Source organism: Microbacterium sp. 22215, from assembly GCF_052045655.1.
GTDB classification, from domain to species: Bacteria; Actinomycetota; Actinomycetes; order Actinomycetales; family Microbacteriaceae; genus Microbacterium; species Microbacterium phyllosphaerae.
In genome coordinates this window covers 56359-171701 of sequence record NZ_JBQEPC010000007.1, presented here as the reverse complement: position 1 = coordinate 171701, position 115343 = coordinate 56359, and the positions used below count along the sequence as shown (strand labels likewise).

The 115343-nt window shown below is 67.7% G+C and carries 108 protein-coding genes and 2 tRNA genes (1 of these 110 running past the window's edge); 22 read left to right on the top strand and 88 right to left on the bottom strand.

The genetic code is table 11. The annotated features are described in order from the left end of the window. Positions 1-193: 193 nt before the first annotated feature. Entirely contained in the window at positions 194-811 is a 618-nt protein-coding gene (locus ACTJKH_RS13090) for a vitamin K epoxide reductase family protein (protein WP_259162802.1), read from the top strand. Positions 812-881: 70 nt separating this feature from the next. Here the strand turns inward: ACTJKH_RS13090 and ndk are convergent, their stop codons facing one another. The 8 genes from ndk to ACTJKH_RS13050 form a co-directional block, all read right to left on the bottom strand. Continuing rightward, positions 882-1298: a nucleoside-diphosphate kinase gene (gene ndk / locus ACTJKH_RS13085; RefSeq protein ID WP_045254652.1), complete on the bottom strand. Its 417-nt coding sequence runs from the start codon at positions 1296-1298 to the stop codon at positions 882-884. 1 nt (position 1299) lies between these two features. Then, complete coding sequence (locus tag ACTJKH_RS13080) at positions 1300-1731, bottom strand: DUF4233 domain-containing protein (protein WP_210098242.1); 432 nt, start codon at positions 1729-1731, stop codon at positions 1300-1302. Then, positions 1719-3071 carry a bifunctional folylpolyglutamate synthase/dihydrofolate synthase gene (locus ACTJKH_RS13075; protein WP_440737274.1) on the bottom strand — a complete coding sequence of 451 codons (1353 nt, stop codon included), beginning with the start codon at positions 3069-3071 and terminating at the stop codon, positions 1719-1721. The genes ACTJKH_RS13080 and ACTJKH_RS13075 overlap by 13 nt, the downstream gene beginning before the upstream one ends. Next, positions 3068-6433 carry an isoleucine--tRNA ligase gene (gene ileS / locus ACTJKH_RS13070; RefSeq protein ID WP_440737273.1) on the bottom strand — a complete coding sequence of 1122 codons (3366 nt, stop codon included), beginning with the start codon at positions 6431-6433 and terminating at the stop codon, positions 3068-3070. The genes ACTJKH_RS13075 and ileS overlap by 4 nt, the downstream gene beginning before the upstream one ends. Positions 6434-6694: 261 nt before the next feature. Continuing rightward, positions 6695-7564, bottom strand: a complete 870-nt coding sequence (locus ACTJKH_RS13065) for a hypothetical protein (RefSeq protein WP_440737272.1) — start codon at positions 7562-7564, stop codon at positions 6695-6697. 29 nt (positions 7565-7593) lie between these two features. Continuing rightward, the gene (locus tag ACTJKH_RS13060; RefSeq protein WP_440737271.1) at positions 7594-8748 is read right to left on the bottom strand and encodes a CapA family protein; all 1155 of its coding nucleotides are present in this window, start codon (positions 8746-8748) and stop codon (positions 7594-7596) included. After that, positions 8727-10499, bottom strand: a complete 1773-nt coding sequence (locus ACTJKH_RS13055; RefSeq protein ID WP_440737270.1) for an ABC transporter transmembrane domain-containing protein — start codon at positions 10497-10499, stop codon at positions 8727-8729. Before ACTJKH_RS13055 ends, ACTJKH_RS13060 begins: the two co-directional genes overlap by 22 nt. Continuing rightward, positions 10496-11731: a DUF1611 domain-containing protein gene (locus ACTJKH_RS13050; protein WP_440737269.1), complete on the bottom strand. Its 1236-nt coding sequence runs from the start codon at positions 11729-11731 to the stop codon at positions 10496-10498. The genes ACTJKH_RS13055 and ACTJKH_RS13050 overlap by 4 nt, the downstream gene beginning before the upstream one ends. Before the next feature lie 272 nt (positions 11732-12003). Here ACTJKH_RS13050 and ACTJKH_RS13045 point away from each other — a divergent pair, with 272 nt between their 5' ends. Further along, on the top strand, positions 12004-12654 hold the full coding sequence (locus tag ACTJKH_RS13045; RefSeq protein ID WP_440737268.1) for a pentapeptide repeat-containing protein: 651 nt from the start codon (positions 12004-12006) through the stop codon (positions 12652-12654). Here ACTJKH_RS13045 and ACTJKH_RS13040 read toward each other — a convergent pair. The 4 genes from ACTJKH_RS13040 to ACTJKH_RS13025 all read right to left on the bottom strand — a co-directional run bounded on the left by ACTJKH_RS13040 (position 12644) and on the right by ACTJKH_RS13025 (position 17619). Then, positions 12644-14152, bottom strand: a complete 1509-nt coding sequence (locus tag ACTJKH_RS13040) for an ATP-binding cassette domain-containing protein (protein ID WP_440737267.1) — start codon at positions 14150-14152, stop codon at positions 12644-12646. The two genes, ACTJKH_RS13045 and ACTJKH_RS13040, sit on opposite strands and share 11 nt — an antisense overlap. After that, positions 14149-14961 (bottom strand): ABC transporter permease, encoded by an 813-nt coding sequence (locus ACTJKH_RS13035; RefSeq protein WP_210098251.1) that lies wholly within the window; start codon positions 14959-14961, stop codon positions 14149-14151. The genes ACTJKH_RS13040 and ACTJKH_RS13035 overlap by 4 nt, the downstream gene beginning before the upstream one ends. Beyond that, the gene (locus ACTJKH_RS13030; RefSeq protein WP_440737266.1) at positions 14958-15899 is read right to left on the bottom strand and encodes an ABC transporter permease; all 942 of its coding nucleotides are present in this window, start codon (positions 15897-15899) and stop codon (positions 14958-14960) included. The genes ACTJKH_RS13035 and ACTJKH_RS13030 overlap by 4 nt, the downstream gene beginning before the upstream one ends. Positions 15900-16002: 103 nt before the next feature. Then, positions 16003-17619, bottom strand: coding sequence for an ABC transporter substrate-binding protein (locus ACTJKH_RS13025; RefSeq protein ID WP_440737265.1), 1617 nt, complete (start codon positions 17617-17619; stop codon positions 16003-16005). A gap of 206 nt (positions 17620-17825) precedes the next feature. Here ACTJKH_RS13025 and valS point away from each other — a divergent pair, with 206 nt between their 5' ends. Beyond that, a complete protein-coding gene (gene valS, locus ACTJKH_RS13020; protein WP_440737264.1) occupies positions 17826-20420 on the top strand; it encodes a valine--tRNA ligase in 2595 nt (864 codons plus the stop codon). Then, positions 20420-20635: a hypothetical protein gene (locus ACTJKH_RS13015; RefSeq protein WP_210098255.1), complete on the top strand. Its 216-nt coding sequence runs from the start codon at positions 20420-20422 to the stop codon at positions 20633-20635. Before valS ends, ACTJKH_RS13015 begins: the two co-directional genes overlap by 1 nt. A gap of 75 nt (positions 20636-20710) precedes the next feature. Here the strand turns inward: ACTJKH_RS13015 and ACTJKH_RS13010 are convergent, their stop codons facing one another. From ACTJKH_RS13010 to tdh, 4 genes are all read right to left on the bottom strand, one after another. Continuing rightward, complete coding sequence (locus ACTJKH_RS13010; protein WP_440737263.1) at positions 20711-20929, bottom strand: hypothetical protein; 219 nt, start codon at positions 20927-20929, stop codon at positions 20711-20713. Further along, the gene (locus tag ACTJKH_RS13005) at positions 20926-21549 is read right to left on the bottom strand and encodes an ArsR/SmtB family transcription factor (protein WP_210098257.1); all 624 of its coding nucleotides are present in this window, start codon (positions 21547-21549) and stop codon (positions 20926-20928) included. The genes ACTJKH_RS13010 and ACTJKH_RS13005 overlap by 4 nt, the downstream gene beginning before the upstream one ends. A gap of 73 nt (positions 21550-21622) precedes the next feature. After that, positions 21623-22801 (bottom strand): glycine C-acetyltransferase, encoded by a 1179-nt coding sequence (locus ACTJKH_RS13000; protein ID WP_440737262.1) that lies wholly within the window; start codon positions 22799-22801, stop codon positions 21623-21625. After that, the gene (tdh, locus tag ACTJKH_RS12995) at positions 22801-23844 is read right to left on the bottom strand and encodes an L-threonine 3-dehydrogenase (RefSeq protein WP_259162818.1); all 1044 of its coding nucleotides are present in this window, start codon (positions 23842-23844) and stop codon (positions 22801-22803) included. Before tdh ends, ACTJKH_RS13000 begins: the two co-directional genes overlap by 1 nt. Before the next feature lie 81 nt (positions 23845-23925). On the opposite strand from tdh, the gene ACTJKH_RS12990 reads away from it, so the two are divergent. After that, positions 23926-24834 carry a LysR family transcriptional regulator gene (locus ACTJKH_RS12990; RefSeq protein WP_440737261.1) on the top strand — a complete coding sequence of 303 codons (909 nt, stop codon included), beginning with the start codon at positions 23926-23928 and terminating at the stop codon, positions 24832-24834. After that, positions 24831-26882, top strand: a complete 2052-nt coding sequence (locus tag ACTJKH_RS12985) for a M3 family metallopeptidase (RefSeq protein WP_440737260.1) — start codon at positions 24831-24833, stop codon at positions 26880-26882. Before ACTJKH_RS12990 ends, ACTJKH_RS12985 begins: the two co-directional genes overlap by 4 nt. 27 nt (positions 26883-26909) lie before the next feature. Here the strand turns inward: ACTJKH_RS12985 and ACTJKH_RS12980 are convergent, their stop codons facing one another. From ACTJKH_RS12980 to ACTJKH_RS12930, 11 genes are all read right to left on the bottom strand, one after another. Next, positions 26910-27446 (bottom strand): NUDIX hydrolase, encoded by a 537-nt coding sequence (locus ACTJKH_RS12980; RefSeq protein WP_440737259.1) that lies wholly within the window; start codon positions 27444-27446, stop codon positions 26910-26912. After that, on the bottom strand, positions 27443-28711 hold the full coding sequence (gene clpX / locus ACTJKH_RS12975) for an ATP-dependent Clp protease ATP-binding subunit ClpX (protein ID WP_210098263.1): 1269 nt from the start codon (positions 28709-28711) through the stop codon (positions 27443-27445). The genes ACTJKH_RS12980 and clpX overlap by 4 nt, the downstream gene beginning before the upstream one ends. A gap of 163 nt (positions 28712-28874) precedes the next feature. Then, a complete protein-coding gene (locus ACTJKH_RS12970; protein WP_440737258.1) occupies positions 28875-29726 on the bottom strand; it encodes an aldehyde dehydrogenase family protein in 852 nt (283 codons plus the stop codon). Further along, a complete protein-coding gene (locus ACTJKH_RS12965) occupies positions 29723-31165 on the bottom strand; it encodes an aldehyde dehydrogenase family protein (protein WP_210098265.1) in 1443 nt (480 codons plus the stop codon). The genes ACTJKH_RS12970 and ACTJKH_RS12965 overlap by 4 nt, the downstream gene beginning before the upstream one ends. A gap of 11 nt (positions 31166-31176) precedes the next feature. Continuing rightward, a complete protein-coding gene (gene deoC, locus ACTJKH_RS12960) occupies positions 31177-32178 on the bottom strand; it encodes a deoxyribose-phosphate aldolase (RefSeq protein WP_210098266.1) in 1002 nt (333 codons plus the stop codon). Continuing rightward, entirely contained in the window at positions 32175-33110 is a 936-nt protein-coding gene (locus ACTJKH_RS12955) for a sugar-binding transcriptional regulator (RefSeq protein WP_259162825.1), read from the bottom strand. Before ACTJKH_RS12955 ends, deoC begins: the two co-directional genes overlap by 4 nt. Before the next feature lie 157 nt (positions 33111-33267). Next, positions 33268-33909 (bottom strand): ATP-dependent Clp protease proteolytic subunit, encoded by a 642-nt coding sequence (locus ACTJKH_RS12950; RefSeq protein WP_210098268.1) that lies wholly within the window; start codon positions 33907-33909, stop codon positions 33268-33270. A 20-nt stretch (positions 33910-33929) separates the two neighbouring features. Then, positions 33930-34526: an ATP-dependent Clp protease proteolytic subunit gene (locus ACTJKH_RS12945; RefSeq protein ID WP_194763381.1), complete on the bottom strand. Its 597-nt coding sequence runs from the start codon at positions 34524-34526 to the stop codon at positions 33930-33932. A gap of 81 nt (positions 34527-34607) precedes the next feature. Continuing rightward, positions 34608-35105, bottom strand: a complete 498-nt coding sequence (locus ACTJKH_RS12940; RefSeq protein WP_440737257.1) for a tetratricopeptide repeat protein — start codon at positions 35103-35105, stop codon at positions 34608-34610. 81 nt (positions 35106-35186) lie between these two features. Further along, entirely contained in the window at positions 35187-36722 is a 1536-nt protein-coding gene (gene tig / locus ACTJKH_RS12935; protein ID WP_440737256.1) for a trigger factor, read from the bottom strand. 62 nt (positions 36723-36784) lie between these two features. Next, positions 36785-36858, bottom strand: a tRNA-Pro gene (locus tag ACTJKH_RS12930). Positions 36859-36967: 109 nt separating this feature from the next. Here ACTJKH_RS12930 and ACTJKH_RS12925 point away from each other — a divergent pair. Both ACTJKH_RS12925 and ACTJKH_RS12920 read left to right on the top strand, forming a co-directional pair. Further along, positions 36968-37038 (top strand) — tRNA-Gly (locus tag ACTJKH_RS12925). 105 nt (positions 37039-37143) lie between these two features. Continuing rightward, positions 37144-38346 carry a hypothetical protein gene (locus ACTJKH_RS12920; protein ID WP_440737255.1) on the top strand — a complete coding sequence of 401 codons (1203 nt, stop codon included), beginning with the start codon at positions 37144-37146 and terminating at the stop codon, positions 38344-38346. A gap of 70 nt (positions 38347-38416) precedes the next feature. Here ACTJKH_RS12920 and ACTJKH_RS12915 read toward each other — a convergent pair whose 3' ends face one another. The 16 genes from ACTJKH_RS12915 to ACTJKH_RS12840 all read right to left on the bottom strand — a co-directional run bounded on the left by ACTJKH_RS12915 (position 38417) and on the right by ACTJKH_RS12840 (position 54331). After that, positions 38417-38770, bottom strand: coding sequence for an RNA polymerase-binding protein RbpA (locus ACTJKH_RS12915; RefSeq protein ID WP_056307093.1), 354 nt, complete (start codon positions 38768-38770; stop codon positions 38417-38419). Beyond that, positions 38770-39018, bottom strand: coding sequence for a preprotein translocase subunit SecG (gene secG / locus ACTJKH_RS12910; protein WP_210098272.1), 249 nt, complete (start codon positions 39016-39018; stop codon positions 38770-38772). Before secG ends, ACTJKH_RS12915 begins: the two co-directional genes overlap by 1 nt. Before the next feature lie 73 nt (positions 39019-39091). Further along, the gene (tpiA, locus tag ACTJKH_RS12905) at positions 39092-39883 is read right to left on the bottom strand and encodes a triose-phosphate isomerase (protein WP_259162832.1); all 792 of its coding nucleotides are present in this window, start codon (positions 39881-39883) and stop codon (positions 39092-39094) included. After that, positions 39874-41088, bottom strand: a complete 1215-nt coding sequence (locus ACTJKH_RS12900; protein WP_440737254.1) for a phosphoglycerate kinase — start codon at positions 41086-41088, stop codon at positions 39874-39876. The genes tpiA and ACTJKH_RS12900 overlap by 10 nt, the downstream gene beginning before the upstream one ends. Positions 41089-41098: 10 nt before the next feature. Further along, complete coding sequence (gene gap, locus ACTJKH_RS12895) at positions 41099-42109, bottom strand: type I glyceraldehyde-3-phosphate dehydrogenase (protein WP_053096657.1); 1011 nt, start codon at positions 42107-42109, stop codon at positions 41099-41101. A 115-nt stretch (positions 42110-42224) separates the two neighbouring features. After that, positions 42225-42851 (bottom strand): superoxide dismutase, encoded by a 627-nt coding sequence (locus ACTJKH_RS12890; protein WP_056307086.1) that lies wholly within the window; start codon positions 42849-42851, stop codon positions 42225-42227. A 186-nt stretch (positions 42852-43037) separates the two neighbouring features. Continuing rightward, positions 43038-44015 (bottom strand): DNA-binding protein WhiA, encoded by a 978-nt coding sequence (gene whiA, locus ACTJKH_RS12885; protein WP_210098275.1) that lies wholly within the window; start codon positions 44013-44015, stop codon positions 43038-43040. 68 nt (positions 44016-44083) lie between these two features. Then, a complete protein-coding gene (rapZ, locus tag ACTJKH_RS12880) occupies positions 44084-44956 on the bottom strand; it encodes an RNase adapter RapZ (RefSeq protein ID WP_440737253.1) in 873 nt (290 codons plus the stop codon). Between the two features lie 30 nt (positions 44957-44986). After that, entirely contained in the window at positions 44987-46903 is a 1917-nt protein-coding gene (uvrC, locus tag ACTJKH_RS12875) for an excinuclease ABC subunit UvrC (protein ID WP_440737252.1), read from the bottom strand. Further along, complete coding sequence (gene uvrA, locus ACTJKH_RS12870; protein WP_440737251.1) at positions 46903-49791, bottom strand: excinuclease ABC subunit UvrA; 2889 nt, start codon at positions 49789-49791, stop codon at positions 46903-46905. The genes uvrC and uvrA overlap by 1 nt, the downstream gene beginning before the upstream one ends. A gap of 64 nt (positions 49792-49855) precedes the next feature. Continuing rightward, complete coding sequence (locus tag ACTJKH_RS12865; RefSeq protein ID WP_440737250.1) at positions 49856-50383, bottom strand: hypothetical protein; 528 nt, start codon at positions 50381-50383, stop codon at positions 49856-49858. After that, positions 50380-51639 carry a DUF58 domain-containing protein gene (locus tag ACTJKH_RS12860; protein ID WP_440737249.1) on the bottom strand — a complete coding sequence of 420 codons (1260 nt, stop codon included), beginning with the start codon at positions 51637-51639 and terminating at the stop codon, positions 50380-50382. Before ACTJKH_RS12860 ends, ACTJKH_RS12865 begins: the two co-directional genes overlap by 4 nt. Then, a complete protein-coding gene (locus tag ACTJKH_RS12855) occupies positions 51636-52601 on the bottom strand; it encodes an AAA family ATPase (RefSeq protein WP_440737248.1) in 966 nt (321 codons plus the stop codon). The genes ACTJKH_RS12860 and ACTJKH_RS12855 overlap by 4 nt, the downstream gene beginning before the upstream one ends. Continuing rightward, positions 52576-53139, bottom strand: a complete 564-nt coding sequence (locus ACTJKH_RS12850) for a hypothetical protein (RefSeq protein WP_440737247.1) — start codon at positions 53137-53139, stop codon at positions 52576-52578. The genes ACTJKH_RS12855 and ACTJKH_RS12850 overlap by 26 nt, the downstream gene beginning before the upstream one ends. After that, the gene (locus tag ACTJKH_RS12845; RefSeq protein WP_440737246.1) at positions 53136-53810 is read right to left on the bottom strand and encodes a DUF4129 domain-containing protein; all 675 of its coding nucleotides are present in this window, start codon (positions 53808-53810) and stop codon (positions 53136-53138) included. Before ACTJKH_RS12845 ends, ACTJKH_RS12850 begins: the two co-directional genes overlap by 4 nt. A gap of 77 nt (positions 53811-53887) precedes the next feature. Beyond that, a complete protein-coding gene (locus tag ACTJKH_RS12840; protein WP_210098283.1) occupies positions 53888-54331 on the bottom strand; it encodes a MarR family winged helix-turn-helix transcriptional regulator in 444 nt (147 codons plus the stop codon). 44 nt (positions 54332-54375) lie between these two features. On the opposite strand from ACTJKH_RS12840, the gene ACTJKH_RS12835 reads away from it, so the two are divergent. Beyond that, positions 54376-54618: a hypothetical protein gene (locus tag ACTJKH_RS12835; protein WP_210098284.1), complete on the top strand. Its 243-nt coding sequence runs from the start codon at positions 54376-54378 to the stop codon at positions 54616-54618. A gap of 23 nt (positions 54619-54641) precedes the next feature. Here the strand turns inward: ACTJKH_RS12835 and ACTJKH_RS12830 are convergent, their stop codons facing one another. Further along, on the bottom strand, positions 54642-54974 hold the full coding sequence (locus ACTJKH_RS12830) for a TfoX/Sxy family protein (RefSeq protein ID WP_210098285.1): 333 nt from the start codon (positions 54972-54974) through the stop codon (positions 54642-54644). 18 nt (positions 54975-54992) lie between these two features. Next, positions 54993-57065, bottom strand: coding sequence for an excinuclease ABC subunit UvrB (uvrB, locus tag ACTJKH_RS12825; RefSeq protein ID WP_440737245.1), 2073 nt, complete (start codon positions 57063-57065; stop codon positions 54993-54995). A gap of 68 nt (positions 57066-57133) precedes the next feature. Here uvrB and ACTJKH_RS12820 point away from each other — a divergent pair, with 68 nt between their 5' ends. Then, a complete protein-coding gene (locus tag ACTJKH_RS12820) occupies positions 57134-57754 on the top strand; it encodes a DUF4126 domain-containing protein (protein WP_440737244.1) in 621 nt (206 codons plus the stop codon). Here ACTJKH_RS12820 and ACTJKH_RS12815 read toward each other — a convergent pair. The 10 genes from ACTJKH_RS12815 to rpsA form a co-directional block, all read right to left on the bottom strand. Further along, positions 57727-58518 (bottom strand): GNAT family N-acetyltransferase, encoded by a 792-nt coding sequence (locus tag ACTJKH_RS12815; protein WP_440737243.1) that lies wholly within the window; start codon positions 58516-58518, stop codon positions 57727-57729. The genes ACTJKH_RS12820 and ACTJKH_RS12815 overlap by 28 nt on opposite strands. A 46-nt stretch (positions 58519-58564) precedes the next feature. Further along, positions 58565-59779, bottom strand: a complete 1215-nt coding sequence (locus ACTJKH_RS12810; protein WP_440737242.1) for an MFS transporter — start codon at positions 59777-59779, stop codon at positions 58565-58567. Next, the gene (gene coaE / locus ACTJKH_RS12805; RefSeq protein WP_440737241.1) at positions 59776-60372 is read right to left on the bottom strand and encodes a dephospho-CoA kinase; all 597 of its coding nucleotides are present in this window, start codon (positions 60370-60372) and stop codon (positions 59776-59778) included. Before coaE ends, ACTJKH_RS12810 begins: the two co-directional genes overlap by 4 nt. Before the next feature lie 30 nt (positions 60373-60402). Then, positions 60403-60987 (bottom strand): CoA-binding protein, encoded by a 585-nt coding sequence (locus tag ACTJKH_RS12800; protein WP_440737240.1) that lies wholly within the window; start codon positions 60985-60987, stop codon positions 60403-60405. Beyond that, positions 60984-62288: an O-acetylhomoserine aminocarboxypropyltransferase/cysteine synthase family protein gene (locus ACTJKH_RS12795; RefSeq protein ID WP_440737297.1), complete on the bottom strand. Its 1305-nt coding sequence runs from the start codon at positions 62286-62288 to the stop codon at positions 60984-60986. The genes ACTJKH_RS12800 and ACTJKH_RS12795 overlap by 4 nt, the downstream gene beginning before the upstream one ends. Next, complete coding sequence (acs, locus tag ACTJKH_RS12790; protein ID WP_440737239.1) at positions 62288-64285, bottom strand: acetate--CoA ligase; 1998 nt, start codon at positions 64283-64285, stop codon at positions 62288-62290. Before acs ends, ACTJKH_RS12795 begins: the two co-directional genes overlap by 1 nt. Before the next feature lie 2 nt (positions 64286-64287). After that, a complete protein-coding gene (locus ACTJKH_RS12785) occupies positions 64288-65142 on the bottom strand; it encodes an ABC transporter permease (protein ID WP_440737238.1) in 855 nt (284 codons plus the stop codon). After that, positions 65139-66182 carry an aliphatic sulfonate ABC transporter substrate-binding protein gene (locus tag ACTJKH_RS12780; protein ID WP_440737237.1) on the bottom strand — a complete coding sequence of 348 codons (1044 nt, stop codon included), beginning with the start codon at positions 66180-66182 and terminating at the stop codon, positions 65139-65141. The genes ACTJKH_RS12785 and ACTJKH_RS12780 overlap by 4 nt, the downstream gene beginning before the upstream one ends. Next, positions 66179-67033 (bottom strand): ABC transporter ATP-binding protein, encoded by an 855-nt coding sequence (locus tag ACTJKH_RS12775; RefSeq protein WP_210098296.1) that lies wholly within the window; start codon positions 67031-67033, stop codon positions 66179-66181. The genes ACTJKH_RS12780 and ACTJKH_RS12775 overlap by 4 nt, the downstream gene beginning before the upstream one ends. 148 nt (positions 67034-67181) lie before the next feature. Continuing rightward, positions 67182-68636, bottom strand: a complete 1455-nt coding sequence (gene rpsA / locus ACTJKH_RS12770) for a 30S ribosomal protein S1 (RefSeq protein ID WP_053096692.1) — start codon at positions 68634-68636, stop codon at positions 67182-67184. Between the two features lie 204 nt (positions 68637-68840). On the opposite strand from rpsA, the gene ACTJKH_RS12765 reads away from it, so the two are divergent. Next, on the top strand, positions 68841-69776 hold the full coding sequence (locus ACTJKH_RS12765; RefSeq protein ID WP_440737236.1) for a 5'-3' exonuclease: 936 nt from the start codon (positions 68841-68843) through the stop codon (positions 69774-69776). A gap of 1 nt (position 69777) precedes the next feature. Here ACTJKH_RS12765 and ACTJKH_RS12760 read toward each other — a convergent pair whose 3' ends face one another. Both ACTJKH_RS12760 and trpD read right to left on the bottom strand, forming a co-directional pair. Beyond that, the gene (locus ACTJKH_RS12760; RefSeq protein ID WP_440737235.1) at positions 69778-70764 is read right to left on the bottom strand and encodes a PHP domain-containing protein; all 987 of its coding nucleotides are present in this window, start codon (positions 70762-70764) and stop codon (positions 69778-69780) included. Then, positions 70764-71837 (bottom strand): anthranilate phosphoribosyltransferase, encoded by a 1074-nt coding sequence (trpD, locus tag ACTJKH_RS12755; protein WP_440737234.1) that lies wholly within the window; start codon positions 71835-71837, stop codon positions 70764-70766. Before trpD ends, ACTJKH_RS12760 begins: the two co-directional genes overlap by 1 nt. A 192-nt stretch (positions 71838-72029) precedes the next feature. Here trpD and ctaE point away from each other — a divergent pair, with 192 nt between their 5' ends. From ctaE to ACTJKH_RS12720, 7 genes are all read left to right on the top strand, one after another. After that, entirely contained in the window at positions 72030-72683 is a 654-nt protein-coding gene (gene ctaE, locus ACTJKH_RS12750; RefSeq protein ID WP_210098300.1) for an aa3-type cytochrome oxidase subunit III, read from the top strand. A gap of 20 nt (positions 72684-72703) precedes the next feature. Further along, on the top strand, positions 72704-73507 hold the full coding sequence (gene qcrC / locus ACTJKH_RS12745; RefSeq protein WP_210098301.1) for a cytochrome bc1 complex diheme cytochrome c subunit: 804 nt from the start codon (positions 72704-72706) through the stop codon (positions 73505-73507). Between the two features lie 36 nt (positions 73508-73543). Further along, on the top strand, positions 73544-74620 hold the full coding sequence (gene qcrA, locus ACTJKH_RS12740) for a cytochrome bc1 complex Rieske iron-sulfur subunit (RefSeq protein WP_440737233.1): 1077 nt from the start codon (positions 73544-73546) through the stop codon (positions 74618-74620). Then, the gene (gene qcrB / locus ACTJKH_RS12735) at positions 74617-76431 is read left to right on the top strand and encodes a cytochrome bc1 complex cytochrome b subunit (RefSeq protein WP_440737232.1); all 1815 of its coding nucleotides are present in this window, start codon (positions 74617-74619) and stop codon (positions 76429-76431) included. Before qcrA ends, qcrB begins: the two co-directional genes overlap by 4 nt. 97 nt (positions 76432-76528) lie before the next feature. Beyond that, positions 76529-76942: a RidA family protein gene (locus tag ACTJKH_RS12730; RefSeq protein ID WP_440737231.1), complete on the top strand. Its 414-nt coding sequence runs from the start codon at positions 76529-76531 to the stop codon at positions 76940-76942. Further along, positions 76939-77445 carry a GNAT family N-acetyltransferase gene (locus ACTJKH_RS12725; protein WP_440737230.1) on the top strand — a complete coding sequence of 169 codons (507 nt, stop codon included), beginning with the start codon at positions 76939-76941 and terminating at the stop codon, positions 77443-77445. The genes ACTJKH_RS12730 and ACTJKH_RS12725 overlap by 4 nt, the downstream gene beginning before the upstream one ends. 81 nt (positions 77446-77526) lie before the next feature. Next, positions 77527-77946 (top strand): rhodanese-like domain-containing protein, encoded by a 420-nt coding sequence (locus ACTJKH_RS12720; protein WP_440737229.1) that lies wholly within the window; start codon positions 77527-77529, stop codon positions 77944-77946. A gap of 79 nt (positions 77947-78025) precedes the next feature. On the opposite strand, the gene ACTJKH_RS12715 is transcribed toward ACTJKH_RS12720, so the two are convergent. The 5 genes from ACTJKH_RS12715 to ACTJKH_RS12695 all read right to left on the bottom strand — a co-directional run bounded on the left by ACTJKH_RS12715 (position 78026) and on the right by ACTJKH_RS12695 (position 83058). After that, complete coding sequence (locus ACTJKH_RS12715) at positions 78026-78460, bottom strand: cytochrome c oxidase subunit 4 (protein WP_210098307.1); 435 nt, start codon at positions 78458-78460, stop codon at positions 78026-78028. Between the two features lie 3 nt (positions 78461-78463). Beyond that, positions 78464-80197, bottom strand: a complete 1734-nt coding sequence (gene ctaD / locus ACTJKH_RS12710; RefSeq protein ID WP_210098308.1) for an aa3-type cytochrome oxidase subunit I — start codon at positions 80195-80197, stop codon at positions 78464-78466. A 3-nt stretch (positions 80198-80200) separates the two neighbouring features. Further along, positions 80201-81103 (bottom strand): aa3-type cytochrome oxidase subunit II, encoded by a 903-nt coding sequence (ctaC, locus tag ACTJKH_RS12705; RefSeq protein WP_440737228.1) that lies wholly within the window; start codon positions 81101-81103, stop codon positions 80201-80203. A 96-nt stretch (positions 81104-81199) separates the two neighbouring features. After that, complete coding sequence (gene erpA / locus ACTJKH_RS12700) at positions 81200-81565, bottom strand: iron-sulfur cluster insertion protein ErpA (RefSeq protein ID WP_210098310.1); 366 nt, start codon at positions 81563-81565, stop codon at positions 81200-81202. Positions 81566-81636: 71 nt separating this feature from the next. Further along, on the bottom strand, positions 81637-83058 hold the full coding sequence (locus ACTJKH_RS12695) for a dipeptidase (protein WP_440737227.1): 1422 nt from the start codon (positions 83056-83058) through the stop codon (positions 81637-81639). Between the two features lie 47 nt (positions 83059-83105). On the opposite strand from ACTJKH_RS12695, the gene ACTJKH_RS12690 reads away from it, so the two are divergent. Then, the gene (locus ACTJKH_RS12690; protein ID WP_210098312.1) at positions 83106-83693 is read left to right on the top strand and encodes a DUF3043 domain-containing protein; all 588 of its coding nucleotides are present in this window, start codon (positions 83106-83108) and stop codon (positions 83691-83693) included. A 73-nt stretch (positions 83694-83766) separates the two neighbouring features. Here ACTJKH_RS12690 and ACTJKH_RS12685 read toward each other — a convergent pair whose 3' ends face one another. The 25 genes from ACTJKH_RS12685 to ACTJKH_RS12565 form a co-directional block, all read right to left on the bottom strand. Further along, positions 83767-84789 carry a quinone-dependent dihydroorotate dehydrogenase gene (locus ACTJKH_RS12685; protein WP_259162866.1) on the bottom strand — a complete coding sequence of 341 codons (1023 nt, stop codon included), beginning with the start codon at positions 84787-84789 and terminating at the stop codon, positions 83767-83769. A gap of 10 nt (positions 84790-84799) precedes the next feature. Next, positions 84800-85270, bottom strand: coding sequence for a transcriptional regulator NrdR (nrdR, locus tag ACTJKH_RS12680; RefSeq protein ID WP_053096729.1), 471 nt, complete (start codon positions 85268-85270; stop codon positions 84800-84802). Positions 85271-85280: 10 nt separating this feature from the next. After that, on the bottom strand, positions 85281-86588 hold the full coding sequence (hisD, locus tag ACTJKH_RS12675) for a histidinol dehydrogenase (protein WP_440737296.1): 1308 nt from the start codon (positions 86586-86588) through the stop codon (positions 85281-85283). Beyond that, complete coding sequence (locus ACTJKH_RS12670; protein WP_440737226.1) at positions 86588-87916, bottom strand: hypothetical protein; 1329 nt, start codon at positions 87914-87916, stop codon at positions 86588-86590. Before ACTJKH_RS12670 ends, hisD begins: the two co-directional genes overlap by 1 nt. A gap of 114 nt (positions 87917-88030) precedes the next feature. Continuing rightward, on the bottom strand, positions 88031-91549 hold the full coding sequence (dnaE, locus tag ACTJKH_RS12665) for a DNA polymerase III subunit alpha (protein WP_440737225.1): 3519 nt from the start codon (positions 91547-91549) through the stop codon (positions 88031-88033). A gap of 54 nt (positions 91550-91603) precedes the next feature. Further along, on the bottom strand, positions 91604-92176 hold the full coding sequence (locus tag ACTJKH_RS12660) for an N-acetyltransferase family protein (protein WP_440737224.1): 573 nt from the start codon (positions 92174-92176) through the stop codon (positions 91604-91606). Positions 92177-92219: 43 nt separating this feature from the next. Continuing rightward, on the bottom strand, positions 92220-93140 hold the full coding sequence (locus ACTJKH_RS12655) for an RluA family pseudouridine synthase (protein WP_210098316.1): 921 nt from the start codon (positions 93138-93140) through the stop codon (positions 92220-92222). 2 nt (positions 93141-93142) lie between these two features. Beyond that, a complete protein-coding gene (lspA, locus tag ACTJKH_RS12650; RefSeq protein ID WP_259162870.1) occupies positions 93143-93784 on the bottom strand; it encodes a signal peptidase II in 642 nt (213 codons plus the stop codon). 9 nt (positions 93785-93793) lie between these two features. Continuing rightward, positions 93794-94390: a DivIVA domain-containing protein gene (locus tag ACTJKH_RS12645; RefSeq protein ID WP_440737223.1), complete on the bottom strand. Its 597-nt coding sequence runs from the start codon at positions 94388-94390 to the stop codon at positions 93794-93796. 154 nt (positions 94391-94544) lie between these two features. Further along, complete coding sequence (locus ACTJKH_RS12640; RefSeq protein ID WP_440737222.1) at positions 94545-94844, bottom strand: YggT family protein; 300 nt, start codon at positions 94842-94844, stop codon at positions 94545-94547. Positions 94845-94847: 3 nt separating this feature from the next. Next, a complete protein-coding gene (locus ACTJKH_RS12635) occupies positions 94848-95327 on the bottom strand; it encodes a cell division protein SepF (protein ID WP_440737221.1) in 480 nt (159 codons plus the stop codon). A 43-nt stretch (positions 95328-95370) separates the two neighbouring features. Continuing rightward, complete coding sequence (locus tag ACTJKH_RS12630) at positions 95371-96075, bottom strand: YggS family pyridoxal phosphate-dependent enzyme (protein ID WP_440737220.1); 705 nt, start codon at positions 96073-96075, stop codon at positions 95371-95373. Further along, on the bottom strand, positions 96072-97226 hold the full coding sequence (ftsZ, locus tag ACTJKH_RS12625; protein ID WP_440737219.1) for a cell division protein FtsZ: 1155 nt from the start codon (positions 97224-97226) through the stop codon (positions 96072-96074). Before ftsZ ends, ACTJKH_RS12630 begins: the two co-directional genes overlap by 4 nt. A 176-nt stretch (positions 97227-97402) precedes the next feature. Beyond that, entirely contained in the window at positions 97403-98350 is a 948-nt protein-coding gene (locus ACTJKH_RS12620; RefSeq protein ID WP_440737218.1) for an FtsQ-type POTRA domain-containing protein, read from the bottom strand. Positions 98351-98353: 3 nt separating this feature from the next. Then, positions 98354-99751, bottom strand: coding sequence for a UDP-N-acetylmuramate--L-alanine ligase (gene murC, locus ACTJKH_RS12615; RefSeq protein ID WP_440737217.1), 1398 nt, complete (start codon positions 99749-99751; stop codon positions 98354-98356). Positions 99752-99815: 64 nt separating this feature from the next. Further along, a complete protein-coding gene (locus ACTJKH_RS12610; RefSeq protein ID WP_210098322.1) occupies positions 99816-100892 on the bottom strand; it encodes a UDP-N-acetylglucosamine--N-acetylmuramyl-(pentapeptide) pyrophosphoryl-undecaprenol N-acetylglucosamine transferase in 1077 nt (358 codons plus the stop codon). Then, complete coding sequence (gene ftsW / locus ACTJKH_RS12605) at positions 100889-102127, bottom strand: putative lipid II flippase FtsW (protein WP_440737216.1); 1239 nt, start codon at positions 102125-102127, stop codon at positions 100889-100891. The genes ACTJKH_RS12610 and ftsW overlap by 4 nt, the downstream gene beginning before the upstream one ends. Next, positions 102096-103634: a UDP-N-acetylmuramoyl-L-alanine--D-glutamate ligase gene (gene murD, locus ACTJKH_RS12600; RefSeq protein ID WP_440737215.1), complete on the bottom strand. Its 1539-nt coding sequence runs from the start codon at positions 103632-103634 to the stop codon at positions 102096-102098. Before murD ends, ftsW begins: the two co-directional genes overlap by 32 nt. Then, a complete protein-coding gene (gene mraY, locus ACTJKH_RS12595) occupies positions 103624-104736 on the bottom strand; it encodes a phospho-N-acetylmuramoyl-pentapeptide-transferase (protein WP_210098325.1) in 1113 nt (370 codons plus the stop codon). Before mraY ends, murD begins: the two co-directional genes overlap by 11 nt. Further along, positions 104733-106145, bottom strand: a complete 1413-nt coding sequence (locus tag ACTJKH_RS12590) for a UDP-N-acetylmuramoyl-tripeptide--D-alanyl-D-alanine ligase (RefSeq protein ID WP_259162884.1) — start codon at positions 106143-106145, stop codon at positions 104733-104735. Before ACTJKH_RS12590 ends, mraY begins: the two co-directional genes overlap by 4 nt. Positions 106146-106173: 28 nt before the next feature. Continuing rightward, on the bottom strand, positions 106174-107955 hold the full coding sequence (locus ACTJKH_RS12585; protein WP_440737214.1) for a peptidoglycan D,D-transpeptidase FtsI family protein: 1782 nt from the start codon (positions 107953-107955) through the stop codon (positions 106174-106176). Between the two features lie 40 nt (positions 107956-107995). Continuing rightward, the gene (locus ACTJKH_RS12580) at positions 107996-108571 is read right to left on the bottom strand and encodes a hypothetical protein (RefSeq protein WP_440737213.1); all 576 of its coding nucleotides are present in this window, start codon (positions 108569-108571) and stop codon (positions 107996-107998) included. After that, positions 108568-109506: a 16S rRNA (cytosine(1402)-N(4))-methyltransferase RsmH gene (gene rsmH / locus ACTJKH_RS12575; protein WP_440737212.1), complete on the bottom strand. Its 939-nt coding sequence runs from the start codon at positions 109504-109506 to the stop codon at positions 108568-108570. Before rsmH ends, ACTJKH_RS12580 begins: the two co-directional genes overlap by 4 nt. A 117-nt stretch (positions 109507-109623) precedes the next feature. Continuing rightward, entirely contained in the window at positions 109624-110055 is a 432-nt protein-coding gene (gene mraZ / locus ACTJKH_RS12570) for a division/cell wall cluster transcriptional repressor MraZ (protein ID WP_210098330.1), read from the bottom strand. A 299-nt stretch (positions 110056-110354) separates the two neighbouring features. Beyond that, positions 110355-110726, bottom strand: a complete 372-nt coding sequence (locus tag ACTJKH_RS12565; protein WP_440737211.1) for a DUF3040 domain-containing protein — start codon at positions 110724-110726, stop codon at positions 110355-110357. 85 nt (positions 110727-110811) lie between these two features. On the opposite strand from ACTJKH_RS12565, the gene ACTJKH_RS12560 reads away from it, so the two are divergent. Next, positions 110812-111912: a polyprenyl synthetase family protein gene (locus ACTJKH_RS12560; protein ID WP_440737210.1), complete on the top strand. Its 1101-nt coding sequence runs from the start codon at positions 110812-110814 to the stop codon at positions 111910-111912. Between the two features lie 68 nt (positions 111913-111980). Here ACTJKH_RS12560 and ACTJKH_RS12555 read toward each other — a convergent pair whose 3' ends face one another. Next, complete coding sequence (locus tag ACTJKH_RS12555; RefSeq protein ID WP_343849589.1) at positions 111981-112310, bottom strand: Rv2175c family DNA-binding protein; 330 nt, start codon at positions 112308-112310, stop codon at positions 111981-111983. A gap of 202 nt (positions 112311-112512) precedes the next feature. On the opposite strand from ACTJKH_RS12555, the gene ACTJKH_RS12550 reads away from it, so the two are divergent. Both ACTJKH_RS12550 and pknB read left to right on the top strand, forming a co-directional pair. Continuing rightward, positions 112513-113697, top strand: coding sequence for a LysM peptidoglycan-binding domain-containing protein (locus ACTJKH_RS12550; protein WP_440737209.1), 1185 nt, complete (start codon positions 112513-112515; stop codon positions 113695-113697). A 79-nt stretch (positions 113698-113776) separates the two neighbouring features. Then, positions 113777-115343: the 5' portion of a Stk1 family PASTA domain-containing Ser/Thr kinase gene (gene pknB, locus ACTJKH_RS12545; protein WP_440737208.1), read on the top strand. 380 nt of this gene lie beyond the right edge of the window; only the first 1567 of its 1947 coding nucleotides appear in the window; it begins with the start codon at positions 113777-113779; its stop codon lies off the right edge, out of view.

Below are 115343 nucleotides of genomic sequence, written 5' to 3'. Positions count from 1 at the left end.
GGCTCATGGCTCTGGTCACGAGGGGCATACGGCCCCGAAGTCTGCGTCGACGCCCACAACGACAAGGTCGAGCGATGCATCACAGGCCATTATCGCACCAAGTGGGCCGTTTCGCGGCATCGGCGCATGCTCGCGTCGTTTTCTCCGGCCCGCCTCACGCCCGATCCATAGTGATCACTGGGATAATCCACATATGAGCGAGCAGCGCACCCGCCCCGTCGTCTATGCCGTCTGGCTGATCATCGCGAGCGTCGTCGGCTGGTTCGCCGCCTTCCAGCTCACGGTCGAGAAGTTCGTGCTTCTCGAGAATCCGACCGATGCACTCGCCTGTGACGTCAGTCCGTTCATCCAGTGCAGCAAGAACCTCGGCTCCTGGCAGGGCGAGGTGTTCGGATTCCCGAACCCGCTGATGGGTCTCTCCGGATGGATCGCGCCCCTCGTGGTCGGTGTGGCCATCCTCGCCGGCGCCCGCTTCCCCCGCTGGTTCTGGGCTGCCTTCGGCGCCGGCATCACGTTCGCGTTCGGACTGGTCTGCTGGCTGATCGGCCAGAGCCTGTACGCCCAGAACCTCGGTGTGCTGTGCCCCTGGTGCATGGTCACCTGGGCGGTCACGATTCCGACATTCTTCGCGACCATGCTGCATCTGACCCGCAACGGCACCTTCACGAAGAGCGAGAAGGCTCAGGAGCGCGCGGACAAGCTCATGGTCTGGGTTCCGCTCGCCACGATCCTCGCGTACGCCGTCATCATCATGATGGCTCAACTGCAGGGCCTCGACTTCCTCGGCGAGATGGCGCGCATCATCTTCTGATCCGAGGCCGCCCGAACGACGAAGCCCGCCGCACGAGATCGTGCGGCGGGCTTCGTCGTCGAACGGACGCTCAGTCGAACCAGATGCCGAGCTCGCGTGCGGCCGACTCGGGGCTGTCCGAGCCGTGCACGAGGTTCTGCTGGACCTTGAGGCCCCAGTCGCGGCCGAAGTCGCCGCGGATCGTGCCGGGTGCCGCGGTCGTCGGGTCGGTGGTGCCCGCGAGCGAGCGGAATCCCTCGATCACACGGTTGCCCGCGAGGCGGATCGCCACGGACGGGCCCGAGAGCATGAATTCGAGGAGCGGCTCGTAGAACGGCTTTCCCTCGTGCTCGGCGTAGTGCTCTGCGAGGAGGTCGCGGTCTGGCTCGACCAGACGGATGTCGACGAGCGCGTAGCCCTTCGACTCGATGCGCGCCAGGATCGCTCCGGTGAGGCCGCGCGCGACACCGTCGGGCTTGACGAGGACGAGGGTTTCTTCGGTGGCCATGTCATTCACTCTCTGTCTGAGTCTCGGTCGTGGGCCCGGCCGGACGTCGTGCGTCCAATCGAGCCCCCATGATCGTCGCATACCCCCACATGCCGCCGAAAATCACGACCACGAGCAGGATGGCCGGAACCAGGACGGCGGCGACGGCGATGATCGCCTGGATCACCCATCCGGCCGTGATCGCCCAGGGCTTCGTGATCATGCCCGCCACGACGAGGCACGCGAGTCCGACCACACCACCGCCGACGATCCCCCACCACTGGGGGATGCCGGGCGGCAGCGTCTTCAGCCCGAAGACCGTGAGACCGGCGAGGAACACGACGATCGATTCGAATCCCAGCACGATCGGCGCGAGCTTCTGCACCAGGGTGCGCGGCGGCCTCGGGGCGCGGGGCGGTCTCGCCGATGCGGCATCGGCACTCACGCGTGCCACCCCGACTTCCAGTCCTCTTCCTCCGACAGCGCGATCGCCTCGCCGGCCAGGACGACCGACCCTGCGATGACCACGGCGCGGCGATCGGAGGATGCCGCCCACTCGCGTGCCGCGTCTGCCGCATCGGCGAGCGTCGCGTGCACGGTGGCACGATTGCCCGTGGCCTCGACGAGGTCGGCGATCGCATCGGCGTCGCTCGCGCGGTCGGAGTCCGGCGCGGTCGCGAACACATGCGCGGCGGCCGGGGCGAGCTTCGTCACGATGCCCGCCGCATCCTTGTCGGCGAGCACCCCGAGCACGACGCCCCACTCGTCGAAGTCGAAGCTGTCGTCCATCGCCTGAGCGAGCGCGGCGGCACCGTGCGGGTTGTGCGCGGCATCCACGATCACCGTGGGGGCGATGCCGAGCAGCTGCAGGCGACCGGGAGACGTCGCGCCCTGCAGCCCTTCCGAGACGATGTCGGCGGCGATCCGATGCTGTCCACCGCCGATGAGCGACTCGACCGCTGCGACGGCCAGGGCGGCGTTGTGGCCCTGGTGGGCGCCGTACTGCGGCAGGTACTCCTCGAGGTACTCCCCCGCGAGTCCGCGGATCGAGATGAGCTGCCCGCCGACCGCGAGCTTCTGGTCGGTGAGACCGAACTCGTCACCCTCGAAGGCGATCGTGGCGTTCTTCTCCGTGGCGACGCGCCGGAGCACCTCAGCCGCCTCGGTGGGCTGCTGCGCCGAGACGACGGCCGCACCCTCCTTGATGATCCCTGCCTTGACCGTGGCGATCTCGGCGATCGTACTCCCCAGGCGATCGGCGTGATCGATGTCGATCGGCGCGAAGACCGCGACATCGCCGTCGGCCGTGTTGGTCGAGTCCCACTCGCCGCCCATGCCCACCTCGAGCACGAGCACGTCGACCGGAGCATCGGCCACCGCGACGAAGGCCAGCACGGTGAGCAGCTCGAAGAACGTGAGCGGCTCCTCTCCCGCAGTTTCCAGCTCGGCATCCACGATCCCGACGAAGGGCTCGATCTCGTCCCACGCGTCGGCGACCGCAGCATCCTCGATCGGCTGTCCGTCGATCATGATGCGCTCGGTGAAGCGCTCGAGGTGCGGGCTCGTGAACAGTCCGGTGCGCAGACCGTGCGCACGGAGCAGGCTCTCGATCATCCGGGCCGTCGACGTCTTGCCGTTGGTTCCCGTGATGTGCACGACGCGGTAGGTGCGCTGCGGATCGTCGAGGAAGGCCAGGATCCGCGCGGTGCGCTCCTTGCGGGGCTGCACCCACCGCTCCCCCGCGCGACTCAGCAGGGTCTCGAAGACGGCATCCGCCCTGTCCCGCGCGCTCATGCGGACACTCCGATCCGGCGCACGGCGACCGTGAAGTCGCCGCTGTTCGCGTACGTGCCCTTCGGGATGACCGCCTCGAACTCGGCGGCCGCCGCGTGCTCTCCCGATTCCACGTGAGTCTCCGTGGCCGAGCGCACGGCGAACTCCCGTGCCAGGGTCTCGCCCGCGACGTCGGCCGTGTCGAACGCCGACGCGACGTACTGCGCATCCTGCGCGTCCTGGAAGGTCAGCACCAGCTGGATCCGGTCACTGACGTCGAAGCCCGCATTCTTGCGAGTGTCCTGCACGGCGCGGATGATGTCTCTCGCGAGCCCCTCGGCTTCGAGCTCCGGCGTGGTCTGCGTATCGAGCAGCACGACGCCGCCCGTCGGCACGAGAGCGAGAGCTTCGCCCTCCGGACGCCCGGTGGTCTCGAGTGCGAGCTCGTACTCCGACGGCTCGAGCGCGATGCCGCCCGCGACGACGACGCCGTCGGTCTCCGACCAGTCGCCCGCCTTCGCCGCCTTGATGACGGTCTGCACGTTCTTGCCGAGACGAGGCCCTGCAGCACGCGCGATCACGCTGAGCCGGTGGCTGATGCCGTAGTCCGCCGCGGTCGTCTCGGACTGCGCGACCAGCTCGACGGACTTGACGTTGAGCTCCTCGCGCAGGATGTCCTCGAACTGGCCGAGCGTGGCCGCCAGCGGCGACACGACGGTGAGCCGCGCGAGAGGCAGGCGCACGCGCAGCTTCTCCTTCTTGCGCAACGCGTTGCCGACACTCGACAGTTCGCGGACGGCATCCATCGCGTCGCGGATCTCGTCGGCCGCGGGGAACGCGGTGTCGTCCGGCCAGTCCTGCAGGTGCACGCTGCGACCGCCCGTGAGCCCCTGCCACACGCGCTCGCTGATGAGCGGCACGAGCGGCGCGGCGACGCGGGTCAGCGTCTCGAGCACCGTGTAGAGCGTGTCGAACGCGTCGGTGGACGAGCCTTCCCAGAACCGATCGCGCGAGCGGCGGATGTACCAGTTGGTGAGCACCTCGGCGAAGTCGCGCAGACGCGCGGACGCGGTGGTGGAGTCGAGCCCCTCGAGGTCGGCCCGCACCTCGCGCACGAGGTCGCCGAGACGCGCCAGGATGTAGCGGTCGAGAACGTCGGTCGAGTCCGTGCGCCAGGTCGCCTCGTACCCGCCGGGCTTCGCCGCGTTCGCGTAGGTCGCGAAGAAGTACCAGGAGTTCCACAGCGGGAGCAGGAATTCGCGGACACCCGAGCGGATGCCCTCCTCTGTCACCGCGAGGTTGCCACCGCGGAGCACCGAGCTCGACATGAGGAACCACCGCATCGCGTCGGAACCGTCACGGTCGAGCACCTCGGAGACGTCCGGATAGTTGCGCAGCGACTTCGACATCTTGTAGCCGTCGTTGCCCAGGACGATGCCGTGGCAGCTCACGCCGGTGAACGCCGGGCGGTCGAACAGCGCGGTCGACAGCACGTGCATGACGTAGAACCATCCACGGGTCTGACCGATGTACTCGACGATGAAGTCGGCGGGCGCATGCGTGTCGAACCACTCCTGGTTCTCGAACGGGTAGTGCACCTGCGCGTACGGCATCGACCCCGAGTCGAACCACACGTCGAAGACGTCCTCGATGCGGCGCATGGTGCTCTTGCCGGTCGGGTCGTCGGGGTTCGGACGCGTCAGATCATCGATGTACGGACGGTGCAGGTCGACCTCGCCCTCGGGGTTGCGCGGCAGCGTGCCGAAGTCGCGCTCCATCTCCTCCAGCGAGCCGTACGCGTCGACGCGCGGGTACTCGGGGTCGTCGCTCTTCCAGATCGGGATAGGCGATCCCCAGTAGCGGTTGCGGCTGATCGACCAGTCGCGTGCACCCTCGAGCCACTTGCCGAACTGGCCGTGCTTGACGTTCTCGGGCACCCAGGTGATCTGCTCGTTGTTCGCGAGCAGGTCGTCCTTGATGTCGGTGACACGGATGAACCAGCTCGACACCGCCTTGTAGATCAGGGGGTTCCGGCAGCGCCAGCAGTGCGGGTACGAGTGCACGTAGCTCTGTTCGCGCAGCAGGCGGCCCTCGGCGCGGAGCAGACGGATGAGCGGCGTATTCGCGTCCATCCAGAGCTGGCCGGCGACGTCGGTCACGTTCGGCAGGAACCTGCCGCCGTCGTCGAGCGACAGGATCGTGGGGATGCCGGCGGCACCGGCCACCCGCTGGTCGTCCTCACCGTAGGCGGGAGCCTGGTGGACGATGCCCGTGCCGTCGCTGACGGTGACGTAGTCGTCGACGAGGATGCGCCAGGCGTTATCGGTGCCGTAGGTCTCGGTGTCGGCGTAGTAGTCGAAGAGACGGTCGTAGGTGACATCCTGCAGGTCGGCGCCTCTGACGGTCGCATCGACTGCGGCGAGCGCGTCGTCGAGGTTCTCGTATCCGAGGTCCTTGACGTAGCCGCCCAGAAGCTCGCGGGCCAGGAGGTACCGGTGCGCGGAGGCCTCGATCGCGGCATCCGTGGTTCCGGCAGCCGCGTGCACGTCGGCGGCTCCGTTCGGACCTGCCGGAAGCACGACGTACTCGATGTCGGGTCCGACGGCGAGGGCGAGGTTGGTCGGCAGCGTCCACGGGGTCGTCGTCCAGGCGAGGGCGCGCACGGCGGTGAGTCCGAGCGCCTCGGCCTTGGCGCCGGTCAGCGGGAAGGTGACGGTGACGGATGGGTCCTGGCGGTTCTGGTAGACGTCGTCATCCATGCGCAGCTCGTGCGCCGACAGCGGGGTCTCGTCACGCCAGCAGTACGGCAGCACACGGTATCCCTCGTAGGCGAGGCCCTTGTCGAACAGGGTCTTGAACGCCCAGAGCACGCTCTCCATGTACCCGAGGTCGAGCGTCTTGTACCCGCGCTCGAAGTCGACCCAGCGGGCCTGACGCGTGACGTAGTCCTGCCACTCGTGCGTGTACTTGAGCACCGAGTCCTTCGCCTTCGCGTTGAAGACGTCGATGCCCATGGCCTCGATCTCGCTCTTCTCGGTGATGCCGAGCTGCTTCATGGCCTCGAGCTCGGCGGGCAGACCGTGGGTGTCCCAGCCGAAGACGCGGTCGACCTTCTTGCCGATCATGGTCTGGAAACGCGGGAACACATCCTTGGCATAGCCCGTGAGAAGGTGCCCGTAGTGCGGCAGACCGTTGGCGAACGGCGGGCCGTCGTAGAAGACCCACTCGTCATCGCCCTCGCGCTGCTCGATCGAGGCACGGAAGGTCTGGTCGGTCTCCCAGAAGTCGAGCACGTCGCGCTCGATCTCGGGGAACCGAGGGCTCGGGGCGACGGAGGCAGCCTGGTCGGCGGCGGGGCCGAAGGAGGAACGCGGGTAGGTCATGTCGTCTCGCAGGAGTCGTGGCGGATGCTGCTGCGAGGACGATCCGTCCGGACTGTCGTTCCGGGGAACCGCGGTACCACCTCGCGTGCCGCGCCTCACGGCGGAGCCACTCTCACTGCGGCTGTGACGGGCCTGCCCCGCTCGGTTCTAGTGAGTCGCCCCGTGCGAGGCGACCGTTCTTCCGAGAGCTCCCCGGTGATGTCGGATCACAGCTCGTGACTCCATTGTACGCGCCAACCGGAGCCTCCCGCCCGTCGCCGTTCAGCGCGCCCGCCCACGGTCGAGGAGGTAGTGCACCGCGGCGGCGGCCATCGCGACCTGGTCATGGTCGACCCCGGGGACCTCGTGCAGCTCCCACCGGAGGGCCACGCCGTCCTGGTCGGCCGCGCGCATCGATCGGTCGAAGAACTCCCGACCGCGCTCGAGCCGCGTGTCTCCCTGGGCGCTGGCATCGGGATCCCGCCTCAGGTTCTTCGTTCCGACGTCGTCGGTCCCGAGCAGCACGATCAGATGACGGCCGAACGCGGCGGTCGCGTCGAAGTCCGGTGCGTCGGGACCGTCGAGTCCGAACGGGAACCGTGCGGAGTCATCCGGCATCGTGTACCACCCCGCATTCGCCGCCACGGCCACGTCGACGGGAGCGTGGGGGACGAACTCCACGTAGCGGTGCACGAACTGGGCACCCGCGGAGTGGCCGAACATCGAGAAGCCGCTCTGCTCGCCTCCGATCCGGTCACGGGCATCCTCGAACAGCGGCTCGATGTATCCGTAGGCGCCGTCGAGGACGCGAGAGTCGTCGCCATTCGATCCCTCGGCATCGGCGAGACCGCCGAGGTTGTAGTTCTCCGCGTCGGGGAACTCGTCATCACTGAACTGCGGCGCCACCACCACCACGTCGCGGTCGCGCACGAGCTCGGTCCACGTGTTCCGGTAGTCCGCAGCATTGCGCTCGACCCCGTGCATGACGACGATGATCGTCGCCTGCTCGGTCGCACGTGCGCCCGTGACGTAGTAGACGGGGATCGGCTCACGACCCTCGACCCGGAGAACGTACTTGCCGCTGCCGAGGAGTCCGGAGACCGGCGGGATCGGCGAACAGGCGGCGAGCGCGGCGGAGAGGACGATGGACATGATGATCAGGATCCCCCAGCTGCGACGCATCAGAAGCGGAGCGTCGCGACGTCGCCGTGCCACGTCACCGCATCCCCGATGATGGCCCGGGCCGTGGAGAGTTCGGACTCGGGCACGGGCCTCGCCACGTAGTCGACGATCTTGTTGTCGGTCGCGATCACGCGAACGCTGACAGTGCCCGTGCCTCCGTGGTTCCAGCGCAGACCGACGACAGCCCCCAGGCCCGGCTTGCCGTAGGCGGCGAAGCGACCGGGTGCGCCGAACACGAAGTTGCCCATGCCGTACACGACGGGCATCCCGTCGAGAACGTCGACCTCCTGGAGGGTGTGGGATCCGCTGCCGATCACGGCGTCGTATCCCGCATCCGAGAACACGCCGGCCCAGTATCGCTGCTGCGCGTTGACGTCTTCGTAGTTGTTCCCCCAGTGCACGAACGCCACCACCTTGTCTGCACCGTTGTCGCGCGCCGACCGCATCGCCTGCTCGACGCGATCCAATCGGAGCGGCAGCATCCCCGGTGTCGTGTCGGTGCTGCGATGGAGTGCTCCGAAGTCCTCGCCGAACGACACCACGGCCACATCGAGCTGCGCGGAGCGCACCACGAGGGGCATGGATGCGTCGGCTCTGGTCGCCCCCGCGCCGAACGCGGCGAGTCCGTCGCTCTCCGCATAGCGAATCGTGTCGGCCAGCCCCTCGCCGCCGCGGTCCATCGCGTGATTGTTGCCGAGGTTCAGCGCATCGACGCCGATCTCACGCAGTGCGGCGAGATCGCTGGGATCGCTGGCATAGGTGTACTTCGCTCCGGGGTTCGCCGGGGTCTGGATCGTCGTGAACGGGACCTCCGCGTTGACGATGGTGTAGTCGAAGTCGTCGAGAATGGGCGCGACCCCGGCCAGCAGCGGCATCGGTCCCGACGCCGCGAGCTTCTCGGCCGAACCGTCACCGAACATCGTGTCTCCGGCGAATCCGAGATCGAGGACGCCGTCTGACAGCGCCGGTGCCGATGCCGCGACCACGGGCGGCGGTTCCGGCGTGGCGAAGGCGAGTTGGCTGCCGAGAAGGGCTGCAGACCCGACCGCCACGACGAGGCTCGCTCCGATCCAGCGTCGGTCGCGTCTCAGGTTTCTCCCCGCGCGTCGTCGGCGGGTCCTCTGCGGAGGTGTCATCGTGCGCTCGCCGTCCATCTCTTGCTCCTCGTGTTCCGGTTCCGCCAGACGTGGTCTCGGTACTCCTCCCCGGTGAGCGCCGTCACGGCGCCACCCGGGGACATCACCCAGACGGAGTCGGCCAGTGCGAGCGCGTCGGGATCCTGGGTGACCATCAGCACCGTGCCGCGATGACGGAGGATCGCCTCCCGCGCGCGGGACCGCGCATCGGCATCCATCCCGGCAAGCGGCTCGTCGAGGAGAAGGATCCGTGGAGTACCCACCATCGCCCTGGCCAGCGCGATGAGTTGGCGGTCGCCCGCCGTCAGATTCGCGCCGCCCTCCATGACCCAGCCCATGACGCCCGGATCGTCGTTCCGCGCCAGCGATTCATCGAGCCCCAGGGCCTTCACGATCCTCTGCACCTCACCGGGCCCCGCCTGGCGAGCCGCGTACGTCAGATTGCGCAGTACGGTGCCTCGCAGCAGCGGGAGGTCGGGACTCGCGACGCCCACCATCGCACCGATCGACGACGGAGACGTGTCAGACAGGAGCTGACCGTCGATGAGGATGCTCCCGCGGGTCGGCTCCGCCATCCTGGTGAGCACGTCGAGCACCGCGGACTTCCCGGTGCCCGATGCACCGGTGATCGCGACGAACTCGCCGCGGTCCGCGATCGCCGTGAATCCGCTCAGCGCACCGGGAACCTCGACGTCGACGAACTCGATGCGACCGCCCTTGACGACGAGCGGCGCCTGCGCCTCCTCCTCGACCCGGCGACTGGAGCTCCCGAGGAACTCCACGACCTTCTGCCGGGAGACGACACCGCGGTGCCAGTAGTCGTGCGCGAGACCGAGGGTGCGCACGGGGCGTGCGAGATAGCGGGCGAGAAGCGCTCCGACGACCACGACGCCGACGCTCGTCGCTCCGCGATGGACCTGGATGACGCCGACAGTGAGCACCGCGACCACACTCACCAGCGAGATCGCGGCGGCGATCCCGCGCAGTCTCCCCCGAAGCCCCGCGACTCGCGACAGTGAGACGGTCAGCGCGTCGTTCTGTCGCGACAGCCGACGGAATTCGCCCTGTACCCGCCCCGAGACCTGACTGACGCGAAGGGCGTTGATCTGCTCGTCGACGTTGCTCATCAACGCAGATCGTCGTCGACGCATCGAACGGGTGGCATCGCGCATCGCACGCCCGAGCCCGAGTGACAGTGCGGCACCGGATGCCAGCACGCAGACGACCGCGAGCGCGAGCCACACGTCCATCCACACGAGGACTCCGAGTGCCGCGCTCAGAACGATGCCGGCCGACAGCCCCTCGAGAAGGCCCCGGCTCAACCACATGCGCAGCATCGACAGATCGCCGGTGAGACGCAGCAGCAGTCCACCCCGGGCACGATGCCGCAGGTGCTCGGGACGCATCCGCTGCAGGTGCCCGTACATCTCCATCCGCAGCTTCCGGACCACTTCGTATCCCGCGCGCTCCGCCCACGTGAACTCCCAGGAACGGGCGGCTCCCATCACCACGGCCAGGACGGCGAGGAGCAGACAGAACCAGAGGGTCTGCCGGTACGTCGAGTCGGCGGCTTCGCCGACGCCGGACGGGACCAGCTGATCGATCACCAGACGTGCCAGCAGCATGAAATCGATGATCAGTGCTGCCTGGAGGATGCCGAGCAGGGCGACCACGACGAGATCGCGGCGCCGCACACGGAGGAGGCGTCGGAGGTCGCCGCGGGACGGGTCGCGCGGGTCGCCGTCGAGGTCGTCGACCTGCGGGGTCACGAGAGCACCATAGACGATGCCCGCACCTGTTCGATCAGCTCAGTCGAGTCACGGAATCCGCCGCGTCGACCTGCGAGTTCGACCGTGGACGTCGCGAGCCGGGTCTCGGCGAGGGGCTCCAGACCCGCCAGGTCGATCGGCCACGCGGGCTGGGGCGGCGGAACCGGCGCACGCAGCATGGTCGAGTCGATACCCAACACCGGTGCGATGAGCTCGGCGTTCTCCAGCTCCGGAAGACCCCAGATCGGCAGGTCCAGCTCTTCAGCGGCCTCCTGCATCGCCAACGGCGACTTCGTCATGGTCCCCGACAGTGCGACGACGTCGAATCCGTGATCGGTCAAGGATCGGAGTCCCTGAGCCGCGCCCATCGCATCGGATGCGGCGAGAACGACGCAGTCGATGAGATCGTGCACCACCGCCGACTCCAGCAGGCTTCGATTGTCGCGTTGGAACACCCCGTCGGCGATCTCCACGAAGTTCACTCCGCTTCCGCCGAGCGACAGGTTCGCGACCAGTTGCGACATGACCTCCTCGAGCACGGATGTGGGCTGGCGGAAAGACGATGCCAGGCCCGCGTCCGTGAAGTCGAGCATCATGTGCGCACCGGCATCGAGCATGACCCAGTAGTCGTTGCCCGATCCCGTTCCCGTCACCTTCGTGACACCCGGGCGCATACCGACCTTGGACAGCCCGTGTGCCATGTAATGGATCGTCGTCGTCTTGCCGGCGTTCATCGACGTACCGAGGACGCCGATCGTGCGCGGACGCTCGGCAGGCGGCGCCAGCGTCGGCAGCCGGAAGTCCGCCACGTTGAGCGGGCGGCCCGCCTCATCGCCGATCAGTCCGATCGGAACGATGTCCGTCGCGGGACGCACTGATCTGCTCCGGGAGATCGCCGCGGAGGCTATTCCCCCGCTGGCGACGAGGTTGACCGGGCCCAGATGCCGCGGAACATACGACTCGAACTGGTCTGTCGCATAGCGGTCGGCGTACGCGACGATGATCAGATCACCGACGTGCAGCAGGCTGCGACGACCGTGCGGCTGCTCGATGTGCCGGTGGTGGCCGAGTCTCTCGATCCGCGCGATGACGACGTCGCCGGAGCGCGGACGGACGGCTCCCCCGACCAGGGTCCGCATCGACTCGAGTGGCACACGTCGAGTCGAGAACGACTGCTTCGCGGCGATGCGCATCTCGTGCGGAAGCATCCGCACCCAGGTCTCGCGCTTCATTGTGTCCCCTCAGATTTTCGAGGAGATGGGTCGTTCACATTCGGGCGCGATGAACGCACCCGTCCCGCTGCCGTGTCGAGCCATCCCCCGAAAAGCGGGAGGATGCACACGATCGGCGTCGGAGTGGCATGCCCCAGCCGCCACTCCCCCATATCCCCAGATTGGCCAGTAACACTACCCGGACCACGACGGGTCGAGTCGACGAAAGCATCCGAAACCGCCAGGTGATACCGGAATTCTGCTTCAGGACCGAGAAACCCTACTCTCGAAGCATGGCCCGCTCCCCCGAATCCCCCGCGGCTCCCCGCGTCTCGCCCCCCGACCTTCCTCGCGAGTTCGAGTCCGCGACCGCAAGGCGCAGTGCCGACCTGCTCGCGGCACGGCTCGATCTCGAGGTCACGGCAGACCTCGCCCACGCCTCACTCGAGCAGTGCACGATCACGGCCGATGCCGACAGCGTCGACCTGACCGGAGCCACGCTCATCGACGTCGACATGGCGGGTGTCCGCATCGCGTCGCTCAAGATGAGGGATGCCGGAGTGCGCCGCGTCCGCGTCAGCGGCGGCCGCATCGGCACGCTCGATCTCAGCGGTGCGCGCATCGACGAGCTGGAGCTCCGCGATGTGCGGATCGACTACCTCAACCTCGGCGGGGTGCGGGCGACCGATATCGAGATCACCGGGTGCAGCATCCGGACGATCGACATGCCCCAGGCGGAACTCACCCGCGTCCGCTTCACCGACACCCGCACCGACGAGGTGGACTCACGCGGCATGCGCGCCGCGCATGTCGACCTCCGAGGGCTCGACGCGTCGGCATTCCTCGATGCGAACAGCCTCCGCGGCACGACGCTGAGCAGCTTCCAGGTGCAACAGCTCGCACCGGTGCTCGCCGCCGGAATCGGCATCCAGGTCAGGGACTGACGGACCCGCTCGCCTCCAGCAGCTCCTGCGTGAACGGATGCTGCGGCGATGCGAAGACGTCTGCGACCGCGCCCTGCTCGACGATGACGCCGTCCTGCATCACGAGGACCTCGTCCGCGACGGCGCCGACGACGTCGAGATCGTGCGAGACGAAGATCATGGTCAGCCGGTGCTCCCGCTGCAGTCGGAGCAGCAGGTGGAGCACTCGTTCGCGCACCGAGGGATCCAGAGCCGACACAGGTTCGTCCAGCACCAGCACCTCTGGCTCGGCCGCCAGCGCCCGTGCGATCGCGGCGCGCTGACGCTGCCCGCCCGACAGGGCGAGGGGCCGACGGGTCGCCAGCACCGGGTCGAGGTCGACCTCGGCGAGAAGCTCGACGACGCGCGCCGCTCGCCGCGCCCGGGGCACGCCGCCCGCGGCGAGCGCCTCCCTGAGCGATCGCCCGATGGTCCATCGAGGGTCGAAGGCGCCGAGGGGATTCTGGTGCACGAGCTGCACGCGGCGCTCCCCGATCCAGCGCAGCCCTCCGTCGTCGGGTCGCTCGACGCCGACGATCATGCGCGCAAGCGTCGTCTTGCCCGACCCCGACTCCCCGACGATGCCGAGAGTCCTCCCCTCGTTCACGGCGAAGGACGCCTCGCGCACCGCTGCGAATGCGCCGAACGTCTTGGTCGCGCCCGTGGCGACGAGCAGAGGCGACACAGCCTCTGCCGACGACACCCGTGGCTCGTGAACGGTCGCCGCGATCAGCTGCCGGGTGTACTCGTGCCGGGGCGCCTCCAGTACCTCCGCCACCGGCCCTGACTCGACCACCACGCCGTCGCGCATCACGAGCACGCGGTCGGCGATCCGACGGACGGCCGCGAAGTCATGGCTGATGAACACGATCGCGGTGCCCGCATCCGCGATGTCGCGGAGCAGCGAGAGAATCCGAGCCTGCACGGTGGCGTCGAGCGCCGTGGTCGGCTCGTCCGCGATGAGGACGGCCGGCTCGGCCGCGATCGCCGAGGCGATGAGGGCCCGCTGACGGAGGCCACCCGAGAGCTCGTGCGGATACTGCCGCGCCCGGCGCACCGCATCCGGCATCCAGACCCGGCGCAGCATCCCCTGCACCCGTTCGCGCAGCGCCGCGCGGCCGGACACGACGCCGTGGATGCGCAACGGCTCGGCGATCTCCGAGCCCACCCGCTGCAGGGGGTCGAGCGACACCAGAGCATCCTGTGAGACGAGGGCGATGCCTACGCCGCGCAGCGAACGCCAGCGCCGCTCACCGAATCCGGCGACATCCGTGCCGTCGACGACGAGCCGGTCGAACCGCACGCGAGCGTTCGCGGGAGTCAGCCCCAGCAGCGCGCGGGCCGTGAGCGACTTGCCCGCTCCCGATTCGCCCACGATCGCGACGCACTCTCCGCGTGCCACGGACATCGAGACTCCGTCGACGACGGGCGCTCCGCCGAAGTCGATGCGCAGACCCTGCAGCTCCAGTGCCGCCGTCATGACGTCCGCCCCTCTGCCCTGGCACGCAGGACACGTCCGACGATCGTGGCGGAGATCACGGTCAGGGTGATCGCGATGCCGGGGAAGACCGCGATCCACCAGGCCTGGCCCAGCACGTTGCGGCCGCCCGCCAGCATGAGTCCCCACTCGGGAGTCGGCTCCGACGGACCGAGACCGAGGAAGCTGAGTCCGGCCGCGGCGAGGATGCTCGATCCGATGCCGATCGTCGCGAGCACGCTCAGTGAGCCGAGCACCCCCGGCACCACGTGCCTGACGAACGCGGGCACGGGCGGCACCCCGAGGATGCGTGCCGCCTCGACATGCTCGGCGCTGCGGAGCGTGCGGGTCTGCACCCGGGCGAGACGGATGTAGACGGGCACGGCGGCGAGCGTCACCGCGATCGCGATGTTGACCGGCCCCGGCCCGAGCACCGCGACGACCACGAGCGCGACGAGGAACTCGGGGAACGCCATGAGCACGTCGTTCACGCGCATCAGCGCCGCATCGACCCCGCGTGGCGCGAGTCCCGCGAGGGCACCCACGAGCAGTCCCACCGCGACCGCGATGGCGGTCGCGAGCAGACCGATGCCGATCGAGCGGCCCGCTCCATGGACCACCCGCGAGTACACGTCGCGGCCGCTCTGGTCGGTCCCGAAGAGGTGCTCGGCGCTCGGCGGCAGCAGACCCGAGCGCACATCCGTCTGGAGCGGGTCGTGGGTGGCGAGGACTCCGGGGAAGGCTGCGGCGAAGGCCAGCACCACGAGCACGGCCACCGCGCACCAGAGCAGCACGGCCTGCGCGCGGTTCATCGGGGGCCTCCGCGTTCGGCGCGCAGACGCGGATCGATGAGCGGATGCAGCAACTCGATCACGAGGTTCACGGTCACGAAGACGATGGCGCTGAGCAGGATGATGCCGGTGATCACAGGGAGGTCGCGGTTGGTGATGGCGGCGAGGGTGACGCGTCCGAGACCTGCACGGGCGAACACGGTCTCGACGAGCACGGCTCCTCCGAGCACCGATCCGGTCAGGTAGGCCGCAAGGGTCACCGCGCTCGCGGCGCCGTGTCGCAGCCCGTGACGCAGGGTGAACCACGTCGGACCCGCGCCTCGGGCCCGGACGGTCTCGGCGAACGGCATCCGCTCGGCCTGCACGAGCCCGTCACGCAGCACCTGGCTGAGCAGCGCCGCGACGGGCAGAGCGAGGGTGATGGCCGGCAGCACGATCGTCGCCGGATTCCGGGCACCCGAGACGGGGAACCAGCCGAGCCCGAAGGCGAAGACGCTGAGCAGGATGAGGCCGATCCAGAACACGGGCGACGACAGGATGACGAGCTCGACGCCCGAGGCGACGGCTCGTCCAACCTGACCGCGCACGAGCACGGCGACGGCCAGAGCGAGCAGCACCGCGATCACCAGGGCCAGCGCCGACAGCTGCAGCGTCGCCCCGAGCTGACGTCCGATGACCTCGGTCACCGGCATCCGCAGCTGGTACGACTCCCCCAGGTCTCCCCGGGCGAGCTGACCGATGAACGTCAGATACTGCTCGAGCGGGGGGCGGTCGAGCCCGAGATCGGCACGGATGCCGTCCTTCACGGCTTCACTGACCTGCGCCTGCGGGCCGAGCATCACCGAGACCGGATCACCGGGGACGATGCGGAACGCCAGGAAGACGAGCGTCGCCGCACCCCAGAGCACGATCACGACCGATGCAAGAAGACCGGCGATGCGGAGGAACGCTGCCTTCACCGTGGGCGCCCTCTCGACGGTTCCTGAGCGCCCTCCGGCTCGCGGCGCTCGCTCACGAACGATACCGCAGCCAAATGCCGAAGGGCGCTCGACGGCTCAGGGGTCAGCCGACGCTCACGTCGTAGAAGAGCGGACGTCCATAGAGGTCGTAGTCGAGACCGCTGACGCGCTCGCCGACGGCCGTGATGGCCGACGGGCTGTAGAGCGGAACGATCGCGGTGTACTCGGCGTTCCATTCCTGCAGCTGCGTGTAGATGCCGTTGCGCTCGTCCTGGTCGCTGGAGGCGACGGCCTGGTCGAGCAGCGTGTCGATCTCGGGATCCGTGACCTGCGACGCGTTCTGGAATCCGTCGGTGTGCAGGTGCGCGCGGAGGAAGTCAGGGTCGACGCCGGAGAATCCCCAGTCGGTCAGGTCGAAGGTCTTCGGACCGTACTGCTCGTTGTACGCTCCGGGCTCCAGCACCTCGCGGACGACCTCGAAGCCGATCCCCTTGAGGTCGGACTGGATCGCGTTCGCCAGAGCCGCACGGTCGTCCGGCACAGGGGTCCAAGCGATCCACCGGGCCGACAGACGCTTCCCGTCCTTCATCCGGATGCCGTCGCTGTCGCGCTCGGTCCAGCCGGCCTCGTCGAGCAGCGCGTTCGCCGCATCCTGATCGAAAGTCCACGTGCCCTCGAGCGAGGCGTCGTAGCCGGGGGTCGTCGATCCGAGCACGCTCCACGCCCGCGGGAACTGTCCGAAGAAGATCTCCTCGACGGCCGCGTCGACGTCGATGCCTCGGGCGAAGGCCTGACGCACCTTCTCGTCGGCGAACACCCCGTACTTCTCGTTGAGGTACAGCGAGTACGGCAGACCCGGGTACTCGATCGAGTCGACCGTGATGCCGTCGCCGAGATCGCCGGCGAGGTTCGGCGGGATGTTGCTGGCCAGATCCGCCTCGCCGCTCTGCACGACGCCCGTACGCACGGAGGCCTCCGGCTGGATCTCGACACGCAGAGTCTCGACCTTCGGCGCCTTCTCGCCGTGCGGACCCCAGGCGTAGTCGTCGTTGCGCGTGTAGACGAGTTCCTGATCGGGCGTGTACTCGGTCAGTTCGTACGGGCCGGTGCCGACCGTGATGCCGGGCCCTCCGGCCTTCAGCTGGTCGGCGGATTCCTCGAGGACCGCCGGTGAGTAGAAGCCGAGCTGAGGCGTGCTGGCCGCCTGTAGGAACGGCGCGTACGGCTGGGTGAAGCTGACCTTCACCGTGTACTCGTCGACGACCTCGGTGCCCTCGTAGAAGTCGGCGCCCAGCATCGACGCCGCCTGCGCCGACTCCGTCTCGGGGTCGACGATGCGGTCGAAGTTCGCCTTGACCGCTTCCGCGTCGAACGGCTCGCCGTCGGTGAACGTGACGTCGTCACGCAGCATGAACGTGTACTCGGTGCTGTCGTCCGAGACCTTCCAGTCCTTCGCGAGCCAGGGCACGAACGATCCGTCGTCCTCCTGGAACACGAGGGAGTCGAGCACCGCGCGCTGCACCATGCCCGAGACGTCGAGCTGGCTCACCTGCGGATCCATGTGCCCCGCCGAGAGGTTCGCGCCCTCGATCGACCAGACGAGCTCGCCGCCCTCGGACTCGGAATCGGATGCGGGTGTCGCGCAGGAGCTGAGCAGCAGTGCGCTCACGACGACGGTGGCGCCGAGCGGGATCGCGCGGCGCAGGAAGGAGATGGGCATGCTGTTCCTCGGGAGGGAATGCGGGAGACGACGCGGATGCATCAGTTCTTGGACTCGATCCAAGTCTAGATCCACCACGGCGACTCGGGCGCGCGGCTCCGGGGGTGGCGAGACTCCGCACCCGTGCGGGGCGATTAGACTGTGGGGCACAACCCACACTCAGGCACGCTCACACAGTGCCGCACACATCGCTCGAGGAGACCTCCATGTCCGTGATTCCCGACAAGCCCGTACTCGAAGGCCTCGAAGCGAAGTGGGGTGAGTCGTGGTCCGAGCAGGGCACGTACCTCTTCGACCGTCTCCGCGCCGCACAGTCCGGCCGTGACGGCGTCTACTCGATCGACACTCCGCCGCCGACGGCATCCGGAAGCCTGCACATCGGACACGTGTTCTCGTACACGCACACCGACGTCAAGGCGCGCTTCGAGCGCATGCGCGGCAAGAACGTGTTCTACCCGATGGGCTGGGACGACAACGGTCTGCCCACCGAGCGCCGCGTGCAGAACTACTACGGTGTGCGCTGCGACCCGACGCTCCCGTATCAGACCGACTTCACGCCGCCTTTCGAGGGTGGCGACAACAAGTCCAGCCGCGCGGCCGACCAGGTGCCGATCAGCCGCCGCAACTTCATCGAGCTGTGCGAGCGCCTGACCATCGAGGACGAGAAGCAGTTCGAGGCCCTCTTCCGCCAGCTCGGACTCAGCGTCGACTGGACGCAGACGTACCGCACGATCTCCGACGACACGATCCGTCAGAGCCAGCTCGCGTTCCTGCGCAACCTCGAGCGCGGCGAGGCCTACCAGTCGCTCGCGCCGACGCTGTGGGACATCGACTTCCGCTCGGCCATCGCGCAGGCGGAGCTCGAGGACCGCGATCAGCAGGCCGCGTACCACACCATCGACTTCCCCTTCGCGGACGGTTCGGGCTCGATCACGATCGAGACGACCCGCCCGGAGCTGCTCCCCGCCTGCGTCGCGATCGTGACGCACCCCGAGGGGCCGCACAAGCACCTGATCGGCACCAAGGTGCGCACCCCGTTCTTCGGCGCCGAGATCGAGATCCACGGACACCACCTCGCACAGCCCGACAAGGGCACAGGTGCCGCCATGGTCTGCACCTTCGGCGACGTGACGGACATCATCTGGTGGCGCGAGCTGCGCACCGTCGACGGCGGCGACCTGCCCAACATGACGACGATCGGCCTGGACGGACGCTTCCTGCCCACCGCACCGTCGATCGTCGCCGGTGCCGACGCTATCGCCTGGTACGAGGCCGAGCTCGCCGGCAAGACCGTGTTCTCTGCTCGCAAGGCGATCGTCGAGAAGCTGCAGGAGACCGGCGACATGACAGCGGTCGGCAAGCCGTTCACCCACGCGGTGAAGTTCTTCGAGAAGGGCGACCGCCCGCTCGAGATCGTGTCGACGAGGCAGTGGTACATCCGCAACGGCGCCCGCGACGCGAAGCTCCGCGATGAGCTGCTCGAGCACGGCACCGAGCTCGCCTGGCACCCGGACTTCATGCGCGTGCGCTACGAGAACTGGGTCGGCGGCCTGACCGGCGACTGGCTCGTCTCGCGTCAGCGCTTCTTCGGCGTGCCGATCCCCCTCTGGTACGGGCTCGACGAGAACGGCGACCGCGACTATGACCGCGTGCTCGCCCCCGACCACGCGTCGCTGCCGATCGACCCGACGACCGACGTGCCCGCGGGCTACACCGAAGACCAGCGCGGCGCGGCAGGCGGCTTCGAGGCCGAAGCGGACATCCTCGACACCTGGGCGACCTCCTCCCTCACCCCGCAGCTCGCCGGCGGATGGCAGCGCGACGAGGAGCTGTGGAACCTCACGGCTCCGTTCGACCTGCGTCCGCAGGGTCAGGACATCATCCGCACCTGGCTCTTCTCGACGATGCTGCGCTCGACTCTCGAGGACGGTCGTTCGCCGTGGCGCAACGCCGCGATCTCGGGGTTCATCGTGGACCCCGACCGCAAGAAGATGTCGAAGTCCAAAGGCAACGTCGTCACGCCGGCGGACATCCTCGAGACCCACGGATCGGATGCGGTGCGCTACTGGGCCGCCTCGAGCCGCCTGGGCATGGATGCCGCCTTCGACCCGCAGAACCCGACGCAGGTCAAGATCGGCCGCCGCCTGGCGATCAAGGTGCTGAACGCCGCGAAGTTCGTGCTGTCGTTCCCCGTGCCCGAGGGTGCGCAGGTGACGCATGCGCTCGACGCCTCGATGCTGACCGGGCTCGACGCCGTGATCGCGGAGGCCACCAGAGCCTTCGAGAACTACGACCAGGCCAAGGCACTCGAGGTCACCGAGGCGTTCTTCTGGACCTTCTGCGACGACTACCTCGAGCTCGTCAAGGAGCGTGCCTACAACCAGAACGACGTGGGCCAGGCATCCGCCGCGCTCGCACTGCGTCTGGCACTGTCGACCCTGCTGCGCCTGCTGGCCCCGATCATCTCGTTCGCGACCGAAGAGGTGTGGTCGTGGTTCGAAGAGGGCTCGGTGCACACCGCGGCGTGGCCCGAGGCACTCGGCATCGAGGGCGACACCGCAGTGCTGTCGGCCGCGAGCGAGGCGCTGATCGGCATCCGCCGTGCCAAGACGGAGGCGAAGGCCTCCCAGAAGACGCCGGTGTCGCGGGCTGCGATCGCGGCACCCGCCGCCAAGCTCGAGGCACTCCGTGCCGCAGCCGACGACCTCAGGGCCGTGGGACGCATCGCCGAGCTCGAGTTCACCGAGGCCGACGAGTTCGCGGTCACCGCGATCGAGCTCGCGCCGGTCGAGGGCGCCTGATGCAGCTGGGCACGCGGTGGGCCACGGGCTCCGAGCCGCCGGCATCCGTTCCCGCCGCGCTCCGGCCGGCCATCGCCGAGGTCGAATCGCGCGGTCTCACGGGGCATTGGACGCTCACCTGGCTCGAGGGCCGCGCGATCGCCGAGCTCGATGCGGGCTGGGAAGTCGTGCAGACGGGCTCCGGCGACGTGATCGCCCGCCCGTTCGAGGACTGATCCGACTCAGACGACGAAGCCCCCTGTCCGCGCCTGCGGCAGGGGGCTTCGCTGCGATCGGAGCGCCTCAGCGCCTCAGCGCCGCGAGAGCCCGACCTGCGCGAGCATGTGATCGACCGCCCGCGGATCCTGGCGCCTGGTCTGCTGTTCACGCAGGAGGTCGAGCGCGAGCAGCCGCTTCTCTGCCCGACGTGCGATGCGACGTTCGACGAAGGCGGTGAGCAGATCGGCGAAGCCGAGGAGCTTCCGCTCCGCCTGAGTCGGGGCGACGAGATGGATGGTCGCGCTGGTCATGACTCCTCCTCGTTCGAGTCGGTGGCGTCGGAGAGCACAGGCCCCGTCGACGGAAGATCGAAGAGCTCGGTGCGCATCGATACGCGACGCACGTCCGGCCCGGTCTGGCCTCGATACCGCGCGACAGCACTGTCGATGACGGCCATGAGCTCGTCTTTGAGATCCTCCATCTGCGAAGGAGTCATCTCGAGGAGGGTCGTGGCGATCAGGCCCGCATCCTTCCACCCCTCCGGCACCTCGATGTCGGGGCGGTTCACGTACGACATCAGGGTCTCGTGCCGCAGCCGGAAGAACTCCGACGACACGATCTGCGCGGCTGCGCGGTTGGCCGGCGACATGCTCTGGCTCGGACCGGGGATGTCGATGCGCCCCTGGGGGAGCTCCCACCATCGCTCCCGCGCCGTGCCTCGTCCTTCGACCTCGTGGATCAGGTCGTGGGCCGACAGGGTGCGCAGGTGGTAGCTCGTGGAGCCGGAGGTCTCCCCCAGCATCGAGGCGAGTGAACTCGCAGTCTGCGGCCCGTGAGCGCTCAGCAGATCGAAGATCCGCACGCGCAGCGGGTGCGCCAGCGCCTTGAGCGCCCCTGAGTCGAGTCGTCGTAGCTGCTCTTCGTCTGCCATGCATGCAAAGATACGCTTGCAAAGAGGTCTTTGCAAGCTTTCTTTTGCAAAGACCTCTTTGCCAGCCTCGGGGTCAGCTCACGGTGGCTCTCGCGGTGACGAACGCCGCCACACAGCGTTCGATCTGCTCGGGTGTGTGCGCCGCCGACAGCTGCACCCGGATCCGCGCCAGCCCGCGGGGAACGACCGGGAAGCTGAACGCAGTGACGTAGATGCCCTGCACCTGCATCTCGGTCGCGATGCGTGCCGTGAGACCCGCGTCGCCGAACATGACCGGAACGATCGGATGCTCCCCCGGCAGCAGGTCGAAGCCCTCCGCCGTCATCCGCTCTCGGAACAGGGCGGCGTTGTCGCGCAGACGCGCACGGAGATCGGCCGACCCCTCGACCAGGTCGAGAGCCGTCAGGGTGCCCGCCACGATCGCCGGTGCGAGCGTGTTCGAGAACAGATACGGACGCGAGCGCTGACGCAGCAGGGCGACGATGTCGGCGTGCGAAGCGACGTAGCCGCCGGATGCTCCACCCAGCGCCTTCCCGAACGTGCCCGTGTAGATGTCGACACGATCGGCGACGCCGCAGAGCTCGGGAGTGCCCCGGCCGTTCTCACCCACGAACCCGACGGCGTGCGAGTCGTCGACGAAGACGAGGGCGTCGTACCGCTCCGCCAGGTCGCAGATCTCGGCGAGGGGTGCGATGTAGCCGTCCATCGAGAAGACCCCGTCCGTGACGACCACCCGGAAACGGGCATCGGATGCCGCCTGCAGCTGCTCTTCGAGGTCCGCCATGTCGCGGTTCCGGTACCGCAGCCGACGGGCCTTGGAGAGACGGATCCCGTCGATGATCGACGCGTGGTTGAGCTCGTCCGAGATGATCGCGTCCTCGGCGCCGAAGAGCGTCTCGAAGACGCCCCCGTTGGCGTCGAAGCACGACGAGTACAGGATCGCGTCATCCGTTCCGAGGAACCCCGCGAGCCGGCGCTCCAGCTCCAGGTGCTGCTCCTGGGTGCCGCAGATGAAGCGGACGCTCGCGAGTCCGTAGCCCCATTCCTGCAGCGCCGCGGTCGCGGACTCGAGGATTCGCGGGTCGTCCGCGAGCCCCAGGTAGTTGTTGGCGCAGAAGTTGAGCACCTCTGCGCCGTCTGCCGTGATCTCAGCGCTCTGCGGTCCGCGGATGCCGCGCTCGCGCTTCGTGAGCCCCGCGGCCTCGATGCCGTCGAGCTCGCCCGCCACATGCTTCCGGAATGTCCCGTACATCACAGCTCCGTCCAGTCGAGGATGATCTTTCCCGTGCCTGCGGACTCCGCCGCGGCGAAGCCCTGCTCCCAATCCCTGGCGGGGATCACGTCGGCGATCACCCGTCCGATCGAGTCGCGCAGCGTCGCGCTGGTCTGCAGCATCGCACCCATGGCGTTCCACGTCTCGAACATCTCACGTCCGTAGATGCCCTTGATCGTCAGCATGTGCGTGACGAGCTTGCCCCAGTCGATGTCGAACCCCGTGCTGGGCAGCCCGAGCATCGCGATCCGACCACCATGGTTCATGTTGTCGATCATGGCCGGCAGCGCCGACGGCGCCCCGCTCATCTCGAAACCGATGTCGAAGCCCTCGCGGAGTCCGAGGCAGTGCTGGGCGTCACGGATGTCGCGGACCGAGACATCGACGACCTCGTCCGCGCCCATCAGTCGGGCCATCTCGAGACGCGGCGCGCTCACGTCGGTGGCCGCGATGAAGCGGGCTCCGGCATGCCGGGCGACGGCGATCGCCATCAGACCGATCGGCCCGCATCCCGTCACGAGTACGTCCTCGCCGACGAGGGGGAAGGTGAGTGCCGTGTGCACGGCGTTGCCGAGCGGATCGAAGATCGCGCCGAGCTCGGGGGTGACATCGGCGTGATGCACCCAGACGTTGGTCGCAGGCAGGGCGAGGAACTCGGCGAACGCACCGTCGCGCTGGAGCCCGAGGCCGATCGTACGGATGCACATCTGCCGCCGCCCGGCTCGACAGTTGCGACACGTGCCGCACACGATGTGGCCTTCACCCGACACGCGGTCACCCACAGCGATGTCGTGCACGAGCGGACCCACCTCGACGACCTCGCCGTAGAACTCGTGTCCGGGGATGAGGGGCGCATCGATCGCGGATGCAGCCCAGTCATCCCAGCGACGGATGTGCAGGTCGGTGCCGCAGATCCCTGTGCGCAGCACGCGGATCACGACCTCATCGGCCGCCGCTGTGGGCTCAGGACGATCGACCAGCTCGAGCCCGGCTGCGCGTTCGGCTTTGAACAATGCCTTCATACGATGATCACACCGCATCCGACGATGTAGAACAATCGCAGATTGCTGCACCGATCATGTAGTCGGAGCTAACCTTTCCGAATGGAACTCCATCAGCTGCAGATCCTCAGAGAGCTCGGCGCCCTCGGCAGCGTCGCCGCCGTCGCCGAGAACCTCGGCGTCACCCCATCCGCGGTGTCGCAGCACCTGGCGGCTCTGCAGCGGAACTTCCGCACGCCGCTCACTCGCAAGGACGGCCGTCGCCTGATGTTGACCTCCGCGGGAGGGGTGCTGGCCACGGCCGGCGCCGAGGCGATCGATGCCATGGCGGCAGCGCGGAGCGCGCTCGACGACTTCGAAGGCGACAGCACGGGCATCGTCACGATCAGCGGGTTCCACAGCGTGGGGCAGGCGCTCTTCGGCTCTCTGATCCGTGAGCTCGACGCCGCAGACGCGGCTCCTCACGTGCGGCTCACCGACGAGGACGTGGCGCAGAGCGAATTCCCCGCACTCACCGCCCGATACGACCTGGTGCTCGCACATCGCATGGAGCACTCCCCACCGTGGCCGACGGACGGCGTGCGCAGTCTGGCGCTCGTGCGCGAGCCGCTCGACGTCGCCGTCGCGGCAGCCCACCCCCTCGCCTCGCGCGGACAGGTGACGTCCTTCGACGTCGTCGACAGCCCGTGGGTCACGAGTCGCGCGGGCTACTCCCCCGACGACGTGCTGCGCGCCGTCTCGGCCGTCGCCGGACGCCCCGTCGAGATCCGCCACCGTGTCAACGACTACGGGGCCGTCGCGGCGGTCGTCGCCGCAGGAGGGGTTCTGGGGATGCTGCCGCGCTACACCACCCGCACCGTCGACGACCGCGACATCGTCCGACTGCCGCTGCGTGGCGTCAGCACCCACCGGATGATCGATGTGCTCGCCCGGCCCGAGAACCTGAGGCGGCAGTCCGTGCGCCTCGTCGTCGAGGCCCTGCAGCGGGTCATGGCTAGGCTCAGAGGATGACCGACGCCTCGAACCCGCTGCTCCAGCCGTCCACGCTCCCCTACGGTCTTCCCGACTTCGCCGCCATCAGGTCCGAGCACTATCTGCCCGCCTTCGAGGCCGCGTTCGACGAGCACCTCCGGGAGGTCTCGCGGATCACGATGGTGCGCTCCATGCCGACCTTCGAGAACACGATCGAGGCGCTCGAGCGCGCGGGCGAACTTCTCGACCGTGTGGCGCATGCCTTCTACACCGTGACCTCGGCTGATGCGACCGCCGAGATCCAGAAGATCGACGAGCAGCTCGCCCCTCTGATGGCCGCGCACCAGGATGCGATCACGCTCGACGGCGCCCTCTACTGGCGCGTGCAGCAGGTGCACGCACAGCTCGCGGATCTCGACCTCGATGAGGAGCAGCGTTACCTCGTCGAACGACACCACCGCGAGATGACTCATGCAGGAGCCGCCCTCGACGACGACGCGAAAGCCCGCCTCACGCAGCTCAACCAGCAGCTCTCGACGCTGAACAACACCTTCGAGCGCAATCTGCTGAACGACACCAACGACCTCGCTGTCGTCTTCGACTCCGCCGACGAACTCGCGGGTCTCAGCTCGGGTGAGCTCTCTGCCGCCTCCCGCTCCGCCGAGGAACGCGGTCTCGACGGCAGGTTCGTGATCTCGCTCCCCCTGTTCACCGGGCACCCCTACCTAGCGCAGCTCCGTGACCGCGACGCGCGCCGGCGGATCATGGCCGCCTCTCGAGCCAGGGGATCACGAGACAACGCGAACGACAACCGCCCGGTGCTGCGCGAGATCGTACGACTGCGCGCAGAGCGTGCGGAACTGCTCGGCTACCCATCGCACGCCGCCTACGTCACGGCCGACGAGACGGCGGGGACCCCCGAGGCGGTCGAGCGGATGCTGCGTGACCTCGCCGCCCCGTCCGCACGCAATGCCCGCGCGGAACGCGAAGCCCTGCAGGCCATCGTCGACGAGACCGAGAGCGCTCCCTTCCCTGTCGAGGCGCACGACTGGGCGTTCTACACCGAGAAGGTGCGCACCGCGCGCTACGACATCGACACGAGCGCTCTCCGCCCCTGGTTCGAGGCCGAGCGAGTGCTGCAGGACGGCGTCTTCTTCGCCGCCACACAGCTCTACGGCGTCACCTTCAGCGAACGGCACGACCTGGTGGCCTATCACCCGGGCGCGCGCGTGTTCGAGGTGCACAACGCCGACGGCACCGAGCTCGGGCTGTACGTGCTCGACCTCTACACGCGCGATTCGAAGCGCGGGGGCGCATGGATGAACCCGATCGTGAGCCAGTCGCGCCTTCGCGGCAGCCTGCCGGTCGTGGTGAACAACCTCAACGTGCCGCTGCCCGGCGACGGCGAACCGACCCTGCTGACTCTCGACGAGGTCACCACGCTCTTCCACGAGTTCGGGCACGCCCTGCACGGCCTCTTCGCCGTGGTGACCTATCCGCACTTCGCCGGCACCAACGTCTTCCGCGACTTCGTCGAATTCCCCAGCCAGGTGAACGAGATGTGGATCCTGTGGCCCGAGGTCCTCGACAACTACGCCCGGCATCATGAGACCGGTGAGGCACTCGACCCCGCGATCGTCGAGCGCCTGCGCGCGACAGAGACCTTCAACCAGGGGCACGACACCAGCGAGTACCTCGCGGCCGCGTGGCTCGATCAGGCATGGCACCGAGTGGGTTCCGATGCCGAGGTCGCCGACGTCGCCGCGTTCGAGGCTGCGGCGCTCGCCGACATCGGCCTCGATGACCCGGTGGTGCCGACACGCTACTCGTCGACCTACTTCGCGCACGTGTTCTCGGGCGGGTACAGCGCCGGGTACTACTCGTACATCTGGAGTGAGGTGCTCGACGCCGACACCGTGGACTGGTTCCGCGAGAACGGCGGACTCACACGCGAGAACGGCGATCGGTTCCGCGCACGCCTCCTCGGCGTGGGCGGCTCGAAGGACCCGCTCGACGCCTACCGCGACTTCCGCGGACGCGACGCCGAGATCGCACCGCTGCTGACGCGGCGAGGACTGGATACCTGAGCCGGATCCTCCGGGCTCCCGCTCGTCTCAGCGGTCGAGCAGTTCCATCGCCTTGTACCAGGTGAGCTGGTGGTAGCTCTGCGCGAGGTGATCGCCGAGGCCGTCGAGCGACACGACGTGCACGGCGATCGCCTCGCTGTCGTCGAGCTCCTGCTCGGTGACGCGGACGCAGTCGCGGGCGAGGAAGTGATGCACGCGATTGGTGTGGTTGCCGAAGTTCGCCCAGGTGGATCCGAGTCCGACGATCTCGCCCGCTTCGTACCCCGTCTCCTCGCGAAGCTCCCGAGCCGCCGCGCCGATCGGAGATTCGCCGGATTCCACGCCGCCTCCGATCGTGCCCACAGCGACGATCCCCGCTCCGTGACGGTACTCCTCGACGACGATCGCGTGGCCGTCGGCATCCAGCGCGAGCACTGAGATCCAGTCTCCGTACTCGAGCACGTAATAGGGCGCGATCCGACGATCGTCCGCATCGCGGCAGTCGTCGGCACGCACGCGGATCCATCGGTCGGCGACGACGGTCTCGCTGTCGACGACCCGCCAGGGCGCCGGAGTCGGGCTCACGCGCTCTTGCGCTTGCGCTCCATCACGATCGTGGGAGGGGCGCCCTCGTCGACGGCGGCTCGGGTCACGATGACCTTCGCGACGTCTTCGGCGGAGGGGATCTCGAACATGATCGGGCCGAGCACGTCTTCGAGGATGGCGCGGAGTCCGCGGGCGCCGGTCTTGCGCTCGACCGCGAGGTCGGCGATGGACCGAAGCGCGTCCTCCTCGAACTCGAGCTGCACGCCGTCGAGCTCGAACATGCGCTGGTACTGCTTGACGAGGGCGTTGCGGGGGCCGGTCAGGATGTCGATGAGCGCATCCTGGTCGAGCGGCGAGACCGAGGTGACCACGGGCAGTCGACCGATGAACTCGGGGATCAGACCGAACTTGTGCAGGTCCTCGGGGAGCACCTCGCTGAACAGATCGAGGTCCTTGCCCTTGTCATGCAGCGGTGCACCGAAGCCGATGCCGTGCTTGCCGACGCGCGCCGACACGATGTCCTCGAGGCCGGCGAATGCGCCGGCGACGATGAACAGCACGTTCGACGTGTCGATCTGCAGGAACTCCTGGTGCGGGTGCTTGCGTCCGCCCTGAGGCGGCACCGATGCGACCGTGCCCTCGATGATCTTGAGCAGCGCCTGCTGCACGCCCTCGCCCGAGACGTCGCGCGTGATCGACGGGTTCTCCGCCTTGCGGGCGATCTTGTCGACCTCATCGATGTAGATGATGCCCTGCTCGGCACGCTTGACGTCGTAGTCCGCCGCCTGGATCAGCTTGAGCAGGATGTTCTCGACGTCCTCACCGACGTAGCCCGCCTCGGTCAGCGCCGTGGCGTCGGCGACGGCGAACGGCACGTTGAGGCGCTTCGCGAGCGTCTGGGCCAGATAGGTCTTGCCGCAGCCGGTCGGACCGATGAGCAGGATATTGCTCTTGGCGATCTCGATGCTTTCGGCCTTCTGCTCGGCCGTCTGCAGCGTGCCGTGCGCCCGGATGCGCTTGTAGTGGTTGTACACCGCGACGGCCAGAGCCTTCTTCGCGGGTTCCTGACCGACGACGTACTCCTCGAGGAAGGAGAAGATCTCGCGGGGCTTGGGCAGTTCGAAGTCTGCGCCACCCTCGGCGGACGACTCTGCCATCCGCTCCTCGATGATCTCGTTGCACAGCTCGACGCACTCGTCGCAGATGTACACACCGGGGCCAGCGATGAGCTGCTGCACCTGCTTCTGGCTCTTTCCGCAGAACGAGCACTTGAACAGGTCAGCGCTTTCACCGATACGGGCCATGCGCGTCCTCCTAGGGGGATCCAGAGATCGTCTACTGAGCCTAACCGCTGCACCCGACACCGGGACGCATTGGCGCGTCGGAGGACATCTCGAGTCCGTATCGACCGGTACACAGAAGGCCCGCCCCGAGCGTTGCGCGGGACGGGCCTCCGGGGTGTTCGGATCAGACCATGCTCTTCGTGTGCCAGACCGTCTTGACCTCGGTGAAGGCACCGATGCGCTCGGGCGACGCGATGACCTCGCCGGGTGCGAGGACGCGCTTGAGCGTCTCGGCGGCGGCGATCTGCAGGTCGATCCACTCGAGATCGCCCGCACCCGCCAGGTCCAGGGCGTTGACGTCCTGGTGGGACGCGAGCCACGGTGCCATCTCGGCCGGCGACCCGGTGAGGACGTTCACCACTCCCCCCGGCACGTCGCTCGTCGCGAGCACCTCGGCGAGGCTGATGGCCGAGAGCGGATGCCGCTCGCTCGCGATCACGACGACCGCGTTACCCGCCACGAGGGCGGGCGCGACGACCGACACCAGACCGAGGAGCGCGGAGTCCTGCGGTGCCACGATCGCGACGACTCCCGTCGGCTCGGGGACCGAGATGTTGAAGTACGGACCCGATACCGGGTTGGCGTTGCCGGCGACCTGCGCGTACTTGTCGCACCAACCCGCGTACCAGACCCAGAGATCGATCGCCTCGTCGACCTGCGCTGCCGCGGCGGAGGCCGAGACACCCTCCTGCGCGGAGATCTCGTCGATGAACTGCGCGCGACGCCCCTCGAGCACCTCGGCGACCCGGTAGAGCACCTGTCCGCGGTTGTAGGCGGTCGCGCCCGACCAGCCCTTCACGGCCGAGCGAGCGGCCACGACGGCATCGCGGGCATCCTTGCGGGATCCCTGAGCGGCGTTCGCGAGGAACGCGCCCTTCGCCGAGAGCACCTCGTAGGTGCGCCCAGACTCGCTGCGGGGGAACGCGCCTCCGATGGCGAGCTTGTACGTCTTCGGAACGGTCAATCGCTTGCTCATGCGGATGCCCCCTTCAGGTATGCGGTGAGACCCTGACGCCCGCCCTCGCGGCCGTATCCGGACTCCTTGTATCCGCCGAACGGGCTCGACGGGTCGAATCGGTTGAACGTGTTCGCCCAGATGACGCCCGCGCGAAGACGGTCTGCGACGGCGAGGATGCGCGATCCCTTGTCGGACCAGATCCCGGCGGAGAGACCGTACGGGGTGTTGTTCGCCTTCGCGATCGCCTCGGCCGGCGTACGGAACGTCAGGACCGACAGGACGGGCCCGAAGACCTCGTCGCGGGCGATGCGATGCGATGCCTCGACACCGGTGAAGATCGTCGGAGCGAACCAGAATCCCTTGTCGGGAATCGCGCAGTCCGCGGTCCAGCGCTCGGCACCCTCGGCCTCGCCGATGTCGCTGAGCTCCCGGATGCGAGCCAGTTGCGCCGCCGAGTTGATCGCACCGATGTCGGTGTTCTTGTCGAGCGGGTCGCCGAGACGGAGCGTCGACAGGCGGCTCTTCAGCCGGTCGATGACCTCGTCGTGGATCGACTCCTGCACGAGTAGACGGCTGCCGGCGCAGCACACATGCCCCTGGTTGAAGAAGATCCCGTTCACGATGCCCTCGACGGCCTGCTCCATCGGAGCGTCGTCGAAGACGATGTTCGCGGCCTTTCCGCCGAGCTCGAGCGTTAGCTTCTTGCCGGTGCCGGCGACTGCGCGGGCGATGTCACGGCCGACTCCGGTCGAACCGGTGAAGGCCACCTTGTCGACGTCGGGGTGGCGCACGAGAGCGGCTCCCGTGGCGCCGGCGCCCGTGACGATGTTGACGACACCTGCGGGGAGATCGGCCTGCTGCAGGATCTCCGCGAAGATCAGCGCCGTGAGGGGCGTGGTCTCGGCGGGCTTGAGCACGACGGTGTTGCCGGCGGCAAGAGCAGGGGCGACCTTCCACGCGAGCATGAGCAGCGGGAAGTTCCAGGGGATGACCTGGCCCGCGACGCCGAGCGAACGCGGGTTCGCGCCGAGGCCGGCGTGATCGAGCTTGTCTGCCCAGCCCGCGTAGTAGAAGAACCAGGAGGCGACGAGGGGAACGTCGACGTCGCGGCTCTCCTTGATCGGCTTGCCGTTGTCGAGGCTCTCGGCGACCGCGAGCTCACGAGCACGCTCCTGCACGAGGCGCGCGATACGGAACAGGTACTTGCCCCGATCGCGACCGCTCATCTTCGACCACGTCTTGTCGTACGCGCGACGGGCGGCGGCGACGGCGCGATCGACGTCCTCATCGGACGCCGACGCGATCTCGGCGATACGGGTCTCGTCGGCGGGAGAGATGGTGGTGAAGCTCGAGCCCGAACCGTCGACGAACTCGCCGTCGATGAACAGCCCGTAGCTGTCCTTGAGGTTCAGGACGGCCTTCGACTCCGGTGCCGGAGCGTATTCCAGGAATGACATATTCGGGGCTCCTAGTCGATCGTGACGTAGTCGGGGCCGGAGTAGTGGCCGGTGGTGAGCTTCTGGCGCTGCAGCAGCACGTCGTTCAGGAGGCTCGAGGCGCCGAAGCGGAAGAGGTGCGGCTGAAGCCACTCCTCACCCACGGTCTCAGCCACGGTGACGAGGTACTTGACCGCGTCCTTCGATGCGCGGATGCCACCGGCCGGCTTCACGCCGATCCGCTGACCGGTGCCGCGGTGCCAGTCGCGTACGGTCTCGAGCATGAGCAGCGTCGTCGGCAGGGTGGCCGCGGGCTGCACCTTGCCGGTGGACGTCTTGATGAAGTCGCCGCCGGCGAGGATGCCGAGCCACGATGCGCGCTTGATGTTGTCGTACGTGTTCAGCTCGCCGGTCTCGAGGATGACCTTGAGCGACGCGTACGAGCCGTCCGCACGGCGGCACGCCTCCTTCACCTGGGCGATCTGGTCGTACACGAGTCCGTACCGGCCGGAGAGGAACGCTCCGCGGTCGATGACCATGTCGATCTCATCGGCACCTGCGGCGACGGCCTCGGCCGTGTCGGCGAGCTTGATCGCGAGAGAGGAGCGCCCGCTCGGGAAGGCCGTGGCGACGGCCGCGACCGAGATCAGTCCGTCATCGGGGTCGCCGTGCAGGGCGCCGAGCGCCTCGACCGCGTCACCGACCATGTCGCCGTACACGCAGACGGCGGCGACCTTGGGGGTCGACGGGTCTGCCGCATCCGGGTTCTTGGCCTTCGCGACGAGCGAGCGCACCTTGCCCGGTGTGTCCGAGCCCTCGAGGGTGGTGAGGTCGATCAGCTTGATGATCGTGTCGAGGGCCCAGGCCTTCGACGTCGTCTTGATCGATCGCGTGCCGAGCCCGGCAGCGCGCTGCTCGAGCCCGACGGCGTCGACGCCGGGGAGTCCGTGCAGGAACCGGCGGAGCGTGGCGTCATCCGGCTCACCGCCGAGGACGTCCACCGCCGCCCTGCGGCTGAGTTCTTGGGTCGTCATTGTTCCTCCAACAATGCTCGTGCTGTGGTCTCATCTGTCACCAGGACGCTGCACAGGCCGCTGGTCACGACCGTGCGCGCGATGTCATGCTTGGCGTCACCGGCGGTGACGAAGATCGAGCGCTTCGCGGCGCGCAGTCTGCCGAGGTCGACTCCGACCGTCCGGGCATCCAGCTGCGGGTCGACGATGTTGCCGTCGGCGTCGATGTAACGCCCGAGCACGTCGCCCACGGCGCCGCGGCGGGCGAGCTCCTCGACGTCCGATGCCGAGAGGTAGCCGTTCTCGACGTGGGCAGAGGTGGCGTCGCACGGCCCTGCCGTGAACAGGAACGCCTGCGCTTCGGCTGCCTCTTCGAGGACGGCCGCGACGGTGCGGTCGGCCTCGATCGCCTGTTTCGTCTCGACCCGTTCGAGGATCGCGGGGCTCGGCAGAAGGGAGACATGGCCGGATGCGCGCTGGGCGATCGTGACGGCGAGGCCGGCAGCCCCGCCCGATCGGCGGTTGAGGCTCACTCCCCCGTTGAGCTGCACGACCGTGACGCCGGTCGCCCACCCGTCGGGCAGCGATTCCGCGACGGCGCGGAGCGTGCGCCCCCAGCTGACGCCGAGGGTGCGCGGCACCGGGCGCATGGCGGTGAGGAAGTCGGCGGCCGCCTGCGCGACACGTTCGAGGGTTCCGTCGTCACCGTCGGGAGCCGGAACGACGACCGCGGCCTTGAGCCCGTGGCGCTCGACGAGCTGACGCTCGAGCCCGAGACGCCGCGCGCGCGGATGCACGATCTCGATCCGGACGATGCCGCGCTCACGCGCCTGAGTCAGCAGGCGCCCCACCTTCCAGCGGGAGAGCTTGAGGAGGGCACCGATCTCGTCCTGAGTCTTGTCTTCGTCGTAGTACAGCTCGGCGACGCGGACCATGGTGAGTTCTTCTTCCACGGAATCCTCCTCTCGATTCCAGTGTACGACTCGATCACCGTTCGCGCATCTACGTGCTCATATGCGCACTTCGCCGCTGACCGGGTGCACATCCGCCGCGTATACGAGAAAGGACGCCGACCCCGAGGGGCCGACGTCCTTTCTGAACCGCGGTATGTCACATACGCTTGCGCGACGTGAGCACCTGGTCGACGATGCCGTAGTCCAGCGCCTCAGCGGCGGACAGGATCTTGTCGCGGTCGATGTCACGGTTGACCTGCTCGACCGGCTTGCCGGTGTGGCGGGCCATGGCCTCCTCGAGCCAGGTGCGCATCCGGAGGATCTCCGCCGCCTGGATCTCGATGTCGGATGCCTGACCGTGTCCGGCCTCGCCCATCGCCGGCTGGTGCATGAGCACGCGGGCGTTGGGCAGAGCGAGACGCTTGCCGGGGTGACCGGCCGCGAGCAGCACGGATGCGGCGGACGCCGCCTGGCCGAGCACGACGGTCTGGATCTGCGGCGCGACGTACTGCATCGTGTCGTAGATCGCCGTCATCGCGGTGAACGAGCCACCGGGCGAGTTGATGTACATCGTGATGTCGCGCTCGGAGTCCTGGCTCTCGAGCACCAGGAGCTGGGCCATCACGTCGTCGGCCGACGCGTCGTCGACCTGGACGCCGAGGAAGATCACTCGATCTTCGAACAGCTTGTTGTACGGGTCCTGGCGCTTGAAGCCGTACGCGGTGCGCTCCTCGAACTGAGGAAGCACGTAGCGGCTGGAGGGCAGATCGCCGGCAGAGCGGAAGGTGGGTGTGTACATGAGAGTCCTTTCGCTTTCCGTTACTTGGTGTCCTGGTCGGTTCCGCCGCCGCCGACGACGTCGGTGGCCGAGTCGCGGATGTGGTCGACGAAGCCGTACTCGAGCGCCTCGTCGGCGGTGAACCAGCGGTCGCGGTCACCGTCGGCGTTGATCTGCTCGACCGACTTTCCGGTCTGCGAGGCGGTGATCTCGGCGAGGCGGTTCTTCATCGAGGTGATGAGCTGCGCCTGCGTCTGGATGTCGCTCGAGGTTCCGCCGAAGCCACCGTGCGGCTGGTGCAGCAGCACGCGGGCGTTGGGCGTGATGTAACGCTTGCCCTTGGTGCCCGCGGTCAGCAGCAGCTGGCCCATCGATGCGGCCATACCGATGCCGACGGTGACGATGTCGTTCGGCACGAACTGCATCGTGTCGTAGATCGCCATACCGGCGGTGATCGATCCACCGGGCGAGTTGATGTAGAGGTAGATGTCCTTCTCGGAGTCCTCTGCGGCGAGAAGGAGGATCTTCGCGCAGATCTCATTGGCGTTCTCGTCGCGCACCTCCGATCCCAGCCAGATGATGCGGTCCTTCAACAGCCTGTCGAAGACGCTCGTAGCGAGGAGGGGTTCTGCAGCCATGTCAGCTCCTGATTCCGTGTTTCAGTGATTCGAATCTACCGGCGACAACGCAGCGCCCAGGCCGTGTTCGCCGTCGGCATATCAGGCGTCGAGTTCCGCGATCTCGTGGGCGTACGCGGTCATCGAGCGGTGGTAGCGCGGAAGGTGCGGGACGAGAGCCAGCAGCGCCACCGACAGACCGTGAGCCGGTCGCCCCGAGCTCGCCAGGATCAGCGCGTGGACGGTGGCCACGGCATCCCGATACGGGCCGTCCGACGACAGCGCCTCCTCGGCGCGGATCACCGACAGGGCCTTGTCGTAGTCGCCCAGATTGCGCAGCGAGCTGGCCAACTGGATCACGCACTGCGGGCGGTGCTCGTCGTCGAGGCCCAGAGCGAGTGCGCGCCGGTACAGCTCGACCGCTTCCGCCGGGCGACCGGCGGAGTCTCTGGCACCGGCCCGCTCGAACTCCGCACGCGCATCGTCCGGGCCGCGCTCTGCGGCGAGGGCGTCGATCCGCGCGATGGTGTCGTCGCCGACCTCCTCCCCCGACGCGTCGGCCCACACCTCGTCGATGCGCTCATCCCAGGTCTTCGTCATGTGCTCACTCCTCATTCCGGCCATTCACGAGAAAGGGGCGGATGCCGCAGCATCCGCCCCTTTCACACAGATCGTGTTCGATCACTCAGCCTTGTCGGCTGCCTTCTTGGCCGGAGCCTTCTTGGCAGCGGGCTTCTTCGCGGCCGGCTTCTCGGCAGCCTCGGCGTCGTCGGCCTTCTTCGCAGGAGCCTTCTTGGCAGCGGGCTTCTTCGCGGCCGGCTTCTCAGCGGACTCGGCGTCGTCGGCCTTCTCAGGGGCGGCCTTCTTCGCGGGAGCCTTCTTGGCGGGAGCCTTCTTGGCCGGCTTCTCCTCGGCGGCTGCCTCGGTCTCGGCCTCGTCGTCGGTCACGATGAAGTCCGACAGATCGACGGTCTTGCCGTTCGTGTCGACGACCTTGACCTTGCCGAGCGCGATCGCGAGAGCCTTGTTACGGGCGACCTCGCCGACGAGCGCGGGAAGCTGGTTCGACGACTGCAGCGCCTCGACGAACTCCTGGGGAGCCATGCCGTACTGCGATGCGGACTGGATGAGGTACTGCGAGAGCTCCTCCTGCGAGACCTGCACGTCGGCCTGCTCGGCGATCGTGTCGAGCAGCACCTGCGTGCGGAACTGCTTCTCGCTGGCCTCGGTCACCTCGGCGCGGTGCACGTCGTCCTCGAGGCGGTTCTCGCCCTCGAGGTGGTTGTGCACCTCGTCCTCGATGAGCTTCGGCGGAACCGGGATGTCGATCTGCTCGAGCAGCGTCTCGACGAGCTTGTCGCGCGCGGCGGAGCCCTGCGTGAAGACACCCTGCTGCGAGACACGCTCGGCGAGGCTCGCGCGGAGCTCGGCGATCGTGTCGAACTCGCTGGCGATCTGCGCGAAGTCGTCGTCGGCCTCGGGAAGCTCGCGCTCCTTGACGGCCTTGACGGTCACGGAGACCTCGGCCTCGGAGCCGGCGTGGTCGCCGCCCACGAGCGCCGAGCGGAACGTGGTGTCCTCGCCGGCGGTGAGCGACTCGATCGCGTCGTCGATGCCCTCGAGGAGCTCGCCGGAGCCGACCTCGTACGAGACACCCTCGGCGCGGTCGATCTCGGCGCCGTCGATGGTGGCGACGAGGTCGAGCTCGACGAAGTCACCCTTCGCCGCGGGGCGGTCGACGGGGACGAGCGTGCCGAAGCGCGCGCGCAGGTTCTCGAGCTCGGCGTCGAGCGCGGCATCGTCAGCCTCGACGGCATCGACCGTCAGGGTGATTCCGTCGTACGCGGGGATCTCGATGTCGGGGCGGACGTCCACCTCGATGTCGACGAGCAGGTCGCCCGAGAAGTCCTTCTCGTTCGGCCACTGCGTGATGTCGGCAGCCGGGCGACCGACGACGCGGAGCTTGTGCTCGACGGTCGCGTCGCGGAAGAACTTGTCGAGGCCCTCGTTGACCGCGTGCTCGATGACCGCGCCACGACCGATGCGCTGGTCGATGATCGGAGCGGGGACCTTGCCCTTGCGGAAGCCGGGGATCTGAACGTCCTGAGCGATGTGCTCGTAGGCGTGCGCGATGCTGGGCTTGAGGTCGTCGGGGGTGACCGTGATGCTGAGCTTGACCCGGGTCGGGGTCAGCTTCTCGACGGTGCTGTTCGCCATTCTGGTGTGCTCTCCTTGTGATTTCCGCGCTGAATCGCGGCTGTCAGGCCGTTGAAGCCGTGTCGGGGCGACAGGAGTTGAACCTGCGACCTCCCGCTCCCAAAGCGGGCGCTCTACCAAACTGAGCTACGCCCCGGGGAATCCGCATGCAGATTCAGCCCCACCGAGTCTAACGGACGTGAGCACCTCCGTCAGTCCGCTATGATCGAAGAGTCGGTTCACACCGAGAGGTTCCCGTCGACAACGGGGCTGTAGCTTAGTGGTAAAGCCTCTGTCTTCCAAACAGATGATGCGAGTTCGATTCTCGTCAGCCCCTCACTCCGAAGGCCCCCGCAGATGCGGGGGCCTTCGACTTTTCCCGGTATGGGGATGCATCTGGCAGAGTCGAGATACGCAGGTTCCCACCGGAGGTTCCCACCGCATGTCCGACCCCACCGGCGTCGCCGTCCCCACGCCCGGCGGGCACGCGCTCCCGGCGCGCTTCACCAGTGCGACCGCGACGGTCGAACCGCGAAGAAGGAGAACCGGACTCGTCCTCTGGGTCACGGGTGCCCTTGTCGCCGTCGCCACCGTGGGTGCGCTGCAGATCACGGCGAGCCTCGGCTACGACGACACGCGCGACGAGTTCGACAGCACGCTCGATGCGACGCAGGCCACCGTGACAGAGGTCTCGCGTGCCGCCGACGCTCTCGTCGCGACCTCCGACACCGCCGTACTCCTGCTCGACAGCGATTCCGGTGTGCTCGCCGACAGCGCGGCCAAGGACGAGCTGACGGCATCCGTCGACGGGGCGGGCGATGCCACGGCATCCGCCGAGAAGGTCGTCGGTGCCGCGCTGCCCGAGGCCGACTCCAAGCCCGCCTTCTTCTGGGAGCTGTTCGGCGCATCGGAGGGCCTCCGCCAGGACATCGAACGCCTCGACGACCTCGACACCGAGTTGTCGAAGGAGTCCCCCGCGCTCACGAGCGCCGAGACGCAGCTGACGGATGCCGGCCTGGCGTTCCTCGGATCCGCCGCCACTGCTGCGGCGTCCTTCGAGCAGGCGCACATCTCGGCCGGGAACGACGCCGTGATCGCGCTGCGTGACGCGGCGACGATCGCCGCGGGTGCCTCGGCCCTCGACGACACCGCCGTGACCTCCTTCGTCGCACTCCAGGATGCCGCGAGCCAGGTGATCGCCTCCGAGAAGGCCGAGCTGTCCGAGAAGGCCGGTCCGCTGAAGAGCGTGCGGCTCGAGATCGAAGCGTTCGCCCGCTCCCTCGCCCCCGGCGTGCTGATGGAATTCGACTGGAACCCGATCGTCAACGGCGCCGGTTCCAACGGCAGCATGGGCGGCCTGACCACCTGGTGGTGGGACGAACCCGACCGCGCGGTGATCGAACTCTCGAACTCCGTCGCCGAGCAGTGGCCCTCCGACCGCAGCAAGGCCCTCGTCGCGCACGAGGTCGGTCACGCGATCAGCGTCAAGTGCGAGGACATGTACGACTCGTCGACGCAGGACAGCATCGAGAAGTGGGCCACCGCGTGGGCCATCAGCATGGGCTTCTCCGACGACGCGAACGGCGTGTGGGCCTACGGCTATCCGCCGCAGTCGTATATCGATGCCGCGAGCGGATGCCGCTGAGAGTCGCGCGAGAACAGAGAAGCCGCCGCGATCGGATCGCGACGGCTTCTCTCGTGAAGTCAGACCGAGGTCACTGACCCCGGCGCTCACGCAGCTGGGTCAGCGCATCCTCGAGGAGCTGGACGGCTTCCTCGTCGGTGCGACGCTCCTTCACGTATGCGAGGTGCGTCTTGTAGGGCTCCGCCTTCGCGAGAGCGGGCGGATTCGCCTTGTCACGCCCGGCGGGGAGACCCGACTGCGGGTGGTCGATCGTCTCGGGGATCTCCTCTTCAGGAAGACCCGCCGCGAAGTAGCGGACCGTCTCGTTGCCGAGGCCGTCCCAGTAGGACACCGCGATGCGGTCGGCGTGGTAGCCGTGGTCCTGCTCGCCCATGGGGCCGGAACCCACGCGGGTTCCGCGGATCGCGTTTCCACCGGTAGCCATCAGATGACCTCGAATTTCGTGATGAGACCGAGCGCCACGATCGACACGAACCACGCGAGAGCGAGGACGACGGTGAAACGGTTGAGGTTGCGCTCTGCGAGGCCGGACGAGCCGACGGCCGACGACATTCCGCCACCGAACATGTCGGACAGGCCGCCACCGCGACCCTTGTGGAGCAGGATGAGGAGAGTCAGCAGGACGCTGGTTATGCCCAGCACCACCTGCAGGACGAACTCGAGAATTTCCACGAGGAAGAGCCTTTCGCTGGGGCACGACTGCCCCGGTAACGGTCAAGTATACGGTGTGGCGNCCCCGCCACACTCAGACGCCGACGTGCTTCTCGAAGCGGATGATCGCGGCGAATTCGTCGACCACGAGGCTCGCGCCTCCGACGAGTGCGCCGTCGACATCGGGCTCACGCATGAAGCTGGCGATGTTCGCCGCCTTGACCGATCCGCCGTAGAGGATCCGGGTGCGCGCCGCGGCGTCGTCACCCAGCACCTTGGCGATGACGGTGCGCAGCGCGGCGCAGACGTCCTGCGCCTGCTGCGGCGTCGCCGCCTGGCCGGAGCCGATGGCCCAGACCGGCTCGTACGCCACGACGATGTCCGCGTCCTTCGACAGGCCCTGCAGGGCTGCCTCGAGCTGCCCGGCGGGCACGGCGCTGGCGCCGAACTTCTCCAGGTCCTCCGCGGTCTCACCCACGCAGATCACCGGCGAGAGACCGTTCTTGAGCGCGGCCTTCGTCTTCGCCGCCACGACCTCGTCGGACTCCGCGTGGTATTCGCGGCGCTCCGAGTGGCCGATGATGACGTACTTCGCGTCGAGCTTCGCGAGGAACGCGCCCGACACCTCACCGGTGTACGCACCGGAGTCGTGTGCCGAGATGTCCTGCGCGCCCAGGGCGAACGGGATCTTGTCCGCGTCGATCAGCGTCTGCACACTGCGGATGTCGGTGAAGGGCGGGAAGACCGCGACCTCGACTGAGCCGTCCTCGTGCTTGGCATCCTTCAGGGTCCAGTGCAGCTTCTGCACGAACGCGACCGCCTGCAGGTGGTCGAGATTCATCTTCCAGTTTCCCGCGATCAGCGGGGTACGGGTGTTCAAGCCCATCCGAGCACCTCCAGGCCGGGTAGTTTCTTGCCCTCGAGGAACTCGAGGCTGGCGCCGCCGCCGGTCGAGATGTGACCGAACTGGTCGTCGGTGAAGCCGAGCTGACGCACCGCCGCGGCGGAATCGCCGCCGCCGACGACGCTGAGTCCGTCGACCTCGGTGAGCGCCTGCGCGACGGCCTTGGTTCCGCCCGCGAATGCCGGGAACTCGAACACGCCCATCGGCCCGTTCCAGAACACGGTCTTGGAGCCGCGGATGACCTCGGCGAATCGAGCAGCGGTCTCTGGGCCGATGTCGAGGCCGATGCCTGCAGCGCCGAATGCCGTGTTCTCGATCGCGCCGGCCGCCGTGACCTCGTGTTCGGCATCGGCCGAGAACGAGGATGCGACCACGACATCGGTCGGGAGCACGAGCTCCACGCCGCGCTTCTCAGCCTCGGCGATGTAGCCGCGGACGGTCTCGAGCTGGTCCTCTTCGAGCAGGCTGGATGCCACGGCGTGGCCCTGTGCCTTCAGGAAGGTGAACAGCATGCCGCCGCCGACGAGGATGCGGTCGACGCGCGGGAGCAGGTGCGAGATCACTCCGAGCTTGTCGCTCACCTTCGAGCCGCCGAGCACGACCGCGTACGGGCGCTCGGGGTTCTCGGTGAGACGGTCGAGGACGTCGAGCTCCGCTGCGATGAGCAGACCGGCAGCGGACGGCAGCAGCTCGGCGAGGTCGTAGACGCTCGCCTGCTTGCGGTGCACGACACCGAATCCGTCGGAGACCAGCACGTTGCCGAGCTCTGCGAGCTGAGCCGCGAAGGCGCCGCGCTCGGCGTCGTCCTTCGAGGTCTCCCCCGGGTTGAACCGCAGGTTCTCGATGACGACGATGCCGCCGTCCTCGAGCGAGGCCACGGCCTCCTGCGCCGACTCGCCGACGGTGTCGCGCGCGAACGCGACCGGCTTGCCGAGCAGCTCGGACAGTCGCTGGGCGACCGGCGCGAGGCTGTACTGCGGGTCGGGCGCACCGTCGGGGCGACCGAGGTGCGAGCACACGACGACGCGGGCGCCCGCGTTGATCAGTGCGTTGAGGGTAGGCAACGAGGCGCGGACACGGCCATCGTCCGTGATGATCCCATCCCGCAGGGGGACGTTGAGATCACAACGGACGATGACACGCTTGCCCTCGAGCGAACCCAGTGAATCCAGGGTGCGCAGAGTCATGGGAGGAGTCTCAGAGACGCTCTGCCACGTACTCGGTCAGGTCGACGAGACGGTTGGAGTAGCCCCACTCGTTGTCGTACCAGCTGGAGACCTTGACCAGGTTGCCGCTGACGTTGGTCAGCGTGGCGTCGAAGATCGACGAGTGCGGGTTGTGCACGATGTCGCTCGAGACGATCTGGTCTTCGTTGTACTGCAGGAAGCCGGCGAGGCGACCGTCGGCAGCGGCCTTCTTGTACGCCTCGTTGACCTCTTCGACCGTGAGGTTCTCGCGGTCGGTGATCAGCGTGAGGTCGACGATCGAGCCGGTGGGAACCGGAACGCGGTACGACGAGCCCGAGAGCTTGCCCTGGAGCTCGGGCAGGACCTCGCCGATCGCCTTGGCGGCACCGGTCGACGCCGGGGTGATGTTGATCGCGGCGGCACGTGCACGGCGCAGGTCGCTGTGCGGGCCGTCCTGCAGGTTCTGGTCTGCGGTGTAGGCGTGAGCCGTCATCATGAATCCGCGGTCGATGCCGAACGCGTCGTTGAAGACCTGTGCCAGCGGTGCGAGGCAGTTGGTCGTGCAGGAGGCGTTGGAGATGATGTGATCGGTCTCCGGGTTGTACGTGTCCTCGTTCACGCCCATGACGAACGTGCCGTCGACGCCGGTTCCCGGTGCCGAGATGAGCACCTTCTTGGCGCCTGCCTCGATGTGCTTCTTGGCGAGCTCGGCCTTGGTGAAGAAGCCGGTCGACTCGATGACGATGTCGACGCCCAGCTCGCCCCACGGGAGGCCGGCGGGGTCGCGCTCTGCGAACGCCTTGATCGCCTTGCCGTTGACCGTGATGCTCTCGTCGTCGTAGCTGATGTCAGCATCGAGGACGCCGCCCACGGAGTCGTACTTCAGAAGGTGGGCAAGGGTCTTGTTGTCGGTGAGGTCGTTGACAGCGACGATCTCGATGTCCGCTCCCTGCGCGAGAGCCGCGCGGAAGTAGTTGCGTCCGATACGGCCGAAGCCGTTGATACCGATCTTGACAGACACTCAGGTCTCCCTGTTTCTCGTGCGCGGTGCGCAGCAATCGTGCGTGCGCGATGCGCGGGGGTTTTTGGCTGAGATGGCGTCCCGACGAGACTTGGCCCGTCGGGACGCGACCCGATTACGACAGTACCAGCAGGCCGTTCGTCTTCTCGCGGGCTGCCTCGAAGCGCTGGGCGACGTTCTCCCAGTTGGCGATGTTCCACGCGGCCTTCACGTAGTCGGCCTTCACGTTGAGGTAGTCGAGGTAGAAGGCGTGCTCCCACATGTCGAGCTGGAACAGCGGAACGGTGCCTGCGGCCGTGTTCGACTGCTGGTCGAAGAGCTGCTGGATGATCAGGCGCTGACCGATCGAGTCCCAGCTCAGCACCGACCAGCCGGAACCCTGGATGCCGAGGGCGTTGGCGGTGAAGTGCGCCTGGAACTTCTCGAACGAGCCGAAGAACTCGTCGATCGCGGCCTTGAGCTCGCCCTCGGGCTGTCCGCCGCCGGTCGGCGAGAGGTTGGTCCAGAAGATCGAGTGGTTGACGTGGCCGCCGAGGTTGAACGCGAGGTCCTTCTCGAGCTTGTTCACGTTGGCGAGGTTGCCGCTGTCACGGGCCTCGGCGAGCTGCTCGAGGGCGGTGTTCGCGCCGGCGACGTACGTCGCGTGGTGCTTGTCATGGTGCAGCTCCATGATCTTGCCGCTGATGTGCGGCTCGAGGGCTGCGAAGTCGTAGGGAAGGTCGGGGAGCGTGTAAATCGCCATGTCGCTTTCATCCAATCCGCGCCGCGCCGCGGCGCTTGCCGATCCTCTGCGCCGCCGAGGTGCGGCGTAGAGCGGACTTAACTCATCCTAGTGACGACAACGCGTCGCCGACCCTGATCCTTCCCCTATGTGACGAAGCGAGGCGACCCCTTGACAGGGATCGCCTCGCTGGTGTCGGTGGACGTCTCAGACGTCGAGTCCGGCGGGAACGGCGGCCTCGGTCCCGGGGATGCCCTCCTGCTGCGCGCGCTTGTCGGCCATGGCGAGAAGACGACGGATGCGTCCGGCGACGGCATCCTTCGTCATGGGCGGGTCGGCGTGATGGCCGAGCTCGTCGAGGCTCGCGTCGCGGTGCGCGAGCCGGAGCTCACCCGCGACCTTCAGGTGATCGGGAACATCGTCGGCGAGGATCTCGAGCGCTCGCTCGACGCGGGCGCACGCGGCGACGGCTGCCTGCGCGGAGCGACGCAGGTTGGCGTCGTCGAAGTTCACGAGTCGGTTGACGCCCGCACGCACCTCGCGACGCTGACGCATCTCCTCCCAGGTGACGGCGGTCTTCTGCGCGCCCATCTCGCTGAGGATGGTGCGGATGGCCTCGCCCTCACGAACCACGACGCGCGGCATACCGCGAACCTCGCGTGCCTTCGCGGCCACGCCGAGTCGGTGCGCGGCGCCCACGAGGGCCATGGCGGCTTCGGACGACGGGCAGGCGACCTCGAGCATGGCCGATCGGCCCGGCTCGCTGAGGGTTCCCGCGGCGAGGAACGCGCCACGCCAGAGCCCTGCGATCTCGGCGCGAGATCCGGTCGTGAGACGGTTGGGAAGCCCGCGAACGGGGCGACGCCGCTGGTCGAGCAGACCGGTCTGACGGGCGAGCGTCTCGCCCGACGCGATGACCCTGACAGCCCAGCGGGCACCGTCGTTCGCGGTGCTGGACTGCACCTGAGCGATCTCGGGCCGAACACCGTAGATCTCCGCGAGGTCGCGCGCGACACGCTGCGCGAGGATCTCGGCATCCACCTCCGCCTCGACGGCGACCCGCCCGGCGATGGAGTGCAGTCCGCCGGCGAACCGGAGGATCGAGGTGACCTCCGCGACACGCACCGTCGGGGGTGCATTGCGGATGCTGACCAGCTCAGCCTTGACGTCGGTGGTTAGTGCCACGACACTCCTCTACGCTCACGCGCCGGATCGCGACGCAAACCTCCAGCCTACTCTGACGGAGGCTCCTGCTATTCCCTGCCGAGGTCCCGATGACGCACGTTGACCGCGACGCCGGGGACGGCGGCCAGTCGACGCGCCAGCTCCTCGACCATGGCGACGGAGCGGTGCTTGCCGCCCGTGCAGCCGATCGCGACCGTCGAGTGGCTCTTGTTCTCACGCTGGTACCCCTCGAGCACCGGGGTGAGCGCCGCCGTGTACGCGTCGAGGAACTCTGCTGCCCCCTCGCGCGACAGCACGTAGTCCCTGACGGGTTCATCCTTGCCTGTGAGGCCGCGCAGCTCCTCGTTCCAGAACGGGTTCGGCAGGAAGCGCATGTCGGCGACCAGGTCGACGTCGGTCGGCAGGCCGTACTTGAAGCCGAAGCTCATCAGCGTCACGCGGTGCCGAGCAGCCCCCTCCTCCGAGAAGAGCTCGGAGACCTGCGTGGCCAACTGGTGGATGTTGAGGGCCGAGGTGTCGATCACGAGGTCGGCGGACTCGCGGATCGGCGCGAGCCTCTGACGCTCGATGCGGATGCCGTCGAGGAGTGTGCCGTCGCCCTGCAGCGGATGCGGTCGACGCACCGACTCGAACCGCCGCACGAGGACGTCGTCGGACGCGTCGAGGAAAAGCACTCGGACGGACCCACGCGATCGCAGCGCACGCGCGACTCCGGGGAAGTCGTCGAACAGGTTGCGTCCGCGCACGTCGACCACGGCGGCGACCTTGGGCAGCGCGTTGCCGCCCATGTCGGTGAGGTCGAGCAGCGGACGGAGGATCTGCGGTGGCAGGTTGTCGACGACATACCAGCCGAGGTCCTCGAGTGCGTTGGCGACAGTCGTGCGCCCTGCGCCCGACATGCCCGTGACGATGAGGAACTCGCCCTTGTCCCCGTCAGCCATGGTTACTCCTTCTCCCCCGCACGCACCAGCCTAGCGAGTGGAGAGATGCGTATGGATGTTCTGCGCGAGCACGGGGCCGATCCCCTGCACCTCCTCGATCTCTCCCGGCGCCGCTGCCCGGAGCGCGGTGACCGAGCCGAAGTGCTTGAGAAGGACCTTGATGCGGGATGCGCCGAGCCCCGGCACCTCCGACAGAACCGAGGAGATGTCGTTCCTGCGCCGCTTGCGCTGATGCGTGATCGCGAAGCGGTGAGCCTCGTCGCGCAGCCGCTGGAGCAGGTAGAGCGACTCGCTGGTGCGCGGGAGGATCACCGGGAAGTCCTCGCCCGGCAGCCAGATCTCCTCGAGTCTCTTCGCGATGCCGCACACCGCGATCTCGGTGTGCCCGGCATCGCGGAGGGCCCGCGCTGCCGCCTCGACCTGCGGCTGACCACCGTCGACGAGCAGCAGCTGGGGCGGATACGCGAACCGAGGCTTGCGCTTGACCTCGACGACGACGTCTTCGAGGCCGGCGCCCGTCTCCCCCGCGAGGGCCGCCTCCGCTGCAGGCTCTTCGGCCTCTTCCGGGCGGTCGAGGTAGGCCAGGCGTCGACGCAGCACCTGGTACATCGAATCGGTGTCATCGGTCGTCTCGGGGATGTTGAACGATCGATACTGGTCTTTCCGGGGAAGACCGTCCTCGAAGACGACCATCGAGGCGACCACGTTGGTGCCGCCGAGGTGCGAGATGTCGAAGCACTCGATGCGCAGGGGCGCCTCGGTCATCCCCAGCGCATCCTGCAGATCGGTCAATGCCTGGGTGCGCGCGACGTAATCACTGGTGCGCCTCGTCTTGTACCGGATCAGGGCCTGTTGGGCGTTCAGTGTCGCCGTGCGCATGAGGTCGGCGCGCTGACCGCGCTGGGCGACCGCGATCTCGACCTTCTTCCCTCGCCGCTCCCTCAGCCACACTTCGAGCTCGGCCGCGTCATCGGGAAGCGACGGCACGAGGATGCGCCGAGGCACGTCCTGCGCATCGCCGTAGGCGCGCTGCAGCACCTGATCGACGAGATCGGCGCTGGAGATGTCGATCTCCTTCTCGATGGTCATGGCACGGACACCGCGCACGCGCCCGCCGCGGATCACGAAGTGCTGCACGGCGGCGGCGAGCTCGTCTTCCGCGATGCCGAACAGATCCGCGTCCTCGTCGGTCGCCAGCACCAGCGCGCTCTTGCCGAGCACGGCCTCGATCGCCGAGAGCTTGTCGCGGTACTTGGCCGCGGCCTCGTAGTCCATCGCCGCGGATGCCGCCAGCATCCGCGTGGTCAGCTCTCGGGTGAATCGCTCGTCGCCGCCCGCCATGAAGGCGACGAAATCGTCGACCATCGCCCGGTGCTCTTCGATCGTGACGGTCATCGAGCACGGCCCGCCGCATTTGCCGATCTGCCCGGGGAAGCACGGCCTCCCCGTCTGCATCGCCCGCTTGTAGCTCGAGTCGCTGCAGGTGCGGATGGGGAACGCCTTGACCATCAGGTCGATCGTCTCGTGCACCGCCCAGACCTTGGGGTACGGACCGAAGTACCGCGCACCGGGGATCTTGCGGTTCCGGGTCACGATCACTCGAGGAGCCTCGTCACCGAGCGTGACCGCCATGAAGGGGTAGGACTTGTCGTCCTTGTACCGCACGTTGAAAGGCGGATCGAACTCCTTGATCCACATGTACTCCAGCTGCAGCGAGTCGACGTCCGTCGACACGACCGTCCACTCCACCGACGATGCCGTCGTCACCATCCGCCGGGTGCGCTCGTGCAGGGTACGCAGCGGCGCGAAGTAGTTCGACAGGCGCTGACGCAGGTTCTTGGCCTTGCCCACGTACAGCACACGACCGTCGGCGTCGCGGAACCGGTACACGCCGGGGTTGGTCGGAATCTCGCCGGCTCTCGGCTTGTACGGCAGCACGTCGGCCATCAGCTGGCCTTCTTCGCGGCGCGCCCCTCACCCAGGATCTCGGCGAGGAACTGGCCGGTGTGGCTGTCCTCGACCCGCGCGATGTGCTCGGGGGTTCCGGTCGCCAGGATCTCGCCGCCGCCGGATCCGCCCTCGGGTCCGAGGTCGATGACCCAGTCCGCCGACTTGATCACGTCGAGATTGTGCTCGATCACGATCACCGTGTTGCCCTTGTCGACGAGGCCGTTGAGCACCTCGAGCAGCTTGCGCACGTCTTCGAAGTGCAGACCGGTGGTCGGCTCATCGAGGACGTAGATGCTGCGCCCGTTGCTGCGACGCTGGAGCTCGGTGGCGAGCTTGACGCGCTGCGCCTCGCCGCCCGAGAGCGTCGTCGCGGACTGGCCGAGGCGCACGTACCCGAGGCCGACATCGACGAGCGTCTTCATGTAGCGGTGGATGGCCTGGATGGGCTCGAAGAACTCCGCGGCCTCCGCGATCGGCATCTCGAGCACCTCGGCGATGTTCTTGCCCTTGTAGTGCACCGAGAGTGTGTCGCGGTTGTAGCGCTTGCCGTGGCACACCTCGCAGTCGACGTACACGTCGGGGAGGAAGTTCATCTCGATCTTGATCGTGCCGTCACCCGAGCACGCGTCGCAGCGCCCGCCCTTGACGTTGAAGCTGAACCGACCCGGCTGGTAGCCGCGCACCTTCGCCTCGGGGGTCTCGCTGAACAGGGACCGGATCCTGTCGAAGACGCCCGTGTAGGTCGCCGGGTTGGACCGCGGTGTGCGACCGATCGGCGCCTGATCGACGTGCACGACCTTGTCGAGGTTGTCGAGTCCGGAGACGCGGGTGTGCTTGCCGGGAACCGTGCGTGCTCCGTTGAGCCGCGAGGCCAGCACCTGATACAGGATGTCGTTGACCAGAGAGGACTTGCCTGATCCGGAGACGCCGGTGACCGCCGTCAGGACACCGAGCGGGAAGTCGACGCTCACGTTCTTGAGGTTGTTCTCACGAGCCCCGACGACGCTGATCTTGCGCTTCTTGTCGAGCTTGCGTCGCTTCGTCGGCGTCGGGATCTCGCGAGCCCCCGAGAGGTACTCCCCCGTCATCGAGTCGGGTTCGTTCAGGAGAGCCGAGTACGGCCCTGAGTGCACGACCTCGCCGCCGTTCACGCCGGCACCAGGTCCGATGTCGACGACCCAGTCGGCCGCTTCGATGGTCTCCTCATCGTGCTCGACGACGATGAGCGTGTTGCCCAGATCGCGGAGCTTGAGCAGAGTGTCGATCAGACGCCGGTTGTCGCGCTGGTGCAGACCGATCGAGGGCTCGTCGAGCACATAGAGGACACCGGTGAGTCCGGATCCGATCTGCGTGGCCAGACGGATGCGCTGTGCCTCACCGCCCGAGAGCGAGCCGGCGGAACGGCTGAGGTTGAGGTAGGAGAGACCGACCTGGAGCAGGAAGTCGAGTCGAAGACGGATCTCGCGCAGAACCTGCGCCGCGATCTTCGCCTCGCGATCGGTGAGGGTCAGTGTCTCCATGAAGGAGCGGGCGTCGGCGAGGCTGAGGTGCGACACCTCGGCGATCGAGTGGCCGTGCACCTGCACCGCGAGCACCTCGGGCTTGAGCCTGTTGCCGTCGCAGACGGGACACGGCACCTCGCGGAGGTACTCGCCCCAGCGCGAGCGCTGCGTGTCGGATTCGGCCTGCGCGTACTGACGCTCGATGTAGGGGACGACGCCCTCGAAGCCCGACGCGTAGCGCATCTCGCGCCCGTAGCGGTTCTTGAACTTGACGGTGACCTTGTAGTTGTCGCCGCGGAGGATCGCGTCTTGCACATCGACCCTGAGGTCCTGCCACGGAGTGTCGAGCGAGAAGTTGAGGTCGTCGGCCAGTCCCTCGAGCAGTCGCTCGTAGTACTGGAAGAGGCCCTTGCCCTGGGTGGTCCAGGGCACGATCGCGCCCTCGCGGATGGAGAGCTCCTCGTCACCGAGCATCAGATCGATGTCGACCGACATGCGCGTGCCGAGTCCTGAACAGGCGGGGCAGGCACCGAACGGCGCGTTGAACGAGAAGGTGCGCGGTTCGATCTCGGTGAGGGAGAGCGCGTGACCGTTCGGGCATGCGAGCTTCTCGGAGAACGACTGCCAGGCGTCGTCGCCTTCTTCATCGACGAAGTTCACCTGCACGACGCCACCGGCCAGGCCGAGTGCGGTCTCGACCGAGTCGGTGACACGACCGAGGATGTCGTCGGCCGCGACGAGACGGTCGACGACGACGGCGATGTCGTGCTTGTAGCTCTTCTTGAGCGTGGGCGGCTCGGCGAGCTGGATCAGGTCGCCGTCGACGATCGCACGCGAGTACCCCTTGGCTCCGAGCTCACGGAAGAGGTCGACGAACTCGCCCTTCTTCTGCGAGACGATGGGCGCGACGATCTGGTACCGGGTGCGCTCCGGCAGCTCCATGAGCTGGTCGGCGATCTGCTGCACGGTCTGGCGCTGGATGCGCTCACCGCACTCGGGGCAGTGCGGGATGCCGATGCGGGCCCAGAGCAGGCGCATGTAGTCGTAGATCTCGGTGATCGTTCCGACCGTCGACCGCGGGTTGCGGTTGGTCGACTTCTGGTCGATCGACACCGCGGGGCTCAGCCCCTCGATGAAGTCGACGTCCGGTCGGTCGACCTGGCCGAGGAACTGGCGCGCGTAGGCGCTCAGCGACTCGACGTAGCGACGCTGCCCTTCGGCGAAGATCGTGTCGAACGCGAGGCTGGACTTCCCTGATCCGGACAGGCCGGTGAACACGACGAGCGAGTCGCGTGGGATGTCGATGTCGACGTTCTTGAGATTGTGGACGCGGGCACCGCGGACACTGAGTTTTCCTGGGGTTGCAACCGGGACGATAGGCACTGATCAAGTCTACGAGGGGCTACGGACATTGGCTCCGTGAGGGCTCACAGGAAGGTGCTCACCCTCATCGCCGCTCCGGCGAGGCGCTCCGATTCGCGTTCACCAGCAGCAGCACCGCGGCCGCGACCACAGCGACGGCACCGGCGACGACCGCCCACGGAACGCTCCCCCCAGCTCCGTCGGCGCCGAGCATGACGACGACCGTCAGTGACTGGGCGATCGCCTGCAACACGACGAAGCGGACCGCCGTCGCGCGCAGTGCGGCCAGCACGACCCGTGAACCGCGCGGGATCACCAGCGTCAGCGAGGTCAGGACGTGGATCGCGTGCACGACGAGCACCGCGAGCATCGCCCGGCCGAGGTCCGGCTCGGACACGAGCATCCCGATCACGATGCACGCCACCCCGCCCCACGCGGCGAAGGTCTGCGGGAAGACCGCGGCGACGACCGCCAGGATGACGGCGACCCACTGCCACCCGACGAGCGGGTTGAGCACGAACGCCCCGACCGAGACCACGGCGATCAACACGATCCGCACCGCGATCCACGAGACAGCCGGCGCGGTCTGCAGCACGTCGTTCGGCGCTCTCATCGTCTGGCCCTCGCGAGCTCGCGCAGTGCGGAGGATGGGTCGTCTGCCCATGCCACCACGTCGACGCCCGCACCGTGCAGGTCGGCGAACACGTTCTCCCTCTCCGCCAGCACCGTCCGCAGACCGATGAGCTGAGGGCGACTGAGGCGAGCACGGTCGAGCCGGGGCAGGACGTCGATCGCGACGACCCGGTGACCGCTCGCCCGCCACATCAGCGCGGTCTGCGCGGCGGCTCCCTGGAAGAACGTGGACAGGACGAGGACGACCGAGCCGTGCGGGACATGCGGGGTCCTGCGGAAGGCCGCATCGTCGCGAGCCTGCCCCGTCGCCGCTATCGCCGCCTCGAGTCGTGCGAGATGACGGGAGCCCCCACCGCTGCGCAGGGAACGCCCGCCATGCACCAGGACGTGCAGGGCGACACGGTCGCCCGCATCGATGGCGGCTCCGGCGAGCCCGCGAGCGGCCTCGCGGGCATTGTCGAGCGAGGTCACACCGCTGCGCTCGAAGTCTCCGCTCCCCCACGATGCGACGACCTCGCCGAGGTCCTCCGACGTGTCCATCGCGATCACGACGGACGCATCGCTGAGCGTGTGGGTGCGCCGCACGAGCAGATCGCCCGGTCTCCGCGCCATCCGCGCCGTCGCGCGCCAGTCGACGCGACGCAGTTCATCTCCCGGCGCGAAGGCATGGATGTCCCGGAAGTCGCCGCCCTGCCCCGGCCGCCGTCCCTCGTGCGAGCCGTGAAGACCGGTCAACCGCTTCGGCAGCGGCAGCATCCCGACCCTCCTGGGCGTCGGAGCGACCTGGCGCGCGCTTCGGACGATCGCGGACGGCACCGAGAGGACCGCCCCGTCGAGGGCGAGGCCGCGCGTAGAGACCTGCACCGGGAGTGCGGGGCCCGAATGGAGGACGCGGCTGCGTGCGAGGACCGTGGCATCGGAGCCGGGAACGATCGCACGTCGGCTCCTGCGCTCGGATTGCACGACCAAGAGCTCGACCATCTCGGCGTCGCTCTCGACCGAGATCTCGGTGTGAAGTTCGCCGTCGGTGCCGGAGCGCGCGGCGACGCTCGGCTCGGTGCGGAGACCCGAGGTTCCTCGCCCGAGGGCGAGAGCACTCCACAGCGCGACGGGAAGCCCCATGGCGACGACGTCAGGACGCGAGAAGAGGAGCCCGATCACGGCGAGCACGATCGCGCCGGCGATCGCGACGGTCAGCGCGGGGCTCCAACGACCGTGCGTCGATGGTCTCGTCATACGCGCTCCTTCACGGTCGGAGGCACAGGCACCTGGCCGACGACCGCGCGCACGACGTCGGCGGCCGATGCGCCCTGCGCCCAGGCCTGCGGCGTCAGCGTGAGGCGATGGGCGAGCACGGGTACGGCGATCCGCTTGATGTCGTCCGGGCGCACGAAGTCTCGGCCGTCCAGCGCGGCCAGGGCGCGACCGAGTAGCAACAGGCCGAGCGAGCCGCGCGGCGAGGCACCGACCTCCACGTTCGACGCCGTGCGCGTCGCACGTGCGATCTCGACGCAGTAGCGCGCTATGTCCTCATCGACATGGATGGCCTCGACGACGGCCTGGAGCTCGACCAGACGCTCCGCATCGATGACGGCGGCGACGTGCGTGGCCTCCTGGCGCCGGCTGACGCGGTTCTGCAGGATCTGAGCCTCCCCGGACACATCCGGATACCCGACGGAGAGCCTGACCATGAACCTGTCGAGCTGTGCCTCGGGGAGGGCATATGTGCCCTCGTACTCGATGGGGTTCGAGGTCGCGATCACATGGAACGGCGCGGGCAGGGGGAAGCTGTTGCCCTCGACGGTGACCTGTCGCTCGGCCATCGCCTCGAGCATCGCCGACTGCGTCTTCGGCGTCGTGCGGTTGATCTCGTCGGCCAGGAGAAGACCGGTGAAGATCGGCCCCGGCCGGAAGACGAAGTCCGAGGAGTCGGGCGTGTACACGTAGGACCCGGTGACGTCGCCCGGCAGCATGTCCGGGGTGCACTGCAGCCGACGGAAGGAGAGCCCCAGCGCCGAGGCGAGGCTGCGTGCCGCGAGCGTCTTGCCGAGGCCGGGCACGTCCTCGAAGAGCACATGTCCCCCGGCCAGGATCGAGGCGAGCGCGATCTCGAGCGGATCGTCCATCCCGACGACGACAGTGCGCACGGCGGCGAGGATTCGATCGCCGGCCTCAGCGATCTCGGTGGATGTCGTCATGTGATCTCCTGTGTCTCGGGAACAGCGGCGCGCGGCCGGTGGGTGAGGTCGGTGCATCCGGTGTCGTCGTGATCTCTGCGGACGGCCCCGGGCTGAGAGCGTCGATCGCCTCGAGCGCGCGCTCGATGTCGACGATGGTGGTCCCCGGGCCTTGCAATCGATCCCACAGGTCGGGGCCGATCAGGTCGATGACCTGCGATCGTGTCGCCGGGTCCGCCGGGTCTGCTCCTCGGTGCCGGAGGCGGTGCCGAAGAGCTTCCCGGACGCGACGTGTGATCTGCGGGCCGGCGAGCCCGGTGTGGGTGTTCAGCGCCCAGGCCAGCCGGGATATCTCCGTCGGCCTGCGGTCGGGCTCCACCGGGATGTGCGGGGCGTCGGCGCTGGGCTCGAGAGGAACCGCGAGCTGCGCGAGGAGCGAAAGCGCGCCCACGAGAAGACTCCACCCGATCACGAACGGCCAGGTGAAGCCGAACCCGGTGAGCACCAGCGCAGCGACCACCGCGGCCACGACGGCGGCGACGGTGCGCCCCCGAGTCATCGCCACACCTCTTCGATCCGGCGGAGAGCAGCACGTGCGGCGTGCCTCTCCGACTCGGTGGCAACGTGGGAGCCGAAGCGCACCCGCTCAAACAGCGTCAGCAACTCGGAGGCCTCGTCCTCGATCCCGGAGCGCCGCGTGATGATCCGGAGCGCGAACTCCGCAGGAGTCTCGCTCGGCGCACGGCTCGCCCCCGCATCCGCCGCGCTCTCTTCGAGGCCGACCCAGGCGGCGATGACGGCGTCTGTCGGCAGCGCGCGGTCGTCGATCGCCTGCAGCGCCCCGGCGATACCACGTCGGACGGCGTCGACGGCCACCTCCGGCTCGGGAACCGCGGTCACTTCGGCGACCTCGGCAGCGACCTCGGCTCCATCACGCAGCCCTGTGGGCCGGTTCCGCCAGGCCCGCAGCAGCGCCCGAGCGATGATCACGAGGAGCACGATGACGCCGGCGACCACGAGGAGCATCAGGATCGCTGCGAACGCCTGCACCACCGCCCCACTCGTGGGATCGATCTCGATCTCCTCCGGGAGCCCCGTCTCTCCGGGGATCGTCGTCGGAACCGGCTCCGACGACGCAAGCGGCGCGGGCTCGGCCGGACGGAATGTCGGGGGTCCCTGAATCGCGGCGGCGATCATCACGATGAGGAAAAGTACGGCGACGGCGCTCACGATCCCGAGCCGATGAACACCTCGACGCGCATCACGTGTCGGGCGGTCACTCGGCATGCCCACACCCTACGACTCGGTCACTCCGAGGTCGGGCGGCGACCCGCGAAAGCCGACAACCCGTCGCGCAGCGTCGCGATCTGCGCGAGATCCATGCCCACGGCCGCCATGACCTGGCGAGGAACATCCAGGGCACGCTCACGGAGCGCGCGACCGGCATCCGTGAGGGTGATGTCGAGGCGACGCTCGTCCTCCGAGCTGCGCTGCCGCGCGACCAGTCCGTCGGCCTCGAGACGCTTCACGAGCGGCGATGCGGTGGCCGGCTCGAGAGCGAGGTCGGCCGCGAGATCGTTGAGCGGGCGCGGAGCGCGCTCCCAGAGCGCGAGCATCACGAGATACTGCGGATGCGTGAGCCCGAGCGGCTCGAGGATCGGCCGATAGATGGCGACGACGTTGCGCGCCGCGGTCACCAGGGCGAAGCAGAGCTGGTTGTCCAGCTTGAGCAGGTCATCCGTAGCGGTCACGGCTCGACTATACAACGCCACTAATAGTTAGTACACTAAGCAACATGACACGCTCCGGTGATCGTCCTCCCCTTCGCTCGCGGATCCGCGAGGCAGGTGGCCTCTATTCCTGGATCAACTCGAACCTGATCCGCCTGGCCGGTCCTGCATCGGTCGGGCCCTACGAGAAGACGCCGCCGCCGACCGCCTCGGAGCGAGCGGAACGTGCCTGCCCTCTGTGCGGATCACCCATGAGCGACCACGAGATCGACCGGTCGGGTCCGAAGACGCTCGTCCACTGCCCCTGAGATCCGCGTCCGTCGCCGGCGCCTCAGCCGTCGCGTCTCGCATCCTCGCGTGCGACGTCGAGCCAGAATGCGAGATCGTCGTCAGCGGCCAACACAGCCGGCGACACATCGAGCCATCCCGTCCCCATCGTCCGCGGGCCCATCACCGCCGTCTGGACGCCCGGCCTGGTGACGAGGGCGGCGCCGTGCTCTTCGTCGACCCGCACGAGGAGCACGCCTCCGTTGCGGGCTCCGACCAGGATGTGTCCGTCGAGGAGGAACGCGCGGGTGCCGAACATCCGCTTCTCCTCCACGTCACCATCGAGGGTCAGCAGTGCGCGTACACGATCGGCGAGCTCGTCTCCTGACGCGTCCATCCTCGTCTCCTCCTGAGATCAGGCGTGCCCGGCCTTCTCCATGGCACGCAGCTCCTTCTTCATGTCCTGCACCTCATCGCGCAACCGTCCGGCGAGTTCGAACTTGAGCTCGGCGGCGGCCGCGAGCATCTGATCGGAGAGGTCCTGGATGACCGCTTCGAGCTGCTGGGCGCCCTCCGCAGCGATTCCCGTACGTCGCAGATTGGGTGTCGGCGACTTGCCCTTGCCTGTCGCACGCCCACGTCCGGACATCATCTCGGCCGTATCGGCGCCCTCTCGAGCGAGCACCTCGGTGATGTCGGCGATCCGCTTGCGCAACGGTTGCGGGTCGATGCCGTGCTCGAGGTTGTAGGCCACCTGCTTCTCTCGACGACGGTCGGTCTCCTCGATGGCCTTGGCCATCGAGTCGGTGATCTTGTCGGCGTACATGTGCACTTCACCCGACACGTTTCGCGCCGCTCGACCGATCGTCTGGATCAGCGACGTGCCGGAGCGCAGGAAGCCCTCTTTGTCGGCGTCGAGGATCGCGACCAGCGAGACCTCCGGAAGATCCAGCCCCTCGCGGAGCAGGTTGATGCCGACGAGCACGTCGTAGACACCGGCACGCAGCTCGCTGAGCAGCTCGACGCGGCGGAGCGTGTCGACATCGGAGTGGAGATAGCGCACCCGCACGCCGTGCTCTCCGAGGAAGTCGGTGAGCTCTTCGGACATCTTCTTCGTGAGCGTCGTGACGAGCACGCGCTCGTCACGCCCCACACGGACCCGGATCTCCTCGAGGAGATCGTCGATCTGCCCCTTGGAGGGCTTCACGATGATGTGCGGATCCACGAGTCCCGTCGGGCGGATGATCTGCTCGACCACACCGTCGGCGATGCCCATCTCGTACTTGCCTGGCGTCGCCGACAGATACACGGTCTGACCGATGCGGTTCTTGAACTCGTCCCAGCGGAGTGGTCGGTTGTCCATCGCGCTCGGCAGACGGAATCCATGTTCCACGAGCGTGCGCTTGCGCGACGCGTCGCCCTCGTACATCGCACCGATCTGCGGCACCGTGACGTGGGACTCGTCGATCACGAGCATGAAGTCGTCGGGGAAGAAGTCGAGCAGCGTGTGCGGCGGCTCGCCGGGCTGACGCCCGTCCATGTGCCGGGAGTAGTTCTCGATTCCCGAGCAGAAGCCCAGTTGCTGAAGCATCTCGAGGTCGAACGTGGTGCGCATCCGCAGACGCTGAGCCTCGAGAAGCTTTCCCTGACGCTCGAACTCCTTGAGACGCTCTTCGAGCTCGTGCTCGATCGTTCCGATCGAACGCTGGATGACGTCGGTGCCCGCGACGTAGTGCGAGGCGGGGAAGATCGGAACGGCATCGAGCTTCTCGATGACCTCACCGGTGAGCGGATGCAGGGTGTAGAGCGCCTCGATCTCGTCACCGAACAGCTCGATGCGGATCGCATGCTCCTCGTATACCGGGATGATCTCGATCGTGTCGCCGCGGACGCGGAAGTTGCCGCGCGAGAAGTCGACGTCGTTGCGGTTGTACTGCATCGCGATGAACTGCCGGATGAGGGCGTCTCTGTCGTACCGCTCCCCCACCTGGAGGGCGACCATGGCGCGAAGATACTCCTCCGGCGCACCGAGACCGTAGATGCACGAGACGGTGGAGACGACGATCACGTCGCGGCGACTGAGCAACGAGTTCGTCGTCGAGTGACGAAGACGCTCGACCTCGGAGTTGATCGACGAATCCTTCTCGATGAAGGTGTCCGTCTGCGGGACGTACGCCTCGGGCTGGTAGTAGTCGTAGTAGGAGACGAAGTACTCGACCGCGTTGTTGGGCATCAGCTCACGGAACTCGTTGGCGAGCTGGGCCGCGAGAGTCTTGTTGTGGGCGAGCACGAGGGTCGGACGCTGCACCTGCTCGACCAGCCAGGCGGTGGTCGCCGACTTTCCGGTACCGGTGGCGCCGAGCAGCACGATGTCAGTCTCGCCGGCGTTGATGCGCGATGCGAGTTCGGCGATCGCCTTCGGCTGGTCGCCGGCCGGCGCGTATTCGCTGATGACCTCGAAGGGACGGACACTGCGCGTGGGTTGCATACCTCCAGCGTATGCCGGGCCACCGACACCGGGGGTCGCGCGTCCGACGCTGCACCTAGAGTGGGGGCGTGATCGAGATCATCATCGGCACCAGCCTCGCGGCCTCCGCAGGTCTGAACGCCTGGATGCCGCTGTTCCTCCTCGGGCTCGCCGACCGGCTGCTGCCGGCCATGACGCTTCCCTCGGCGTGGTCCTGGCTGTCGAGCGACATCGCCCTGTGGGTCGTGGGCGTCCTGCTGCTCCTCGAGATCGTCGCCGACAAGATCCCCGCAGTCGACTCGGTGAACGACGTGATCCAGAGCATCCTGCGCCCCGCCGCCGGAGGCATCGCGTTCGGGGCGGGGTCCGGCGCCCAGACCATCGCCGTCGACGACCCCGCGACGTTCTTCACCGACAACACCTGGGTTCCCGTCGTCACAGGCATCGCGATCGCCCTGGTCGTGCACGTGGTCAAGGCCACGGCTCGCGTGGCTGCGAACACGACCACCGGCGGTCTGGCCGCACCGGTGCTCAGCAGCGTCGAAGACGGAGCGTCCTTCGCCCTCGCCGCCGCAGCGATCATCGTGCCGGTGCTGGCGGCGATGATGCTCGTCGGACTCGTCGTCGCGGTGATCGTGCTCCTGCGGCGACGCGCTCGGCGCCGTCGCGCACGGCGGGCGGATCAGTCGGTCACGGGGGTCCAGACGTAGGGAGTGGTGGTCGACACCTTCATCAGCCCTGCACGTTCGAGGATGGGTCGGGAGAACTCCGTCGAGTCGGACTGGAGATAGCGCTTGCCGCGAGCGAGCGCCGACCGCGCACGCTGCGCGGTGAGTGCGCGGTAGATCCCGCGCCCTCGCCACGACGGCAACGTCGCACCACCCCACAATCCCGCGAAGTCGGTCCCCACCACCGGCTCGAGGCGTCCCGCGCTGATCACGGCGCCGTCCGACACCGCGATCCACAACTCCACCGAATCGTCCGAACGGACGCGTTGCAGAGTCATCTCGGCCCGCGCACGCCAGTGCGGGTCCTCGAAGACCGCGCCCTGCATCTCCTCCATGGCCAGCACCTCCGCCTCGGTGCGTGCACGGCGCAGCTCCACTCCGTCAGGAACCGCGACCTCCTCGGCGAGCAATGCCGCCTCTCCGATCATGATCGACTCGGTGTCCTCGGGCACGAACCCTCGTGCGATGAGCGCATCGTGCAGCCCGGGGGCAGGGTCATGGCCACGGGTCTTCCACTCCACACTCGCGATGCCCGGAATGCCGAGGAAGTGCGCGATCGCCGCATCGACGAGCTCGGCCACCCGCACGGCATCCGCTCCGTCCAGGTTCGCGTACGACACGAACCCGCGTCCGCCGGGGAAGACCGCGAGACGGATGGGCCCCATCGATGAGACAGACAGTGCGTGAGCGGTCTCCGCATCGGTCCGAAGCTGTGCGTCGTAGGCGGCGAGGAGATTCAGGCGCATGCGCCCATCCTCGCAGTGACACCGGTCACGAGCGGTCGATCGTCGCTCAGGAGACACCGTCATCGGGTGATCCGCGCAGCTTCGCGACGGCCGAGGCCGCCGCGAGGGCGCACATCGCGAGGATCACAACGATGAACCACACCCAGTCCACCTGGCCGAACACGATGCCGAGCGCCCAGCCGAACAGGCTGGATCCCGCGTAGTAGCCGAAGTAATAGAGCGAGGATGCCTGTGCTCTGCTGTCGGGTCCTGCTGCCACCGGCGCCCACCCCGATGCCACTGCGTGCGCTCCGAAGAAGCCCCCGGTGAAGAGAAGCAGCCCGAGCAGCACGATCGGAGTGGCGTGCGCCCACATCGCGGCCGCACCCGCTGCCATCACCGCGATCGCGCCCAGCAGCACCGGGTATCGCCCGAAACGCGAGGCCAGAGAACCGGCCCAGGGCGACGAGACGGTGCCGGCGAGGTAGGCGAGGAACAGCAGTGTCACCACCCAGGCCGGAAGCGCGAAGGGCGGCTCGGCGAGGTGGAATCCGAGGTAGTTGTAGACGGCCACGAACGCGCCCATGAGCAGGAAGCCCTGGGCATACAGCGCGAGCTGACGCCCCGACCGCAGCGGCGTCAGCAGGCGCGTGAGGACGCCCGGTCCGGCGTGGTCGCGGAATCGTCCGGGCACGAAACCCTGCGCTTTCGGCGTCAGCCAGAGGAACAGCACGGCCGCCAGCGCGCACACCCCCGCGACCGTCCACATGCCCTCCCGCCATCCCGTCTGCTCGCCGACGATGCCGGACACGATCCGTCCGAGCAGCCCGCCCACCGTCGTCCCGGCGATGTAGCTCCCTGCCGCCGCGGCGGCATTCCGCGGGCTGACCTCCTCGCTCAGGTACGCCAACGCGACCGCAGGCACCGCCCCGAGCGCGACTCCCTCGAGGAGGCGGAAGCTCAACAGCATCTCCAAGCCGGAGCTGAGCGGCGCGAAGAGCCCCAGCGCGGTCGCGGTGAGCACGCCGATCGCCATCGCCTGCACGCGCCCGATACGGTCGGCCACCATCGACCACGGGATGACGGCGGCGGCGAGGCCGAGCGTCGCCGCGGACACGCTCAGAGCGGCGCTCGCCGGCGAGATGCCCATGTCGATCGACAGCCGCGGCAGCACGGCCTGGGGCGAATAGAGCTGCGCGAATGTCGCGATGCCGGCGAAGAACAGCCCGACGATGAGCCGTCGATACGCGGCTGACCCGGGTGCGTGACCGGCGAAGGTCACGACGTGCTGATCCGCTCCCAGAGAGCATCCGCCTGTGCGAGCGTCTGCTCGAGCGATCCGGACGTGTCGATGACCACGTCCGCGATGGCCAGGCGTCGCTCATCGGAGACCTGCGCGTCGATCCGCTCCTGCGCGGCCCTCTCGGGCATACCGCGCAGCTCCACCAGCCGACGTCTACGTTCCTCTAGGGGCGCGTGTGCGACGACGATCAGGTCCCAGGGGTCGTCGACCCGCGCCTCGACGAGCAGGGGCACGTCGTAGACGACCACCGCGCCGGAGTCGGCCGCCGCCTCGTCGAACCGACGCTGTGATTCGATGCGGACCGCAGGATGCACGATCGCGTTCAGCCGGGCGAGCTGCTCCGGGTGCCCGAAGACCTTCGCTCCCAGCGCTGCACGATCGAGTGACCCGTCGGCGGCGATGACCTCGGCACCGAACGTCTCGGCGATCGCGTCGAGCACCGGGGTCCCGGGAGCCTGCACGTCGCGCACGATCTGATCGGCGTCGACGATGACGGCTCCCCTCTCCGCCAGCCGTCGTGCGATGGTCGACTTCCCGGAGGCGATGCCGCCGGTGAGCGCGATGAGAGCCATGCGGCCAGTCTAGGCTTCGGCCTGGCCGGCTCAGCGCCCGAGCAGCTGCCGACGGGAGCTGATGACACCCGTGTCGAACCCTGCCAGGTGCAGTCCGCCGTGGAACCGAGCGTGCTCGATCTTCACGCAACGATCCATCACCACGGAGAGTCCCGCATCCTCGGCGAGAGCAGCCGCCTCCTCGTTCCAGGAGCCGAGCTGCAGCCACAGCGTCTGCGCGCCGACGTCGATCGCCTCCTGCGCGACACCCGGCAGATCCTCGTGCCGACGGAACACGTCGACGATGTCGGGGACCACGGGGAGGTCGGCGAGCGATGCGTAGACGGGTTGGCCGAGGATCGACGATTCACGCGGATTGACGAGGTACACGTCGTAGGCGGTGCTCGATAGCAGGTAGGTCGCGACGAAGTACGACGCGCGGGCCGGGTTGTTCGACGCGCCGACGATCGCGACGGACTTCGCGCGTCGCAGGATGCCGAAGCGCTGCTGCTGGTTCGGGCCCTGCCATGTGCGCTCAGGGTGCAGCGAGGCGGCTGTGGGCAGCGCGCACGCCACGGCATCCTGAGGCGTGGGCACGGCGCAGGCGTCGCCCGCCGCGATGTCGGTGCCGCTCATCGGTTCGCTCCCGTCGCCGTGCTGAGTGCCTGGTCGAGGTCCCAGATGATGTCGTCCGTGTCCTCGAGGCCCACCGAGATGCGGATGAGGTCCGGACGGACGCCGGCAGCCGCGAGCTGAGACTCCGTCAGCTGCCGATGCGTGGTGGATGCCGGGTGGATGACGAGTGTGCGCGCGTCACCGATGTTGGCCAGGTGCGATGCCAGCTGGAGGTTCTCGATCAGGGTCTCCCCCGCCGCGCGACCGTCGTCGGCCTTGACCCCGAAGGCGAACACCGATCCCGGTCCGAGCGGCAGGTACTTGGCGGCCCGCTCATGGTGCGGATGCCCCTCGAGCCCCGCCCAGGTCACGTACTCCACGCGAGGGTCGGACGCCAGCCAGTCCGCGACGATGCGCGCGTTGGCGAGATGTGCGTCGATGCGCTGCGGGAGCGTCTCGACACCCTGCAGGAGGTTGAAGGCGGACTGCGGGCTCAACGCGGGCCCGATGTCACGCAGCTGCTCGGTGCGGAGCTTGGTGAGGAACCCGTACGCGCCGAAGTTGTCCCACCACTTGATCCCGCCGTACGACTCGACAGGCTCGGTCATCTGCGGAAACCGCCCGTTGCCCCAGTCGAACGTGCCCTTCTCGATCACGACTCCCCCGAGGGTCGTCCCGTGACCGCCGAGGAACTTGGTCACCGAGTGGATGACGATGTCCGCGCCGTGCTCGAGCGGACGCGCGAGGTACGGGGTGGCCAGTGTCGCGTCGACGACGAGCGGCACGCCCGCAGCGTGGGCGACCTCTGCGAGACCCTCGATATCGGCGATCTCGCCGGACGGATTGCCGATCATCTCCACGTAGACGACCTTGGTCTCGGGGCGGATCGCCGCCGCGTAGTCTGCGGGGTCGGTGGAGGGGACGAACGTGGTCTCGACGCCGAAACGGCGAAGCGTCACGTCGAGCTGGGTCACCGTGCCGCCGTAGAGCTGTGCGGAGGCCACCACATGGTCACCGGCTCCGACGAGCGCGGCGAAGGTGATGAATTCCGCGCTCATGCCGGAGGCGGTGGCGACGGCGCCGATCCCGCCCTCGAGCGAGGCCAGACGCTCCTCGAGTGCGGCGACGGTGGGGTTGCCGATGCGGGAGTAGATGTTGCCGTACTTCTGCAGAGCGAAGAGGTTGCCGGCATCCGTCGCATCCTCGAAGACGAAGGACGTCGTCTGATAGATCGGCACGGCGCGCGCGCCGGTGGCTGCGTCAGGAGTGCCGCCGGCATGAAGCGCCCTCGTGCGAAATCCGAAGCGGTGTTCTTCCGTCATCATGTCCTCAGTTCAGCGTTCTCGAGCACGGCGGCGATGTCGTCGACGGCCCACGGGTTCTGCAGAGATGTCGTGTCCCCGAGGGGTGCGGGTGCGCGTCCTGCTCGTCGGTCCTGCTCGGCTTCCCAGAGCTGCGCGAGCAGTCGCCGCATGATCTTGCCGGAGCGGGTCTTGGGCAGGTCGGGCACCACGACGATGTGTTTCGGTTTGGCGACAGGTCCGATCGCCGTGGCGACCTGGCCCCGCAGCTCCGAGGTCGAGACCTCCGAGCGTCCGGATGCGGTGACGAAGGCGACGACCGCCTGGCCGGTGACCGCGTCGGCGACGCCTGCGGTTCCGGCCTCTCCGACCGTGTCGTGCGCGACGAGGGCCGATTCGATCTCGATGGTCGAGAGCCTGTGACCGGACACGTTCACGACGTCGTCGAGTCGGCCGAGGATCCAGATGTACCCGTCAGCGTCTCGGGTGGCCCCGTCACCGGCGACGTAGTATCCGCCGTACTCGCCGTGTCCGGCGTACGTCGCCCAGTACGCGTCGCGGTAGCGCTGCGGGTTGCCCCACACGGTGCGGGCCATCCCCGGCCACGGACGTCGCACGACGAGCGTGCCGGATCTTCCGGGCGCGACCTCATCGCCGTTCACATCGACCACGGTCGCGTCGATACCGGGCAGCGGCACGGATGCGGATCCGGGCTTGAGCGTCGTGACGCCGGGGAGCGGTGCGATCATCGCCGCCCCGGTCTCGGACTGCCACCAGGTGTCGACCACCGGGAGCTCGTCGCGCCCGAAGTTGCGGCGGAACCAGATCCACGCCTCGGGGTTGATCGCCTCCCCGACCGTTCCGAGCAGGCGCAACGATGACAGGTCGTGCCCCTGCGGCAGCTCGGTGCCGAACCAGGTCATGAAGGTGCGGATGAGCGTGGGCGCGGTGTAGTAGACGGTCACGTCGTAGCGCTCGATGATCTCGAGATGCCGCTCTCGGTTCGGAGAGTCCGGCGTCCCCTCGTAGATGACCTGCGTCAGTCCGTTCGAGAGCGGACCGTAGATCTCGTACGTGTGGGCCGTCACCCAGGCGAGGTCCGCCGTGCACCAGTGGACGTCGTCGGGCTTCGCGTCGAAATGGGCCCAGTGCGCCCAGCTCGCGTGCGTGAGGTAGCCGCCGGAGGTGTGGACGAGTCCCTTCGGCTTCCCGGTGGTGCCCGACGTGTAGATGATGAAGAGCGGATGCTCGGACTCGAACGCTTCTGCCACGTGCTCGGACGAGGCGGTGTCGACGATGTCGTGCCACCACACATCGCGTCCCTCGGTCCAGGGGACCTCCTGGCCGGTGCGCCGGAGCACGAGCACGTGCTCGAGGTCGGGGAGATCGGCAGCCGCGATGTCGGCCGTCGACTTGACCTCGGTGGCGGTGCCCCGACGGAACTGGCCGTCGCTCGTCACGAGCAGCTTTGCGCCGGTGTCCGCGAGCCGGAACCGCACCGCCTCGGCGGAGAACCCGCCGAACACCAGTGAGTGCACGGCTCCGACGCGCGCGCAGGCGAGGGTGATCACGACCGTCTCGATCAGCACCGGGAGGTAGATGACGACGCGGTCGCCCGGTCGGATGCCGAGTGCGATGAGCGCGTTGGCCGCACGCGAGACCCTGTCCTGGAGGTCGGAGTATGTCACGGCGATGCGGTCGCCCGGCTCGCCCTCGAAGTGCAGCGCGACCTTGTCGCCGCGCCCGGCCTCGACGTGGCGGTCGACGCAGTTGTACGCGACGTTGAGGCGTCCGCCGACGAACCAGCGCGCAGCGGGAACGGCATCTCCCGCGGGCGGTTCCCATTCGTGAGCCGTATGCCACGGCTCGGCCCAGTCGAGCCGCTCGGCCGCCTGCTCCCAGAAGAGGGTCGGGTCCGAGGCCGCCCGCGCATAGGCCTCTTCGGTCACGTTCGCCGTCGCGGCGAACCCTGCGGGCGTCGGATAGGTACGTGTCTCGTGCAGCCGGGCTTCCGTCATGATCACACCCACCGTCGGAGCAGGTACTTCTCGACCAGCACGAGAAGAGCGTTCGTGATCGTGCCGAGAAGCGCGAGCAGGACGATCGACAGGATGATCCTGTCGACGCGTCCGCTGTTCTGCGAGTCCGTGAGCAGGAACCCGAGCCCCATCGACGAGGCGATGAGCTCTGCGGCGACGAGGAACAGCCAGGCCTGCGCGAGAGCGAGTCGGAGACCTGCGACGACCGACGGCACGACAGCGGGCAGCTGCACGGTGCGGAACAGCGACCAGCCGCGCAGGCTGAACGAGCGCCCGGCCTCGACCAGGAGTGGATCGACATGGCGGAGCGCCGACGCGACCGTGGTGTAGACGGGGAAGAAGGCGCCGATCGCGATCAGAGTCACCTTCGACTCCTCACCGATCTGCATCCAGAGGATGAGCAGCGGCACCCAGGCCAGGGACGGGACCGCACGGACTGCCGAGAGCGTCGGGCTGAGCAGCACGTCGCCTATCCTCGAGAGCCCGACGATCCCCGCGATCGCGAGTCCGATCACGGATCCGATCGCGAAGCCGAGCAGCACGCGCTGCACCGAGATCGCGATGTGCGTCCAGAGCATCCCCCGCTCGGCCAGCTCGACACCGGCAGCGAAGACGGATTCCGGAGACGGCAGCAGGTAGGGCGCGACGACTCCGGTGGTCGTCACGACCTGCCACGCGATGAGGATGAGGACAGGCAGCAGGAACCCGCCGGCGATCCGCACTGCCGGACGGTCCCACGCATGCCGCGCGCCCACCTCGGGCCGCCGACGGACACCGCGAGCGGCGTCGAGCGCCTCACGCGCGTCGGCGGGGACCACCACCGTCTGGTCGGTCACTCGCCTCCGACCGCCTTCTCGGCGAAGGTGGCGTTCACGATCGAGTCGAGCGCCTTGTCGACCGAATCCTTGCCGCCCTGCACGTCACCGGAGTCGGCGAGCACGGGCGCGATCTTCTCGAGCACGGCGACCTGATCGTCACCGGGGATCCCGCTTACGTCGAGGTTCGAGCGCTCGGTGATCACGGTCTTGGCGACCTCGACGTCGATGCCGGCCACCTCGGCGAGCAGCGCCGCGGTCTCGTCCGGGTTCTCGAGAGCCCACTCGCGCGCCTGCTCGTAAGCGTCGACCACCGCCTGGGCGAGATCGGCGTGGTTCTCGATGAAGTCCTCGGTCGCGTTCAGGAACCCGTAGGTGTTGAAGTCGACGTTGCGGTAGATGAGCTGGTCACCCGACTCCACCTCGGCCGCGGCCATGATCGGGTCGAGTCCGGCCCAGGCGTCGACCGAGCCGCCGTCGAGCGCGGCGCGCCCGTCCGCGTGCTGGAGGTTCTGCACCTCGACGTCGTCGACCGAGAGACCGGCCTCCTCGAGTGACTGCAGCAGGAAGAAGTACGGGTCAGTGCCCTTCGTCGCGGCGACCGACTTGCCCTCGAGGTCCTCGACCGAGGTGATGTCGCTGTCGGGACCCACGACGATCGCCGACCATTCGGGCTGAGAGAAGATGTCGATGACCTGGATCGGAGAGCCGTTCGCGCGAGCGAGGAGCGCGGCAGAACCGGCGGTCGAGCCCACGTCGATCGAGCCGGAGCGCAGCAGCTCGTTCGCCTTGTTGGATCCGGCGGACTGCACCCAATCGACCTCGACGTCGTCGCCCAGGATGTCCTCGAGGATGCCCTGGTCGCGGATCACGAGGCTGAGAGGGTTGTACGTGGCGAAGTCGATCGACAGCGTGTCGGACGACCAGTCCCCGGTCGACGCGGCGTCGTCCTTCGAGTCCGAGGCCGTGGCGTTCTCACCGGCGACGCAGCCGGTCGCGACGAGCATCATCGTCCCGGCGACGGCGATCGCGGGGATGATTCGGCGGGTGATGGTGCTCATCGGGTCTCCTCGGTGGCGGTGCTGTGGTGGGTGTCGACGCCGAGTCCTTCAAGCAGCTCGGCGCGGAGGTCCGCGAGACCGCGATCGGCGCGGTCACGGGGTCGGATGCCGGGAACGGTGATCGTGCGCACGATGGAGGGCGCATCCGTCTCGGCGTCGCCGACGAGCGTGCGCAGCAGCAGCACGCGATCGGCCAGGTAGAGGGCCTCTTCGACGTCATGGGTGACGAGGAGGACGGTCGTGGGCTCGGCGGCGTGGATCTTCAGGAGGAGATCGTGCATCCGCAGACGGGTCAGGGCGTCGAGCGCTCCGAAGGGCTCGTCGAGCAGGAGCACACCGGGGTTGCGGGCGAGCGCCCGTGCCAGAGAGGCGCGCTGCGCCATTCCGCCAGACACTTCCCGCGGACGCTGATCTGCGGCCTGGCCGAGACCGACCAGCTCGAGCAGCTCCCGCACACGCTCACGCCCCTCGCGTCGGGCGGTGCCGCGCGGAAGCCCGAGCTCGACGTTCTGCGCGATCGTGCGCCACGGCAGGAGCCGCGGCTCCTGGAACGCGATCGCGGTGCGCTCGTCGACATCGGCGACAGCAGAGTCATCGAGCAGGATGCGGCCGCTCGTCGGCGCATCCAGTCCGCCCACCAGACGCAGGAGCGTCGACTTCCCGCATCCGGACGGCCCGACGATCGCGACGATCTCGCCGGCGGCGACGTCGACGTCGACTCCGCGGAGGACGTCTCGGCGGCCACGGGTGACGGGGAAGCTCCGCTCCACCCCGTGCAGGCGCACGGGCTGGGCGGTGCCGGCGATCGCCGGGCCGCGTGCCGTGGACGGCGCGGAGAGCAGGGAGGTCATACCCCCATGCTGTCCAACCCGCAGAAATGTGACGAATGCGGACGTAATGTTCGGTCATGCAGCCGTCGACACCTCATCGACACGGTGCGGATACGCGGAACGGGCCGCCATCCCGAAGGATGACGGCCCGTTCCAGAAAGCGTGACGCTTACGCGTTGCCGCCCGAGAGCTTCTCGCGGAGTGCCGCGAGTGCCTCGTCGTCAGCGAGCGTGCCCGCGCCTGCGGCCTCGCTCGAGAAGACCTGCCCACCGAAGTCGTCGCCAGCGGCCGCCTCGGCCTCGGCTGCCTTGGCAACCTGAGCCTTGTGGGCCTCCCAGCGAGCCTGGGCTGCAGCGTACTCCTGCTCCCATGCCTCGCGCTGGGTGTCGAAGCCTTCCTTCCACGCACCGGTCTCGGGGTCGAAGCCCTCCGGGTACTTGTACTCGCCGGCCTCGTCGTACTCGGCGAGCATGCCGTAGAGCGCCGGGTCGAACTCGGTGCCGTTGACGTCGACGGCCTCGTTCGCCTGCTTCAGCGAGAGCGAGATGCGGCGACGCTCGAGGTCGATGTCGATGACCTTGACGAAGACCTCTTCGCCGACCGACACGACCTGCTCGGCCAGCTCGACGTGCTTGCTGGAGAGCTCGGAGATGTGGACGAGGCCCTCGATGCCGTCTGCGACGCGAACGAACGCACCGAACGGAACGAGCTTGGTGACCTTACCCGGCGTGACCTGACCGATCGCGTGGGTACGGGCGAAGACCTGCCACGGGTCCTCCTGCGTCGCCTTCAGCGACAGGGAGACGCGCTCGCGGTCGAGGTCGACCTCGAGGATCTCGACGGTGACCTCCTGGCCCACCTCGACGACCTCGGAGGCATGCTCGATGTGCTTCCAGGACAGCTCGGAGACGTGCACGAGGCCGTCCACGCCGCCCAGGTCGACGAACGCACCGAAGTTGACGATCGACGACACGACACCCTTGCGGACCTGCCCCTTGTGCAGGTTGTTCAGGAACGTGGTGCGCGACTCCGACTGCGTCTGCTCGAGCAGCGCACGGCGGCTGAGCACGACGTTGTTGCGGTTCTTGTCGAGCTCGAGGATCTTGGCCTCGATCTCCTGGCCGAGGTACGGCGTGAGGTCGCGGACGCGGCGCAGCTCGATGAGCGAAGCCGGCAGGAAGCCACGGAGGCCGATGTCGACGATGAGTCCACCCTTGACGACCTCGATGACCGTACCGGTGACGACGCCGTCGTTCTCCTTGATCTTCTCGACGTCTCCCCAGGCACGCTCGTACTGAGCACGCTTCTTGGAGAGGATCAGACGGCCTTCCTTGTCCTCCTTCTGGAGAACCAGGGCCTCGACCTCGTCGCCGACCTTGACGACCTCGTTGGGGTCGACGTCGTGCTTGATCGAGAGCTCGCGCGAGGGGATGACACCCTCGGTCTTGTATCCGACATCGAGCAGGACCTCATCGCGGTCGATCTTGACGATCGTTCCTTCGATGATGTCGCCGTCGTTGAAGAACTTCAGGGTCTTCTCGACCGCGGCCAGGAAGTCCTCAGCAGATCCGATGTCGTTGATGGCGACCTGCTTGGTGGCCGGGGCGGTCGTTGCGGTAGTCATGTAGTGGGTTGTCCTTGTGAATGGAGACTCGGGCTGAAGGCTCCGGCCGCGCACGGCCGATCACGAGCTCTGCAGCGATTGATTTGGTTTCTGCCACGCAGGCATGCATAGGCACGCCACGAGTGACAGTCAAGGTTATCAGATCTCGGGGCCGCTCGAAGGATGCAATATCGCGCGATGCCCCCACGCTGACAGACTGTGGGCATGCCACGCGCCGACAAGCTCCTTCTGCTCGACACCGCCAGCCTCTACTTCCGGGCCTTCTACGGCGTTCCCGACAAGGTGACGGCTCCGGACGGCTCCCCCATCAACGCGGCGCGCGGCCTGCTCGACATCATCGCGAAGCTCATCACCCTCTACGAACCGACGCACGTGATCGCCTGCTGGGACGACGACTGGCGCCCGCAGTGGCGCGTCGACCTGATCCCGAGCTACAAGGCGCATCGTGTGGTCGAGGTCGTGGCGGCCGGGCCCGACGTCGAAGAGGTGCCCGACCCCCTCGAGGCGCAGATCCCGCTGATCCGCCAGACGCTCGGCCTCCTCGGCATCCCGATCATCGGCGTGGCCGAGCACGAGGCCGACGACGTCATCGGCACCCTCGCGACGCACGCGACCATGCCCGTCGACATCGTCACGGGCGATCGCGACCTCTTCCAGCTCGTCGACGACGAGAGGGACGTGCGCGTCGTCTACACCGCGAGGGGCATGAGCAACCTCGAGATCGTGACGGATGCCGTGGTCGTCGCCAAGTACGGCGTGCTGCCCGGCCAGTACGCCGACTTCGCCACGATGCGCGGTGATGCGTCCGACGGACTGCCCGGCGTCGCCGGGGTCGGCGAGAAGACCGCGGCGACCCTTCTGCAGACGCACGGCGATCTCGTCGGCATCCGGGCGGCCGCAGAGGCGGGTGAGGGGATGAGCGCAGGCGTACGGGCGAAGGTCCTCGCCGCAGCGGACTATCTCGACGTCGCTCCCACCGTGGTCGCCGTGGCCACGGACCTCGACATCAGCGCGCCGGCCGAACCGCTCCGCCCGCTCGATCCGGCCGAGGTCGACGCGGCGACAGCGCTCGCGGAGAAATGGAACCTCGGATCGTCGATGGCCCGTGCGGTCGCCGCCGTCGCGACGGTCGAGGACTGAGTCAGCTCGCCCAGGCGAGGAGCCGTTCGAGCCCCCACGTGGTGATGATCCGGGAGGCGGGCACGCCCGCACGCTCGGCGCGCTCGGCGCCGTGGTCGAGAAGTGACAGCTGACCCGGCGCGTGGGCGTCCGAGTCGATGGAGAAGAGGCAGCCCGCCTCCAGCGCGATCGCGATCAGCTCGTCGGGCGGATCCTGGCGCTCCGGGCGCGAGTTGATCTCGACCGCGACGCCGTTCTCGGCGCACGCCGCGAACACCGCGGCGGCGTCGAACTGCGACTCGGGACGCGTACCCCGCTCCCCCTGCACGAGCCGTCCGGTGCAATGGCCGAGCACGTTCACCCGCGGATGGGAGACGGCCGCGATCATCCGAGCCGTCATCGGCCTCGCATCCATGCGCAGTTTCGAATGGACGGATGCCACGACGATGTCGAGCTCACCGAGCAGCGAGTCCTCCTGATCGAGCGCTCCGTCTTCGAGGATGTCGACCTCGATGCCCACGAGCAGCGTGAATCCCTCGCCCGACTCCGCCCGCACCTGAGGGATCTGATCGCGCAGCCTCTCGGCGGAGAGCCCTCGGGCCACCCGGAGTCGCGGCGAGTGGTCGGTGATGGCCTGATACTCGTGACCGAGCGCACGCGCCGCCGCTGCCATGACCGCGATCGACGTCGTCCCGTCCGACCAGTCCGTGTGCGCGTGCAGATCGCCGCGCAGCGCCGAACGCAGTTCCGACACCCGCTCCGGCTCGACGTCGCCGCGGAGCTCGACGAGGTAGTCCGGAACCTCACCCGCCTGCGCCTGACGGATGACACCGAAGGTCGATTCTCCGATCCCCTTCGCGGCGCGCAGGCGCGTGGGATCGGTGCGCACATCCTCAGGCAGCTGTTCGAGTGCTGCAGCCGCCTGGCGGAACGCCTTCGCGCGATATCGCGACGCCCGCTCGCGCTCGAGCAGAGAGGCGATCTCGAGAAGAGCGGCGACGGGATCCATCACTTCGCCTGGGCTGTGGCCAGTTCTCGGCTGACGCCGATCCACTCGTCGAGCTTCGCAGCCGCACGACCGTCGTCCACCGCTGCGGCGGCGCGCTCGTATCCCTCGCGCAGCCTCTCGAGGATCGGCCGCTGCACCTGCGTCGCGTCCTGCGACAGCTCGAAGGCGACGATGCCGGCCGCTGCGTTGAGGAGCACGATGTCTCGCACCGCCCCCTTCTCGCCGGCGAGCGTCCTGCGGAGCACGTCCGCATTGTGATCGGGCGTGCCGCCGATCAGATCGGCGAGGTCGGCGATCGGGATTCCGAGGTCACGGGGATCGAGGTCGTGCTCGTGGATGTCACCGCGGGTGACCTCCCAGATGCGACTGTGGCCGGTCGTCGTGAGCTCGTCCAGACCGTCATCGCCGCGGAAGACGAGCGCGGTCGCCCCGCGCGTGCGGAAGACGCCAGTGATGAGGGGCACGCGTTCCAGCTGCGCCACCCCCACCGCGTTGGCCTCGGCGCGAGCGGGGTTGCAGAGCGGCCCGAGCATGTTGAAGACGGTGGGGACGCCGAGCTCCGCGCGAACGGCACCCGCGTGCTTGAAGCCGGGGTGGAAGGCGCCGGCCCACGCGAAGGTGATCCCGGTGCGGTCGAGGATCGACGACACCGCCGCGGGATCGAGCGTGAGCTCGAGGCCGAGCGCGCTCAGGACGTCGGACGATCCGGAGGCCGAACTCGCCGCCCTGTTGCCGTGCTTGACGACGGGGACGCCGGTGGCGCCGATGATCACGGCCGCCGTGGTCGACACGTTCACGGTTCCGATGCGGTCGCCTCCCGTGCCGACGATGTCGAGCACGTTCGGGGATACCGGCAGCGGTACGGCGGCCTCGAGGATGGCGTCGCGGAATCCGACGATCTCGTCGATCGTCTCTCCCTTGGCCCGCAGCGCGACGAGGAAGCCCGCGAGCTGCGCCTCCGTCACATCGCCCCGCATGATCTGACGCATCGCCCAGGTGGACTCCCAGACGCTGAGGTCGCGGCGCTCCAGGAGAGTGGTGAGCACGTCGGACCAGGTCAGGGAATCAGCCATGTGTGCGATCCTATCGGCGTCGGGAAAACGTGCAGAGTCTTCGTCGAGATCGCCACCGCCCGCGGCATCCCCCGTTTCCCGCGGATTCACCGAGGATTCGCAGTGTTTTCTTAGGGTCGCCTAAGTCGCATGACAGCGAATTGGAGCCCTCCGGTGCGAGAATCACGCCCGAGGATCGGCCATAATGGAAGGGTGACGACCTCAGCGACGTATGCCCCGGCGGCAAGAACGATCAAGCGCCCCAACCCGGTAGCTGTCGGCACCATTGTGTGGCTCGGCAGCGAGGTGATGTTCTTCGCGGGACTCTTCGCGATCTACTTCACGCTCCGCAGCACCTCCCCCGAGCTCTGGGCCGACCGCACCGAACTGCTGAACGTCCCGTTCGCGTTCGTCAACACGGCGATCCTGGTGCTCTCCTCCTTCACGTGCCAGATGGGCGTGTTCGCGGCCGAGGACCTGCAGCCGTACCGCCTCGCCAAGGGACAGAAGAACGGCGCAGGTCGTCGTCGTCTGTTCGGCTGGGGCATGGTCGAGTGGTTCTTCCTCACCTTCGCACTCGGAGCGATCTTCGTATCGGGTCAGGTCTGGGAGTACGCACAGCTCGTCGCCGAAGGCATGCCGATCAGCGCTGACTCCTACGCCTCCGCGTTCTACATCACCACCGGCTTCCACGCCCTGCACGTGACCGGCGGCCTCATCGCGTTCCTGCTCGTCATCGGACGCGCATACGCCGTCAAGAATTTCCGGCACAAGGAGGCGACCTCCTCGATCGTGGTGTCCTACTACTGGCACTTCGTCGACGTCGTCTGGATCGTGCTGTTCGTCGTTATCTACTTCCTGAAATAAGAGCGGAGCTGATCCCCGAGATGGCACGAGAGAAGAAGCGCCGTTCCAACGGTCGTCGCAGTCCCCTGGCTGCTGCGGCCCTCATCGGAGCAGGCCTCATGATCACCGGCGCGGTGTATGCCGGAACGTCGGCGGCCTTCGCTGCGACGGACACCCAGACCACTGCGGCGAGCACGCTCACCGTCGAGGACGGCGAGAAGCTGTTCACGGCGAACTGCGCCACCTGCCATGGTCTCGATCTGCAGGGAACCGCGAACGGCCCGAGCCTCTACGGCGTGGGTGAGCTCGCGACCGAGTTCCAACTGTCGACCGGTCGTATGCCGCTGCAGATGCAGGGCCCGCAGGCACCGCAGAAGACGCCGCAGTTCACCGAGGACCAGATCCTGGCGATCTCGTCGTACGTGCAGTCCGAGGCCCCCGGCCCGACCTTCCCCGAGGACCGCATCCTCGACGGCGAGGGTGACGTCGCCCACGGAGCCGAGCTGTTCCGCGTCAACTGCGCGATGTGCCACAACGTGGCTGCGGCAGGTGGAGCACTCACCGAGGGCAAGTACGCCCCGGCACTGACCGAGACCAGCGCACTGCACATGTACGCGGCCATGGTCACCGGTCCCCAGAACATGCCCGTCTTCGGCGACATGAACCTGTCGGACGAGGACAAGCGCGACATCATCTCGGCTCTGCTCTTCCAGCAGCAGTCCGTGCAGATCGGCGGATTCTCGCTCGGTTCGCTCGGCCCTGTCTCCGAGGGACTGTTCGTCTGGATCTTCGGAATCGGCGCACTCGTCGCCATCACCGTGTGGATCACGGCGAAGTCCAACTGACGCTTAATCATCGAAGAGGAACGTACGAGGAGCACCATGGCACACGACGACGACTCGCAGGCTCTTGACAGGGCCTACCAGCCCTCTCCGGGGCTGGGTGTCGCAGTCAGCGATCCCGTGCAGAACCCCGGTTTGCCGCCGCATCGCGAGCGGATGACCGACAAGGACCCGCGCGCCGAGAAGGCTGCGGAGCGCACGGTCTACACCCTGTTCTACCTCTCGCTGGCAGGAAGCATCTGGGCGGTCGCCGCCTATATGCTGTTCCCCATCGAGAGCGGTGCGCTCATCGACATCCGCCAGAACAACCTCTTCATCGGTCTGGGCATCGCCCTGGCACTGCTGTCGATCGGCATCGGCGCGATCCACTGGTCCAAGGCGCTGATGAGCGACAAGGAGCACATCGAGCACCGCCACCCCACCCGTGGCAAGGACTCGACCCGGGAAGCCGTCGTCGAGGCGTTCGCGACCGCGAACGAGGAGTCCGGCTTCGGTCGCCGCACGATGATCCGCAACTCGCTGTTCGCAGCGATCGTGGCATCGATCATCCCCGGCGTGACGCTCTTCCGCGGGCTGGCCCCGCACAGCACGCCCGACGACCCCACTGCGGGCGACCCGGTGGCGCTGCTGAAGCACACCATGTGGGAGAAGGGTCAGCGACTTGTCCGCGACCCCGACGGAACGCCCATCCGCGCGGCGGACGTGACCCTCGGCTCCGCGTTCCACGTGATCCCGGAAGACCTCGCCGACCTCAGCCACCACGACGGCTACCTCGAGGAGAAGGCCAAGGCCATCGTCCTGATGATGCGCCTTCGCCCCGAGCAGCTGATCGAGGCCGAGGACCGCAAGGACTGGTCGTACGACGGCATCGTCGCGTACTCGAAGGTCTGCACCCACGTCGGCTGCCCTGTGGCGCTGTACGAGCAGCAGACCCACCACCTCCTCTGCCCCTGCCACCAGTCGCAGTTCGACGTCACGGATCACGCCAAGGTCATCTTCGGGCCCGCCGCACGTCCGCTGCCGCAGCTGCCCATCACCGTCGACGACGAGGGCTACCTCGTCGCACGCAGTGACTTCACCGAGCCCGTCGGCCCGAGCTTCTGGGAGCGCCATTGAGCACCGCAACGCTGTCCAAAGAGGACAAGGACAACAAGGCGCCTCTCGGCGGCCGATTCGTCGGCGCCGCGTCGAACTACATCGATGAGCGCACCAGCATCTCCGGTTTCGTCAAGGAACTCGGACGCAAGATCTTCCCCGACCACTGGTCGTTCATGCTGGGCGAGATCGCGCTGTGGAGCTTCGTGGTCGTGTTCCTCTCGGGAACCTTCCTGACGTTCTTCTTCCAGGCATCCATGGTCGAGACGCACTACACCGGTGCGTACGCCCCGATGCGCGGTATCGAGATGTCGGCCGCCCTCGAGTCGTCGCTGCACATCTCGTTCGACCTCCGCGGTGGTCTCCTGGTCCGCCAGATCCACCACTGGGCCGCGCTCGTCTTCGTCGCCGGCATCGGCGTGCACATGCTGCGCGTCTTCTTCACGGGCGCGTTCCGCAAGCCCCGCGAGCTCAACTGGGTGATCGGCTTCGTGCTCTTCATCCTCGCCATGGCCGAGGGCTTCACCGGCTACTCGCTGCCTGACGACCTGCTCTCGGGCAACGGCCTGCGCATCATCGACGGCATGATCAAGGGCTTCCCGCTCGTCGGCACCTGGATCTCGTTCCTCCTCTTCGGCGGCGAGTTCCCCGGCACCGACATCGTCGGCCGCCTCTACACGCTGCACATCCTGCTGCTGCCGCTGCTGGTCATCGGCCTGATCGTGGTGCACCTGATGCTCATGATCGTCAACAAGCACACGCAGTTCGCCGGCCCCGGCCGCACGAACGACAACGTCGTGGGCTACCCGATGATGCCGGTCTACATGTCGAAGATGGGCGGCTACCTGTTCATCGTCTTCGGCACGATCGTGCTGATCGCGACGTTCTTCCAGATCAACCCGATCTGGAACTACGGCCCGTACGACCCGTCCCCCGTCTCCGCCGGTACTCAGCCCGACTGGTACATCGGATTCGCCGACGGCGCTCTGCGACTGGCTCCGTCGAACCTCGACGTCGTGTTCCTCGACCGCACCTGGTCCTTCGGAATCCTGCTGCCGGTGATCGTGCTCGGGCTCTTCATCGTGCTCGTCGCGATCTACCCCTTCATCGAGGCGTGGATCACGGGCGACAAGCGCGAGCACCACATCGCTCAGCGTCCGCGCAACGCGGCGACCCGCACCGCCATCGGCGTGGCCGGCGTCATCTTCTACGCGGTGCTGTGGGCTGCCGCATCCTCCGACCTCATCGCGACGCACTTCATGCTCACGATGGAGGGTGTCATCCACACGCTCCAGGCCCTGCTGTTCGTCGGCCCGGTGCTCGGATACTTCGTGGCGAAGCGCATCGCCATCGCCCTGCAGAAGAAGGACCGCGAGATCGTCCTGCACGGTTTCGAGTCGGGCCGCATCGTCCGCCTCCCCGGCGGCGAGTTCATCGAGGTGCACCAGCCGGTCGACACGTACGACCGCTGGAAGCTGATCGACGTCGACGGGTACGAGCCGCTGGTGGTCCGCCCGAACGCGAAGGGTCGCATCTCCTGGACCGAGAACCTGCGTTCGTCGATCTCGCGCTGGTTCTTCGAGGATCGTCTCGCCCCGCTCACGCAGGCCGATGTCGAAGCTGCAGATGCTCACCAGCACCACGTCGAGGCTCACAACGATGAGACCGAGGCCGCCGAGATCCAGGGCGCCCACGAGCGTGCCGGCTTCCCTGACGCGCCTCTCACCGTGAGCGAGACGCACGTCGACGAGACGCCGAACACCCCCAGCACGGTCATCGCGACCGAGCCGGTGAAGAAGCCTCGCAAGAAGAAGTCTGAGGACGGAGAGTAAGTTCACCGCTCCCCCACGACGAAGGCCCTGTCCGTTTCGGACAGGGCCTTCGTCGTGCATCCGGGAGCCTCTCATGTCGTCATGGAAGGATCGTGGCATGAGCTCCGCAGTCCACCTCATCCGTTCCGCCGACCTCGCCGCTGCACCCTACGCGTACGCGGCCACAGCTCCAGTCGGATCCCGACTCATCTTCCTCGCCGGTGCGTGTCCCCTCGAAGACGATGGCAGCACCACCGCTCCCGGTGACTATGCCGCGCAGGCAGCCCGCTGCGTCGAGACGTTGCAGACGGCGCTGCACGCCAGCGGCGCGACGCTCACCGATGTCATCAGCACACGCGTGCTGGTGGCTTCGTCGGCGCAGAAGGACCTGGTGGCGGCCTGGGACGTCGTACACGCGGCCTTCGGAGCCCACGACGTACCGAGCACCCTCCTCGGAGTGACAGTGCTCGGATACGATCAGCAGTTGGTCGAGATCGAAGCGGTCGCCGCGATCTCGGAGGAGGCACGATGAGCGACGTCGTCATCCGTCCGGCCGTGTCGGAGGACGCGGAAGCCCTCCACGCCATCGAGACGCATGCGGACGCCTTGCTGATCGAGAGTCTCGGCGCACCGGAATGGCCGCCTGCCGGCGACGGTGCCGGGAGATTGAGCGCTCCCGGTTTCGTCTTCGTGCTCGAAGACCCCAGCGACACCTCCCCCGTCGGTTTCGTCCACGTTCTGGACGCCGACGGCCATGCCCACCTCGAGCAGCTCTCCGTCCTCCCGTCGTCCGGACGTCAGGGCTACGGGCGCCGACTCGTCAGTGCTGCGCTCGATGAGGCACGCGAACGGGGATACACGCGCATGACGCTGCGGACGTATGCCGAGATCCCCTGGAATGCCCCGTTCTACTCGTCGTGCGGGTTCCTGGAGAGCATTCCGGAGACTCCCTTCCAGCGCGGCCTCGTCGACACGGAGGCATCGCTCTCGCTCGACCGCTACGGTCGTCGCGTGCAGATGACCGTCGAGCTCTGAGGGATCCACTCTGGCGGAATCCGGTGGATCCGCGTCCGGATGACGAGGGCATGTCCGCCGGCGGATCCGTAGGCTGACGACATGATCGATCGCACCGAGTACTACTCCGCCAAGCTGGCCTACGAGACCGACGCCAGCGACGTCCACGCCGCTCTCAAGGCCGGAGAGTCCCTGGTGGTCGTCGACGTGCGCTCGGGCGAGGCTTGGGCCCAGGGACGCGTCTCAGGCGCCATCCACATGCATTACAGCGAGATCGCCACCCGCGCACCCGAAGAGATCCCCGTCGACTCGGCGGTCGTCGTGTACTGCTGGAGTCCCGGATGCAACGCCGGAGCCAAGGGAGCGCTGGAGTTCGCCACGCTCGGATACGACGTGCGGGAGATGATCGGGGGCTTCGAGTACTGGGTGCGCGAGGGCTATCCCGTCGAGGACGCGGATGGCGTGCACCGCCGCCCTGTCGATCCCCTCACGGGCATCGCGCGCGTACGCACGCGGGCATAGGGCGGGGTTGGTTCACAGCCCCGAGCTCGCGCACGAAGAAGGCCCCTGGGACGAATCCCAGGGGCCTTCTTCGTGATGCTCAGCGGGCGAAGTTGCCGCGGTAGTACTCGTAGACCCAGCCGACGATCGCCACGACGAAGATCGCGATACCGATCGGAAGCAGGAAGTGACCGACGGCGAGTCCGACGACGAAGACGCCGGCGGAGGCTGCCAGCACCAGCGGCCACCAGGACCACGGGCTGAACTCACCGAGCTCGGGGTCACCGTCGTCGATGTCGCTGGTCAGGATGTCTTCCGGGAGCTCACCGTTCTGCGCCTTGTGAGTGCGGTCGAGGTAGAAGGCCACCATCGCACCCATGAAAGCGGCGAAGAAGAGCGCCACAGTTCCGACCCACTCGATCCGCGCGGCGAAGTTGTCCGCCGGTGTCGCGAGGATGTGCCAGCCGGTGTAGACGACGCCCACCAGCGCGAAGAAGGCGGTCAGGACCCACCACAGAATGACGTTGTCGCGCATGGCTCAGTGACCCTCTCGCTCGCCGGGAACGGCAGGCGTGAACTCCGCTGCCTCCGGGTGGTTCAGGTCGAATGCGGGACGCTCGCTGCGGATGCGCGGGATCGACGTGAAGTTGTGCCGCGGCGGCGGGCACGAGGTCGCCCACTCGAGCGAGGCGCCGTAACCCCACGGGTCGTTGACCGTGACCTTGGGTGCCTTGCGCGCGGTGATCCAGACGTTCAGGAAGAACGGCAGCATCGACGCACCGAGGATGATCGCACCGATCGTGGAGACCTGGTTCTGCCAGGTCCAGCCGTCAGCCGCGGAGTAGTCCGCATAGCGACGCACCATGCCGTCGACGCCCAGCCAGTGCTGGATGAGGAAGGTCATGTGGAAGCCGATGAACAGCATCCAGAAGTGCACGTAGCCGAGACGCTCGTTGAGCATGCGACCGGTCCACTTCGGCCACCAGAAGTAGAAGCCGGCGAACATCGCGAAGACCACGGTGCCGAAGACCACGTAGTGGAAGTGCGCGACGACGAAGTACGAATCGGAGAGGGCGAAGTCCAGCGGCGGGGCTGCGAGGATCACGCCGGTGAGACCACCGAAGACGAACGACACGAGGAAGCCGAGCGCGAACACCATGGGCGTCTCGAACGTGACGGACCCTCGCCAGAGCGTTCCGATCCAGTTGAAGATCTTCACACCGGTCGGCACCGCGATGAGCATCGTCATCAGTGCGAAGAACGGCAGCAGCACGGAGCCGGTGACGTACATGTGGTGAGCCCACACCGCGACCGAGAGCGCGGCGATGGCGATCGTCGCGTAGACGAGCGTCTTGTAACCGAAGATCGGCTTGCGGCTGAAGACCGGGAAGATCTCCGAGACGATGCCGAAGAACGGCAGCGCGATGATGTACACCTCAGGGTGACCGAAGAACCAGAAGAGGTGCTGCCAGAGCAGGACACCGCCATTGGCCGGGTCGTAGATGTGCGCACCGAGGATGCGGTCGGCGGCGGCGGCGAAGATCGCAGCGGCGAGCACCGGGAACGCCATCAGGACGAGGAGGCTCGTGATGAGCGTGTTCCACGAGAAGATCGGCATGCGCCACATGGTCATACCGGGCGCACGCATCGTGATGATGGTCGTGATGAAGTTCACGGCGCCGAGGATCGTTCCGAAACCGGAGATTCCGAGTCCGACCATCCACAGGTTTCCACCCGCACCGGGCGTGAACGAGGCACTGGCGAGCGGCTGGTAGGCGAACCAGCCGAACGAGGCCGCACCCTGCGGGGTGAGGAATCCGGCGACCGCGATGGTCGAGCCGAACAGGAAGAGCCAGAAGGCGAACGCGTTGAGACGCGGGAAGGCGACGTCAGGGGCGCCGATCTGCAGCGGCAGGATGGCGTTCGCGAATCCGGCGAAGAGCGGAGTCGCGAACATCAGCAGCATGATCGTGCCGTGCATCGTGAAGAGCTGGTTGTACTGCTCCTTCGTCGGGATGATCTGCATCCCGGGCGCGAACAGCTCTGCGCGGATGACGAGGGCCATCACGCCACCGAGCAGGAAGAACAGCACCGAGGCGATGAGGTACATGTACCCGATCGTCTTGTGGTCGGTGGAGGTGATCCACTTGACGACGATGTTGCCCTTCTGCTCGACCCGCGAGGAGCTCATGAGAGCAGCCTGGCGAGCGGGAAGAGCAGTGGGACGGGAGCGGGGGGCCTCGTCGGTGCGGGGGGCTTCAGTTGTCGACATGGCTTACTCCTCTCCTTCCTCGGAGTCGGTCGGTGCGGTGGTGCCCGGGTAGTTCGACAGACGGTCGTAGGCGTCCGTGATGTCTCCCGTGTTGCCTTCCTCCTCGAGCGATTGGAGGTAGGCGTCGTACTCGTCCTGCTCGACGACCTTGACGTTGAAGAGCATCATCGAGTGGTACTCGCCACAGAGCTCGGCGCACTTGCCGGCGTACTCGCCGACACGCGTCGGGATGAAGGACCAGGAGTTGTCCTTCCCGATGTACATGTCCTTCTTGTACAGGAAGTCGATGATCCAGAACGAGTGGATGACGTCACGGGACTGCAGGTTGATCGTGACCTTCTGGTCGACCGGCAGCACCAGGGTCGGCAGCTGCTCCTGATCGATGTTGCCCTCAGCATCGGGCTGAGCCTGGATACCCATGGTCCAGACGGCGTCGGAGTTGTCCTCCTTCTCGCCGTCGTACTGGAAGTCCCACGCCCACTGCTTGGCGATCGCCGTGATCTCGACGTCGGGTTCATCCCACTTCGCCTCGATCGCGCTCTGGTCGCGTGCGGTGAAGAAGAACATTCCCAGGACGAGGATGAGCGGCACGATCGTGTAGAAGATCTCGATCGGCATGTTGTAGCGCATCTGCACCGGCAGGCCGGTCTGCCCCTTGCGGCGACGGTAGGCGATCGCGGCCCAGGCCATCAGGCCCCAGGTGATCACGCCGACGGCGAGCAGGACGATCCACGAGTTGACCCAGAGCGACGAGACGCGCTCGGTCTGGTTGGTGGCCGCGGGCTCACCCTCCACGAAGCCCGGGAGGTAACCGTTCAGCTCAGTGGCAGTACATCCCGCCAGGGCCACGGCTGCCACTACTCCCAGAGGAAGAGCGGCCCAACGAAGGCGGCGTTTCGAGGGCACGATGCACCTTTCAGATTGCGGACAGGGCACACCCAAGTCTAGGGCAACCTCACACCTGATTCATGCCAACCACGCAGGTTGGCGAGGGGGTCCGGATCAGTGGAAGCTGTCTCCGCAGGCGCAGCTGCCCGCGGCATTGGGGTTGTCGATCGTGAAGCCCTGCTCCGAGATCGTGTCCTTGAAGTCGATCGATGCGCCGTCGAGGTACGGGACGCTCATGTTGTCGATGATGACCTCGACGCCGTCGAAGTCGACGGTCACGTCGTCCTCGAGGAATCGCTCGTCGAAGTACAGCTGGTAGATCAGGCCGGAGCATCCGCCAGGCTGGACGGCGACGCGCAGACGAAGGTCGTCGCGGCCCTCCTGCTCGAGGAGGTTCTTCACCTTGGTCGCCGCGGCGTCGGTCAGCTTCACGCCGTGCGCCTGGGTGGTCTCTGCTGCAGTGAGTGTGGTGTCGCTCATGTCGCTCCTTGTGACGGGCCGCGCTCGCACGGCTGGTGACTCGATTTTACCCTCCGGCAGGAGGAAAGGGCTCAGATGCGGATGTCGTTCATCCGCGAGAGCAGAAGCGCCTCGGTGGCCACCGCATGGCGGAACGTGTCGAGGTGCAGCGATTCGTTGGGGCTGTGCGCCCTCGAGTGCGGGTCCTCGACGCCGGTGACCAGGATCTGCGCGGACGGGAACTCCCGCACGAGGTCGGCGATGAACGGGATCGAGCCGCCGACGCCGAGGTCGACCGGAGCGACCCCGTAGCCGTCGCGCATCGCGTCACGCGTGAGCGCGACAGCCCACCCGCTGGTGTCGACGAGGAAGCCGTTGCCCAGGTCGACGTCGGAGAAGGTGAGCTCCGCACCGAACGGGGCGTGAGCGCGCAGGTGGGCCTCGAGGGCGGCATACGCCTCTTCGCCGGACTGCCCGGGGGCGACACGAGCGCTCACGACGACCGTGACCTCGGGGAGGAGCGTGTTGGATGCCGCCTCGACGCTCGTCGCATCGATGCCGATGACCGTGACCGACGGCTTGTTCCAGATCCGGCTGAGGATGGTGCCGTCGCCGATCGGAGAGGTGCCGGGGAGAAGACCCGCCTCATCGCGGAGGGTGTCCTCGCTGTACTCGGGAGTGGAGGCATCCCGCTCCGTCATCCCCGCGACCGCGACCGAGCCGTCCTCGTTCCAGAGGGTGGAGAGCATCGTGACCGTCGCCATCATCGCGTCGGGCACCGCTCCCCCGAACATGCCCGAGTGCGACGCGTGGTCGAGGGTGCGCACACGCACGGTGAAACGTGCGTTGCCGCGGAGCGACACCGTCAGCCCGGGCGTGACCGAGTCCCAGTTGCCCGAGTCGGCCACCACGATCGCGTCCGCTCGCAGGGCGTCCTTGTTGTCCGAGAGGAACTGCGCGAACGAACGGGAGCCGTACTCCTCCTCACCCTCGATGAACATCGCGATCCCCAGTTCGAGATCATCGCCGATGACCTCGGCGACCGCTCGGATCGAGGCGATGTGGGCCATGATGCCGGCCTTGTCGTCGGCTGCACCGCGTCCGTACAGGCGACCATCGCGCACGGTCGGTTCGAACGGCGGCGTCTCCCACAGTGCGTCGTCTCCGGGGGGCTGCACGTCGTGGTGTGCGTAGAGCAGGATGGTGGGCTTTCCGTTGCGGGCCGCGCGCGTCGCGAGCACGGCAGGCTGACCGTGCTCGTCGGTGCCGGGGATCGCCGCGCGCAGGATGCGGACCTCGTCGAACACGCCGGTGTCGGTGGCGAGAGCGGCGACGGCTTCGGCGCTGCGCTCGAGCTGCGTCTGGTCGAAAGCCGGCCAGGCCATGCCGGGGATGCGGACGAGCCGGCCGAGGTCGCTCAGGGCCGCGGGGAAACCTGTCGACGCCGCCTCGAGGACTGCGGGTTCGCGATCGCTGGACGGATTCTGGTCACCGGGCTGGGCAGGAGATGTCATGCGAGTAATCTTAAGGTGATCCGCTTTTCATCGAACCGAGGAACCTCGTGGCCACTTCCCCTGTCTCCCCTCCGACGAACGACGACCCCTCCGAGACTCCGGCCTCGGGCAAGGGACGCGCGACGCCGACCCGGGCTGAACAGGAGGCCGCGCGCCGACGCCCTCTGGTCGCGAACACCAAGGAGGCGAAGGCCGCCGCGCGCGCCGAGCTCAACGAGCGCCGCAACCGCGCGCAGGCCGGTCTGGCTGCCGGTGAGGAGAAGTACCTCCCGGCCCGTGACAAGGGTCCGCAGCGCCGCTGGGTGCGCGACTACGTGGATGCGGGCTGGCACCCGGCAGAGTTCGTGATGGGTGTCATGGTGCTCGTGATCCTCATCTCGCTGCTCCCCGCCAACCTCGCGATCGGCGGATTCGCGATCGCCGGCTGGGCGTACCTGGTCATGATGGCGTACCTCATCCTCGCGATCGGCGGCATGGTGCTCCTCGGCTTCCGCGTGAAGCGCAAGGTCGCGGCGAAGTTCGGCCAGGAGCGCATGGAGCGCGGCCTCGGCTGGTACGCCGCGATGCGTTCCCTGCAGATGCGCTTCATGCGCCTGCCCAAGGCTCAGGTCAAGCGCGGCGACTACCCCGCCTGACGACTCGACTCACGCAAGAGGCGTCTCCCGCTCCGATGAGCTCGAGACGCCTCTTCTTCGTATGCGGTCGAGGTCAGCGGCCGACAAGACCCCGGTTGATCTCACGACCCCAGAACGGGCCGCGATAGAGGAAGGCCGTGTAGCCCTGCACCAGGGTCGCCCCGGCCGCGAGTCTTTCCTGCACGTCGGCGGGCGTCTCCACTCCTCCGACCGCGATCACGCAGAAGTCCGCGGGCACTGCGGTGCGCACGAGACGGAGCACCTGCATCGAGCGCTCCTTGAGCGGGGCACCGGACAGTCCGCCTGCTCCCGCAGCCTCGACTGTCGCAGCGTCCGTGGTGAGGCCCTCTCGGCTGATCGTCGTGTTGTGCGCGATGATCCCCGCGAGCCCCTCGGCCACCGCGAGCTCGGCGATGGCGGTGATCTCCTCGTCCGGGAGATCGGGGGCGATCTTGACGAGCAGCGGTGTCGTCCCGGATGCGGCCCGCACGGCCCGCAGCAGCGGCGCCAGCGTCTCCACGGCCTGGAGGCCGCGGAGCCCGGGCGTGTTCGGCGAGGAGACGTTCACCGCCAGGTAGTCGGCGAGCGGTGCGAGTCTGGTTGCCGACGCCACGTAGTCGGCCGTCGCGTTCTCGACGTCGACGACGCGGCTCTTGCCGATGTTCACCCCGATCACCGTGTCAGGGGCCCCTCGACGCAGCTTCGCGAGTCGCTTCGCCGCAGCATCCGCACCTTCGTTGTTGAAGCCCATGCGGTTGATGACCGCGCGGTCGGCGATCAGACGGAAGAGCCGCGGCTTGGGGTTGCCCTCCTGCGGGACCGCCGTGACGGTTCCGACCTCGACGTGTCCGAAACCGAGGGCGGCAAGCCCGCGCACGCCGACGGCGTTCTTGTCGAACCCCGCGGCGATGCCGAACGGCGAGGAGAAGGTCACGCCGAGCGCTTCCACGCGCAGCGACGGATCAGGCTTCGTGAGCGCGCGTGTCGCCCAGGAGAACGGGGGCGCTCCGAGGACGCGGATCACCGCCATCCCGGCATGATGGGCGAACTCGGGGTCGAAGCGCGACAGGACAGCGCGAAAGAGCAGCGGATACATCCCTGCCAGATTACCGGTCGGCGGGCTCCGGCTTCACGTGGTCGGCGCGGAGATCGGTGATCGCGCTCTCGAAGTCCTCGAGGGAATCGAAGGCCTGATACACACTGGCGAACCGCAGGTAGGCGACCTCGTCGAGATCGCGGAGCGGGCCGAGGATCGCGAGCCCGATCTCGTTCGTGTCGAGCTGCGAGACGCCTGTCTGCCGCACCGCCTCCTCGACGCGCTGGGCGAGGACGGCGAGATCTGCTTCGGTGACGGGACGACCCTGGCAGGCCTTGCGCACGCCTGAGATGACCTTCTCTCGACTGAACGGCTCCATCACGCCTGACCGCTTTATGACGTTGAGGCTCGCGGTCTCGGTCGTCGTGAACCGACCACCGCACTCGGGACACTGTCGTCGCCTGCGGATCGACAGGCCGTCGTCGCTGGTGCGGGAATCGATGACCCGAGAGTCCGAATGACGGCAGAAGGGGCAGTGCATCTGACCGATCCTACGCCGTGAATCGAGCCTCGATCGCCTCACCGTGCGCGGGAAGCACCTCGGTGTCGGCGAGTGCGACGACTCCTGCACGGACTTCGGCGAGGGCGGCGCGATCATACGAGATCACCTGCTGGGGGCGCAGGAAGGTGTACGCACCGAGGCCGGGCGCATAGCGCGCCTGTCCCCCGGTGGGCAGAACGTGATTGCTTCCCGCCATGTAGTCCCCGAGGCTCACAGGCGTGTGATCGCCCACGAACACGGCGCCCGCGCTGGTGAAGGACTCCGCGGCCGACGCCGCATCCTCGAGGTGCAGCTCCAGGTGCTCGGGTGCGTACGCGTTGCTGAACGCGGTCGCCATCGCGCGGTCATCGACGAGGACGATCGCGGACTGCGGGCCGCCCAGAGCGGCCTCGACGCGAACGGCGTGACGGGTGGACGACGCCTGCCGTGCGACCTCGGCTGCCACGCGGTCCGCGAGATCCTCGGAATCGGTGACGAGGACGGCGGACGCCTGCTCGTCGTGCTCCGCCTGGCTGACGAGGTCGGCGGCGATCAGACGTGCGTCCGCCGTCGAGTCCGCGACGACGAGGATCTCGGTGGCGCCCGCCTCCGAGTCCGTGCCGACGACTCCGGCCACGGCTCTCTTCGCCGAGGCGACGTAGTTGTTCCCCGGCCCCGACAGCACATCCACGGGATCCAGGCCGATGTCGGCGACGCCGTGCGCGAAGGCCCCGATGGCCCCTGCGCCGCCCATCGCGTACACCTCGGTGATGCCGAGGAGACCGGCCGCAGCGAGGATCGTCGGGTGAACGCGTCCGCCCTGGTCCTGCTGCGGAGGGGATGCGAGCGCGATCTGCTCGACTCCCGCGACCTGTGCCGGGACGACATTCATGATGACGCTCGACGGATAGACGGCCTTGCCCCCGGGGATGTAGACACCCGCGCGGTGCACAGGCTGCCAACGCTGCCTGATCGTCGCCCCCGGGCCGATCTCGGTGACGCTCGGTTCCGGCACCTGCGCGGCCGAAGCGATGCGCACTCGACGGATCGCTTCTTCCAGAGCGACCCGCACGTCGGGGTGCAGCACCTCGAGGGCATCGGAGATGTGCGCGGCCGGCACTCGGAGGTCATGTCCGGAGACGTGGTCGAAGCGCTCGGCCTGCTCACGCAGCGCCGCTTCGCCGCGGTCACGGACGTCCTCGACGATTCGCGCTGCGGTGTCGAGCGCCTCGGCGCGTGCCTGAGTGGCCCGCGGCACTGCCGCGAGCATGTCAGCGGGCGAGAGCTCGCGCCCCCGCAGATCGATCGTGCGCAAGATCAGCCTTTCGTGATGTCTGCGATGTCGTGCAGGTAGCCGATTCGACCGTCATCGTGTCGGACGACATACGCGCCGCCACGATCTTCGATGACGAGAGCCCAGGCGCTGGGCCCGACCTGGAAGATCGCCTCGCCGCGCTCGTCGTGCACGTCGCGCTCGGTCGGCGCGAGGATCCAGAACGGCTGCCCGGCCGACAGACCCGCGTCGTGCGCGGCCGTCTCGTGGGAATCGTCATCCGCGTCGGCGTCGACGGCGGCGAACGCCCTGGTCTCGGGAGCGGAGACATCCTGCGCGGTCGCACCGAGGAGCGACTCGATGCTGCCCGTGTCGGAGACGATCTCGGGCTCCTGGCCCCAGGTGCTGCGCGAGTACGTCGGAGCGTAGTCCTCGTCGGATGCCGGCGGCTGCTCGGTGCCCGTGCCGCCACCGGACGCGTGCGCGACGAGCGGCACCTGCTCGGCCAGATCGAGGCGAGCCACCTCGTCGGTGGCGTGCTGTCCTGACAGCTCCACATCGAGACCCTCAGCGGGGTACGCCTGCGTCGTCGAGTGCGGCGTCGATTCGACGTACGGGGCCGGCGCCTGCTGCGGCGTCTGCTCCGGCTGCCCCGTCTGCTGCGACTCGTCCTGTGCAGGCTTGTCCTGCGTGGGCTCGGCGACAGCGTCCGAGCCGGCGGCGGGAGTCACGACGGCATCCGTGGCCGGCTCCGGGCGCGGACGGGCGATGACCGGACGAACGGGGTTCGCGTTGCGATGCGCGAGGGTGACGAGTCGCCCGTGGAAGTCCTCCTTGAGCCCCGGGATCAGGGGGGCGAAGACCGTGAGAACGACGAGTGCGAGCGATGCGATGAGCTGGACGATCCCGTTCCAGTACAGACCGAACGTGCCGAAGTCGATCGCGAACACGACGGCGCTCCAGAGAGCTCCGAGCCAGAACACGGCAGCGACGGAGAAGGCGACGGAAGCGAACTGGTCGATGCCTAGGGAACCCACCCGGCGGATCCCCTCCGGGGAGAAACGACGAAGCACCACCAGGAAGACCGCGACGGTCGGCACACCGATCGGCAGCACCCACTGGATGCCGGTGCCCCAGATCGAGGTGTCGCCGACATACGGGAAGAACGAGGCGACGAAAGCGACGAGCCAGACACCCACGATGAGGAGCTCTCGCAGGGTGAACCCGAGGATGCCGAACTCCGGCGTCACCTCGTCGTCGTACAGGACGCCGTCGTCATCGGAGAAGACCTCGTCGACAGAGGACTCCGAGTCCGGGGACGTGTCATCCGCAGACGAGGCGTCGCTGTTCAGGAAGGGGGATTCCGTGCTCATGGGGGGGTCCTTTCGCCACGGTGCAGAGCTTCTGACGCACTGCACCCGAACGGGTCATGATCCTACCCGGTGCGTCCGAGAGGACGTCATCGGGCGACTCGTGTACGACGATCGTCAGCCGAGGCAGCTCGGACCGAGGAGCGACTTGAGATCGCCGAAGAGATCGGCGGAGACCTTCACGGGCATCGGCACGTCGAACACCTTCGCCGTACCGCCTCGGTGCACCCGCAGCACCACCTCGGTGTCTCCGTTGTGACGACGCAACACCTCGGCGAGCTCGTTCATGACCTTCTCGGTCGCTCTCTGCTCGGCGAGCACGAGTGCGAGCGGGCCCGCGGCATCGAAGGAGCCGACATCGGGGGCGAACGCCGACTGCGCATGGAGATTGAGTCCGTCGTCTCGCTTCGACACTCGACCGCGCACGGCCAGGATCGAGTCCTGCTGCAGGATGTGCTGGAACTCGGTGTAGGTCTTGCCCATGAACATGACCGTCACCTCACCGTTGAAGTCCTCGACCGTGATCATGCCGTACGGGTTTCCGCTGGCCTTCGCGACACGATGCTGAACACTCGTCACGAGACCGGCGACCGTGACCTGGTCGCCGTCCTGCATGTCATCGGAGTTGATGAGGTTGTGGATCGAGATCGATGCATGCTTCGCCAGCGGCACCTCGAGGCCGGCGAGAGGGTGGTCCGAGACGTAGAGCCCGAGCATCTCGCGCTCGAATGCGAGCTTGTCCTTCTTGGTCCACTCGGGTCGCGCCGGTACCTTCGCAGGCGCCGCCTCCTCCATGTCGTCGTACAGGCTGTCGAAGTCGAAGCCGATCGCGCCCTGGGCCTCGTTCCGCTTGCGATCGACCGCTGCCTCGACAGCGTCCTCATGCACTTCCAGCAGCGCTCGACGGGAGTCCCCCATCGAGTCGAACGCGCCGGCCTTGATGAGCGACTCGACCGTGCGCTTGTTCGACACGTGCAGCGGCACCTTGTCGAGGAAGTGATGGAAGGAGGTGAATCGCTCGTCCTCGCGCGCCGCGATGATTCCTTCGACCACGTTGCTGCCGACGTTGCGGACGGCACCGAGTCCGAAGCGGATGTCATCGCCGACGGCCGCGAAGTACTTGATCGACTCGGAGACGTCAGGCGGCAGCACCTTGATGCCCATGCGGCGGCACTCGTTCAGGTACAGGGCCATCTTGTCTTTGGAGTCGCCGACGCTGGTGAGCAGGGCGGCCATGTACTCGGCCGGATAGTGAGCTTTGAGGTACGCGGTCCAGTACGACACGACGCCGTACGCGGCAGAGTGCGCTTTGTTGAACGCGTAGTCCGAGAACGGGAGCAGGATCTCCCAGATCGCGTTGACGGCGCCGTCGGAGTAGCCGTTCGCGTGCATGCCCGCTTGGAAGCCCTCGAACTGCTTGTCGAGCTCGGACTTCTTCTTCTTGCCCATCGCTCGGCGGAGGATGTCGGCCTGGCCGAGCGAGAATCCGGCCACGCGCTGGGCGATGGCCATGACCTGCTCCTGATAGATGATCAGGCCGTACGACTCGTCGAGGATGTCGGCGAGCGACTCGGTGAACTCCGGGTGGATCGGCGTGATCGGCTGCTGCCCGTTCTTGCGCAGCGCGTAGTTCGTGTGAGAGTTCGCACCCATCGGGCCGGGGCGGTACAGCGCGATGAGCGCCGAGATGTCGCCGAAGTTGTCCGGGCGCATGAGACGCATGAGTGCTCGCATCGGGCCGCCGTCGAGCTGGAACACCCCGAGCGACTCACCCCGCCCGAGCAGCTCGTACGCGCCGCGGTCGTCGAGCTCGAGATGCTCGAGATCGAGCTCCTCTCCCCGGTTCGTGCGGATGTTGTCGAGCGCGTCGGAGATGATCGTGAGGTTTCGCAGCCCCAGGAAGTCCATCTTGATCAGACCGAGAGACTCGCACGACGGGTAGTCGAACTGCGTGACGATCTGCCCGTCCTGCTCGCGGCGCATGATCGGGATGATGTCGATCAGCGGCTCGGACGACATGATCACGCCGGCGGCGTGAACGCCCCACTGGCGCTTGAGGCCTTCGAGACCGAGAGCGCGGTCGAAGACCGTCTTCGCCTCGGGGTCGGTCTCGATCAGCGCACGGAACTCGCTCGCCTCCTTGAAGCGGGGGTGGGCGGAGTCGAACATGCCGTCGAGCGGCATGTCCTTGCCCATGACGGGCGGCGGCATCGCCTTGGTGAGTCGCTCGCCCATGCTGAACGGGAACCCGAGCACTCGCCCTGCATCCTTCAGCGCCTGCTTCGACTTGATCGTGCCGTAGGTGACGATCTGTGCGACGCGCTCGGACCCGTACTTCCTGGTCACGTACTCGATGACCTCGCCACGGCGACGGTCATCGAAGTCGACGTCGAAGTCGGGCATCGAGACGCGATCGGGGTTGAGGAACCGCTCGAAGATGAGGCCGTGCTCGAGGGGGTCGAGGTCGGTGATCTTCATGGCGTAGGCGACCATCGACCCGGCACCGGACCCACGACCGGGACCGACGCGGATGCCGTTGTCCTTGGCCCAGTTGATGAAGTCGGCGACGACGAGGAAGTAGCCGGGGAACCCCATCTGCAGGATGATCCCGGTCTCGTACTCGGCCTGCTTGCGCACCTTGTCGGGGATGCCGCTGGGGTAGCGGTAGTGCAGACCCGCCTCCACCTCCTTGATGAGCCAGCTGTCCTCGGTCTCACCGTCGGGCACGGGGAAGCGCGGCATGTAGTTCGCCGCGGTGTTGAACTCGACCTCGCATCGCTCGGCGATGAGCAGCGTGTTGTCGCACGCCTCGGGGTGGTCGCGGAACAGCTGCCGCATCTCGGCGGCCGTCTTGATGTAGTACCCGTCGCCGTCGAACTTGAAGCGGTTCGGGTCATCGAGGGTCGAGCCGGACTGCACGCACAGCAGGGCCTCGTGAGCATCGGCCTCGTGCTGGTGCGTGTAGTGCGAGTCGTTGGTGCCGACTAGGGGGATGTTCAGGTCTTTGGCGAGGCGGATCAGATCGGTCATGACCCGACGCTCGATGGAGAGGCCGTGGTCCATGATCTCGGCGAAGTAGTTCTCCTTGCCGAACAGGTCCTGGAACTCCGCGGCCGCCGCGCGTGCCGCGTCGTACTGACCGAGACGCAGACGCGTCTGGATCTCGCCGGACGGGCACCCGGTGGTGGCGATGAGCCCCTTGCCGTAGGTCTGCAGGAGCTCGCGGTCCATGCGGGGCTTGAAGTAGTAGCCCTCCATGCTCGACAGAGAGCTGAGCCGGAACAGGTTGTGCATCCCCTGCGTGCTCTCGCTCCACATCGTCATGTGGGTGTACGCGCCTGAGCCCGACACGTCGTCGCTCTTCTGATCGGGAGAACCCCACTGCACTCGCGACTTGTCGCTGCGATGGGTACCGGGGGTGACGTACGCCTCGAGCCCGATGATCGGCTTGACCCCCGCGGCGTTCGCCGCCTTGTAGAACTCGAAAGCCGCGAACGTGTTGCCGTGATCGGTCACCGCGATCGCCGGCATGTCGTAGTCGGCGGCGGCCTGAGTCATCGCCGCGATCTTCGCCGCCCCGTCGAGCATCGAGTACTCGCTGTGCACGTGCAGGTGGACGAAGGAGTCGGATGCCATGAGTTCGATTCTACTTTCGGCATCCGACATCGAAGGTCGGGTCGGTCACCCGAGTCATCGCAGATCGAGGCGCATCAGCACGCGGGGAAACCCGTCGAGAGTGGACCCCGTCTCGGCAGCCTTCTCGAATCCTGCCTTCTCGAACAGACGCCTGGTGCCGACGTACGCCATCGTGAGGTTCACCTTCTCGCCGCGATTGTCGACCGGGTACCCCTCGATCGCGGGCGCCCCGCGCTTCTTCGCGTGCGCGACGGCGCCGTCGATCAGCGCGTGCGAGATCCCCTGCTTCCGGAAGCCCGGCCGGATGCGGATGCACCACAGCGACCAGACGTCGAGGTCGTCGATGTGCGGGATCAGCCGGTTGCGCTCGAAACTCGTCGCGCTCCTCGGATGCACCGCCGCCCATCCCACGGGTTCGTCGTCGAGATAGGCGATCACGCCCGGCGGAGGATCCTGGTGGCAGAGCTCGCGCACTCGGTCGGCCCGCTGGGGCCCGCGCAGCTCGTTGTTCTCCTTGCTGCCGATCCGGTAGCTCAGGCAGAAGCAGACGTTCGACGTCGGCTTCTTCGGGCCGACGAGCGCGGCCACGTCGTCGAACTCGGTCGCAGGTCGCACCTCGATGCTCATGGGTTCAGTCTGACTCACACCGCGGACATCGGGTCCTGCCGCTTCACTCCCCGCGCAGGATCTCCAGAGCATGCTCGAAGTCGGCCGGGTAGGCAGACTCGAACTGCACCCACTCCCCCGTCGCCGGGTGCGAGAACGCGAGCTTGTGCGCATGCAGCCACTGGCGGGTGAGACCGAGCTTCGCCGACAGCGTGGGGTCCGCGCCGTAGAGCGGGTCCCCGGCGCACGGATGACGGAGCGCCGCCATGTGCACGCGGATCTGGTGCGTGCGACCGGTCTCGAGATGGATCTCGAGCAGCGAGGCTCCGGGGAACGCCTCGAGCGTCTCGTAGTGGGTGACCGATGGCTTGCCGTCGGGGACGACTGCGAACTTCCACGAATGGTTCGGATGCCGACCGATCGGCGCGTCGATGGTGCCCGTCAACGGGTCCGGGTGCCCCTGGACGACCGCGTGGTAGATCTTCTCGACCGTGCGCTCCTTGAACGCATGCTTGAGCGCCGTGTACGCCGACTCGCTCTTGGCGACGACCATGAGCCCGCTCGTGCCCACATCGAGACGATGCACGACCCCCTGTCGCTCCGGCGCGCCGCTGGTCGCCACACGGAAACCGGCCGCTGCGAGTGCACCCACGACCGTGGGGCCCTCCCAGCCGAGCGACGGGTGGGCTGCGACCCCGGTCGGCTTGTCGACGACGACGATGTCGTCGTCGTCGTAGACGATCCCGAGCTCGGGAACGGCGATCGGAATGATCCGCGGCTCCTCTTTCGGCTGCCACTCCACCTCGAGCCATCCACCGCCTCTCAGGCGATCGGACTTGTCGAGGGTCACTCCGTCGAGACGCACCCCTCCGGCGGCCGCGACATCAGCCGCGAACGTCCGCGAGAAGCCGAGCATCTTGGCGAGAGCCGCGTCGACGCGAGTGCCCTCCAGCCCGTCCGGGACGGGCAGGGAACGGAATTCCACGCTCAGCGCCCCTCGGACGCTGCGGCAGAGGCATCCGGGGATGCCTCTCCCCTGCCCGAAGCCGATTCCGACTCCGCGTCTTCGGCCACGGCCGCGGCCTCGGCCTCCTCATCGGTCTCCACGGGAGCATGATCGCGCTCGCGCGTGCCGTCGAATCGCAGCCCGAACACGACGAGCAGCGCCACCGAGATCATCCCGGTGACGATGAAGATGTCTGCCACGTTGAAGATCGCCGGCATCATCCAGGGCATCGAGATCATGTCGACGACGTGACCCATGGGGAAGCCGGGGTCGCGGAAGAGACGATCCGTGAGGTTTCCGAGCACTCCGCCCAGCAGGCACCCGAGCACGACGGCCCACAGCCGTGAGCGGAGTCCGAGGGCCTTCCAGACGATCACTCCGGCGACGACCGCAAGCGCGATCGTGAAGATCCACGTGACATCGGACCCCAGCGAGAATGCGGCGCCGGGATTGCGGACGTAGTACAGCTGAAGGAACTCACCCAGCACCGGGACGGGCTCCTGCAGAGGCAGGTTCTCGGTGGTGAGGTACTTCACAAACTGATCGGCGGCCAGCACGAGCGCTGCGAGAATCGCAACGATCGCGCCGGCCGCCGACCGACGAAGGGCAGGGCGTCCTGGCAAAGGGACGACCTACAGTCCGATCGCGGAGACCGGGGTCGAGTCCGTCGACGCCGACTTCTCGTCGAGGTCGCGGAGCTGACCCTCGATGTAACCGCGCAGCTGCGAGCGGTAGTCGCGCTCGAAGTTGCGGAGTTCGGTGATGCGAGCCTCGAGGGTGTTGCGCTCGCGCTCGAGTCGTGCCGACTCCTCGCGCTGCTTGGCCTCGGCCTCGGTGCGGATGCGGTTGACCTCGCCCTCGGCGTCGGCGATGAGCTGAGCGCGCTTGGCCTCACCCTCGGCAACGTGCTCGTCGTGCAGACGCTGCGCGAGCTCGATGATGCCTGCGGTGGCGGTCGCAGAACCCGACGGCGCGGGCTCGACGGGGGCAGGAGCCTCCTCGACGACCGGAGCGGGCGCCTCGGCGGCGGGAGCCGCGGCAGCGACCGGCGCATCGCCGGACTCGAACGCTGCGAGCTTGGCCTTGAGTTCGACGTTCTCTTCGAGGGCCTTGCGCCACTCGATGACGATCTCGTCGAGGAAGTCGTCGACCTCGTCCGGGTCGAAGCCGTCCTTGAAGCGGACGTGCTGGAACTGCTTGGTGACGACGTCATCCGGGGTAAGTGCCATGGTGGCTCCTTCGATGAGTTCGGTTGCCAGTTTGGAGAATGGCGTGGTCGTGATCTGGCGCGAACCCGGGGCGCGCACCTGGGAGCCAAGCATAGTCCCCGAGCCTGTCACCCGCGACGCCGCGACACTCCACGACGCCGAAGTCGGCTGGATCTCAGATGAAGTTCCGGACGACGCTCATCAGGATGAGCACGATCAGGATCGTGATCGAGAAGCCGAAATCCAGCGACAACCCGCCGATCCGCAGCGGCGGGATGATCCGCCGGAAGAACCGAACGGGTGGGTCGGTGATGGTGTAGACGAGCTCGGCAGCGACGAGGCCGGCCCCCTTGGGGCGCCATTCCCTGTTGAAGAGCGGGATGTACCCCAGGATCAGGCGTGCGAAGAGCACCAGGAGGTACAGCAGAAGCGCCAGATGGACGATGCTGGCGACGATGGAGACGACGATCCCCACGGTCTACGACTGGTCGAAGCCCGCAGACTCAGCGTCTGCGTGCGCGATTCCCCCGTGGCCCGACACCGCGATGTTCTCCGGCGAGAGCAGGAACACCTTCGAGGTGACGCGCTCGATGCGGCCGTACAGACCCAGCGAGAGACCCGAGGCGAAGTCGATCAGACGGCGAGCATCCGCGTCGCTCATCTGCGAGAGGTTGATGATGACCGGCACACCCTCGCGGAAGCTCTCCGCGATGAGCTGAGCATCGCGGTACTGCTTCGGGTGCACGGTGAGGATCTCGTTCACGGCCCCTCCTGCGGGCTGACGCACGGCGACGGGGCGCCGAAGCGGGGTGACGGGGGCCGGAGCCGGCTCTTCACGGTCACGGTCTCGGTCGCGGTCACGCTCGCGATGTGCGCGAACGGGAGCCTGCTCCTCGTAGACCTCTTCCTCGTCGGCGAGGCCGAGATACACCATGGTCTTCTTCAGCGGGTTACCCATCGTGTCCTCCGGTTCGAACGAGTCGGGTTGGTCTGTTCACAGGTTAACCCCGGTCGGGTCGGGGGCCCGTGATTGCGGAACCGATCCGCAGGTGTGTCGCGCCGGCGCTGATGGCTTCGGCGAAGTCGCCGGTCATCCCTGCGGAGATCCAGTCGGCTGTGGGCTCGACCTCACGCACGCCCTCGGCGATCGCGTGCAGCCGGGAGAACGCCGATGCGGGCTCCTCGTCGAGCGGAGCGACCGCCATGACGCCTCGAAGGCGCAGGGACGGCAGAGACATGATGTGCTCCGCGAGCGACCGCGCATCGTCAGGAGCGACGCCCCCACGCCCGAGATCCTCTGTGAGGTTCACCTGGACGAGGACGTCGAGGACGTCCTCTCCCTCAGCGGCCCTGTGCAGGGCATCCGCGAGCCTGTCGCGGTCGACCGAATGCACGGCATCCGCGCTCCGGCGGATCGCGGACGCCTTGTTGGTCTGCGCCTGCCCGATGAAATGCCAGCGCAGCTCGAGGTCCTCGAGTTCGCCGGCCTTCGCCGTGAGCTCCTGCTGGCGGTTCTCGCCGACTTCTCGCACGCCGAGGGCGTGCAGGTCGCGGACGAGGGATGCCGGGTGGAACTTCGTCACCACGATCCGGGTGATCCCCGCAGGGTCGCGACCGGCCAGACGTGCGGCGTCGGCGATCCGTGCGTCGATCGCCGACAGCCGCTCGGCCAGACTCGATTCCTGTCGGCCCTGCGCGAGGGTCACTTCAGGAATTCGGGGATGTCGATGTCGTCATCCGCGAAGGCCGGCTCGATGCTCGTAGCGGGGACGCGCTGCTGAGGCGCCTTCTCCGCCTCGACGGACTCAGCCGCGGGCTTGCTCTGGTCGTCGTCCGTCAGCGTCACCTCGGGAAGCGTGCTCGCGGCGGCGGGGCGCGTGACGACCATGGGGTCGAGACGCAGCGAGGGCTCGCCGCTGTCGAAGCCCGCAGCGATCACCGTGACGCGCACCTCGTCGCCGAGCGTGTCGTCGATGACCGTACCGAAGATGATGTTGGCCTCGGGGTGTGCGGCCTCCTTGACGAGATCCGCGGCATCGTGGATCTCGAAGATCCCGAGGTTCGAGCCGCCCTGGATCGAGAGCAGGACTCCGTGCGCGCCTTCGATGCTCGCCTCGAGCAACGGAGACTCGACCGCCAGTTCGGCGGCTTTGATCGCCCGGTCGGCTCCGCGCGCGGACCCGATGCCCATGAGAGCGGACCCGGCTCCCTGCATGACGGACTTGACGTCCGCGAAGTCGAGGTTGATGAGACCGGGAGTCGTGATGAGGTCGGTGATGCCCTGCACACCGGCGAGGAGCACCTGGTCGGCGGTGGCGAAGGCCTCGATCATCGAGATGCCACGGTCGCTGATCTCGAGCAGGCGGTCGTTCGGCACCACGATGAGCGTGTCGACCTCTTCCTTGAGCTTCACGACGCCGGCTTCGGCCTGGCTCTGGCGGCGTCGGCCCTCGAACGAGAACGGCTTGGTGACGACGCCGATCGTCAGGGCGCCGATCGACTTGGCGATGCGTGCGACGACGGGGGCTCCACCGGTTCCGGTTCCACCGCCCTCACCTGCCGTCACGAACACCATGTCGGCGCCGGTGAGCGCCTGCTCGATCTCTTCGGCGTGGTCCTCGGCGGCGCGACGACCGACCTCGGGGTCGGCTCCTGCGCCGAGGCCGCGAGTGAGCTCACGGCCCACATCGAGCTTCACGTCGGCGTCGCTCATCAGCAGCGCCTGGGCGTCGGTGTTCACGGCGATGAACTCGACTCCGCGGAGACCGAGATCGATCATGCGGTTGACGGCGTTGACGCCGCCACCGCCGACGCCGACGACCTTGATCACGGCGAGGTAGTTCTGGTTCTGGCTCATGGCCGGCCTCCGAATAGTCGAGCCTGTCTTTGGGCGAGATCCCGCGGGTTGAACCTTAAACCTCAACTAGAGGTGTAAAGTATTTCCCGGTATTGGTTTCTCTTGTTCGAAGGTAAGCGTCACGCCCCCGCGCACACGCAGCGACACGGGCGTGTCGCCCGTTTGCCGTCGAAACCTCAGCCGACGACCACCGCATGCGGCGATGTGACGTCGATCGACGAGGCGTTCGGGCTGCGGATCAGCGTCTTCGAGAGCACCTCGCCCTTCAGCGGAGAGTCTTCTGCGCTGCCCCACACGACGGTCAGCCCGGTGTTGAGCGTCAGCGTCACGTCATCCGCGGACGTCGCGCTGACCCCTGTGAGCGCGGCGCGCAGATCGGCCGGCACCGACCGGACGACGAGACCTGCGCTCTCGAACGCGGCCGAGTCGGTGCCTCCCTCGATGTCGAGCAGAGGCTGCCCCGCAGGCTGATCCGACGTGGTCGCGAGAGCGACGCCCGCGGCATCGACGAGCGTGTACCCCGCATCCGACCGGAGGACGCCGACGGGGGTCCGCTCGACGATCCGCACCGTCAGCTCGTGCGGCGGCTTCGCTTCGAGCGCATACGTCTCGATCAGGGGGAAGGCCAGCAGCGACGCCTTGACCTCGCTCGAATCGATGGCGGCGAGCGGTGTGCCCATCTGATCGGCCAGCGCCGCCTCGACGGTCGCCGGATCGAGAGTGGTCGCGCCGACCACCGTGATCTTCTCGACGGCGAACAGCGGGCTGTATGCGGCCACGACGGTTCCGCCGATCAGCAGCACCAGGGCTCCGATCGCACTGAGCCAGACGATCCGCCGCCGACGCGACCGCTGGGTGAACCGCCGGATCTCGGCCCGAAGGGCCTTGCGCCTCGCGCGCGCCGCGCGCCAGACATCGCGGGTCGACGTGGGGTGCTCCCCACCATCAGCAGCTTCTCCGCGGGGATCCTCCGTCGCGACGGGCGGCGTGCGGGGAGCGGATGGCGCCCCGGACCCGCCGTCGCCGATCGGCGACCTCTCCCGACGACCGGTTCTCCGCGCAGGTTCGCCCCTCTCCCCCACGTCGCCCGCGGGAGGCGTGGGAAGCGGAGGCGGACGTCGCATCTGCTAGACCTCTGTCGTGCGCAGCGCTTCGAGCACCTGCGGGATGATCTGGTAGACGTTCCCGCACCCGAGCGTGACGACGAAGTCACCGTCCCGAGCGACCGACGCGGTGTAGTCGGCGGCCTGCTGCCAGTCCGCGACGAAGTGCACGTGCGAAGGATCACGGAAGGCTCCGCTGACGAGCTCTCCGGTGACCCCGGGAACCGGATCCTCGCGGGCGCCGTAGACGTCGAGCACGACCGTGTGATCCGCGAACGTCTCGAGGACGTCGGCGAACTCCTGGAACATGTGCTGCGTGCGCGAGTAGGTGTGCGGCTGCTGGATGGCGATGATCCTTCCGGAGCCGGCGATCGACCGCATCGCCTCGAGCGCGGCGCGCACCTCGGTCGGGTGGTGCGAGTAGTCGTCGTACACGGTGACCCCACGCGCGACGCCGTGCTGCTCGAGTCGACGCACGGTTCCGGCGAATCCTTCGACGGCGCGCGCCGACTCGACCAGGCCGAAGCCGACGGAGAGCAGGACGGTGATGGCTCCCGCCGCATTGATCGCGTTGTGCACACCGGGAACAGCGAGCTGCAGGCGCACGCTCTCGCCGCCGTGGGTGATCGTCGCCGACACGGGACCCGCCGCGACGATGTCGGTCACCCGCACGTCGGCATCCTCTGCCTGCCCGAAGGTGATGACGTTCGGGTGCGACAGGCCGGCTCCGACGCGCAGGGCGCCCGGGTCGTCGCTCGAGATCACGACGGCCTCGGAGGCGGCGTCGGCGAAGCGCACGAACGCGTCGTGGAACGCCTCGTCCGATCCGTAGTGGTCGAGGTGATCGGGGTCGACGTTGGTGATGAGCGCGATCGCCGTGTCGTAGAGCAGGAAGGTGCCGTCGGACTCGTCGGCCTCGATCACGAAGAGCTCGCCGGTGCCCGTGGCGCTCGAGACGCCGAGCTGCTCGATCACGCCGCCGTTGACGAAGTTCGGATCTGCGCCCAGCGCCTGCAGCGCGGTGACGATCATTCCGGTCGACGTCGTCTTGCCATGAGCGCCGGCGACCGAGACGAGTCGGCGGGAGCCGATCAGCCAGTGGAGCGCCTGCGAACGATGGATGACATGGAGTCCCCGTTCCTTCGCCGTCACGAACTCGGGGTTCTCGGGCCAGATCGCACCCGTGTGCACCACCGTGTCGGCGTCACCGAGGTGGGCGGCGTCGTGTCCGACGTGCACGGTCGCTCCCGCCGCAGCGAGTGCGCGCAGGTTGTCGCTGTCTGCCCGATCGCTTCCGGACACTCGGATGCCGGCGTCGAGGAACATCTTCGCGAGGCCGCTCATGCCGGATCCGCCGATGCCGATGAAGTGCGCGGAGGAGATCGACTCGGGGATCGGAAGGGAGAGGTCAGGTCTGATCATGTCGGGTTCAGTCTACTTTTCGGTGAGGACGTTTCGGCGTCGCGGGGCCGTGTGTACGGCGGAGTCAGACGAGTCCGAGGGCGCGATCCACCAGGGCGATGACATTCTCGGTCCCGCTCCTGGTGCCGACCTTCTCGGCCGCGGCCGCCATCTCGGCGATTCGCTGCGGATCCTTGAGCACGGGGATGACGATCTTCCGCACGGCGTCGCCGTCGAAGGTCGCGTCATCGAGCAGCCGAGCAGCTCCTGCCGCGACGGCGGAGGCGGCATTGAGCCGCTGCTCGCCGTTCCCGACCGAATACGGCACATAGAGAGCCGGGATGCCGAGGGCGCTGATCTCGCTGACCGTCGCCGCACCGGATCGCGACACGATGAGGTCGGCCAGCGCGAAGGCGAGGTCCATCCGGTCGACGTAGCGGCGCAGGGCGTAGCCGGGAACCTCGGGGTCGGCGAGGTCGCTGCGCTCCCCCGTGACGTGCAGGAGCTGCCAGTCCGCGGCGAGGATGTCGCCCCACGAGTCGGCCAGGGCTTCGTTCAGCCGCTGCGCCCCGAGCGATCCGCCGAAGACCAGAAGAACGGGCCGCGCCGCATCGAGGCCGAAGTACGACGCGGCCTCGTCGCGCGCCGCGGCGCGGTCGAGCTCGATGACCTCGCGTCGAAGCGGCATTCCGACGACCTCGCCTCCACGCAGCTTCGTGCCGCCGAACGCGACACCGGTCGCTGCGGCGCGTCGGGCGCCCAGCACGTTGGCGAGGCCGGGCTTCGCGTTCGCCTCGTGCACGACGAAGGGGATGCCCTCACGACGGGCGGCGACGTAGGCGGGCGCGGAGGCATAGCCGCCGAAGCCGACGACGACATCGACTCCGTGGTCGCGGATGTGCGCGCGGACCTGGGCGATCGCTCGGCGGAACCGCGCGGGGAAGGCTGCCGCCTGGCCGTTCGGACGACGCGGGAAGGGCACTTTGTCGACGATGAGGAGCTCGTACCCCCGAGCGGGGACGAGTCGCGACTCGAGTCCCTCCGCCGTTCCCAGGACCAGGACGGGGGCGTCTGCGTCGCGGGCGCGGAGCCCGTCGGCGACGGCGAGCAGGGGGTTGACGTGACCGGCGGTTCCACCGCCGGCGAGAAGGTACGTGGTCACCGTGTGACCTTACCCCGCCCTGCCGTGTTGACCCGTTCAGCCGCACGCGCCTCGGGCGCGGGAATGGTGCGCGCGAAGGACAGCAGCACGCCGCAGGCGATGAGCACGGCGAGCAGTGCGGTGCCGCCCTGCGACATGAAGGGAAGCGGGACGCCCATCACGGGGAACAGCCCGATCACGACGCCGATGTTGAAGACCGCCTGACCGGTGATCCACACGGTGATACCGCCCGCGGCGACGCGGATGAACGGGTCGTCGGTCTTGCGGATGATGTGGAACGCGCCGACCGTGAAGAGGGTGAACAGGGCCAGCACGACGATGCAGCCGATGAGTCCGAGCTCCTCGCCGACGATGGCGAAGATGAAGTCGTTCCCGGCGGCGGGGAGCCAGCCGTACTTCTCCTGCGAGTTGCCGAGGCCGACGCCGAAGATGCCCCCGGAGGCCATGCCCCAGATGCCGTGGATCGACTGGTAGCAGTTCTTCTCGTAGTCGCTCATGTCGGAGCACACGGCGGTGATGCGACGCATCCGGTCCTCGCTGGTCAGCGCGAGCGCCAGCACCGACATGACACCGAGGAACACCGGGATGATGAACAGCCGCAGCTTCACGCCGGAGAAGAAGAGGCACCCCAGCATGACCAGCACGAGCACCATCGCCGTACCGAGGTCTTTACCGGCGAGCACGGTGCCGATCGCCAGCGCCGACACGGGCACGACGGGGATGAAGACCTGGTGCCACGTGCCGAGCATCGTGTGCTTGCGCATCAGCACGAAGCCGATCCAGACCGCGAGCGCCAACTTGAGGAACTCGGAGGGCTGCAGGGTGAACCCCGCGACCATGATCCAGTTGCGGTTGCCGCCGTCCGCGATGCCCAGTGGCGTGAACACGAGCAGCTGCAGGGCGACGGATCCGAACAGCGCGGGCCACGCCATGCGCTTGAGGAACCGGACCGGCAGCCTCGAGATCAGGAACATTAGCGGGATGCCGAGCACGGCGAAGATCCCCTGACGGAGAGCGCCGTCCATGGGGTTCTTGCCGGCGGAGACCGCCGAGGCACTGGTCGCCGAGAGGACCATCACGAGGCCGAAGATCGTCAGCATCAGCGCTGCCGATGCGATCATCAGGAACTCGGTCGAGACGGGGGTGAACCGCCGCCCGAGGGAGACCCGCGCGGCGAGACCACCGGATGCGCTCCGTGCGGACTCAGACTTCGGGGGGCGTGCGACCTGCGTCATCGGCGCTCCCCCGGTCTATCCAGTCCCGCACCGCCTCGGCGAAGCGGTGTCCGCGATCCGCGTAGCTGGAGAACTGATCGAAGGATGCCGCTGCGGGGGCCAGCAGAACTGTGCCCTCGCCTTCGACGATCCCCGCGGCGATCTCCACGACGCGATTCATGACGTGTCCAGTCTCGCCAGCATCGACCTCGAACACCGGCACCGCCGGCGCGTGTCGCTCGAATGCCGCGACGACCGACGCTCGTTCGACGCCGATGATGACGGCTGCACTCGCCGTCGTCCCGACCGACGCGACGAGGTCCGCGATGTCGACGCCCTTCAGATCTCCGCCGACGACCCAGACAGCTCCGGGATAGGCGCGCAGCGACGAGGCCGCGGCGTGCGGGTTCGTCGCCTTGGAGTCGTCCACCCACGTGATGCCGTCGTGGCGGGCGATGACCTGGATGCGGTGCTCGTCGAGGCGGAACGACTGAAGCGCCTCATGGATGGCCTCCGGCTCCACACCGAGCGAGCGCGCGAGTGCGCTGGCCGCGAGGATGTTCTGCACGATGTGCGGGGCCGCGAGACCGACCCGCTCGAGGTCGGCCAGCGTCGTCAGCTCCAGGGCGCTGGTCGCCCGGTCGTCGAGGAACGCGCGATCGACCAGGAGTCCTTCGACCACGCCGAGGTCACTCGGACCGGGGATGCCGAGATCGAATCCGATCGCACGGGCGCCGTCGACGACCTCCGCCTCCTCGACCATGATCCTGGTGGCCTCGTCGGCCTTGTTGTAGACGCAGGCGACGCGTGTGTTGCGGTAGACGAGCGCCTTCGCGTCGCGGTACGCCTGCGCGCTGCCGTGCCAAACCAGGTGATCGTCGGCGAGGTTCAGGCACACCGAGGCATACGGATACAGCTCGCCCTCGGCGCTCGACTGCCCGAGGTACCAGAGCTGGTGGCTGGAGAGTTCGACGACGAGCACGTCGAAACCGGCGGGGTCACGGATCGCGTCGAGGACCGGCACGCCGATGTTGCCGCAGGGTGCAGCGCGCAGTCCGCCTTCGACGAGCAGGGACGCGGTGAGCTGAGTGGTGGTGGTCTTGCCGTTCGTCCCGGTGATGAGCACCCAATCCGCGGGCGTGCCGTCGGCCCTGGTCACCTTGTCGCGCACCCGCCAGGCGAGTTCGATGTCGCCCCAGATCGCGATGCCGGACTGCTGCGCCCACCGGATCACCGGATGAGACGGCGAGAACCCCGGGGACGCGATGACGACCTCGGGCGCGAAGCCGCTCAGGGCCTCGGGGACCTCTGCGAGCGACCCGAGCTCGAGACGCGCGCCGATCACGGGGAGGAGCGTGGCGTACTCCTCCTCGGCCGATTCGCTGAGCACGAGCACATCCGCACCGAGTTCGGTGAGTGTGTCGGCCACCGAGAATCCGGTCATGGACAGCCCGAGCACGGCGACCCGGAGGCCCGACCAGTCGGAGTGCCAGCTGGTCAGCGTCGCGAGCCTGGACTCAGCTGACACGCGTCAGCCATTCGACGTAGAACAGACCGACCGCGGATACCGCGAGCAGACCCGCGATGATCCACATCCGCACGACGATCGTCACCTCGGACCATCCGCGCATCTCGAGATGATGATGGAACGGACTCATCAGGAACAGTCGCTTGCCACGGGTGACCTTGAAGTAGGCGCGCTGCAGGATCACGGATCCCGACGCGAGGACGAACACGCCCGCGATCACGAAGAGCAGCAGCTCGGTGCGGGTGAGGATCGCCATGGCGGTGATCACACCGCCGATCGCCATCGAGCCGACGTCGCCCATGAAGACCTTGGCCTTCGGCGCGTTCCACCACAGGAAGCCGATGAGGCTGGCGGCGAACGATGCGGCGATGATCGCCAGGCTGAACGGATCGCGGACCTCGTAGCATCCGCCGATCGCCGCCTTCTCGACGCCTTCGCCGACGCAGGACTGCTTGAACTGCCAGAACGCGATCAGGCTGTACGCACCCACCACGATGACCCCGGCTCCTGCGGCGAGGCCGTCGAGTCCGTCGGTGAGGTTGACGCTGTTCGACGTCGCGACGCCGATCACCGAGATCCAGAGCAGGTAGAGCGCCCACCCCAGGACGACCGAGAAGGCGAACAGGTTCAGCCAGGGGATGTCGCGGAAGAGCGAGATCGACCCGGATGCGGGCGTCTGGTCGTAGGCGTTCGGAAAGTTCAGGGCGACGATCCCGAAGGGGATGATCACCAGCAGCTGACCGATGATCTTGCGCCAGCCCGAGAGACCGAGGCTGCGCTGACTGCGGACCTTCATGTAGTCATCGATGAAGCCGACGGCCCCGAAACCGACCATCAGCCAGATGACCAGGAGTGCGGATGTCGAAGGGACACCGCCGCCGACGTAGGTGGCCGTGAAATACCCGACCATCGTGCCGACGATGAAGATCACGCCGCCCATGGTCGGTGTGCCCCGCTTCGCCTCGTGGCTCGGATTCTCGATCGCCTCGGGGGTGCGGATGACCTGACCCCAGCCCCACTTCCGGAAGAGCCGGAGGAAGACGGGTGTCAGGAAGAGTGTGAAGGCGAGCGATATCGCAGCCGCCATGATGAGGGATCTCACGAGAACAATTCTCCCAGACGATCGCCGAGATGCCGGAGGCCTACGGAATTGGATGACTTGACGAGCACGCGATCGCCGTCGCGGAGCTCGGTGCGCAGGTAGTCGTAGGCAGCATCCTGGTCGGGGAAGAAGACCGCCTCGCTGTCCCAGGATCCCTCGCCGATCGCGGAGATGAAGAGGCGACGCGCTTCCGGACCGACCACCACGATGCGCTGGATGTTCAGCCGCACCGCGAGCAGGCCGATGCGGTCGTGCTCCTCGCCGGCGGTCTCGCCGAGTTCGCTCATCGCGCCGAGCACGGCCACGGTGCGCTCGTCGGGGCCGGTGATCTGCGCCAGGGTGCGCAGCGCGGCGGCCATCGAGTCGGGGCTCGCGTTGTACGCGTCGTTGATGATGCGCACCCGATCGTTGCCCATCGGCTGCATGCGCCAGCGCTCGGCGATCTCGACGGTCTCGAGACGCGCGACCGCGTCAGCCGTCGACACCCCGAGCACCCGTGCCGCGGCGATGGCCGCCAGGGCGTTGCCGATGTGATGTGCGCCGAGGACCTGCAGCCGGAGCGGGATGCGCTCCCCCGCCGCCTCGATGACGCACGACGTGCCGGACGCGGTGACCTCGAGGTCATGAGCGCGCACATCGGCCGAGTCGCTCTGACCGAAGCCGACGACCTGCATGCCGCGGGAGACGGCGAGCTCGCGCATGGCGGCGACACGGGAGTCGTCGACGTTGAGCACAGCGGTTCCCGAGGGCGTCGCCGCAGCGACGAGCTCGGACTTGGCTCTGGCGGTCGCCTCGATCCCGCCGAAACCGCCGGCGTGCGCCATGCCGACCATCAACACCACGGCGATGTCCGGTTCGACGAGCCCGGCGAGTCGGGCGATGCTCCCCGGCCCGTCGGCGCCGAACTCGCTGACCAGGAAGCGCGTGTCGTGCGTGATGCGGAGCATCGTCACGGGAGCGCCGACCTCGTTGTTGTACGAGTTGATCGGAGCGACCGTCTCGCCCTCATCCGAGAGGATGCGCGCGAGGAAGTTCTTCGTGGTCGTCTTGCCGTTCGAGCCGGTGATGCCGACGATCTTGAGGTCTCCCGCGGCGCGCACGCGGGCGACGACCTCGCGGGCGAGATCGGCGAGGGCGCCGACGGCGTCGGGGACGACGATCTGGGTGATCTCGTCGTCGACCGGATGCTCCACGATCGCGAGAGCGGCACCCGCCGCGAGGGCGGAGCCGACGAAGCGGTGCCCGTCGGTCTCGGCGCCGGGCTTGGCGACGAAGATCGATCCCGGCGCCATGTTCCGCGAATCGGTGTCCACCACCCCGTCGACGACGGTGTCAGCCGTGGAAGGGCCGGCGAGGCGGAGATCACCCCCGAGGACGGCGGCGATCTCAGCAAGCGACAGGGCGATCATGACGTCTCCAGGCGCGGCGGGGCGCCGTCTATTCGAACTTGGGAAGCAGCGCGTCCATCGGGGTGGAGGACGGCATCACGCGATAGGTCTTCATGGTCTGGGTCATCGCCTTCTGGAAGGCCGATGCGGTGGCGGCAGACGATGTAATTCTAGTCGGCTCGTCGAGAGTGACCACGACGACGTACTGGGGGTCGTCGACCGGCGCGAAGCCCACCATGCTCGTGTAGTACACGCCGGACTTGTATCCGCCCTTGCCGTCGGGGATCTGCGCGGTACCGGTCTTGCTGGTGACCCGGTACCCGGGAACCTTGATCCGCTCGGCATTGCCGCCCTGCACGGCGACGTTCTCGAGCATCCTGGTGATGTCCGCGGCGGTCTGCGTCTTGATGACCTGCTCGTGCTCCGGCGCGTCAGGCGTCACCACGGTGCCGTCCGGCGTCGTGCACGATTCGATCAGCGACAGGCCGATCTTCTCGCCGCCGTTCGCGATCGCCTGGTAGGCGCCCGCGAGCTGCGGGGCGGTCACCGTGAAGTACTGACCGAAGGTGGTCGTGTACAGCGACTGGTTGTCCCAGTCCTTCGTGGGGTGCAGCAGACCGCTCGCCTCGTCCGGGAATCCGATGGTCTGCTCGCCGACGCCGAAGCGCTGCAGGTAGTCGTATCGGGTGTCGGGGCTGACCATGGTTCCGAACTTCGACAGGGCCACGTTGGAGGAGTCGATGAGCGCGCCGGCGAGCGTGTACTCGAAGGTGGGGTGCACGAACGCATCGTTGATCACGGCGCCGTTCTCGAACTTCTCGTGCGACGACGCGGAGACGGTCGGGCTCGTCATCGTGACGCCGGCGTTCTCCATGATCGCCGCGGCCGTGATCGGCTTGAAGGTCGAGCCCGGTTCGAACGGATAGGTGAAGAGCTTGCTCCCCCAGGTGTCGGACGACGAGGCATCCAGGTCGTTGGGGTCCATGGTCGGCCATTCGGCCGCCGCGCGGATCTTGCCCGTGCCGACCTCGACCACCGTGACGGTGCCGCCCTTCGCTCCCTGTGTCTGCGCCTCCTCGGCGATCATCTGCTGCATGTACCACTGCAGATCGCTGTTGATCGTCAGCTGCACGGTCCCGCCGTCGACGGCGTCGACCCTGCTCTCACTGCCGGGGATGACCACCCCGTCCTTGCCTGTCCGGTACGACTCCTCGCCGTCCGTCGGTGCGAGGCACTTGTCGTCCATCTTCTCGACGCCGGCCTTCGCATCGCCGGTGCCGTCGAGATAGCCCAGGAGGTTTCCCGCCACAGCGCCGTTCGGGTAGACCCGGACCTCGCGCGGCTTCATCACGAGATACGACGAGACCTTGAGGTTCCGCAGCTCGATGTACTGCTCGGTGCTGAGCCCCTTGACCAGGGGGAAGTACTGCGAGTCGGGGTTCTCGGCGAGGGCCGCCGCGACGTCGGAGCGCAGCTTGTCGGCATCCAGCCCCATGATCTCGGCGATCCGGGTCGATGCCTCCGCCCACGGAAGCTTGGGAGGGTTCTTCTCGTTCTCTTCCAGGATGCGGATGACCTGCGGGCTGAGCTGCGCGTCGTAGACGTTCACGCTCTCGGCGAGGACCGCCCCGTCGGAGTCGACGACCGCCCCTCGCTGTCCTGCGATGGGAGTGCCCTCGGCGATGAATTCGAGCGACTGGGCGACGTGCTCGTCGGCCTTCACCACCTGGATGTCGATGAGACGGACGACGAACGCCGCGAGGATCGACAGGATCACCGCGAGCGCGACGACCGTGCGTCGCCGGGGTGTCCGGGTGGCTCGTGTCGTCATGGACTCTCTCCGTCAGGTCGTGATGGTCGGTGGAATTCAGCTAGCGGGTGCTGGGGCTCGGCAGGCCGTCGGTGATGGCCGGCGGCAGATCCTGCGCGGTCTGCCCCGCCGCACCGTCGGGCGCGGCGTCGTCCTCGGTCGACGCATTCACCGGCACATCGTTGAGCAGGGCGTTGCTCACGGCGCCCGCTCCGTTCGGGTCGACCGTGGAGGTTCCCACGGCTCCCGTGCCCTGTCCGAACACCGCGCCATCGCTGAGACGCAGGTAGGCGGGCGAGCCGGCCACGACCATCCCGAGCGCGGCAGCGCCGGTGGCGAGGGACTGGGGGGAACTGATACCGGTCAGGTCTTCCTGAAGGGCGTTCGTCTGGAGGTCGAGCTCGTGCTGCTGCGACGAGAGACTCGCGAGCGTGAACGAGTCCTGCGTGATCGCGAGCGACAGGCCGATCTGCACCGCACCGATCGCCATGGCGCCCGCGACCGCCATGAGTGCGTATGCGAGCCTGGGCTTGCGGCGCACGGCGGGCGCCGTGACGGGCTGCAGGCGCCGGCGCGGTTCGCGTACCGGTGCCTCGGGCAGCGCCTGGGGCTTGCGTGCTGTGGCGTTCAGGCTCATGGGGTGTCCCGCACCTTCTCTGCGGCGCGCAGACGCACCGGTATGGCCCGCGGGTTCCTCGCGCGTTCGTCGTCGTCGGCGAGCTCGGCGCCCTTGGTGATGATGCGGAACCGCGGCGCGTGCTCCGGCAGTTCGACCGGAAGACCTCTCGGCGCGGTGGATGCCGCGCCTGCGGCGAATGCCTGCTTCACGAGCCGGTCCTCGAGCGACTGGTACGACATCACCACGATGCGTCCGCCGACGGAGAGTGCGTCCATCGCCGACGGGATCGCATCCGCCAGCACGTTGAGCTCGGCGTTCACCTCGATGCGCAGCGCCTGAAAGACGCGCTTGGCGGGGTGTCCTGCGCGCTGCGCAGCGGCGGGTGTGGCGGCGATGAGGATCTCGACGAGTTCGCCCGAGCGGGTGATCGGCTGCTTCTCGCGCGCGGCGATGATGAACCGTGCGTAGCGACCCGCGAGCTTCTCCTCGCCGTAGCGTTCGAAGATGCGGCGGAGGTTGCCTTCGCTGTATGTCGCGATGACCTCCGCGGCGGTGACGCCCTTCGTCTGGTCCATGCGCATGTCGAGCGGGGCATCCTTCGAGTACGCGAAGCCGCGGTCGGCTTCGTCGAGCTGAAGCGATGAGACACCGAGGTCGAACAGGATGCCAGCGGCTCCCTGTGCGTGCAGCCCGATCTCGTCGTACACGGTGTGCACGAGAGTGACCCGGTCCTTGAACCGTGCCAGCCGCTCCCCCGCGATGCGCAGGGCGTCGGTGTCTCGGTCGAGACCGACGAGACGGATGTTCGGGAACCGCTCGAGAAGCGCCTCGGAGTGGCCGCCCATGCCGAGGGTGGCATCGACGAGCACCGCTCCGTCGGCCTGGAGTGCCGGAGCGAGCAGCTCGACGCAGCGGTCGAGCAGGACGGGGGTGTGGATGTCGCGGAGGTTCATGATCTTTCTCGGGTGACCTCTGTGTGTCGGAGACCAGGGCCCTGATCCCCCTCCGCTTCTCGACCCGGCACCGGGGAAGTGTGTCGGGGCAGGAGCGGCGGGGCATCACAGCCGTGGTCAGAACAGTCCCGGAATCACCTCCTGCTCGAGATCGGCATATGTCTCCTCGCCGGCCGCGAGGTACGTGTTCCAGCTCTCTGCATCCCAGATCTCGGCGTGGGCGCCGACACCGGTGACGATGAGTTCCTTCTGCAGGCCCGCGTACTGGCGAAGGTGCACGGGGATGGTGATGCGGTTCTGGCTGTCGGGCATCTCCGCACTCGCACCGGAGAGGAACAGACGCATGAAGTCACGCGCCTGCTTGTTCGCGAGCGGCGCCTGACGGATCCGCTCGTGCATCAGCTCGAATTCGGCCGTACTGAAGACGTAGAGGCAGCGTTCCTGCCCTCGCGTGACGACGATGCCGCCACCGAGGTCTTCGCGGAACTTCGCGGGAAGGATGACCCGTCCCTTGTCGTCCAACTTCGGAGAATGCGTTCCCAGCAACATCAGCCATCACCCCCTCTCCGTCCGGCCAACTCGAGGTGCGCCCCACTTTACTCCACTTTCCTCCACAAACCTACGGTCAATCCAGGGATAAGCGCCCTAGATCGATGCGGGCGCGCCGAACACCCGCGTGATTACGCGGTGGAGAGGAGTGGAGGGGAGGTGGAGGGCGGTGGAGCGCCAGCGGCGGAAAGAGCTCACCGGGGAGCGCAGAGCCGATCCTCACCCCGCGATCGCGGCGTGAAACGACGAAGGCCCGGATGCTCAGAGCATCCGGGCCTTCGAAGAAGATGTGTTGTCGGTCAGTGACCGTCTTGGCGGCGATCCCACCTGTCGTTCATGCGATCCATGAAGGATGCGGAACTGTGCTGCTTGGGCGCCCGCTCACGGGGAGCCGCGGAGACGGGCTTGCGCACCGGGGTGACGGCCAGCATCACGCCACCGAGCATCGCGGCGAATCCGATGACGCCGACGACGACGCCCCAGACATCACCGAGCACCACACCGACGATGAGCCCACCCACACCGGCGAGGAGCAGCAATGCTCCGTACACGAGATTGCGGTAGCTGAGTGCGCGATCGCCTGACGGCGCACTGACGACATCTGCGTCGTTGTGGAGGAGATGGCGTTCCATCTCGTCGAGCAGACGCTGCTCCTGTTCGGAGAGTGGCATTTCGTCCCCCTCGGGTATCGTCCGTCCATTCTACGCGCGGTATGCGGGTCTGGGCTAGCCGTTCGACCCTCTGTTGGCTTTACGTATGCTGGGAGTCGTGCCGTCCCCCACACTCGTCCCCGACGCCGTCGCCGCGCGCCTGCAGCTGTTCCTCGAGCGGATGAGGAGCGAGGCGGTCGAGTACGGACCCGATGCCTCGGGCCTCGTCGACTCCGCCGCCGGCACCCTGGTCGGAGGCAAGCGCCTGCGTGCCAGGTTCTGCCACGCAGGGTGGCAGGCGGTCGCGCGGTTCCGCGACCGCGACGCGCAGGAGACCGCCGCACTCTGGGACGTCTGTGCGGCTCTGGAGATCTTCCAGTCCGCCGCGCTCGTGCACGACGACCTCATCGACAACTCCGACACCCGCCGCGGTCGCCCGGCCGCGCACCGCGAGCTCGAGAGCACCCACCGAGAGTCCGGATGGCAGGGCGATGCCGCGGCGTTCGGGCGCTCGTCGGCGATCCTCCTCGGCGACCTGCTGGTGGCCTGGAGCGACGACCTGCTCGAAGAGGCGATCGCGGCACTCCCCCATGCCGCCGCCGTCCGTCGCGAATACGCCCGGATGCGCCGCGACGTCACGGTCGGGCAGTACCTCGACATCGCCGAGGAATCCGCGTGGAGCGTTCATGCGACCGACTCGCACGTCAAGCGAGCCCTTCGAGTCGTGTCGCTCAAGTCCGCCAGGTACAGCATCGAGCAGCCGCTCGTCCTCGGGGCGTCGATCGCGGACGGCGATGCCGATCAGATCGCCGCTCTTCGTCGGTTCGGACACCCGGTGGGCATGGCGTTCCAACTCCGCGACGATGTGCTCGGCGTCTACGGCGATGCCGCCGTCACCGGGAAGCCCGCGGGCGACGATCTGCGCGAGGGCAAGCGCACGGTGCTGGTGGCGCTCACCCGGCAGACGCTCGACACGTCGGCCAGGAACCTGTTCGACGAGATGCTCGGCGACCCCGATCTCACCGCCGAGCAGGTCGCGTTCCTGCAGGCGACGATCTCGGGCTCCGGCGCGCTCGAGCGCGTCGAGCGCATGATCGATGCGTACGCCGTCGAAGCAGACCGAGCGCTGTCGGGCGCGAAGCTCGACAACGCCGCCGTCGGCAGCCTGCGCGATCTCGCACGCGCGGCGACCGTCCGGACGGCCTGACGGCGCAGCCCATCGCGTCGGCGCCGACTCTGCTCGAGTCCGCGCGACGCAGGTCGGACGAGCGTCCGTCAGGCGAGCGTGCGGGCGACGCGACGGACCGCGCTCTTGTGTCCGGCGAGGAGAGCGTCGATGGGCGAGCGGCCCAGTTCCTCGTCGGCGGCGAGCAGCCAGTCGATGACCTCGTCGTCGGTGAATCCGGCATCCTGCAGGACGATGATCGTTCCGCGCAGCGACGACAGCGGGTGGCCGTCGACGATGAACACCGAGGGGACGGCGAAGACTCCGGAGCGGCGCGAGCCGATGAGGTAGTGCTCGTCGATCAGCCGGCGTACGCGACCGAGCGACTCGTCGAGGACGTCGACGAGATCGGGCATCGCCAGCCATTCGGTGGCGGTCACGCTGTTCTCGGACCCCTGGGTCTCGGACTGCGGGGTTTCGGAGGACTTGCTTTCAGACGGCACAGACACGTTGCAACTATCTCATCTCTGCGCGTCGGTCGCATTTCCGAGCGCGCGATCACTCCAGTCACACGCGTCACTTCTGTTGACTTCCGTATACATACGTGTCAGCGTGGGCAGACGCCGAACAAGGGGGATCACCTTGAGAACGCATGCTGTCGCGCGCCGGACGCGCTATCTCCAGCTGGGGGTGCCCGCCGCCGTTCTGGGAACACTGACCGGTGCGATCGCCGTCGCTCCCGCGTCCGCTGACGCCGTCACACCACCCGTCGAACGCCTGCAGGCTGCGGCGACCCTGGGCGTCGCTGCACAGACCGCGCCGGTCGCTTACACCGTTCGACCCGGCGACACGATCTCGTCCATCGCGAGCCGATTCGGGCTGCGCACGGTCGACGTGCTCGCCTGGAACGGTCTGACCTGGCGTTCGGTGATCTACCCGGGGCAGAAGCTCTCGCTCTCTGGAGCCTCCGCACCCGTCACCCCCGTCGCTCCGCCGAAAGCACCGTCGAGCACGACCCACGTCGTCGTCGCGGGAGACACGGTCTTCGCGATCGCGAAGAAGTACGGCACCACTGTCGACAAGATCCTGGCGGCGAACGGCCTCAGCCGGGCATCCGTCATCTACCCCGGTCAGAAGCTGGCGGTCTCCGGTACGTCGGCGGCACCCGCCGCATCCGTCGCTCCGGCATCTCCTCCTCCCGTCGCGACGGGCAGCAAGACCCACGCTGTCACCGCCGGCGACACACTGTTCGGAATCGCGCAGAAGTACGGCACCACCGTGTCGAAGCTCTACTCTCTGAACGGCCTCGCGGCAGGCTCGATCATCTATCCGGGGCAGAAGATCACGGTCTCCGCCCCGACCCCTGCCCCGGCGTCCGCGCCGGCCTCGGCGACGAAGACGCCACCGCAGCTCTTCGCCACCCTCGACGCCGAGCAGGCGGGAAACGCGTCGCTCATCATCCGCGTCGGTCGCGAGCTCGGAGCATCCGACAAGGCCGTCGCCATCGCGCTGGCCACCGCGATGGTCGAGTCCAGCATGCGCAATGTGACGTGGGGCGACCGGGACTCGCTCGGGCTGTTCCAGCAGCGTCCGAGCATGGGATGGGGCACACCCGAGCAGGCGGTCGACGCCGAGCGGAGCACCAGAGTGTTCTACGGGGGCGCCTCCGACCCGAACGGACAGGCCTCCCGCGGGCTTCTCGACATCGCAGGCTGGGAGGGCAAACGGTTCACCGATGCCGCCCAGGCGGTGCAGATCTCGGCCTACCCCGAGCGATACGGCCAGTGGGAGACCCAGGCATATCAGTGGCTCGGCATCCACGGTTGACCCGCTTCCGGGCAAACCCGCAGGGTCGAGGGGCGAGCCGCTCCCCGAGCTTTCAGGCAGTTCTCCATAGAATCTTGACGTGACGACCAATCAGCAGGCCGACCCCCTCATCGGGCGGCTTGTCGACGGTCGGTACCGGGTGCGAGCCAGAATCGCCCGCGGAGGCATGGCCACGGTCTACGTCGCGACCGACCTGCGCCTCGAACGACGCATCGCGCTGAAGGTCATGCATGCGCACCTCAGCGATGACTCGGCCTTCCAGAGCCGCTTCATCCAGGAGGCACGCGCCGCCGCTCGTCTCGCCGATCCCCACGTCGTCAACGTGTTCGATCAGGGGCAGGACGGCGAACTCGCCTACCTGGTGATGGAGTACCTCCCGGGGATCACGCTGCGAGAGCTGCTGCGCGAGCAGAAGCGGCTCACGATCCCGCAGACCATCACGATCATGGACGCCGTGCTCGCCGGACTCTCCGCAGCCCACCGCGCCGGAATCGTGCACCGCGACGTCAAGCCCGAGAACGTGCTGCTGGCCGAGGACGGTCGGATCAAGATCGGCGACTTCGGTCTCGCGCGCGCCACCACCGCGAACACGGCGACCGGGCAGCAGCTGCTCGGCACGATCGCCTATCTCGCCCCCGAACTCGTCACACGGGGCACCGCGGACGCCCGGAGCGACATCTACGCGCTCGGGATCATGCTGTACGAGATGCTGGTGGGCGAGCAGCCCTACAAGGGCGAACAGCCGATGCAGATCGCGTTCCAGCACGCGACCGAATCCGTGCCGCGCCCGAGCGTGCGCAACCCGGGGGTGCCGGAACAACTCGACGAACTCGTGCTGTGGGCCACCGAGAAGTCCCCGGACGAGCGTCCGGACGACGCCGGGCAGATGCTCGATCGTCTCCGTGAGATCGAACGAGGCCTCGGCATCGCTCCCGCCGTCGCCGCAGCCACCACATCGCAGCGCTCGCAGGCCGACTCGGCCGATCTGACCAAGGTCATGCCGAGCACGATGGTGATCGCCGACCCGACGGCGCCCGCTCCCGCAGCGATCGACAATGCCACGCTCCTCCGCCGCCGATCATCACGGCGTCGCGCGCGCGGAGCGTTCCTGCTGACACTCGTGCTGCTTCTCGCGACCGTGGCCGGAGGCGTGGGCTGGTGGTTCGGCTCAGGACCCGGCTCCCTCGTGGCCGTGCCGAGCGTCGCAGGACTGTCGTACGACGATGCTGCCGCAGCTCTCACCGCAGAAGGCTTCGCGCCTGTGCGCGGCGAGGAGAACTCGATCGACGTGGCGCGAGACGAGACGATCCGCACCGACCCGGATGAGGGCGAGCGCCTCGACAAGGGCGCGGAGGTCACGGTCTACATCTCCACCGGACCCGCATCGCACACCGCCGAGACCCTGAACGGCAAGACCGAGCAGGAGGCCCGCGACTACCTGGCCGACATGAAGGTCAACGTCACCGAGACGCCGCTCGTGCTCTTCTCCGACGCCGACGCGGGCAGAGTCATCAACGCCTTCGTGACGCCTCGCGACGGCGGCGAGGTGTACGCATGCGCCGAGGGATGCGAGCTGCTCGAAGACGACACCGTCGAGCTCTACGTCTCGGCAGGTGCCTTCCCCGATGTCACCGGGCTCTCGGTGG

Bases quoted from the DNA above. Each gene is read 5' to 3' on its own strand.
- ACTJKH_RS13090 (WP_259162802.1), top strand. From the start codon at position 194: ATGAGCGAGCAGCGCACCCGCCCCGTCGTCTATGCCGTCTGGCTGATC.
- ndk (WP_045254652.1), bottom strand. From the start codon at position 1,298: ATGGCCACCGAAGAAACCCTCGTCCTCGTCAAGCCCGACGGTGTCGCG.
- ACTJKH_RS13075 (WP_440737274.1), bottom strand. From the start codon at position 3,071: ATGAGCGCGCGGGACAGGGCGGATGCCGTCTTCGAGACCCTGCTGAGT.
- ileS (WP_440737273.1), bottom strand. From the start codon at position 6,433: ATGACCTACCCGCGTTCCTCCTTCGGCCCCGCCGCCGACCAGGCTGCC.
- ACTJKH_RS13065 (WP_440737272.1), bottom strand. From the start codon at position 7,564: ATGTCCATCGTCCTCTCCGCCGCGCTCGCCGCCTGTTCGCCGATCCCG.
- ACTJKH_RS13060 (WP_440737271.1), bottom strand. From the start codon at position 8,748: ATGGACGGCGAGCGCACGATGACACCTCCGCAGAGGACCCGCCGACGA.
- ACTJKH_RS13050 (WP_440737269.1), bottom strand. From the start codon at position 11,731: ATGAAGCGCGAGACCTGGGTGCGGATGCTTCCGCACGAGATGCGCATC.
- ACTJKH_RS13045 (WP_440737268.1), top strand. From the start codon at position 12,004: ATGGCCCGCTCCCCCGAATCCCCCGCGGCTCCCCGCGTCTCGCCCCCC.
- ACTJKH_RS13040 (WP_440737267.1), bottom strand. From the start codon at position 14,152: ATGACGGCGGCACTGGAGCTGCAGGGTCTGCGCATCGACTTCGGCGGA.
- ACTJKH_RS13035 (WP_210098251.1), bottom strand. From the start codon at position 14,961: ATGAACCGCGCGCAGGCCGTGCTGCTCTGGTGCGCGGTGGCCGTGCTC.
- ACTJKH_RS13025 (WP_440737265.1), bottom strand. From the start codon at position 17,619: ATGCCCATCTCCTTCCTGCGCCGCGCGATCCCGCTCGGCGCCACCGTC.
- valS (WP_440737264.1), top strand. From the start codon at position 17,826: ATGTCCGTGATTCCCGACAAGCCCGTACTCGAAGGCCTCGAAGCGAAG.
- ACTJKH_RS13015 (WP_210098255.1), top strand. From the start codon at position 20,420: ATGCAGCTGGGCACGCGGTGGGCCACGGGCTCCGAGCCGCCGGCATCC.
- ACTJKH_RS13010 (WP_440737263.1), bottom strand. From the start codon at position 20,929: ATGACCAGCGCGACCATCCATCTCGTCGCCCCGACTCAGGCGGAGCGG.
- ACTJKH_RS13005 (WP_210098257.1), bottom strand. From the start codon at position 21,549: ATGGCAGACGAAGAGCAGCTACGACGACTCGACTCAGGGGCGCTCAAG.
- ACTJKH_RS13000 (WP_440737262.1), bottom strand. From the start codon at position 22,801: ATGTACGGGACATTCCGGAAGCATGTGGCGGGCGAGCTCGACGGCATC.
- tdh (WP_259162818.1), bottom strand. From the start codon at position 23,844: ATGAAGGCATTGTTCAAAGCCGAACGCGCAGCCGGGCTCGAGCTGGTC.
- ACTJKH_RS12990 (WP_440737261.1), top strand. From the start codon at position 23,926: ATGGAACTCCATCAGCTGCAGATCCTCAGAGAGCTCGGCGCCCTCGGC.
- ACTJKH_RS12985 (WP_440737260.1), top strand. From the start codon at position 24,831: ATGACCGACGCCTCGAACCCGCTGCTCCAGCCGTCCACGCTCCCCTAC.
- clpX (WP_210098263.1), bottom strand. From the start codon at position 28,711: ATGGCCCGTATCGGTGAAAGCGCTGACCTGTTCAAGTGCTCGTTCTGC.
- ACTJKH_RS12970 (WP_440737258.1), bottom strand. From the start codon at position 29,726: ATGAGCAAGCGATTGACCGTTCCGAAGACGTACAAGCTCGCCATCGGA.
- ACTJKH_RS12965 (WP_210098265.1), bottom strand. From the start codon at position 31,165: ATGTCATTCCTGGAATACGCTCCGGCACCGGAGTCGAAGGCCGTCCTG.
- deoC (WP_210098266.1), bottom strand. From the start codon at position 32,178: ATGACGACCCAAGAACTCAGCCGCAGGGCGGCGGTGGACGTCCTCGGC.
- ACTJKH_RS12950 (WP_210098268.1), bottom strand. From the start codon at position 33,909: ATGTACACACCCACCTTCCGCTCTGCCGGCGATCTGCCCTCCAGCCGC.
- ACTJKH_RS12945 (WP_194763381.1), bottom strand. From the start codon at position 34,526: ATGGCTGCAGAACCCCTCCTCGCTACGAGCGTCTTCGACAGGCTGTTG.
- ACTJKH_RS12940 (WP_440737257.1), bottom strand. From the start codon at position 35,105: ATGACGAAGACCTGGGATGAGCGCATCGACGAGGTGTGGGCCGACGCG.
- tig (WP_440737256.1), bottom strand. From the start codon at position 36,722: ATGGCGAACAGCACCGTCGAGAAGCTGACCCCGACCCGGGTCAAGCTC.
- ACTJKH_RS12920 (WP_440737255.1), top strand. From the start codon at position 37,144: ATGTCCGACCCCACCGGCGTCGCCGTCCCCACGCCCGGCGGGCACGCG.
- ACTJKH_RS12915 (WP_056307093.1), bottom strand. From the start codon at position 38,770: ATGGCTACCGGTGGAAACGCGATCCGCGGAACCCGCGTGGGTTCCGGC.
- tpiA (WP_259162832.1), bottom strand. From the start codon at position 39,883: ATGGGCTTGAACACCCGTACCCCGCTGATCGCGGGAAACTGGAAGATG.
- ACTJKH_RS12900 (WP_440737254.1), bottom strand. From the start codon at position 41,088: ATGACTCTGCGCACCCTGGATTCACTGGGTTCGCTCGAGGGCAAGCGT.
- ACTJKH_RS12890 (WP_056307086.1), bottom strand. From the start codon at position 42,851: ATGGCGATTTACACGCTCCCCGACCTTCCCTACGACTTCGCAGCCCTC.
- rapZ (WP_440737253.1), bottom strand. From the start codon at position 44,956: ATGGCTGACGGGGACAAGGGCGAGTTCCTCATCGTCACGGGCATGTCG.
- uvrC (WP_440737252.1), bottom strand. From the start codon at position 46,903: ATGGCCGACGTGCTGCCGTACAAGCCGAGAGCCGGCGAGATTCCGACC.
- ACTJKH_RS12865 (WP_440737250.1), bottom strand. From the start codon at position 50,383: ATGAGAGCGCCGAACGACGTGCTGCAGACCGCGCCGGCTGTCTCGTGG.
- ACTJKH_RS12860 (WP_440737249.1), bottom strand. From the start codon at position 51,639: ATGACGAGACCATCGACGCACGGTCGTTGGAGCCCCGCGCTGACCGTC.
- ACTJKH_RS12855 (WP_440737248.1), bottom strand. From the start codon at position 52,601: ATGACGACATCCACCGAGATCGCTGAGGCCGGCGATCGAATCCTCGCC.
- ACTJKH_RS12850 (WP_440737247.1), bottom strand. From the start codon at position 53,139: ATGACTCGGGGGCGCACCGTCGCCGCCGTCGTGGCCGCGGTGGTCGCT.
- ACTJKH_RS12835 (WP_210098284.1), top strand. From the start codon at position 54,376: ATGACACGCTCCGGTGATCGTCCTCCCCTTCGCTCGCGGATCCGCGAG.
- ACTJKH_RS12830 (WP_210098285.1), bottom strand. From the start codon at position 54,974: ATGGACGCGTCAGGAGACGAGCTCGCCGATCGTGTACGCGCACTGCTG.
- uvrB (WP_440737245.1), bottom strand. From the start codon at position 57,065: ATGCAACCCACGCGCAGTGTCCGTCCCTTCGAGGTCATCAGCGAATAC.
- ACTJKH_RS12815 (WP_440737243.1), bottom strand. From the start codon at position 58,518: ATGCGCCTGAATCTCCTCGCCGCCTACGACGCACAGCTTCGGACCGAT.
- coaE (WP_440737241.1), bottom strand. From the start codon at position 60,372: ATGGCTCTCATCGCGCTCACCGGCGGCATCGCCTCCGGGAAGTCGACC.
- ACTJKH_RS12800 (WP_440737240.1), bottom strand. From the start codon at position 60,987: ATGAGCGGCACCGACATCGCGGCGGGCGACGCCTGCGCCGTGCCCACG.
- ACTJKH_RS12795 (WP_440737297.1), bottom strand. From the start codon at position 62,288: ATGACGGAAGAACACCGCTTCGGATTTCGCACGAGGGCGCTTCATGCC.
- acs (WP_440737239.1), bottom strand. From the start codon at position 64,285: ATGACGGAAGCCCGGCTGCACGAGACACGTACCTATCCGACGCCCGCA.
- ACTJKH_RS12780 (WP_440737237.1), bottom strand. From the start codon at position 66,182: ATGAGCACCATCACCCGCCGAATCATCCCCGCGATCGCCGTCGCCGGG.
- ACTJKH_RS12775 (WP_210098296.1), bottom strand. From the start codon at position 67,033: ATGACCTCCCTGCTCTCCGCGCCGTCCACGGCACGCGGCCCGGCGATC.
- rpsA (WP_053096692.1), bottom strand. From the start codon at position 68,636: ATGACTACCGCAACGACCGCCCCGGCCACCAAGCAGGTCGCCATCAAC.
- ACTJKH_RS12765 (WP_440737236.1), top strand. From the start codon at position 68,841: ATGCCACGCGCCGACAAGCTCCTTCTGCTCGACACCGCCAGCCTCTAC.
- ACTJKH_RS12760 (WP_440737235.1), bottom strand. From the start codon at position 70,764: ATGGATCCCGTCGCCGCTCTTCTCGAGATCGCCTCTCTGCTCGAGCGC.
- trpD (WP_440737234.1), bottom strand. From the start codon at position 71,837: ATGGCTGATTCCCTGACCTGGTCCGACGTGCTCACCACTCTCCTGGAG.
- qcrC (WP_210098301.1), top strand. From the start codon at position 72,704: ATGGCACGAGAGAAGAAGCGCCGTTCCAACGGTCGTCGCAGTCCCCTG.
- qcrA (WP_440737233.1), top strand. From the start codon at position 73,544: ATGGCACACGACGACGACTCGCAGGCTCTTGACAGGGCCTACCAGCCC.
- ACTJKH_RS12730 (WP_440737231.1), top strand. From the start codon at position 76,529: ATGAGCTCCGCAGTCCACCTCATCCGTTCCGCCGACCTCGCCGCTGCA.
- ACTJKH_RS12725 (WP_440737230.1), top strand. From the start codon at position 76,939: ATGAGCGACGTCGTCATCCGTCCGGCCGTGTCGGAGGACGCGGAAGCC.
- ACTJKH_RS12720 (WP_440737229.1), top strand. From the start codon at position 77,527: ATGATCGATCGCACCGAGTACTACTCCGCCAAGCTGGCCTACGAGACC.
- ACTJKH_RS12715 (WP_210098307.1), bottom strand. From the start codon at position 78,460: ATGCGCGACAACGTCATTCTGTGGTGGGTCCTGACCGCCTTCTTCGCG.
- ctaD (WP_210098308.1), bottom strand. From the start codon at position 80,197: ATGTCGACAACTGAAGCCCCCCGCACCGACGAGGCCCCCCGCTCCCGT.
- erpA (WP_210098310.1), bottom strand. From the start codon at position 81,565: ATGAGCGACACCACACTCACTGCAGCAGAGACCACCCAGGCGCACGGC.
- ACTJKH_RS12695 (WP_440737227.1), bottom strand. From the start codon at position 83,058: ATGACATCTCCTGCCCAGCCCGGTGACCAGAATCCGTCCAGCGATCGC.
- ACTJKH_RS12685 (WP_259162866.1), bottom strand. From the start codon at position 84,789: ATGTATCCGCTGCTCTTTCGCGCTGTCCTGTCGCGCTTCGACCCCGAG.
- nrdR (WP_053096729.1), bottom strand. From the start codon at position 85,270: ATGCACTGCCCCTTCTGCCGTCATTCGGACTCTCGGGTCATCGATTCC.
- ACTJKH_RS12670 (WP_440737226.1), bottom strand. From the start codon at position 87,916: ATGAGCACGGAATCCCCCTTCCTGAACAGCGACGCCTCGTCTGCGGAT.
- dnaE (WP_440737225.1), bottom strand. From the start codon at position 91,549: ATGGCATCCGACTCCTTCGTCCACCTGCACGTGCACAGCGAGTACTCG.
- ACTJKH_RS12660 (WP_440737224.1), bottom strand. From the start codon at position 92,176: ATGAGCATCGAGGTGCGACCTGCGACCGAGTTCGACGACGTGGCCGCG.
- ACTJKH_RS12645 (WP_440737223.1), bottom strand. From the start codon at position 94,390: ATGGCACTTACCCCGGATGACGTCGTCACCAAGCAGTTCCAGCACGTC.
- ACTJKH_RS12635 (WP_440737221.1), bottom strand. From the start codon at position 95,327: ATGGGTAACCCGCTGAAGAAGACCATGGTGTATCTCGGCCTCGCCGAC.
- ftsZ (WP_440737219.1), bottom strand. From the start codon at position 97,226: ATGAGCCAGAACCAGAACTACCTCGCCGTGATCAAGGTCGTCGGCGTC.
- ACTJKH_RS12620 (WP_440737218.1), bottom strand. From the start codon at position 98,350: ATGCGACGTCCGCCTCCGCTTCCCACGCCTCCCGCGGGCGACGTGGGG.
- murC (WP_440737217.1), bottom strand. From the start codon at position 99,751: ATGATCAGACCTGACCTCTCCCTTCCGATCCCCGAGTCGATCTCCTCC.
- ftsW (WP_440737216.1), bottom strand. From the start codon at position 102,127: ATGACGCAGGTCGCACGCCCCCCGAAGTCTGAGTCCGCACGGAGCGCA.
- ACTJKH_RS12590 (WP_259162884.1), bottom strand. From the start codon at position 106,145: ATGATCGCCCTGTCGCTTGCTGAGATCGCCGCCGTCCTCGGGGGTGAT.
- ACTJKH_RS12585 (WP_440737214.1), bottom strand. From the start codon at position 107,955: ATGACGACACGAGCCACCCGGACACCCCGGCGACGCACGGTCGTCGCG.
- ACTJKH_RS12580 (WP_440737213.1), bottom strand. From the start codon at position 108,571: ATGAGCCTGAACGCCACAGCACGCAAGCCCCAGGCGCTGCCCGAGGCA.
- rsmH (WP_440737212.1), bottom strand. From the start codon at position 109,506: ATGAACCTCCGCGACATCCACACCCCCGTCCTGCTCGACCGCTGCGTC.
- mraZ (WP_210098330.1), bottom strand. From the start codon at position 110,055: ATGTTGCTGGGAACGCATTCTCCGAAGTTGGACGACAAGGGACGGGTC.
- ACTJKH_RS12565 (WP_440737211.1), bottom strand. From the start codon at position 110,726: ATGCCACTCTCCGAACAGGAGCAGCGTCTGCTCGACGAGATGGAACGC.
- ACTJKH_RS12560 (WP_440737210.1), top strand. From the start codon at position 110,812: ATGCTGGGAGTCGTGCCGTCCCCCACACTCGTCCCCGACGCCGTCGCC.